Annotated in this window: 90 protein-coding genes, 1 tRNA gene and 1 pseudogene; 29 read left to right on the plus strand and 63 right to left on the minus strand. The window is 59.6% G+C overall.

Going from position 1 to position 83,041, the window contains the following annotated elements; genetic code table 11:
- Positions 1–252: 252 nt before the first annotated feature.
- Positions 253–394: pseudogene (locus OKC27_RS22915) on the plus strand (gamma carbonic anhydrase family protein); the annotation flags it as partial.
- 284 nt (positions 395–678) lie between these two features.
- Here the strand turns inward: OKC27_RS22915 and rplQ are convergent.
- The 28 genes from rplQ to rpsJ form a co-directional block, all read right to left on the minus strand.
- Positions 679–1,062, minus strand: coding sequence for a 50S ribosomal protein L17 (gene rplQ / locus OKC27_RS12730; protein ID WP_005307999.1), 384 nt, complete (start codon positions 1,060–1,062; stop codon positions 679–681).
- Between the two features lie 43 nt (positions 1,063–1,105).
- The gene (locus tag OKC27_RS12735) at positions 1,106–2,095 is read right to left on the minus strand and encodes a DNA-directed RNA polymerase subunit alpha (protein WP_005307997.1); all 990 of its coding nucleotides are present in this window, start codon (positions 2,093–2,095) and stop codon (positions 1,106–1,108) included.
- A gap of 25 nt (positions 2,096–2,120) precedes the next feature.
- Positions 2,121–2,741: a 30S ribosomal protein S4 gene (gene rpsD, locus OKC27_RS12740; RefSeq protein ID WP_005340600.1), complete on the minus strand. Its 621-nt coding sequence runs from the start codon at positions 2,739–2,741 to the stop codon at positions 2,121–2,123.
- Positions 2,742–2,780: 39 nt separating this feature from the next.
- Positions 2,781–3,170: a 30S ribosomal protein S11 gene (rpsK, locus tag OKC27_RS12745; protein ID WP_005319702.1), complete on the minus strand. Its 390-nt coding sequence runs from the start codon at positions 3,168–3,170 to the stop codon at positions 2,781–2,783.
- A gap of 14 nt (positions 3,171–3,184) precedes the next feature.
- On the minus strand, positions 3,185–3,541 hold the full coding sequence (gene rpsM, locus OKC27_RS12750) for a 30S ribosomal protein S13 (protein ID WP_005307991.1): 357 nt from the start codon (positions 3,539–3,541) through the stop codon (positions 3,185–3,187).
- A gap of 139 nt (positions 3,542–3,680) precedes the next feature.
- Positions 3,681–3,794, minus strand: coding sequence for a 50S ribosomal protein L36 (gene rpmJ, locus OKC27_RS12755; protein WP_005319705.1), 114 nt, complete (start codon positions 3,792–3,794; stop codon positions 3,681–3,683).
- Between the two features lie 27 nt (positions 3,795–3,821).
- Entirely contained in the window at positions 3,822–5,150 is a 1,329-nt protein-coding gene (gene secY, locus OKC27_RS12760) for a preprotein translocase subunit SecY (RefSeq protein ID WP_042059159.1), read from the minus strand.
- Between the two features lie 8 nt (positions 5,151–5,158).
- Entirely contained in the window at positions 5,159–5,596 is a 438-nt protein-coding gene (gene rplO, locus OKC27_RS12765; RefSeq protein ID WP_033138839.1) for a 50S ribosomal protein L15, read from the minus strand.
- Between the two features lie 2 nt (positions 5,597–5,598).
- Positions 5,599–5,778 (minus strand): 50S ribosomal protein L30, encoded by a 180-nt coding sequence (gene rpmD, locus OKC27_RS12770; RefSeq protein ID WP_005307985.1) that lies wholly within the window; start codon positions 5,776–5,778, stop codon positions 5,599–5,601.
- A gap of 6 nt (positions 5,779–5,784) precedes the next feature.
- Positions 5,785–6,285, minus strand: a complete 501-nt coding sequence (rpsE, locus tag OKC27_RS12775; RefSeq protein WP_005340605.1) for a 30S ribosomal protein S5 — start codon at positions 6,283–6,285, stop codon at positions 5,785–5,787.
- 14 nt (positions 6,286–6,299) lie between these two features.
- Entirely contained in the window at positions 6,300–6,653 is a 354-nt protein-coding gene (gene rplR / locus OKC27_RS12780) for a 50S ribosomal protein L18 (RefSeq protein ID WP_005340606.1), read from the minus strand.
- A gap of 9 nt (positions 6,654–6,662) precedes the next feature.
- Positions 6,663–7,196: a 50S ribosomal protein L6 gene (rplF, locus tag OKC27_RS12785; RefSeq protein WP_005340607.1), complete on the minus strand. Its 534-nt coding sequence runs from the start codon at positions 7,194–7,196 to the stop codon at positions 6,663–6,665.
- A gap of 13 nt (positions 7,197–7,209) precedes the next feature.
- Positions 7,210–7,602 (minus strand): 30S ribosomal protein S8, encoded by a 393-nt coding sequence (rpsH, locus tag OKC27_RS12790; RefSeq protein WP_005307980.1) that lies wholly within the window; start codon positions 7,600–7,602, stop codon positions 7,210–7,212.
- A gap of 21 nt (positions 7,603–7,623) precedes the next feature.
- A complete protein-coding gene (rpsN, locus tag OKC27_RS12795) occupies positions 7,624–7,929 on the minus strand; it encodes a 30S ribosomal protein S14 (RefSeq protein WP_005340609.1) in 306 nt (101 codons plus the stop codon).
- A gap of 10 nt (positions 7,930–7,939) precedes the next feature.
- The gene (gene rplE / locus OKC27_RS12800) at positions 7,940–8,479 is read right to left on the minus strand and encodes a 50S ribosomal protein L5 (RefSeq protein ID WP_005331162.1); all 540 of its coding nucleotides are present in this window, start codon (positions 8,477–8,479) and stop codon (positions 7,940–7,942) included.
- A gap of 13 nt (positions 8,480–8,492) precedes the next feature.
- Positions 8,493–8,810, minus strand: coding sequence for a 50S ribosomal protein L24 (gene rplX, locus OKC27_RS12805; RefSeq protein ID WP_005307977.1), 318 nt, complete (start codon positions 8,808–8,810; stop codon positions 8,493–8,495).
- Between the two features lie 11 nt (positions 8,811–8,821).
- Positions 8,822–9,190, minus strand: a complete 369-nt coding sequence (gene rplN, locus OKC27_RS12810; protein WP_005307975.1) for a 50S ribosomal protein L14 — start codon at positions 9,188–9,190, stop codon at positions 8,822–8,824.
- Positions 9,191–9,337: 147 nt separating this feature from the next.
- The gene (gene rpsQ, locus OKC27_RS12815; RefSeq protein ID WP_033138836.1) at positions 9,338–9,586 is read right to left on the minus strand and encodes a 30S ribosomal protein S17; all 249 of its coding nucleotides are present in this window, start codon (positions 9,584–9,586) and stop codon (positions 9,338–9,340) included.
- Positions 9,586–9,777, minus strand: a complete 192-nt coding sequence (gene rpmC / locus OKC27_RS12820) for a 50S ribosomal protein L29 (protein ID WP_005307965.1) — start codon at positions 9,775–9,777, stop codon at positions 9,586–9,588. Before rpmC ends, rpsQ begins: the two co-directional genes overlap by 1 nt.
- Positions 9,777–10,190 carry a 50S ribosomal protein L16 gene (gene rplP, locus OKC27_RS12825; protein WP_005340612.1) on the minus strand — a complete coding sequence of 138 codons (414 nt, stop codon included), beginning with the start codon at positions 10,188–10,190 and terminating at the stop codon, positions 9,777–9,779. Before rplP ends, rpmC begins: the two co-directional genes overlap by 1 nt.
- 13 nt (positions 10,191–10,203) lie before the next feature.
- Complete coding sequence (rpsC, locus tag OKC27_RS12830) at positions 10,204–10,917, minus strand: 30S ribosomal protein S3 (RefSeq protein ID WP_005307962.1); 714 nt, start codon at positions 10,915–10,917, stop codon at positions 10,204–10,206.
- Between the two features lie 3 nt (positions 10,918–10,920).
- A complete protein-coding gene (gene rplV / locus OKC27_RS12835) occupies positions 10,921–11,265 on the minus strand; it encodes a 50S ribosomal protein L22 (protein ID WP_005319741.1) in 345 nt (114 codons plus the stop codon).
- A gap of 10 nt (positions 11,266–11,275) precedes the next feature.
- Positions 11,276–11,554, minus strand: coding sequence for a 30S ribosomal protein S19 (rpsS, locus tag OKC27_RS12840; RefSeq protein WP_005307960.1), 279 nt, complete (start codon positions 11,552–11,554; stop codon positions 11,276–11,278).
- Positions 11,555–11,576: 22 nt separating this feature from the next.
- The gene (rplB, locus tag OKC27_RS12845) at positions 11,577–12,398 is read right to left on the minus strand and encodes a 50S ribosomal protein L2 (RefSeq protein ID WP_005340614.1); all 822 of its coding nucleotides are present in this window, start codon (positions 12,396–12,398) and stop codon (positions 11,577–11,579) included.
- Between the two features lie 15 nt (positions 12,399–12,413).
- The gene (rplW, locus tag OKC27_RS12850; protein ID WP_005331199.1) at positions 12,414–12,716 is read right to left on the minus strand and encodes a 50S ribosomal protein L23; all 303 of its coding nucleotides are present in this window, start codon (positions 12,714–12,716) and stop codon (positions 12,414–12,416) included.
- Positions 12,713–13,318, minus strand: a complete 606-nt coding sequence (gene rplD, locus OKC27_RS12855; RefSeq protein WP_025325386.1) for a 50S ribosomal protein L4 — start codon at positions 13,316–13,318, stop codon at positions 12,713–12,715. Before rplD ends, rplW begins: the two co-directional genes overlap by 4 nt.
- Positions 13,319–13,335: 17 nt before the next feature.
- Complete coding sequence (gene rplC / locus OKC27_RS12860) at positions 13,336–13,968, minus strand: 50S ribosomal protein L3 (RefSeq protein WP_005340620.1); 633 nt, start codon at positions 13,966–13,968, stop codon at positions 13,336–13,338.
- 22 nt (positions 13,969–13,990) lie between these two features.
- On the minus strand, positions 13,991–14,302 hold the full coding sequence (rpsJ, locus tag OKC27_RS12865) for a 30S ribosomal protein S10 (RefSeq protein WP_005307944.1): 312 nt from the start codon (positions 14,300–14,302) through the stop codon (positions 13,991–13,993).
- Positions 14,303–14,680: 378 nt separating this feature from the next.
- Here rpsJ and OKC27_RS12870 point away from each other — a divergent pair, with 378 nt between their 5' ends.
- Positions 14,681–15,607, plus strand: a complete 927-nt coding sequence (locus OKC27_RS12870) for a DMT family transporter (protein WP_058052487.1) — start codon at positions 14,681–14,683, stop codon at positions 15,605–15,607.
- A 52-nt stretch (positions 15,608–15,659) separates the two neighbouring features.
- Here the strand turns inward: OKC27_RS12870 and envZ are convergent, their stop codons facing one another.
- Complete coding sequence (envZ, locus tag OKC27_RS12875) at positions 15,660–16,970, minus strand: two-component system sensor histidine kinase EnvZ (RefSeq protein WP_182938456.1); 1,311 nt, start codon at positions 16,968–16,970, stop codon at positions 15,660–15,662.
- A complete protein-coding gene (gene ompR, locus OKC27_RS12880) occupies positions 16,967–17,689 on the minus strand; it encodes an osmolarity response regulator transcription factor OmpR (protein ID WP_005340625.1) in 723 nt (240 codons plus the stop codon). Before ompR ends, envZ begins: the two co-directional genes overlap by 4 nt.
- Before the next feature lie 247 nt (positions 17,690–17,936).
- Between ompR and greB the strand changes: the two genes are divergently transcribed.
- Together greB and OKC27_RS12890 are read left to right on the plus strand one after the other, a co-directional pair.
- Positions 17,937–18,410, plus strand: coding sequence for a transcription elongation factor GreB (gene greB / locus OKC27_RS12885; protein WP_042059173.1), 474 nt, complete (start codon positions 17,937–17,939; stop codon positions 18,408–18,410).
- Positions 18,411–18,612: 202 nt separating this feature from the next.
- Positions 18,613–20,922, plus strand: a complete 2,310-nt coding sequence (locus tag OKC27_RS12890; RefSeq protein ID WP_182938457.1) for a Tex family protein — start codon at positions 18,613–18,615, stop codon at positions 20,920–20,922.
- Between the two features lie 70 nt (positions 20,923–20,992).
- On the opposite strand, the gene OKC27_RS12895 is transcribed toward OKC27_RS12890, so the two are convergent.
- From OKC27_RS12895 to bioH, 4 genes are all read right to left on the minus strand, one after another.
- Complete coding sequence (locus OKC27_RS12895; RefSeq protein WP_042059175.1) at positions 20,993–21,271, minus strand: hypothetical protein; 279 nt, start codon at positions 21,269–21,271, stop codon at positions 20,993–20,995.
- An 85-nt stretch (positions 21,272–21,356) separates the two neighbouring features.
- Positions 21,357–22,124, minus strand: a complete 768-nt coding sequence (locus tag OKC27_RS12900; RefSeq protein WP_182938458.1) for a putative metalloprotease CJM1_0395 family protein — start codon at positions 22,122–22,124, stop codon at positions 21,357–21,359.
- A 1-nt stretch (position 22,125) separates the two neighbouring features.
- Positions 22,126–22,359, minus strand: coding sequence for a flagellar basal body rod C-terminal domain-containing protein (locus OKC27_RS12905; protein WP_005340632.1), 234 nt, complete (start codon positions 22,357–22,359; stop codon positions 22,126–22,128).
- Between the two features lie 71 nt (positions 22,360–22,430).
- Positions 22,431–23,195 (minus strand): pimeloyl-ACP methyl ester esterase BioH, encoded by a 765-nt coding sequence (bioH, locus tag OKC27_RS12910; RefSeq protein ID WP_182938459.1) that lies wholly within the window; start codon positions 23,193–23,195, stop codon positions 22,431–22,433.
- Positions 23,196–23,233: 38 nt separating this feature from the next.
- On the opposite strand from bioH, the gene OKC27_RS12915 reads away from it, so the two are divergent.
- Together OKC27_RS12915 and nfuA are read left to right on the plus strand one after the other, a co-directional pair.
- Positions 23,234–23,962, plus strand: coding sequence for a ComF family protein (locus tag OKC27_RS12915; RefSeq protein WP_182938460.1), 729 nt, complete (start codon positions 23,234–23,236; stop codon positions 23,960–23,962).
- Positions 23,963–24,042: 80 nt separating this feature from the next.
- Complete coding sequence (gene nfuA / locus OKC27_RS12920) at positions 24,043–24,621, plus strand: Fe-S biogenesis protein NfuA (RefSeq protein WP_005340636.1); 579 nt, start codon at positions 24,043–24,045, stop codon at positions 24,619–24,621.
- Between the two features lie 69 nt (positions 24,622–24,690).
- Here nfuA and gpsA read toward each other — a convergent pair whose 3' ends face one another.
- From gpsA to OKC27_RS12935, 3 genes are read right to left on the minus strand one after another with little or no spacing between them, the layout of a single operon-like run.
- Complete coding sequence (gene gpsA / locus OKC27_RS12925) at positions 24,691–25,695, minus strand: NAD(P)H-dependent glycerol-3-phosphate dehydrogenase (protein WP_042059184.1); 1,005 nt, start codon at positions 25,693–25,695, stop codon at positions 24,691–24,693.
- Positions 25,696–25,697: 2 nt separating this feature from the next.
- A complete protein-coding gene (secB, locus tag OKC27_RS12930) occupies positions 25,698–26,168 on the minus strand; it encodes a protein-export chaperone SecB (protein WP_042059186.1) in 471 nt (156 codons plus the stop codon).
- A gap of 50 nt (positions 26,169–26,218) precedes the next feature.
- Positions 26,219–26,650, minus strand: a complete 432-nt coding sequence (locus OKC27_RS12935; protein WP_042059188.1) for a rhodanese-like domain-containing protein — start codon at positions 26,648–26,650, stop codon at positions 26,219–26,221.
- Between the two features lie 246 nt (positions 26,651–26,896).
- Here OKC27_RS12935 and gpmM point away from each other — a divergent pair, with 246 nt between their 5' ends.
- Together gpmM and envC are read left to right on the plus strand one after the other, a co-directional pair.
- Positions 26,897–28,426 carry a 2,3-bisphosphoglycerate-independent phosphoglycerate mutase gene (gpmM, locus tag OKC27_RS12940; protein WP_111809377.1) on the plus strand — a complete coding sequence of 510 codons (1,530 nt, stop codon included), beginning with the start codon at positions 26,897–26,899 and terminating at the stop codon, positions 28,424–28,426.
- A gap of 9 nt (positions 28,427–28,435) precedes the next feature.
- A complete protein-coding gene (gene envC / locus OKC27_RS12945; protein WP_182938461.1) occupies positions 28,436–29,785 on the plus strand; it encodes a murein hydrolase activator EnvC in 1,350 nt (449 codons plus the stop codon).
- Positions 29,786–29,917: 132 nt separating this feature from the next.
- Here the strand turns inward: envC and OKC27_RS12950 are convergent, their stop codons facing one another.
- On the minus strand, positions 29,918–30,568 hold the full coding sequence (locus OKC27_RS12950; RefSeq protein WP_182938462.1) for a Qnr family pentapeptide repeat protein: 651 nt from the start codon (positions 30,566–30,568) through the stop codon (positions 29,918–29,920).
- An 89-nt stretch (positions 30,569–30,657) separates the two neighbouring features.
- Here OKC27_RS12950 and OKC27_RS12955 point away from each other — a divergent pair, with 89 nt between their 5' ends.
- A complete protein-coding gene (locus OKC27_RS12955; protein ID WP_182938463.1) occupies positions 30,658–31,665 on the plus strand; it encodes a substrate-binding domain-containing protein in 1,008 nt (335 codons plus the stop codon).
- Positions 31,666–31,808: 143 nt separating this feature from the next.
- Here the strand turns inward: OKC27_RS12955 and OKC27_RS12960 are convergent, their stop codons facing one another.
- The 3 genes from OKC27_RS12960 to OKC27_RS12970 are packed head-to-tail and all read right to left on the minus strand — an operon-like array spanning position 31,809 to position 34,773.
- Positions 31,809–32,450, minus strand: a complete 642-nt coding sequence (locus OKC27_RS12960; RefSeq protein WP_139710604.1) for a bifunctional 4-hydroxy-2-oxoglutarate aldolase/2-dehydro-3-deoxy-phosphogluconate aldolase — start codon at positions 32,448–32,450, stop codon at positions 31,809–31,811.
- A 20-nt stretch (positions 32,451–32,470) separates the two neighbouring features.
- A complete protein-coding gene (gene edd, locus OKC27_RS12965) occupies positions 32,471–34,267 on the minus strand; it encodes a phosphogluconate dehydratase (protein WP_182938464.1) in 1,797 nt (598 codons plus the stop codon).
- A complete protein-coding gene (locus tag OKC27_RS12970; protein WP_042059201.1) occupies positions 34,264–34,773 on the minus strand; it encodes a gluconokinase in 510 nt (169 codons plus the stop codon). The genes edd and OKC27_RS12970 overlap by 4 nt, the downstream gene beginning before the upstream one ends.
- A gap of 244 nt (positions 34,774–35,017) precedes the next feature.
- Here OKC27_RS12970 and gntU point away from each other — a divergent pair, with 244 nt between their 5' ends.
- From gntU to OKC27_RS12990, 4 genes are all read left to right on the plus strand, one after another.
- Positions 35,018–36,358 (plus strand): gluconate transporter, encoded by a 1,341-nt coding sequence (gene gntU, locus OKC27_RS12975; RefSeq protein ID WP_042656918.1) that lies wholly within the window; start codon positions 35,018–35,020, stop codon positions 36,356–36,358.
- Positions 36,359–36,508: 150 nt separating this feature from the next.
- Complete coding sequence (pssA, locus tag OKC27_RS12980) at positions 36,509–37,858, plus strand: CDP-diacylglycerol--serine O-phosphatidyltransferase (RefSeq protein ID WP_182938465.1); 1,350 nt, start codon at positions 36,509–36,511, stop codon at positions 37,856–37,858.
- Between the two features lie 190 nt (positions 37,859–38,048).
- Positions 38,049–40,118: an ATP-dependent DNA helicase RecG gene (gene recG / locus OKC27_RS12985; protein WP_182938466.1), complete on the plus strand. Its 2,070-nt coding sequence runs from the start codon at positions 38,049–38,051 to the stop codon at positions 40,116–40,118.
- Positions 40,119–40,485: 367 nt separating this feature from the next.
- Positions 40,486–42,585 carry an AsmA-like C-terminal region-containing protein gene (locus OKC27_RS12990; RefSeq protein ID WP_182938467.1) on the plus strand — a complete coding sequence of 700 codons (2,100 nt, stop codon included), beginning with the start codon at positions 40,486–40,488 and terminating at the stop codon, positions 42,583–42,585.
- Positions 42,586–42,639: 54 nt separating this feature from the next.
- Here OKC27_RS12990 and OKC27_RS12995 read toward each other — a convergent pair whose 3' ends face one another.
- On the minus strand, positions 42,640–43,548 hold the full coding sequence (locus OKC27_RS12995) for a bifunctional GNAT family N-acetyltransferase/hotdog fold thioesterase (protein ID WP_182938468.1): 909 nt from the start codon (positions 43,546–43,548) through the stop codon (positions 42,640–42,642).
- A 289-nt stretch (positions 43,549–43,837) separates the two neighbouring features.
- Between OKC27_RS12995 and OKC27_RS13000 the strand changes: the two genes are divergently transcribed.
- Positions 43,838–44,518, plus strand: coding sequence for a spermidine synthase (locus tag OKC27_RS13000; protein ID WP_182939808.1), 681 nt, complete (start codon positions 43,838–43,840; stop codon positions 44,516–44,518).
- Here the strand turns inward: OKC27_RS13000 and dtd are convergent.
- The 5 genes from dtd to OKC27_RS13025 all read right to left on the minus strand — a co-directional run bounded on the left by dtd (position 44,507) and on the right by OKC27_RS13025 (position 50,468).
- Positions 44,507–44,944: a D-aminoacyl-tRNA deacylase gene (gene dtd, locus OKC27_RS13005; RefSeq protein WP_182938469.1), complete on the minus strand. Its 438-nt coding sequence runs from the start codon at positions 44,942–44,944 to the stop codon at positions 44,507–44,509. The genes OKC27_RS13000 and dtd overlap by 12 nt on opposite strands.
- Positions 44,945–45,030: 86 nt before the next feature.
- The gene (locus tag OKC27_RS13010; protein WP_182938470.1) at positions 45,031–45,903 is read right to left on the minus strand and encodes a virulence factor BrkB family protein; all 873 of its coding nucleotides are present in this window, start codon (positions 45,901–45,903) and stop codon (positions 45,031–45,033) included.
- A gap of 177 nt (positions 45,904–46,080) precedes the next feature.
- A complete protein-coding gene (locus OKC27_RS13015; protein ID WP_182938471.1) occupies positions 46,081–47,322 on the minus strand; it encodes a malic enzyme-like NAD(P)-binding protein in 1,242 nt (413 codons plus the stop codon).
- Between the two features lie 255 nt (positions 47,323–47,577).
- Positions 47,578–48,804, minus strand: a complete 1,227-nt coding sequence (locus tag OKC27_RS13020; protein WP_182938472.1) for an aromatic amino acid transporter — start codon at positions 48,802–48,804, stop codon at positions 47,578–47,580.
- A 230-nt stretch (positions 48,805–49,034) separates the two neighbouring features.
- Positions 49,035–50,468: a DUF2867 domain-containing protein gene (locus tag OKC27_RS13025; protein ID WP_182938473.1), complete on the minus strand. Its 1,434-nt coding sequence runs from the start codon at positions 50,466–50,468 to the stop codon at positions 49,035–49,037.
- Between the two features lie 166 nt (positions 50,469–50,634).
- Here OKC27_RS13025 and OKC27_RS13030 point away from each other — a divergent pair, with 166 nt between their 5' ends.
- Positions 50,635–51,726, plus strand: a complete 1,092-nt coding sequence (locus tag OKC27_RS13030) for a hypothetical protein (RefSeq protein ID WP_182938474.1) — start codon at positions 50,635–50,637, stop codon at positions 51,724–51,726.
- 64 nt (positions 51,727–51,790) lie between these two features.
- Here the strand turns inward: OKC27_RS13030 and priA are convergent, their stop codons facing one another.
- Positions 51,791–53,998, minus strand: coding sequence for a primosomal protein N' (gene priA, locus OKC27_RS13035; RefSeq protein WP_182938475.1), 2,208 nt, complete (start codon positions 53,996–53,998; stop codon positions 51,791–51,793).
- A gap of 147 nt (positions 53,999–54,145) precedes the next feature.
- Here priA and rpmE point away from each other — a divergent pair, with 147 nt between their 5' ends.
- Positions 54,146–54,361 carry a 50S ribosomal protein L31 gene (gene rpmE, locus OKC27_RS13040; protein ID WP_005340673.1) on the plus strand — a complete coding sequence of 72 codons (216 nt, stop codon included), beginning with the start codon at positions 54,146–54,148 and terminating at the stop codon, positions 54,359–54,361.
- 100 nt (positions 54,362–54,461) lie between these two features.
- Here the strand turns inward: rpmE and OKC27_RS13045 are convergent, their stop codons facing one another.
- Together OKC27_RS13045 and OKC27_RS13050 are read right to left on the minus strand one after the other, a co-directional pair.
- Positions 54,462–55,112 (minus strand): chromophore lyase CpcT/CpeT, encoded by a 651-nt coding sequence (locus OKC27_RS13045; RefSeq protein ID WP_270806351.1) that lies wholly within the window; start codon positions 55,110–55,112, stop codon positions 54,462–54,464.
- 122 nt (positions 55,113–55,234) lie between these two features.
- Entirely contained in the window at positions 55,235–57,088 is a 1,854-nt protein-coding gene (locus tag OKC27_RS13050) for a methyl-accepting chemotaxis protein (protein WP_042656931.1), read from the minus strand.
- 147 nt (positions 57,089–57,235) lie between these two features.
- On the opposite strand from OKC27_RS13050, the gene rraA reads away from it, so the two are divergent.
- Entirely contained in the window at positions 57,236–57,721 is a 486-nt protein-coding gene (gene rraA / locus OKC27_RS13055) for a ribonuclease E activity regulator RraA (protein ID WP_005340678.1), read from the plus strand.
- Positions 57,722–57,990: 269 nt separating this feature from the next.
- Here rraA and OKC27_RS13060 read toward each other — a convergent pair whose 3' ends face one another.
- The 3 genes from OKC27_RS13060 to OKC27_RS13070 all read right to left on the minus strand — a co-directional run bounded on the left by OKC27_RS13060 (position 57,991) and on the right by OKC27_RS13070 (position 60,550).
- Positions 57,991–58,665, minus strand: a complete 675-nt coding sequence (locus OKC27_RS13060) for a 7-cyano-7-deazaguanine/7-aminomethyl-7-deazaguanine transporter (RefSeq protein WP_042059239.1) — start codon at positions 58,663–58,665, stop codon at positions 57,991–57,993.
- Between the two features lie 159 nt (positions 58,666–58,824).
- Positions 58,825–59,112 (minus strand): DUF3630 family protein, encoded by a 288-nt coding sequence (locus tag OKC27_RS13065; RefSeq protein WP_182938476.1) that lies wholly within the window; start codon positions 59,110–59,112, stop codon positions 58,825–58,827.
- 10 nt (positions 59,113–59,122) lie between these two features.
- Positions 59,123–60,550, minus strand: a complete 1,428-nt coding sequence (locus OKC27_RS13070; RefSeq protein ID WP_182938477.1) for a protein adenylyltransferase SelO — start codon at positions 60,548–60,550, stop codon at positions 59,123–59,125.
- A 105-nt stretch (positions 60,551–60,655) separates the two neighbouring features.
- Here OKC27_RS13070 and OKC27_RS13075 point away from each other — a divergent pair, with 105 nt between their 5' ends.
- A complete protein-coding gene (locus OKC27_RS13075) occupies positions 60,656–60,958 on the plus strand; it encodes a c-type cytochrome (RefSeq protein WP_182938478.1) in 303 nt (100 codons plus the stop codon).
- Positions 60,959–61,026: 68 nt separating this feature from the next.
- Here the strand turns inward: OKC27_RS13075 and recQ are convergent, their stop codons facing one another.
- Complete coding sequence (recQ, locus tag OKC27_RS13080; protein WP_182938479.1) at positions 61,027–62,862, minus strand: ATP-dependent DNA helicase RecQ; 1,836 nt, start codon at positions 62,860–62,862, stop codon at positions 61,027–61,029.
- A 133-nt stretch (positions 62,863–62,995) separates the two neighbouring features.
- Between recQ and OKC27_RS13085 the strand changes: the two genes are divergently transcribed.
- The gene (locus OKC27_RS13085; RefSeq protein WP_182938480.1) at positions 62,996–63,460 is read left to right on the plus strand and encodes a thioesterase family protein; all 465 of its coding nucleotides are present in this window, start codon (positions 62,996–62,998) and stop codon (positions 63,458–63,460) included.
- A gap of 124 nt (positions 63,461–63,584) precedes the next feature.
- Entirely contained in the window at positions 63,585–64,112 is a 528-nt protein-coding gene (locus tag OKC27_RS13090) for an AbiTii domain-containing protein (protein ID WP_005356927.1), read from the plus strand.
- Between the two features lie 548 nt (positions 64,113–64,660).
- On the opposite strand, the gene OKC27_RS13095 is transcribed toward OKC27_RS13090, so the two are convergent.
- The 9 genes from OKC27_RS13095 to OKC27_RS13135 all read right to left on the minus strand — a co-directional run bounded on the left by OKC27_RS13095 (position 64,661) and on the right by OKC27_RS13135 (position 73,929).
- Positions 64,661–64,737: transfer RNA gene (locus OKC27_RS13095), tRNA-Pro, on the minus strand.
- 155 nt (positions 64,738–64,892) lie between these two features.
- Entirely contained in the window at positions 64,893–65,597 is a 705-nt protein-coding gene (locus OKC27_RS13100; RefSeq protein WP_182938481.1) for an MOSC domain-containing protein, read from the minus strand.
- A gap of 45 nt (positions 65,598–65,642) precedes the next feature.
- Positions 65,643–66,488, minus strand: coding sequence for an ABC transporter permease subunit (locus OKC27_RS13105; protein ID WP_404974317.1), 846 nt, complete (start codon positions 66,486–66,488; stop codon positions 65,643–65,645).
- A gap of 73 nt (positions 66,489–66,561) precedes the next feature.
- Entirely contained in the window at positions 66,562–67,467 is a 906-nt protein-coding gene (locus tag OKC27_RS13110; protein ID WP_042059538.1) for an ABC transporter permease subunit, read from the minus strand.
- Positions 67,464–68,618: a polyamine ABC transporter ATP-binding protein gene (gene potA / locus OKC27_RS13115; RefSeq protein ID WP_024945572.1), complete on the minus strand. Its 1,155-nt coding sequence runs from the start codon at positions 68,616–68,618 to the stop codon at positions 67,464–67,466. The genes OKC27_RS13110 and potA overlap by 4 nt, the downstream gene beginning before the upstream one ends.
- Before the next feature lie 77 nt (positions 68,619–68,695).
- Positions 68,696–69,781, minus strand: coding sequence for a polyamine ABC transporter substrate-binding protein (locus OKC27_RS13120; RefSeq protein ID WP_058052463.1), 1,086 nt, complete (start codon positions 69,779–69,781; stop codon positions 68,696–68,698).
- Positions 69,782–69,900: 119 nt separating this feature from the next.
- Positions 69,901–70,998 (minus strand): polyamine ABC transporter substrate-binding protein, encoded by a 1,098-nt coding sequence (locus OKC27_RS13125; RefSeq protein ID WP_082628350.1) that lies wholly within the window; start codon positions 70,996–70,998, stop codon positions 69,901–69,903.
- Positions 70,999–71,051: 53 nt separating this feature from the next.
- On the minus strand, positions 71,052–72,413 hold the full coding sequence (locus OKC27_RS13130) for an aspartate aminotransferase family protein (protein ID WP_182938482.1): 1,362 nt from the start codon (positions 72,411–72,413) through the stop codon (positions 71,052–71,054).
- Between the two features lie 184 nt (positions 72,414–72,597).
- Positions 72,598–73,929 (minus strand): glutamine synthetase family protein, encoded by a 1,332-nt coding sequence (locus tag OKC27_RS13135; RefSeq protein ID WP_042656534.1) that lies wholly within the window; start codon positions 73,927–73,929, stop codon positions 72,598–72,600.
- Positions 73,930–74,419: 490 nt separating this feature from the next.
- Between OKC27_RS13135 and OKC27_RS13140 the strand changes: the two genes are divergently transcribed.
- The 9 genes from OKC27_RS13140 (at position 74,420) to malZ (ending at position 82,920) form a co-directional block, all read left to right on the plus strand.
- The gene (locus OKC27_RS13140; RefSeq protein WP_042059525.1) at positions 74,420–74,806 is read left to right on the plus strand and encodes a TraR/DksA family transcriptional regulator; all 387 of its coding nucleotides are present in this window, start codon (positions 74,420–74,422) and stop codon (positions 74,804–74,806) included.
- Between the two features lie 148 nt (positions 74,807–74,954).
- Complete coding sequence (locus OKC27_RS13145) at positions 74,955–75,812, plus strand: hypothetical protein (protein WP_042059523.1); 858 nt, start codon at positions 74,955–74,957, stop codon at positions 75,810–75,812.
- A 62-nt stretch (positions 75,813–75,874) separates the two neighbouring features.
- Complete coding sequence (locus OKC27_RS13150; protein ID WP_182938483.1) at positions 75,875–76,321, plus strand: Mpo1 family 2-hydroxy fatty acid dioxygenase; 447 nt, start codon at positions 75,875–75,877, stop codon at positions 76,319–76,321.
- Positions 76,322–76,342: 21 nt separating this feature from the next.
- Positions 76,343–76,837: a CreA family protein gene (locus tag OKC27_RS13155; RefSeq protein ID WP_182938484.1), complete on the plus strand. Its 495-nt coding sequence runs from the start codon at positions 76,343–76,345 to the stop codon at positions 76,835–76,837.
- Between the two features lie 74 nt (positions 76,838–76,911).
- Complete coding sequence (locus tag OKC27_RS13160; protein WP_182938485.1) at positions 76,912–77,901, plus strand: 2-hydroxyacid dehydrogenase; 990 nt, start codon at positions 76,912–76,914, stop codon at positions 77,899–77,901.
- Positions 77,902–78,099: 198 nt separating this feature from the next.
- Positions 78,100–79,461, plus strand: a complete 1,362-nt coding sequence (gene yegD / locus OKC27_RS13165; RefSeq protein WP_182938486.1) for a molecular chaperone — start codon at positions 78,100–78,102, stop codon at positions 79,459–79,461.
- Positions 79,462–79,737: 276 nt separating this feature from the next.
- Positions 79,738–80,154, plus strand: a complete 417-nt coding sequence (locus tag OKC27_RS13170; RefSeq protein ID WP_042656540.1) for an META domain-containing protein — start codon at positions 79,738–79,740, stop codon at positions 80,152–80,154.
- A gap of 82 nt (positions 80,155–80,236) precedes the next feature.
- Positions 80,237–81,085 carry an HDOD domain-containing protein gene (locus OKC27_RS13175; protein ID WP_058052455.1) on the plus strand — a complete coding sequence of 283 codons (849 nt, stop codon included), beginning with the start codon at positions 80,237–80,239 and terminating at the stop codon, positions 81,083–81,085.
- Positions 81,086–81,090: 5 nt separating this feature from the next.
- Positions 81,091–82,920 (plus strand): maltodextrin glucosidase, encoded by a 1,830-nt coding sequence (gene malZ, locus OKC27_RS13180; RefSeq protein ID WP_111808761.1) that lies wholly within the window; start codon positions 81,091–81,093, stop codon positions 82,918–82,920.
- Positions 82,921–83,041: the final 121 nt, after the last annotated feature.

Below are 83,041 nucleotides of genomic sequence, written 5' to 3' on the forward strand. Positions count from 1 at the left end.
CTGCGGGAGTGGAATTCTACTCAACCGCCTTCTCGAGTCAAGCCTTATTTTCAAAGGCTTTTCGAGGTTATCGACTTAGGCGTTTGCGTTGCCGCTTGCCCTGTCGATGGAGGCGCATTATAGGGAGTTGAATCTTTCTGGCAACCCCTCATCGGCAATAAAATTGCAAAAAAGGGCACTTTTTTAGTTATTCATATCCAACCACAGCTTTTATACAAACTTATCCACAGAAACCGGTTTTGGATTGCTAGAATGGCCGAAAACAAGGAGGCCAAGATGGACTTGCGACTGAGACCCTACAAGGGAAAACGCCCGCAATTGGGCAAACGGGCATATGTAGATCCCTGCGCGACACTGGTGGTGTGATATCGAGCTGGCCGACGATACGCAAGTAAAGTGAGCAATTCCGTATTACACCAGGTTCGGAACGGCTCTTAGCTCCTATATAGAAGAGTTGAATAATGAGAGAAGGCAGTTGAGGCAGTTGAGGCAGTTGAGGCAGTTGAGGCAGTTGAGGCAGTTGAGGCAGTTGAGGCAGTTGAGGCAGTTGAGGCAGTTGAGGCAGTTGAGGCAGTTGAGGCAGTTGAGGCAGTTGAGGCAGTTGAGGCAGTTGAGGCAGTTGAGGCAGTATCAGAATTCATTAAAAGAAAAGCCGGGACAAGCCCGGCTTTTTCTTTATCACTCAGCAGCTGCTTCAGCAGCTGCCGGGCGGTCTACCAGCTCAATATAAGCCATAGGGGCGTTGTCGCCAGCACGGAAACCGCATTTCAGAATGCGAGTATAACCGCCAGCGCGCTCCAGGTAGCGCGGGCCCAGTTCATTGAACAGCTTAGCCACGATCGCGTTGTCGCGAGTGCGGGCAAATGCCAGACGACGATTAGCAACGCTATCAGTCTTGGCAAGGGTGATCAGCGGTTCAACTACACGACGCAGCTCTTTTGCCTTAGGCAGAGTCGTCTTGATGATCTCATGACGAACCAGGGAGCTGGCCATGTTGCGGAACATTGCCTGACGATGGCTGCTGTTCCGATTCAGTTGACGACCACTCAAACGATGGCGCATGACCTTATCCTTCTAACTAAATCTGTGAAACCCGTAATCTGGATTACTCGTCAGCGATGCTGGCGGGCGGCCAGTTCTCAAGGCGCATGCCAAGAGACAGACCACGGGAGGCCAACACGTCCTTGATCTCAGTCAGGGACTTCTTACCAAGGTTAGGAGTCTTAAGCAACTCAACCTCAGTACGCTGTACCAGATCACCAATATAGTGGATAGCTTCTGCCTTCAGACAGTTCGCAGAACGAACTGTCAGCTCCAAATCATCGACAGGACGTAGCAGAATCGGATCAAACTCGGGTTTCTCTTCTTTCTTCTCGGGCACGCTGACATCGCGCAGATCCACGAAGGCTTCCAGTTGCTCGGCCAAAATAGTGGCAGAACGACGGATGGCTTCTTCAGGATCCAGGGTGCCATTGGTCTCCATGTCGATGACCAGCTTGTCCAAGTCGGTACGCTGTTCCACACGTGCTGCCTCAACATTGTAGGCAATACGAACGATGGGGCTGAACGCGGAGTCCAGCAGCAGGCGACCAATCGGACGCTCTTCGTCATCGTTGTGAACACGAGCAGAAGCAGGCACATAACCACGACCGCGCTGAACTTTCAGGCGCATGCTGATTTCAGCATTGGCACCAGTCAGGTGGCAGATTACGTGCTCCGGGTTTACGATCTCGACTTCATCACCGTGAGTGATATCACCAGCGGTAACGGGGCCTGTTCCAGACTTGGTCAGGGACAGAGTTACCTCGTCCTTGCCTTCCAGCTTCACAGCGATACCTTTCAGGTTGAGCAGGATTTCAAGAATGTCCTCCTGTACACCTTCTTTGCTGCTGTACTCATGCAGTACCCCGTCAATTTCGACTTCAGTAACTGCACAACCGGGCATAGATGACAGCAAAATACGACGCAGGGCGTTGCCCAGCGTGTGACCAAAGCCACGCTCAAGCGGCTCAAGAGTCACTTTCGCATGAGTCGGGCTAACTTGCTCGATGTCAACTAGCCGCGGTTTAAGAAAATCTGTTACAGAACCCAGCATTGTGTCCTCTCTTTAGAAGCTAGCTTTACTTGGAGTAAAGCTCGACGATCAGCTGTTCGTTAATGTCGGCAGACAGGTCGGAACGCTCTGGCAGACGCTTGAAAGCACCTTCCATTTTAGCGGCGTCAACCTCTACCCAAGTCGGCTTCTCACGCTGACCAGCAACTTCCAGGGAAGCTTTGATACGCGCTTGCTTCTTAGCCTTCTCACGAACGCAGATCACGTCCTCAGGGGAAACCTGGAAAGAAGGAATGTTCACAACGCGACCGTTTACCATGATGGCCTTGTGGCTCACCAGCTGACGAGATTCAGCACGGGTAGCGCCGAAGCCCATACGGTAAACAACGTTGTCCAAACGACCTTCCAGCAGCTGCAACAGGTTTTCACCGGTGTTACCCTTTTGACGGGCAGCGTCGCGGTAGTAGTTGCGGAACTGTTTTTCCAATACGCCGTAGATACGACGAACTTTTTGTTTCTCGCGCAGCTGAACACCGTAGTCGGACAGACGCGCTTTACGCGCACCGTGCTGACCAGGGGCGGTGTCAATCTTGCACTTAGAATCAATCGCACGAACACCAGACTTCAGGAAGAGGTCGGTGCCCTCACGACGGCTAAGCTTAAGCTTAGGACCGATATATCTTGCCATCTTCTTTCTCCAACAATCCTAGACCAAGTTGCTACTGCGTTATACGCGGCGCTTCTTGGGAGGACGACAACCGTTGTGCGGGATCGGAGTCACATCAGTAATATTAGTGATGCGGAAACCAGCCGCGTTCAGAGCGCGGATGGAAGACTCACGACCGGGACCCGGACCTTTGACCATGACTTCCAGGTTCTTCACGCCGTATTCTTTGGCGATCTCACCAGCACGCTCAGCAGCTACCTGGGCAGCAAACGGAGTGGACTTACGGGAACCACGGAAACCTGAACCACCAGAGGTAGCCCATGACAGAGCGTTGCCCTGACGGTCAGTAATGGTCACGATTGTGTTGTTGAAAGATGCATGAACGTGCGCAATACCGTCGCTCACTTGCTTTTTAACGCGCTTGCGAGCACGAGTCGGAGTTTTAGCCATTTTCTACCTTCCCGTTACTTCTTGATAGCCTTGCGCGGACCCTTACGGGTACGAGCGTTGGTCTTGGTACGTTGACCACGAACAGGCAGGCTACGACGGTGACGCAAACCACGGTAGCAACCCAGATCCATCAATCGCTTGATGTTCATGGAAATCTGACGACGCAGGTCACCTTCAACGGTGAATTTCCCTACTTGTTCACGCAGACTCTCGATCTGAGCTTCGTCCAGGTCTTTAATTTTCACATTCTCAGCGATACCGGCTGCGGCACAGATGGCCTTGGAGCGGGTACGACCGACGCCATAAATCGCAGTCAAAGCGATGACTGCATGCTTATGGTCAGGAATGTTAATGCCAGCGATACGGGCCACTATTCACTCCTACATATAGTAGATTACGACCACCACAAAGCCCGTGAGCGGATACGTGGCGGTCAACCAATACACAACAAAAGTTGGCTGGCTATATTAGCCAGCACAACTATTTGTTGCAAGTACTAACCGTAAAAAATTAGCCTTGGCGCTGTTTATGCTTTGGCTCGCTGCAAATCACACGCACCACACCGTGACGCTTGATGATTTTGCAGTTACGGCAGATTGCCTTAACGGAAGCACGAACTTTCATTGCTTAACTCCGTAACTACGCCGACCTTTAGCGGCCGTAGCCCTTCAGGTTGGCCTTCCTCAGGACGTCGCCATATTGATGAGACATCATATGGGTTTGTACCTGAGCCATGAAGTCCATGATAACTACCACGATAATCAGCAGCGAAGTGCCACCGAAGTAGAACTGTACGTTCCAGGCAGTCATCAAGAACTGGGGTACCAGACAGATAAAGGTTATATAGAGCGCACCTGCCAATGTCAGGCGAGTCATAACCTTATCGATGTAACGTGCTGTCTGCTCGCCCGGGCGAATCCCCGGGATAAAGGCTCCACTCTTCTTCAGATTATCTGCTGTCTCGCGGGGGTTGAACACCAGCGCGGTATAGAAGAAGCAGAAGAAGATAATGGCTGCTGCATACAGCATCTCGTAAAGCGGTTGACCCGGCTGCAGGACCATAGAGACCTGTTGCAGGATGTCAGCTACTTTACCCTCGCCCTGACCAAACCAAGAGGTAATGGTCCCCGGGAAGAGGATGATACTGGATGCGAAAATCGCAGGAATCACACCGGCCATATTCACTTTCAACGGCAGGTGTGTGCTTTGCGCGGCGAATACCTGGCGGCCTTGTTGACGCTTGGCATAGTTAACGACGATACGACGCTGACCACGCTCCACGAACACCACAAAGTAAGTCACTGCGAAAACAATCAAGCCCAGCAACAACAACAGCAGGATGTGCAATTCCCCTTGACGTGCCTGTTCGGCCGTAGCGCCAATGGCATGCGGCAGACCAGCAACGATACCCGTGAAAATAATCAACGAGATACCATTACCAATCCCACGCTCGGTAATCTGTTCACCCAACCACATCAAAAACATGGTACCGGTGACCAGACTTACAACCGCTGTGAAATAGAAGCCTAAACCCGGATGAGTCACGAGTCCATGCATCATATTCGGCAGACCGGTTGCAATACCAATTGCCTGGAAAGTTCCCAAAACCAGCGTGCCCCAACGGGTATATTGGCTAATCTTGCGACGGCCGGATTCACCTTCTTTCTTGAGTTCAGCAAGAGCGGGGTGAACCACAGTCAGCAGCTGGATAATGATCGACGCCGAAATGTACGGCATGATCCCCAACGCAAGAATAGAAGCACGCGAGAGTGCACCACCACTGAACATGTTGAACATCTCAATGATGGTGCCCTTCTGTTGCTGGAACAACTCGGCCAGTACGGCGGCGTCAATACCAGGAATCGGCACATAAGAGCCTGCACGGAAAACGATAATCGCCCCGAGAACGAAGAGCAGACGGCTCTTCAGTTCACTCAGACCACCCTGTGCTTTAACATCCAATCCTGGTTTCTTAGCCATTGTACTGATTATTCCTCGATTTTACCGCCAGCGGCCTCGATGGCTGCACGTGCACCTTTGGTGACGGACAGACCACGAACGGTCACAGCACGGTCAATGTTGCCAGACAGAACAACTTTAGCGAATACGATGTTCTTAGTAACAACACCGGCTTGCTTCAGAGTGCTCAGATCGACCACATCACCTTCCACCATGGCGATTTCGTTCAGACGCACTTCGGCAGAAACCAAAGATTTGCGAGAGAAGAAACCGAACTTCGGCAGACGGATTTTCAAAGGCATCTGGCCGCCTTCGAAACCGTTGCGGACTTTGCCGCCACCGGAACGAGAGGTTTGGCCTTTAACACCACGACCACCAGTCTTGCCCAGGCCGGAGCCGATACCACGGCCACGACGTTGTTTTTCAGGCTTGGAACCAGCGGCCGGAGACAGAGTGTTCAGACGCATGCTTAGCCCTCCACCTTAACCATGTAATAAACCTGGTTGATCATGCCGCGTACGCAAGGAGTATCTTCCAGCTCAACGGTGTGACCAATGCGACGCAGACCCAGACCACGCAGAGTCGCCTTGTGCTTTGGCAGACGGCCGATAGAGCTGCGAGTTTGAGTTACTTTTACAGTGTTAGCCATGTCGCATTACCCCAGAATTTCTTCAACGCGCAGACCACGCTTGGCAGCGATCTGTTCCGGTGATTGACCGTGAACCAGAGCGTCTACAGTTGCGCGAACAACGTTGATTGGGTTGGTGGAACCGTAGGTCTTGGCCAGCACGTTGTGGATACCGGCAACTTCCAGAACAGCACGCATGGCGCCGCCTGCAATGATACCAGTACCTTGAGAGGCCGGCTTCATGAACACGGTGGAGCCAGAGTGAACACCACGCACCGGGTGGTGCAGAGTGCCGTTGTTCAGCTCAACCTTGTTCAGGTTACGCTTAGCCTGTTCCATTGCTTTTTGAATAGCAGCCGGAACTTCACGGGCTTTACCGTAACCGTAACCTACACGGCCGTTACCATCACCCACCACGGTCAACGCGGTGAAGGACATGATACGACCACCTTTAACAGTTTTCGAAACACGGTTTACTGCAATGAGCTTTTCTTGCAGTTCGCCGGCTTGAGATTCGACTTTAGCCATCTTCGACTCCTAGCTTAGAACTGAAGACCAGCGTCACGTGCGGCAGCTGCCAGAGCAGCAATGCGACCGTGATACTTGAAACCGGAACGATCGAAAGATACGTTCTGAACGCCTTTGGCAATAGCACGCTCAGCGATAGCTTTACCTACAGCGGTAGCAGCATCTGCATTACCGGTGTATTTCAGAGCTTCACTGATGGCTTTCTCTACTGTGGAAGCAGAGGCCAGAACTTCGGAACCGTTGGCTGCAATAACCTGCGCATAGATATGACGCGGGGTACGGTGAACAACCAGACGGGTGGCTCCCAGTTCCTGCATCTTTTTCCGAGCACGAGTAGCACGACGGAGACGAGCTGCTTTCTTGTCCATAGTGTTACCTTACTTCTTCTTAGCTTCTTTAGTACGCACTTGCTCGTTGGCATAGCGTACACCCTTGCCCTTGTAGGGCTCCGGAGCGCGGTAAGCACGGATATCGGCGGCGACTTGGCCAACCAGCTGCTTGTCGACGCCACGCAGAACGATTTCTGTAGCAGTCGGGCACTCAGCGGTCACACCAGCCGGCAGCGCATGCTCTACCGGGTGAGAGAAGCCCAGAGCCAGCGCAACAGCATTGCCCTTGATGGAGGCTTTATAACCTACACCAACCAGCTGCAGCTTGCGCTCGAAGCCTTGGGTAACACCGATTACCATGTTGTTGACCAATGCACGGGCAGTACCGGCCTGAGCGTCAGCACCAGCGATGCTGCCGCGCGGGGCGAACTTGAGTACATTGTCTTCTTTGGTCACTTCTACACCGGCGTGAATAGAGCGAACCAGAGAACCTTTACCACCTTTGATGGTCAGTTCCTGGCCGTTCAGAGTCACCTCTACGCCAGCAGGAATAGTGACGGGTGCCTTAGCAACACGAGACATTTCCTACCTCCTATTAAGCGACGTAGCAGATGATCTCACCGCCCATGCTTGCTTTGCGAGCAGCACGGTCAGTCATCACACCTTTAGACGTGGACACGATAGCAACACCGAGACCGCCCATAACTTTCGGCAGATCAGTAGTGCGCTTGTAAATACGCAGGCCTGGACGGCTTACGCGTTGGATCAGTTCTACAACTGGCTTGCCCTGGAAATATTTCAGTTCAATTTCCAGTTCCGGCTTCACGTCACCAGCTACGGAGTAGCCAGCGATGTAACCTTCTTCTTTCAGCACTTTGGCGATAGCCACTTTCAGCTTGGAAGAAGGCATGGAAACCGCAACTTTGCTCGCCGCCTGACCGTTACGGATGCGGGTCAGCATATCCGCGATCGGATCTTGCATGCTCATAAGTCTAACTCCCGAGATTCGTTACCAAGAAGCCTTCTTCAGGCCCGGAATTTCGCCCTTCATGGCATGCTCACGCACCTTGATGCGAGACAGGCCAAACTTGCGCAGGAAACCGTGCGGACGACCAGTAATATTGCAACGGTTACGCTGGCGGGACGGACTGGAATCACGGGGCAGCTGTTGCAGTTGCAGTACAGCATCCCAACGCGCTTCTTCAGAAGCGTTCATGTCAACGATGATAGCTTTCAGCTCGGCACGCTTGGTCGCGTACTTGGCTACCAGCTTGGCACGCTTTGCTTCGCGCGCTTTCATGGATGTTTTAGCCATAACCCTAACCTTACTTGCGGAATGGGAAGTTAAAGGCAGCCAGCAGAGCACGGCCTTCTTCATCGGTATTCGCGGAAGTGGTGATGGTGATATCCAGACCACGGACGCGATCGACTTTGTCATAGTCGATTTCCGGGAAGATGATCTGCTCACGCACGCCCATGGAGTAGTTACCACGACCGTCGAACGCTTTAGCGTTCAGGCCACGGAAGTCACGGATACGCGGTACGGAGATGCAGATCAGCCGTTCCAGGAACTCCCACATACGCTCGCCACGCAGGGTTACTTTACAACCTATCGGGTAGCCTTCACGAATCTTGAAGCCCGCAACAGATTTGCGAGCTTTGGTGATCAGCGGCTTCTGACCGGAAATGGCAGCCATATCGGCAGCAGCATTTTCCAGCAATTTCTTGTCAGAGATCGCTTCACCAACACCCATGTTCAGGGTGATTTTCTCGATCCGAGGGACTTGCATGATAGTCTTGTAACCGAACTGCTTTGACAGTTCATTTACTACATCGGATTTGTAGTAATCATGCAGTTTCGCCATCGTTAAACTCCAATTACTTCACAAGTTCGCCGGTGGATTTGAAGAAACGGACTTTTTTGCCGTCTTCAATCCGGAAACCAACGCGGTCAGCTTTGCCAGTGGCAGAGTTGAACAGCGCTACGTTTGATACATCGATGGGGGCTTCTTTGGTGACGATACCGCCAGCCTGACCCAGTGCGGGTACCGGCTTCTGGTGTTTCTTCACCTGGTTGATGCCTTCAACGATTACCTTACCTTTTGCAATCAGGACTTGAGTGACTTTGCCACGCTTGCCCTTGTCTTTGCCGGTAAGTACGATCACTTCGTCTTCGCGACGGATTTTAGCTGCCATCGTTCGACTCCTTACAGTACTTCGGGTGCCAGGGACACAATCTTCATGAACTTCTCATTACGCAGTTCACGGGTCACCGGGCCAAAAATACGAGTACCGATTGGCTGTTGGTTGTTGTTAAGCAACACAGCCGCATTGTTGTCGAAACGGATGACAGAGCCGTCCGGACGACGAACGCCTTTACGGGTGCGTACGACCACCGCGTTATACACATCACCTTTCTTCACTTTACCGCGAGGAATAGCTTCCTTGATGGAAACCTTGATGATGTCGCCGATGCCGGCGTAACGGCGGTGCGAGCCACCCAGAACCTTAATACACATTACACTGCGAGCGCCGGAGTTGTCGGCAACACCCAGCATACTTTGCATCTGGATCATCTTAGTGCTCCGCTTTGTTTACTTCTTATCCCTGATGGGATCTGGCTGCCTTCAAAAGGCGCGAAACTATAACACAGGATTTTTAGAAAAGGTAGCCTAAAAAACAAACGGCCCCTGAAGGGGGCCGTTTGGACTACAAAGTACCGATTAGGCCTTTTCTAAGATCGCAACCAGGGTCCAGGACTTGGTCTTGGACAGCGGGCGGCATTCGCGGATTTCCACGAGATCGCCTGCTTTACACTCGTTGGTCTCGTCATGCACGTGCAGCTTGGTAGTGCGCTTGATGATCTTACCGTAGATCGGGTGCTTTACCTTGCGCTCGATAGCAACAGTGATGGACTTGTCCATCTTGTCGCTGATTACACGACCTTGCAGAGTACGGATCTTGTCAGTCATTACGCACCTGCCTTCTCAGTCAGTACAGTCTTGATACGTGCGACGTCACGACGCACTTGTTTCAGAGTGTGAGTCTGAGCCAGCTGGCCGGTGGACGCTTGCATGCGCATGTTGAATTGCTCACGCAGCAGGCCCAGCAGCTCCTGGTTCAGTTCTTCGACGCTCTTTTGACGCAGATCTTGGGCTTTCATCACATCACCGTCTTAATTACGAAAGTGGTCTGAACAGACAGCTTAGCTGCGGCCAGGGCAAACGCTTCACGCGCCAGAGCCTCAGGTACACCGTCCATCTCGTACAGAACCTTGCCAGGCTGGATCGGGCAAACCCAGTATTCCACGTTACCCTTACCTTTACCCATACGAACTTCGAGGGGCTTTTCGGTGATGGGCTTGTCCGGGAACACACGGATCCAGATCTTACCTTGACGCTTAACGTGACGGGTCATGGCACGACGGGCTGCTTCGATTTGACGAGCAGTCAGTTGACCACGGGATGTCGCCTTCAGGCCAAAGGTACCGAAGGATACTTCGTTACCAGAGGTGGCCAGACCGCGGTTACGACCCTTGTGGGTCTTGCGGAATTTAGTACGCTTAGGTTGCAACATTTACCGAATCTCCTTACTTAGCAGCGCGGCGCTTGTTGTCACGCTTGGGCTTTGCAGGAGCTTGCTCTTGAGCAGCGGCAGCGTTAACAGCAGCCAGACCGCCCAGAACTTCGCCCTTGAAGATCCAAACTTTAACGCCGATCACACCGTAAGTGGTGTGGGCTTCAGAAGTTGCGTAGTCGATGTCGGCACGCAGGGTGTGCAACGGCACACGACCTTCACGGTACCATTCGGTACGCGCGATTTCAGCGCCGCCCAGACGACCGGAAACTTCCACTTTGATGCCCTTGGCACCCAGGCGCATTGCGTTCTGTACGGCGCGCTTCATAGCACGACGGAACATTACACGACGCTCCAGCTGGGAAGTGATGCTGTCGGCAACGAGTTTGCCATCCAGCTCCGGCTTGCGGACTTCGGAAATGTTGATCTGAGCAGGCACGCCAGCAATAGTGGCTACAGCTTTGCGCAGTTTCTCAACGTCTTCGCCTTTCTTACCGATGACAACACCCGGACGAGCGGTGTGAATGGTCACACGGATGCTCTTGGCCGGACGCTCAATGGTGATCTTGGACAAGGACGCGTTTTTCAGTTCCTTGGTCAGGAACTGGCGTACTTGAAAATCGCTGTACAGGTTGTCAGCGAAGTCTTTGGTGTTCGCGAACCAGGTAGAATTCCAAGGCTTGGTAATACCCAGGCGAATGCCATTAGGATGTACTTTCTGACCCATTGCTTATCTCCCAGCCTTAGCGTCGGATACCACTACAGTGATGTGAGCGGTACGCTTGAGGATACGATCCGCACGACCTTTGGCACGCGGACGGATGCGCTTCATGGAGGGACCTTCGTCGACCATGATAGTAGCAACACGCAGCGCGTCGATATCGGCGCCTTCGTTGTGCTCAGCGTTTGCAATGGCAGATTCCAGCACTTTCTTAACCAGCACAGCAGCCTTTTTCGGGCTGAAGGTCAGGATATTCAGAGCCTTGTCTACGGACAGACCACGTACTTGATCGGCTACCAGACGAGCTTTCTGGGCAGAAGTACGGGCATAACGGTGTTTAGCGATAGCTTCCATCATTTATCCCTTAGCGCTTCTTAGCCTTCTTATCAGCAGCATGGCCGCGATAAGTACGAGTCGGTGCGAATTCACCCAGTTTGTGACCGATCATTTCTTCGGTAACGAAAACCGGAACGTGCTGACGACCATTATGGACAGCGATGGTCAAACCGATCATGTTCGGGATGATCATTGAACGACGGGACCAGGTCTTAACCGGCTTTTTATCCCCGCTTTCCACCGCTTTCTCTACCTTCTTCAGCAAGTGCAGGTCAATAAATGGACCCTTCTTGAGAGAACGTGGCATGGTGATTCCTCTATGTTAACAATTACTTGTTACGACGACGTACGATGTACTTGTCGGTACGCTTGTTCTTACGGGTCTTGAAGCCTTTAGCCTTCTGGCCCCATGGGGACACAGGCTGCATGCCTTTGTTACGACCCTCACCACCACCGTGCGGGTGATCAACCGGGTTCATCGCCATACCGCGAACGGTCGGACGAATACCACGCCAGCGGTTTGCACCGGCTTTACCCAGTTGACGCAACATGTGCTCGGAGTTACCGACTTCACCGATGGTAGCGCGGCACTCGGCCAGAACTTTACGTACTTCGCCGGAACGCAGACGCAGAGTTACATAGTTACCTTCACGAGCCAGGATCTGGATGAAAGTACCAGCGGAACGAGCCAGCTGGGCACCTTTACCAGGCTTCATCTCTACAGCGTGAACGGTAGAACCAACCGGGATGTTGCGCATCGGCAGGGCGTTACCTACCTTGATGGCTGCATCAGCACCAGAAGCGATTGCGTCACCAGCTTTCAGGCCTTTCGGAGCCAGGATGTAACGACGCTCACCGTCTGCATACAACACCAGAGCGATGTTAGCGGTACGGTTAGGATCGTATTCCAGGCGCTCTACTTTAGCCGGGATACCGTCTTTGTCGCGTTTGAAGTCGACGATACGGTAGTGCTGCTTGTGACCACCACCGATATGACGGGTAGTGATACGGCCGTTGTTGTTACGACCACCGGACTTGCTTTTGCTGTCCAGCAGAGCGGCAAAGGGCTTACCCTTGTACAGCTCTTGATTGACGATCTTGACGACGTGACGGCGGCCCGGAGAAGTAGGCTTGCACTTAACGATTGCCATTTTTGAGAACTCCTCTTACTCGGCTGCGCCCATGAAGTCGATGTCCTGACCAGCTTTCAGGGTCACATAAGCCTTTTTCCAATCGGAACGACGGCCTACACGCGCACCTGAGCGCTTGGTCTTACCCTTCATGTTCAGGGTACGGACGGTCTCAACTTCGACCTCGAACAGTTTCGCAACTGCAGCTTTGACTTCCGCCTTGGTGGCATCAACAGCAACTTTGAACACGATAGTGTTCTGCTTTTCTGCGACCATGGTGCTCTTTTCAGAGATGTGCGGAGCCTTCAGAACTTTCAACAGACGTTCTTCGCGGATCATGCCAGCATCTCCTCGATTTGCTTAACTGCGTCAGCAGTCATCAGAATCTTGTCGAAGGCGATCAGGCTGACCGGGTCGATACCGGCAACATCACGCACGTCGACCTTGTACAGGTTGCGAGCAGCCAGGAACAGGTTCTCATCGACTTCAGCAGTCACGATCAGAACGTCAGTCAGTTCCATCTCTTTCAGCTTGGCGATCAGTTCTTTGGTCTTCGGCGCTTCGATGCCGAATTTCTCGACAACGATCAGGCGCTCTTGACGTACCAGCTCGGACAGAATGCTACGGATAGCGCCGCGGTACATCTTCTTGTTTACTTTCTGGCTGTGATCTTGCGGCTTAGCAGCAAAAGTCACACCACCGGAACGCCAGATGGGCGAACGGATGGAGCCAGCACGGGCACGACCAGTACCCTTCTGACGCCACGGCTTTTTGCCGCCACCAGACACTTCAGAGCGAGTCAGCTGCGCACGAGTACCCTGACGGGCACCAGCGGCATATGCAACGACGACCTGGTGAACCAGAGCTTCGTTGAATTCGCGCCCGAAGGTAGTCTCGGAAACTTCAAGAGCGCTCTTGGCGTCTTTCATTACCAATTCCATTACTATCTCCTCAGACGTTACGCTTTGACGGCAGGTTTGACGATCACGTTGCCGTTGGTTGCACCCGGTACTGCGCCTTTGATGAGCAGCAGGTTGCGTTCAGCGTCAACACGAACCAGTTCCAGGTTCTGAGTCGTTACACGCTCAGCACCCATGTGACCAGCCATCTTTTTGCCCTTGAATACACGACCCGGAGTCTGGTTCTGACCGATAGAACCCGGAACGCGGTGAGACAAGGAGTTACCGTGGGTCATATCCTGGGTGCGGAAGTTGTGGCGCTTAACAGTACCAGCAAAACCTTTACCTTTGGATGTGCCAGTAACGTCTACCAGCTTAACGTCAGCGAGAAGATCTACTTTCAGCTCGCTACCAACAGTGAAAGTTTCACCGTTGTTCAGGCGGAATTCCCACAGACCGCGACCGGCTTCTACACCAGCTTTGGCGAAGTGGCCAGCTTCCGGCTTGGTCACACGGCTGGCTTTTTTGGCGCCAGTGGTAACCTGAATAGCGTTGTAGCCGTCGGTTTCTACAGATTTGACCTGAGTTACACGGTTAGCTTCAACTTCGATAACAGTCACCGGGATAGAAACGCCATCTTCAGTGAAGATGCGAGTCATACCCACTTTGCGACCTACAAGACCGATTGTCATTGTTATCAACCTCTTTCCGTAATTAACCCAGGCTGATCTGGACGTCTACACCAGCTGCCAGATCCAGACGCATCAGGGCGTCTACGGTCTTGTCAGTCGGCTCAACGATGTCTACCAGACGCTTGTGAGTGCGGATCTCGTACTGATCACGCGCATCTTTGTTGACGTGCGGGGAGATCAGGACGGTGAAGCGCTCTTTGCGAGTCGGCAGCGGAATAGGACCGCGAACCTGCGCGCCAGTGCGCTTTGCAGTTTCAACGATTTCCGCAGTGGATTGATCAATCAGGCGATGATCAAAAGCCTTCAGGCGGATACGGATTCTTTGGTTCTGCATTGACAGAGCTCCAATAGATAAAAGAACATAAATCAACACCGCCCGACCGAGATTTCTCCCGCCAGAGGTGTGATTTTTCACGTTTCCTCCCATATCGGGAGGACTGTATGGCTGGTCTCTGCAAGCAGTAAACTCAGCAGCAGACATATCGTCTGGCTTACCTCATGGGTAAGCGGAGGGGATTATACGGATTTTTTCAATTTGCGCAAGAGAGGGCGAACAGATTGTGCACAATTTTCTGTGACAGATGGATCTCTGTCACCGTCCCCGAAAAGGCACGTCCATGACAGGAATCACCTCAAGGAATGTCCGGCGTCACGACAAGCTCGTCAATGGGCTGATAGACTGCCGCTTTCTTCCGTTCATGACACGACAGCAATGATCAAAGATCAAAAGAAAGCCTACCAGTACGCACTCTGCGCCGTGGCGCTCTGGTCCACGGTGGCAACGGCCTTCAAGATTTCCCTCACCTATTTTGCGCCGGTGCAACTGCTGCTGGTTGCGGCGCTAACCTCGACCCTGCTGCTGGGCACCATAGTGCTCAAGCAGGGCAAACTGCCGCTGCTCTGCAGCTATCTGCGCAGCCGCCCGCTCTATTACCTGATGCTGGGGGTGATGAATCCCTTCCTTTATTACCTGCTGCTGTTCAAAGCCTATGATCTGCTGCCGGCCCAGCAGGCACAGACCCTCAGCTACACCTGGGCCATCACCCTCACGCTGCTCTCGGTGCCATTCCTCGGCCAGACCCTGCGCCGCCGCGACGGGGTGGCTATCGTGCTGGGTTATTTCGGAGCGCTGGTCATTGCCACCAAGGGGGATGTCTTCGGACTGCACTTTGACAATCCCCTGGGGGTGGCACTGGTGCTGCTCTCAACCCTGATCTGGGCCAGTTACTGGATCCTCAATACCCGCAATCAGGGAGATCCCGTCGTCAGCCTGCTGCTTGGTTTCATTATCAGCCTCCCCTTCATCGTGCTCGCCACCTGGCTGCTGGCCGACTTCCAGCTGACCGCCTGGCAAGGCTGGCTGGGTGCCATTTATGTCGGGATCATCGAGATGGGGTTTGGCTTCGTGCTCTGGCTGATGGCGATGCGCCATGCCACCAACACGGCCCCCATCAGCAACCTTATCTTCATCTCGCCATTTGCCTCGCTGGTGCTGCTCAACCTGCTGGTTGGCGAGGCGATCCACCCAGCCACGCCTATCGGGCTGGGATTGATCGTGGCGGCCCTGCTGATCCAGCAGCTGAGATATGGCAAGCGTTACCGCAAGGCTGCCACCACCACTCCAGAGAAAGTGCTCTGACAAAAAGTGGTCTGATAATGCAGAAGGGCGTATCCACCGATACGCCCTTCTTTCAATCCATCCACTCCTGCGGCTGGTGTTTCGGCAATCGCACCTCAACCAGCAGGCCGCCGAGATCCGAGCTCCCCAGCCGAATTGTGCCGTGGTGCTGGGCAACTATCTTGGCCACAATCGCCAGACCAAGACCGCTACCACCGACGGTGCGTGCCACATTGCCATGGGTGAAGGGCTTGAGTACCCGGGCATAATCCTGCTCGGGAATACCGGGGCCATCATCTGACAGGCGCAAGCGCACCCAGTGACCATCGTCCTTCAATTCGGCATGCAGCCTGCTCGCCCCATAACGCAGCGAGTTGCTTGAGAGGTTGTTCAACACCCGTCGCATGCTGACCGGATTGCAGGCCACCCGCACCGCATCCTGCGGCAGCGCCAGTTCCACCTCCAACCCCTGCTCCGAGTAGATCAGCAAGGTATCGTGCACCAGCTGGGTCAGGTCGATCGGCATCAGGTCCTGCCCCTCATCAGGGCGGATATAGTCGATGAACTGATCGATGATGGCATTGGACTCATCAATATCGGAATTGATGCTCTCCTTGAGGTACTCGTCACCGGAGGACATCATCTCGGTGGCCAGCCGGATGCGGGTCAGCGGGGTGCGCAGATCGTGGGAAACCCCCGCCATCATCAGATTACGCTCCTCGATCAGGCTCTTGATGGAGTGCGACATGTGGTTGAAGGTGCGGGTCAGCCGCCGCACTTCCCGTGACCCCAACTCCCCCAGCGCCTCGGGGAAATGCCCCTTGGCCACCGCCACCGCGCCAGCCTCGAGATCCTCGAGCGGGCGCACCAGCTGGCGGGCAAAGCGCCAGGCCGCAAACAGGGTGATCACCAGCAGCACGCTCAGATAGATAATGAGGGGTTCGATATCGTCATCTTCGATCTCGGTCAGCGGGATCCGCACCCAAATTTTGCTGGCCTGCGGCGGCTGGATCCAGATGATGTAGTGATCCTGGATCTCGACCCGCACCTTGGCCGGGCCACCCAGTTCGCGGCTGATGTTCTCCTCCAGATAGGGGTATGGCTTGGCATCGTTGAAGCCATGCTGCACCGCCTCGCTCTGGGTGTAGATGTCGGTACCGGTCGTCACATAGACCAGCGCCTCGGCATCTTCACTCAGCGCCAGCTGCTCGGTATTAACCGGAAAGATCAATTTGACCTGATTGGCCAGCAAGTGACTGATCTGCTTGACGGTTGGCGCCAGCAGATAGTTGTAAAAGGTAACGTAGGAGACCGCTTGATAGACCACCAGAACGGCGGCCAGAAACCAGAGCATGCGCGAGAACATGCTGTCGACCTTTTTCATGCACCGTCACCATCTGGCACGAACACATACCCCAGACCCCAGACGGTCTGCAGGTAACGAGGCTGGGCCGGATCCTGCTCCAGCAGGCGGCGCAAGCGGGAAACCTGCACGTCGATGCTGCGCTCGGTGGCGGTATATTCGCGGCCACGGGCCAGATTCATCAGCTTGTCGCGGGAGAGCGGCTCGCGCGGATGGCTGACTAGCACCTTGAGCACCGCAAACTCACCGCTGGTGAGCGCCATCGGCTCACCATCCCGGCTCAGCTCGCGGGTAGCCAGATTGAGCTGGAAGGCACCGAAGTTGACCACCTTCTCTGCTGCAGAGGGAGCCCCCGGCAACTCGACGGTATGGCGGCGCAACACGGCACGGATCCGTGCCAGCAGTTCGCGGGGATTGAACGGCTTGGGCAGATAGTCATCAGCCCCCATCTCGAGCCCGACGATGCGATCCACTTCATCCCCCTTGGCGGTGAGCATCAGCACCGGGATCTGGTTGCCCGCTTCCCGCAGACGACGGCAGATGGAGAGCCCATCCTCCCCCGGCAACATCAGGTCGAGCACCATCAGGCTGAAGTTTTCACGAGTCAGCAAGCGATCGGCCTGTTCGCCATTGGCCACGCCGCGCACCACGAATCCCTGCTCGGTGAGATAGCGTTCCAACAGGGAACGTAATTTCAGGTCATCGTCCACGACCAGGACCTTGTATTGCTGCTGACTCATTGCTTTGCCTCTTATTCTTTAGCTGCCACCAATACTAGGGGGCGATATCACGGGAGCAAAGCATAAATATGTTACCGGTTATTACCCATCCCGAGAGCGTGACGGCCATCAAGTCACCGACCTCGCCACCACCCTCTTGAGGGATCCAGCCAGACCAGTACGATTTATCTCGACAGAAAAGGGACAAAAGCTAATATTCCCGAGCAGTTAGCGATGATTACCCCTCTTTGACCAGGTCCGCATCACCATGAAGACAAAGCTGATCACCCGCGAAGGCTACAACAAGCTGAAAGAAGAGCTCGATTTCCTGTGGCGTCAGGAGCGCCCCGAGGTCACCAGGAAGGTGGCATGGGCTGCCAGCCTGGGGGATCGCAGCGAAAATGCCGACTACCAGTACAACAAGAAGCGGCTGCGGGAGATCGACCGGCGGGTACGCTACCTGCGCAAATGCCTTGAAGAGCTGGGGATCGTCGACTATGCCCCCGCACAGGAGGGCAAGGTGTTCTTCGGTGCCTGGGTCGAAGTGGAAAACGAAGAGGGCGAGACCAAGCGTTTTCGCATCGTCGGTTATGACGAGATCTTCGAGCGCAAGGATTACATCTCCATCGACTCCCCCATGGCTCGCGCCCTGCTCAAGAAAGAGGTCGGGGACGAAGCCATCGTCCGTACGCCAGTCGGTGACGCCTGCTGGTATATCAACGAAATCAGCTACCCCAAATAGTCGGACTGCTGGCGGGCTGCTTGCCACAGGCACATCCTGAGCAGCAGGTGCCAAGGCAAGATAAGCGCCCTCCCCTGCGGCCCTATCAATCTGACTGACGGTGACCCCGGCGCAGGGTGGCATCCCGACATACGACCCCATATAGTGCTCACATTTGGCGCCTGATGGCGCGGACTCGACCACAGAGGCCCTCAACAACATCATGATGCAAACCATAGAGAGACAGATTGCCGGTGAGCTCAATGCTCGCCCGGAGCAGGTGCAGGCCGCGGTGCGCCTGCTGGATGAAGGCTCGACCGTGCCCTTTATCGCCCGTTACCGTAAAGAGGTGACCGGCGGTCTGGACGATAGCCAGTTGCGTACTCTGGAGAGCCGCCTCGGCTATCTGCGTGAGCTGGAAGATCGCCGTCAGGTGATCATTCGTTCCATCGAGGAGCAGGGCAAGCTGACCCCCGAACTGGCCCGCGAATTGAACGGCGCCGACAGCAAGACCCGGCTGGAAGACCTCTACCTCCCCTACAAGCCCAAGCGCCGCACCAAGGGACAGATGGCGATCGAAGCCGGGCTGGAGCCGCTGGCCAACCTGTTTCTCACCGATCCGATGCAGGATCCCGAGCAAGCGGCCGCCGCCTTCCTCAATGTCGAATTGGGCATTGCCGACAGCAAGGCCGCCCTCGACGGCGCCCGCTATATCCTGATGGAACGCTTCGCCGAGCAGGCAGACCTGCTGGAGAAGCTGCGCGACTACTTGTGGCAGAACGCCACCCTGCGCGCCCGCGTGGTGGCAGGCAAGGAGCAGGAAGGGGCCAAGTTCAAGGATTACTTCGAGCACGACGAACCACTACACAAGGCCCCCTCCCACCGGGTGCTGGCCATGCTGCGCGGCCGCAACGAGGGGATCCTCAATCTGGCGCTGGTCACCGGTGACGATGAGAGTGCCAGCCCCTGCGAAGGGATCATTGCCCACCATCTCAAGCTCAATCTGCAGAACCGCCCGGCCGACAAATGGCTGCATGGGGTGGTGAGCTGGACCTGGAAGATCAAGCTGTCGCTGCAGATGGAGACCGAGCTGATCGGCCGCATCCGCGAATCAGCCGAAGACGAGGCGATCAAGGTATTCGCCATGAACCTCAAGGATCTGCTGATGGCAGCCCCGGCCGGCATGCGCTGCACCATGGGGCTGGATCCGGGCATCCGCACCGGGGTCAAGGTGGCCGTAGTCGATGCCACCGGCAAGCTGGTCGATCACGCCACCATCTATCCATTCGAACCAAAACGCCAGATTGAACAGAGCCTCAAGACCCTGAGCGAGCTGTGCCAGAAACACAAGGTCGAGCTCATCAGCATCGGCAACGGTACCGCCTCGCGGGAGACCGACCGGCTGGTCAGCGATCTGTTCGAGCGCTACCCCGCCGCCAAGGCGCAGAAGATAGTCGTGAGCGAAGCGGGGGCCTCGGTCTACTCCGCCTCCGAGCTCGCCTCTCAGGAGTTCCCGGATCTCGACGTTTCCATCCGTGGCGCTGTCTCCATCGCCCGCCGCCTGCAAGACCCGCTGGCCGAGCTGGTCAAGATCGACCCCAAGAGCATCGGGGTGGGCCAGTATCAGCACGACGTAGGCCAAAGCCAGCTGGCCCGCCGACTGGATGCGGTGGTCGAGGATTGCGTAAACGCGGTCGGTGTCGATGTGAATACCGCCTCGGTCGCCCTGCTCAACCGGGTTTCCGGCCTATCCCAGACGCTGGCCCAGAACATCGTCGCCTACCGGGACGAGAACGGCGCCTTCAAGAGCCGTCAGCAGTTGCTGAAAGTGAGCCGACTCGGCCCCAAAGCCTTCGAACAGTGCGCCGGCTTCCTGCGCATTCGCGGCGGCAGCAATCCCCTCGACAGCTCGGCGGTGCACCCGGAGTCCTATCCGGTGGTGGAGCGGATCCTCGCCAGGCTGGAGCAGACCGTGGAGAGCCTGCTCGGCAACAGCAGCCTGCTGCGCAGCCTGAAACCGGCCGACTACACCGATGAACAATTCGGCGTGCCCACCGTCACCGACATCATCGGCGAGCTGGACAAGCCGGGCCGCGACCCTCGCCCCGAGTTCAAAACCGCGACCTTCAAGGAAGGGGTGGAGAAGATCAGCGACCTGGTGCCCGAGATGGTACTGGAAGGGGTGGTCACCAACGTCACCAACTTCGGCGCCTTCGTCGATATCGGTGTTCATCAGGATGGGCTGGTGCACATCTCCTCCCTGACCGACCGCTTCGTCAAGGATCCTCGCGAGGTGGTCAAGGCGGGCGACATTGTGCGGGTCAAGGTGCTGGAGGTGGATGCACCGCGCAAGCGGATCAGCCTGACCATGCGCCTCGACGAGAAAGCGGGACAACCGGCCCGCAAACCGGCTGAAACGCGCAACAGCAGCGCTGGCAACGCCAAGCCAAGAAATGAGCCACGACAAAGCACCCCTATGGGTGGAGCCATGGGCAACGCCTTTGCGGCGGCGCTCTCCAAAGCGAAAAAGTAACGAAGCCTTCCAGAAGCCCTCTGAATGCAAAAAGCCCCGCAAGGGGCTTTTTTACACGCGAAGTACAGGATTACTGGGCCAGTGCGGCAAGAATGCTCTCGGGCTCTCCATGCTGGGCCAGCACCTCCCGCAGTCGATTGAATGCCTTGCAGGCCTCTTGCGGATACTTGCCGTAAGAGACGACGCCGGTGTGGCTCCAGCCAGCCGCCAGCATGACTTTTTTCTTGAAATGGGTTCCTTCGGTTCCCCCTCCTCCGAGCTGCATCAGAAACTGCTCCATCTGCAGGTGGGGGGGTGGTACACGGGAGAAGGTGGTGAAATCTTCCGCTTTGACTTCATCGAAATGCATGACAGCTCCTGTGAAATTGGAATGGGCCTGATCTTCAGATTAGTTGCAAAACAGGTAACGCAGCTGAAAGTTTGGCGAGCGTGATTCAGATATGCAGGCTGAGGGACTGGTTAGCGGCCGGGCTGACGGCCTGCTGATAGCGTCCGGCGATGACGCTGTTACGCTTGTCCATATAGGCGCTCAGCACACCGCCCGATTTCGAGCTCTGCTCGGCCATCAGCTCTTTGCGCGCCTTGGCTTCACTCGCGGCGGCGCTGCGCGCGACGGCCAGATCCTGCGCGGAAGGCTCGGCAGGCGCCAGCGCCGCAGAGCGTATCTGCTGCATTTTGGCGATGGTGGCGGCAGGGTCACCGGGCACGGCACTGGTATCTATCTGGACTTCGCCACCCGTCGCATAACGCTTGCCATCCGGCCCTTGCGTAAACTGATAGGTGGGCGAGCTGGCGTACTCTCCACCCGCTGACTGGTGGGCCTGCTCGTGGGTGCGTACCTCCTGATCACGCTCGATCAGATCCTGAACCTGCTGCTCTTGCCGCTGTTGCTGCTCCTGCTGTTTGGGATCTTGCTGCTTGCGCTGCCCATCCTCACCGGTTGCCTCGACAAAGCGATTGTCTGGCAAGGTCGTCGGCGCCGGTTGCCCTGTTTCACGGCTGTTCTGGGAGCTTTGATTGCTGGAGGCCTGACCGGCTTTGGATTTCTCTTTCTGGGAGCCGACTTCGGATTCGGCACTTGAGGCTTGACCCTGTCGGGCCTGCGGGATCAGTTCTGCCCGGCGATTATCCGTCCTGGCCGCTTCCACCTGGGGTTGCAGCTGTGTCGGAATAAGGGGGGGCAGACTGACATTGATGTTCATCTCACACCCGGATGTCGATCAGGGTTCCCATCATATCGCTGGCGGTCTGCACTACCTTGGCGGAAGCGCCAGCCTGCTGCTCGGCCACCTTGAGATTGACGAGCTCATCGGTCACTTGCACCTGATCCCCGCTGGGGGTGTTGAGGCGGGCGATCTGATTGGATGCCTTGTCGGCAATCTGCTCGGCTCGCTGAAATCCCTGTACCCCGCTGTTGAAGGCAGAATCAATACGCATGATGTTACTCCTCTGGTCACAGCTTAATTATCCGCCAGACCAGAGGATTAATGAAGCTTGCCGGCTGTTTTTTAGCCAACAAAATCTCGAACGATTTCAATGAATTCGTCAGGGTGGGAGATAAAAGGTGCGTGTGAGGCCTTATTGAGGGTCACGCTGCGGCTGGCAGGGTAGAGATCATCCAGCAGCGGAATGGCCACCTTGGGCACCAATGAATCCAGTCGGCCATAGATCCGCAACCAGGGCAGATCCAGCTCCCGCAGCGGTTCGCGCAGGTCAATGTCGGCCAACAGCGTCAGTCCGGCCTCGAGTGCGGCAAACTGCGGCGACGGGCGCTCGGCCAGCCAGTGGCGCAACTGACGGATATCGTCCCGGGCATGTTCGCTGCCCATTGCCTGGATCGCCAGAAAGCGCTCTATGGTCTGGCGAAAATCCCCTGCCAGCATCTGGTTGAAGCCGGTCAGTACCTTGGGGGCAATCCCCGGCCACTCATCACGGGCCATGAAACAGGGGGAGCTAGCCACGGTGATCAGGGAGTGCAACCGATTGGGATGAGTCAGCGCCAACTGGCTTGCCACCAGACCGCCGAGCGACCAGCCAAGCAGATGGCACTTCTGCGGCAAGATGGCGGCCACCTGCTCGGCAAGCCAGGGCAGGCTGTAATCCACCTCGTCTGCCAGCAGGCTGTTGCCAAAACCGGGCAAATCTACCAGATGAACCCGATAGTGGGGCGCCAACTGTTGGGCAATACCATGCCAGACCGCACCATTCATCCCCCAACCGTGCAACAACACCAGATCGGGCCCCTGGCCAAACTGCTCTACCGATATGCTCATCTAGACTCAAGATCCCTGTTCATGCTCTTGGGGTCAGCATGTTAAAGCGACTGCTCGCTAAAGCAAGCCCGCTGCTCGGCAGCCACGGTGACCGGCAAGGGAGCTGCCTGCTCTGCCATCAGCCTTGCGACAACGAGCCCCTGCTCTGCAGCTGGTGTCGGCAGGCGCTGCACCAGTCACAGCCGAGATGCCACCTCTGCGCCGCACCGCTGACTGAATATATAGAAGAACGCATACCGGTCTGCGGCCGCTGTCAGCGCAGACCTCCCCCTTGGGAGCGGTTGCAGGTGATCGGTGACTACCAGGCTCCCTACCCCATGCTGATCCCCCGGCTCAAATATTCCGGCCAGATCCTGCTGGCGCCGCTACTGGCACGCCTCTTGGCCGATCATCTGGATGGTAGCGAACCGCCGGAGGCGATCATTCCGGTTCCCCTGCACTGGTGGCGGCAGTGGCGGCGCGGGTTCAATCAGGCGGAGGAGATCGCGCAAGCCCTTAGCGAGTTCACCGATATTCCCTGCGACAACACCCTGTTGCAGCGCATCAAAGCGACCCCGCAGCAAACAACCCTGAGCGCCGGGCAACGGCGGCGCAATCTGCGCGGGGCATTCCGGATCCGCCCCCACCACTATCGCCATGTCGCCCTGCTCGATGACGTCGTGACCACCGGCGCTACCGCCGGGCAGCTCAGCCGCTTGCTCCATGAGAGCGGCATCACAAAGGTAGAAGTGTGGGCAATCTGTCGTACCCTGCGGCACAGCAAGTAGCCATCGGCATGCTACCCAAGCATTAATAACCGCGTTATCATGAATACCCTAGTCGTACACTCAGGTTTATGAGGATAGTGATGATCAGCATTTCCGACGCCGCCCAGGCCCATTTCCGTAAACTGCTGGAAAAACAGCCTGATGGCACCAATATCCGGGTGTTTGTGGTCAATCCGGGAACCCAGAATGCCGAGTGTGGCGTATCGTATTGCCCGCCCGATGCCGTGGACCCGGAAGATCAACACCTGCCCTTCAGCGGCTTCGACTGCATGGTCGATCCCCTGAGCGCCCCCTTCCTGGTGGATGCCACCATCGATTTCGTGACCGATCAGATGGGCTCCCAGCTCACCCTTAAGGCACCGAACGCCAAGATGCGTAAAGTGGCCGACGACGCGCCGCTGATCGAGCGCATCGAGTACGTGTTGATGTCCGAAGTGAACCCCATGCTGGCCGGTCACGGTGGCAAGGTCACCCTGGTCGAACTGACCGAAGACAAACTGGCCATCCTGCAGTTTGGCGGCGGTTGCAACGGTTGCTCCATGGTCGATTACACCCTGAAAGAGGGGATCGAGAAGCAGCTGCTGGAGAAATTCCCGGGCGAGCTCAACGGTGTGAAAGACGCCACCGAGCACCAGCGCGGCGACCACTCCTACTACTGATTTGCTGCCATTGCGGCAAAGAAAAGGCCCCGCCATCTGGCGGGGCCTTTTGCATGGGCAATCGGCAGATTACTCGTCCTTCTTGTCTCGCGACAGCAGGGCGATGGCCGCCTCTTTCGGGTTCTTACCCTCGTAGAGCACCTTGAAGATCTGCTCGCAGATGGGCATCTCGACGCCGCAGCGGGCCGCCAGCAGATGCACTTCCTTGGTGTTGCGATACCCCTCCACCACCTGACCAATCTCGGTCATGGCGGTGTTCACATCCTTGCCAGCCCCGAGGGCCAGCCCGAAGCGACGGTTGCGCGACTGGTTGTCGGTACAGGTCAGCACCAGATCCCCGAGCCCGGCCATCCCCATAAAGGTTTTGGCATCGGCCCCAAGAGCGGCGCCGAGGCGCTGCATCTCGACCAGACCCCGGGTGATCAGCGCAGTTCTGGCATTGGCGCCAAACCCGAGCCCGTCGGAGAGACCGGCACCGATGGCGATGACGTTCTTCACCGCACCACCCAGCTGCAAGCCAACGAAGTCCGGATTGGTATAGACCCGGAACGAGCGGCCACAGTGCAGCAGATGGGAGAGATCGTCGGCGAACTCGTCGTGGGTCGAGGCGACCGAGATGGCGGTCGGCAAACCGGCAGCCAGCTCCTTGGCGAAGGTGGGGCCGGAGATCACCGCCAGCGGTATCTCGTCACCCAGCACGTCGCGGGCCACATCCTGCAGCAGACGGCCACTGTCCGGCTCCAGACCCTTGGTGGCCCAGGCGATACGGGTATCGGGGCGCAGGAAGGGCTTGATCCGGGTCAGCACATCACCAAATACATGGCTCGGCACGACCAGCAGCAGCACAGGGGCAGCTTGTACTGCACGTTGCAGATCCGCAGTCAGCTGGAGATCGGCAGGAAAAGGGACATCAGGCAAAAATGCCTTGTTGCAGCGGTCTTGTTCCAGCTCGGCGACATGAGCGGGGTCGTGACCCCACAGCAGGGTCGGATGACCGTTGCGCGCCAGAGAAATGGCAAGGGCGGAGCCATAAGACCCCGCCCCCAAGACCGAGATAGCGATCTGGTCAGCCATTATCAGGCTTCCGCAGTCGCCTGCTGGGCCTGTGCTTGCGCCATGTGCTGGGCAAACAGGGCATCGAAGTTGACCGGTGCCAGGTTCAGCTGCGGGAAGGAACCCTTGCTCACCAGGTTGGACACCGCTTCGCGGGCATACGGGAACAGGATGTTCGGGCAGAAGGCAGCCAGGCAGTGAGCCAGTTGCGGCTCCGGCAGGTTACCGATGGTGAAGATACCGGCTTGCTGTACTTCGCACAGGAAGGCAGTTTCGGTTTCCAGTTTGCAGGTTACGGTCAGGGTCAGCACAACCTCGTACACGTTGTCAGCCAGGATGTTGGTCTTGGTATCCATATCCAGCTTGACGTCCGGCTGCCACTCTTTCTGGAAGATGTGCGGGGTGTTCGGCGCTTCGAAAGAGACATCCTTGGTGTAAACACGCTGGATGTGGAATTCCGGTTGTACTTCCTGGTTGTTGATCTCGTCAGCCATTTCGTTTGATTCCTTGTTATATGGATAAGTGGGCTCAGGCCCTGCTTAAATCAGCGTTTCTTGGTTACCGGCAGATTTTCTGCACGCCATTGGGCCATGCCACCGCCGAGCACATAAACCTGCTTGAAGCCAGCTTTGCTCAGCTGACGGCCCGCGCCGCCCGCAGTCATTCCCGACTCGCACACCACTATGATGGGGGCATCTTTATGCTTTTCAACCGGACCCAGATTATTGCTCTGGATCTGGGTCAGCGGCAGGTGCTGGGCACCGGCCAGGTGGCCCTTGGCGAACTCTTCCTGACTGCGAATATCCACCACGGTGGCGTTCTCGCGGTTGATCAGCAGAGTCGCGGTGTGGTTGTTGACGGTTTTTACCGGAGACAAACGGGCACGCACAGTGGTGTAAACCAGGGTGCCAGCCAGACCCAACCAGGCTGCGGTCAGCAGCGGGTTACGGGCCGCAAAATCCAAATACTCTTGCATCTTCTACTATCCAGGGACCAAGACAAGGGCCCGAGTATACATGGGGGTATTGATAAGATCAGCCATCTTGGCGGCAAAGCGCGAGCAGGCTCCCATCATCAACGGGCGGCAGGCATGGCAGGAAGGGCGTGGCTTGCGGGGCGGCGGGAGCGCCCCTTGGCTATCAGGTGACTATTTCGGCAGATGTAGTAATATTACGCTAGTTTCATTTCCCGCATTTTTTCCAATCCGAGAGGACATAGTCTTATGTCAACAGCTAAGAAACCTTTGGTTCTGGTCATCATGGACGGTTGGGGCTACAGCACCAAGCAAGAGCACAATGCCGTCGCTGCCGCCAAGACTCCCAACCTCGATCGTCTGGCCCGTGACTACACCAGCACCCTGATCTCCGGCTCCGGTCTGGACGTCGGTCTGCCGGATGGCCAGATGGGCAACTCCGAAGTGGGCCACGTCAACATCGGTGCCGGTCGCATCGTCTATCAGGAGCTGACCCGCATCTCCAAAGACATCAAGGATGGCGACTTCTTCCAGAACGTCGAGCTGGCCAAGGCTGTTGACGCTGCCGTCACCAACGGCAAAGCCGTTCACATCATGGGCCTGATGTCCCCGGGTGGCGTACACAGCCACGAAGAGCACATCATGGGCATGATCGAGATGGCCGCCAAGCGTGGCGCCGAGAAGATCTACCTGCACGCCTTCCTGGATGGTCGTGACGTTCCGCCGCGCTCCGCCCAGTCCTCCATCGAGCTGTTCGACGCCCTGTTCGCCAAGCTGGGCAAGGGTCGTTTCGCCTCCATGATCGGCCGTTACTTCGCCATGGACCGTGACAACCGCTGGGATCGCGTGCAGCAAGCCTATGACCTGATGACTCAGGGCAAGGGCGAGTTCACCGCCGAGAGCGCCACCGAAGCACTGGCTGCCGCCTATGCCCGCGACGAGAACGACGAGTTCGTCAAAGCGACCCGCATCGGCGAAGCTGCACCGATGGAAGATGGCGATGCGCTGATTTTCATGAACTTCCGTGCCGACCGTGCCCGTGAAATCACCCGCGCCTTCGTTGACGCCGACTTCACCGGTTTCGCCCGTGCCGCCACCCCGGCACTGAACTTCGTGATGCTGACCGAATACGCGGCCGACATCAAAACTGCCTGTGCCTACCCGCCGACTGCGCTGGTCAACACCCTGGGTGAGTGGCTGGCCAAGCAGGGCAAGACCCAGCTGCGCATCTCCGAAACCGAGAAGTACGCTCACGTCACCTTCTTCTTCAACGGTGGCGAAGAGTCCTGCTTCGCTGGCGAAGATCGCGAAATCGTGGCCAGCCCGAAAGTGGCGACCTATGACCTGCAGCCGGAAATGAGCTCCGAAGAGCTGACCGACAAGCTGGTTGCGGCCATCAAGAGCGGCAAGTACGACGTCATCATCTGTAACTACCCGAATGGCGACATGGTTGGTCACACCGGTGTGTTCGATGCCGCCGTCAAAGCCTGTGAAGCGGTTGACCACTGCGTCGGTCGCGTCACCGAGGCCTTGGCCGAAGTGGGTGGCGAGTGCCTGATCACTGCCGACCATGGCAACGCCGAGAAGATGCTGGACGAAGAGACTGGTCAGGCCCACACCGCCCACACCAATCTGCCGGTCCCGCTCATCTATTTCGGTCGCAAAGCCGAGGTTGCTGAAGGTGGCAAACTGTCCGATCTGGCCCCCACCATGCTGACCCTGATGGGTCTGCCGGTGCCGCCGGAAATGACTGGCAAGCCCCTGATGATTCTGAAATAATCCTTCCCCATGCGGGGATGCGAAGTTATTTCACAGAAAACCAGTCGCGTCGGCCTGTTGGCCGGCGCGCTGTTTTTTTGCCTGTCGTTTGGCGCCACCCCGGCCGTTGCCGCCAATCAGCAGCTGGGCACCATGCAGTCCCAGATCAAAGAGCAACAAAAGACCATCAAGCTCAGCAAGCAGGAGCTTGCCAAGCTCAATACCCAGCTCAAGGCTGACGAGCAGGCCATCTCGGCCGCCGCCGCCAAACTCAACCAGACCAGACAGCAGTTGAAGCAGAACCAGCAGACGCTGGCGACCCTGCAAAAAGACAAGCTGGCGCTGGAACTACAAGCCAAACATCAGAAGCAGTTGCTGGCCAAGCAGGCGGAAAGCGCCTTTCAGGCGGGCAACCACGACTACCTCAAACTGCTGCTCAATCAGCAGGATCCGGCCAAACTGAGCCGTTCCCTCGACTACTACGACTACCTCAACAAGGCCCGTATCGAGGCCATCGACGCCCTGCGCGCCACCCGTGACAAGCTGGCGAAAAACCAGCTGGCCACCAAAGAGACCGAAAGCAAGTTGCAAGCCCTGCTTGCCGAACAGCAGGAGCATCACCAGACCCTGCTGGCCAGCCAGCAGAGCCGGGCCAAGGTACGCAACCAGTTGCAACAGTCGGTGCAGGATGACGAGCAGAAGCTCACCAAGCTGGTCAAGGCGGAGAAAGCGCTGAAAGCCCGGCTGGAAGAGCTGCGTCGCAAGCGGGAAGAGCAGGAGCGCCGTGAACGGGCCGAGCGGGAGCGGCTGGCCAAGCTGAAAGCGGAGCAGGAGCGTCTGCGCAAGCTGGCCGAACAGCGCCGCGCCGAGCAGCAACGACTCGCCGCCCAGCAGAACAAAACCGTCAAACCGGCGGAACCGGTTGAAGAGGTAGCCAGCACCAAACCGGAGCGTGGCTCGGGCATCGGCACTGCCGGTCACTACAGCGGTCTCAAGACCAATGGCAGCCTGCGCTGGCCGGTACAGGGGCCGATCCTCATCTCCTACGGTTCGCCGCGCACCGCCCAGCTCAAGTGGAAAGGCACCCTGATCGGCGCCAGCGAAGGGACCCAGGTCAAGGCGGTCGCACCGGGGCAAGTGGTCTACGCCGACTGGCTCGACGGTTTCGGCATGCTGCTGGTGATCGACCACGGTAAGGGCTACATGAGCCTCTACGGTCACAATCAGTCGCTGCTGCGTCAGGTTGGCCAGAACGTGGAACAGGGTGAACCGGTGGCACTGGTCGGTGACAGCGGCGGTCAGGACAGACCGGGCCTCTACTTTGAGATCCGCTATCAGGGCGAGGCGATCAACCCGACCAAATGGCTGGCCAAGGGTTGAGTTAACCCGGCCGACAAGCGCGTCACACGCTCACTAGCAAAAGCCTGCATCATGCAGGCTTTTGTCGTTTCAGGAGCGCCGCCATCCACTGTCGGTCCCATTTGATGAAAAATTACCTAATTTTCGATCGGCTCAGGGAAAGACAACCAGACCGATCTGCTCCAGCAATGTCTGTTGCTGATCCTCGTTGATCTGTACCCCCTGCAGGTCGACCCGACGCAGATCCAGCCCCGGCAGATCGCACTGGCGCAGATCGCAGCCCTGCAGCTTGAAGCTGGTCCAGTCGATCTGGCCAAACTCGGAGCCACTGAGATCGGATCCCGCCAGCGAGGCACCGAACAGGTTGGCCCCCTGCCAGCGGTTTTCGGTCAGCTCGCACTTTTCCAGCAGACAACCCTCGAAGCTGGCGTAACTGAAGTTGTTGCCGGTCAGATGGGCATCGCAGAAGTAGCTTTTGGCGGTGATCTGGTTGGCGAAGCTGGCGTGGCCGAAGTTGATGCCGACCGCCTGACAGTCGCGCATCTCCAGCCCCAGACACTGGCTGCGGCTGCAATCGGCCATGGTGAGATCGCAGCGCAGAAAGCTGGCCTCGCGCAGGTCGCAACCCTGCAACAGGCAGCCCCGCTCGCTCTCCCGATCGTAGAAGCTGCAGTCGATGAAGCGGCTATCGGCCAGATCCAGCCAGGAGAAGTTGCAGCCGATAAAGCGGCACTCCGAGAACTGCTCCCCCTCCACATCCTGTTGCTCGAACCGGACATCCACGAACTGCTTGCCTCTGATCATCGGAAAACTCCTGCAAAAACGGCTTCATATGCTGACTTTATCTGCCGAAAACGGTAATGTTACATGTAACATCCACCCTGGACACCCCTATGAGCCCCACCCGCAAGCGCCGCCCCACCCTGCAAGATATCGCCGACCAGACCGGCGTGACCAAGATGACTGTCAGCCGCTATCTGCGCGACCCGCAGACCGTGGCGGAGGGGACCCGCGAGCGGATCGCGGCGGCGGTGGAAGAGCTGGGCTATATCCCCAACCGGGCGCCGGATATTCTCTCCAACGCGACCAGCAAGGCGATCGGCATCCTGATCCCCTCCCTCTCCAACCAGGTCTTCTCGGCGGTGATCCACGGCATCGAGTCGGTGACCCGACCGGCCGGTTACCAGACCCTGCTGGCCCACTACGGCTACAGTCCGGAGCGGGAGGAGGAGCAGGTCGCGTCCCTGCTCTCCTACCATGTGGATGGGCTGATCCTCTCCGACAGCCAGCACACCGAGCGCACCCGCAAGATGATCGCCACCGCCGGCATTCCGGTGGTGGAGACCATGGATCTGTCTGATACCCCCATCGACATGGTGGTCGGCATGGATCATAGCGCCGCTTCCCGGGCCATGGTAACAGAGATGCTGCGCCGGGGCCGACGCAAGGTGGTCTATCTGGGGGCGCGGCTCGACGTGCGTACCCAGTTGCGAATGGAGGGCTACTATCAGGCGATGACCGACTTCGGCCTCACCGGCCAGCATCTGCTGACCGAGCAATCCTCCAGCTTCACCCTGGGGGGAGAGCTGCTGGATCAGGCGCTGGTGCGCTATCCCGACCTCGACGGCCTGTTCTGCACCAACGATGACCTGGCGGTGGGCGCCCTGCTGCAGTGTCAGGCCAAGTGGATCCCGGTGCCCCAGCAGATCGCCATCGCCGGCTGCAACGCCCTCGACATCGGCCACGCCATGACCCCCAAGCTGGCCAGTATCGCCACCCCGCGGGAAGCGATCGGCCGGGAGGCGGCCACCATGCTGCTGGCGCGCCTCAATGGCCATCCCTTGCCAGAGACCCGCAAAGACATCGGTTTTTCTCTCTATGAAGGGGAAAGCCTCGGGTGATAACCCACAAAAACGGATCGGGTAGGGTCGATTAGCGCAGCGTAATCGGCCGCGCGAAGATATTTGACCCCACCGAGGGAGAAATGAAAAACCAGACAGGCCACCCGAGGGTGGCCTGTCTGGTTTTTCTGCACAACTGACGCTTAGCGTTTAACCATTTCAACCGCTTCACGGGAGAGGCGAGTCACCTCTTCCCAGTTGCCGCTCTTGACCGCATCGGCCGGCAGCATCCAGGAGCCGCCGACGGTGGCCACGCACTTGAGCGCCAGATAGTCGGCCACATTTTTCGGGCCGATACCGCCGGTGGGGCAGAACTTCACTTGGGGCAGCGGGGCGGCAATGGCGGAGAGCGCCTTGGTGCCGCCGTTTGCTTCGGCCGGGAAGAACTTCAGGTGGTCGTAGCCCGCTTCCAGCGCCTGCATCACCTCAGACGGGGTAGCCACACCCGGGATCAGCGGCGCAGTGCTCTTGGCCGCATGGGCCAGCAGGGCCGGCGTCATCCCCGGGGAGATGACAAAGCGGGCACCAGCGGCGACGGCTGCGTCAAACTGCGCGCAGTTGAGCACGGTACCGGCACCGACCATGGCATCCGGCATCGCCTTGGCGATGAGGGCGATGGCCTCCAGTGCGACCGGTGTGCGCAGGGTGATTTCGAACACCGAGATGCCGCCGTCGAGCAGCGCCTTGGCCATCGGCAGGGCCTGATCCAGCTCGTTGATAACCATCACGGGTACCAGCGGGGAGGCGGCAAACACCTCGGCCGGGGTCACTTTCCAGTTCTGCATAGCTCTTCCTTAGTCAGCTCTTAATCAAAGATGGTAGCGCCACACTCGGCGCTCGATACCGCGCGACGCATCACGCTGAACAGTTCACGGCCCCACCCCTCTTGTTCCAGAGTGAGGTCAATCTCGGCCTGGGTACGGCCACTCAAATCGGTCAGGCAGTCGAGGCGGCCACTCACCGCATCCACCCGCAACAGATCGCCATCTTGTAACAGGCCGATAGCCCCGCCGTGCAGCGCTTCCGGGGTGACGTGGATAGCGGCCGGGATCTTGCCGGAGGCACCGGAGAGACGGCCATCGGTGACCAGCGCCACCTTGTAACCGGCTTTTTGCAGATTGCCGAGCACCGGCATCAGCTTGTGCAGCTCCGGCATGCCGTTGGCGGCCGGGCCATTGTGGCGCACCACGATCACGGCGTCCTGATTGAGATCACCCGCCTTGTAGGCCGCTTCCACCGCATGCTGGGAGGAGAAGACCCGCGCCGGGGCTTCAATCACCCGATATTCGGGAGCAACCGCAGAGACCTTGACCACGGCGCGGCCCAGATTGCCCGCCAGCAACTTGGTGCCGCCAGTCGCATTAAATACGCTACCAGTGGGAGAGAGCACGCCCGCATCGCTGCTTTCACCGACCGGCTGCCATACCAGCTGGCCATCGACCAGTGCCGGACGGCTGAGGTAATCCTGCATCTCGCCAAAGACCGGAGTGGCATCCATGTGGATCAGCCCCTCTTGCGCCAGACGGCGCATCAGGCCGGGCACGCCGCCCGCCTGTTCGAAGGCGTTGACGTCGGCCGGGCCGTTCGGGTACATGCGAACCAGCAGCGGCACCACGTCGGAGAGATCGCTGATGTCATCCCAGGTCAGCACCAGACCGGCCGCGCGGGCCAGCGCCACCATGTGGATGCTGTGGTTGGTGCTGCCGCCGGAGGCGAGCAAGGCCACCAGACCGTTGACCAGCGAGCGCTCATCCAGCACCTCGCTCAACGGACGATAGGCCGGGGAGCCCGGGATCATGGCGCTGATGCGGCGGGCCGCCTCGGCGGTCAGGGCGCGGCGCAGCTCGCTATGCGGGTGCACAAAGGCGGAGCCCGGCAACATCAGGCCCATGGCCTCGAATACCAGCTGGTTGGTGTTGGCGGTGCCGTAGAAGGTGCAGGTGCCCGCCGCGTGGTAGGCGCCGCACTCCATCTCCAGCAGGGCGTCGCGACCCACTTCACCAGCGGCGTACTTCTGGCGAACCTTCACCTTCTCGTCGTTGCTGATGCCGCTCGCCATCGGGCCAGCAGGAACAAATGCCGTCGGCAGGTGAGCGTGGGAGAGGGCCCCCATGATCTGGCCCGGGGCGATCTTGTCGCAGATGCCGAGCAGCAGGGTGGCATCGAAAGTGTTGTGAGAGAGTGACAGCGCAGTCGCCTGGGCGATCAGGTCGCGGGAGAACAGGGACATGTCCATCCCCGGCTGACCCTGGGTCACGCCGTCGCACATGGCGGGCACGCCGCCAGCAACCTGGGCGCTGTGGCCCAGCTCGGCCAGCACTGCCTTGATCTGATCCGGATAGCCCTGATAGGGCTGATGGGCGCTCAGCATGTCGTTGTAGGCGGTGACGATGCCGACGTTGGCGCGGGTCATGTCGAGGATGCGACCCTTCTCGTCACTGCTGCAGGCCGCCACGGCGTGAGCCAGGTTGCCACAGGCCAGCGCGGCGCGAGTCTTGCCCTGCTCTGCCTGACGCTGGATGCGGGCCAGAAATGCCTGACGACGGGCGACACTGCGCTCGCGGATGCGGGCGGTGACGTCGGAAATTACCTGATGAATCATTGGGCTTGCTCCAATGCTGTGACGGCGCGGTCAACCACCTGTTCGAAGGTGCCGTCTATATCAATGTGGAATACACCGGCTTCGCCATCCGGGCGCTCCAGGGTATCGAACTGACTTTGTACCATGCTTTCACGCATGAAATGGCCTTTGCGGGCACGCATCCGCTCGAGGATCAGCGGCTGGCTGCCATCGAGGAAGAGGAAGCTGACCGACTCGTTGCCTTCGCGGATCTGGTCGCGGTACTTCTTTTTGAGGGCGGAACAGACAATGATGCCGGTCTCGTTCTTCTGCTCGAGACTGTAGGCGGCGTCGCGGATCCGCTCCAGCCAGGGGGCACGATCCTCATCGTTGAGGGGGTTGCCGCCAGCCATCTTCTGGATGTTGGCCTTGGGGTGCAGGTCATCACCATCGATGAACTTGGCGCCCAGCGCTTCGGCCACTTTCAGACCCACGCTGGATTTGCCGCTACCACACACACCCATCACGATAATGCACTTACCCGCCATAATTTGACCTTTGTCCCACTTTTCAAAAAACCAGCTGTTGATGGGTTCTAATCTAACACGTTACCGGTAACATGTTACCGGTAACGATTGAAAATGTGAAGTCTGCCACAGACTGAGCAAACCCATAGTCACCTGGGCATATGATGTTGAGCCCTTGCCATAAATCTAAATAAATCATAAAGATATGGTTTGCCGACGGATCGGCAAGGTGTCACTCTGAACTTGGAAAAAGGAACGCATAACAATGTCTGACCTCTCCCTGATCATGACGGCCGCCGGCTCGATTGTGCTGCTGCTCTTCCTGGTGATGAAGGCCCGGCTCCACGCCGTGGTAGCCCTGATCCTGGTCTCCATGGTGGCGGGTCTCGCCGCTGGCATGAACCCGGCCGATATCGCCGCCACCATCCAGAAAGGGATGGGTGGCACCCTCGGTTTCGTCGCGGTAGTGGTGGCGCTGGGCGCCATGTTCGGCAAGGTGATGGAAGTGACCGGCGCCCTCGACCGGGTAGCCCACACCCTGCTCGGCAAGTTCGGCGTCAAGCGCGCCAACTGGGCCATGGCCCTGACCGGCTTTGTCTGCGCCCTGCCGCTGTTCTTTGACGTGGCCGTGGTGCTGCTGATCGGCGTCGCCTTCGCCATCGTCCGTCGTGGCGGCGGCAGCGTAGTGAAGATCGGTATCGCCCTGCTGGCGGGTATCGCCACCTGTCAGGCGTTCCTTATTCCGGCGCCCGGCCCGATCCTGGTGGCGTCCCAGCTGGGTGCCGACTTCGGCTACATGATCCTGTTCGGCCTGATCGCCGCCGTGCCGGCACTGATCCTGGCTGGCCCGCTGTTCGGTGACTTCATCAGCAAGATCGTCGATGTGCCGCTGCCTGCCGATGCCCAGAACAGCGTCCACGATGACAGCAAATCCCTGCCCTCCTTCGGGCTGGCCATGGGCCTCATCGGCCTGCCGCTGCTGCTGATCGGCCTCAAGACCATCGTCGGTCGCTTCGTCGAGGCGGGCTCCACCCTGCACAACTGGCTGGAGTTCATCGGTCACCCCTTCACCGCCATCATGGTCGCCTGTCTGGCCGCCTTCTACCTGCTGGGTATTCGCCGCGGCATGTCCCGTGACGAGGTGATGAGCGTCTGCAACAGCGCCATCCAGCCCGCCGGTGTCATCATCCTGGTGACCGGTGCCGGTGGCGTGTTCAAGCAGGTGCTGGTTGATTCCGGTGTGGGCGCCGCCCTTGGCAACATGCTGGCCGACTCCGGTCTGCCCATCGTCGCACTGGCCTTCATTCTGGCCGCTGCAGTACGGGTTATTCAGGGCTCTGCCACCGTCGCCATGCTGACCGCCTGCGGTCTGGTGCTGCCGATGCTGGAACCGCTCGGCCTCAACGGTGCCCAGCTGGCGGCCGTCACCATCGCCATCGGCGGCGGTGCCATCGTGCTCTCCCACGTCAACGACTCCGGTTTCTGGCTGGCCAACCGCTACCTCGGCCTTTCCGAGAAGCAGACCCTGCAGACCTGGACCGTGATGGAAACCATTATCGGCACCACCGGTGGCGTGATGGCGATGATCATCTACAGCTTCCTCTGACAAGGGCGAAAAGCTGACAAAAAGGCCTCACTCGTGAGGCCTTTTTCATCTTTCTGATGATTCTTTCTTTGGCTGAGAGGGCGAGATTGCTAGAATCGCCTATTCATCGCTCCGAGTGGAACGCTTAACCCCGTGATTTCAGGTTTATCTATGCATTCATCGGCCCATTATCGACAACTGCTGGCGCGCCTGCCCCAGATCGCCGTCGCGGCGGATCAGTTTGAAGTGCTCTACAGCGCGCAGGATTTCAAACGCCGCATTCTGGCGCTTATCGCCAGTGCCACCCGGCGCATCTATCTGGTCGCGCTCTATCTGCAGGATGACGAGGCGGGACGGGAGATCCTCTCCGCCCTCTACGCAGCCAAACAGCGCAATCCGGCCCTCGACATCAAGCTGTTCGTCGACTTTCACCGTGCCCAGCGCGGCCTGATCGGCAAGGGCAAGCAGGGCGGCAACCACCTGATGTATCAGGGCATGGCTGCCGAACACGAGCACCAGATCGAAATCTACGGCGTGCCGGTCAAAGGGCGCGAGCTGCTCGGCGTGCTGCACCTCAAGGGCTTCATCTTTGATGATGTGGTGCTCTACTCCGGCGCCAGCCTCAACGACATCTACCTGCATCAGCAGGATCGCTACCGCTTCGATCGCTATCACCAGATCACCAGCCCGGAGCTGGCCCGCAGCATGGTCAACTATGTGGACGACCTGTTCGTGAAGAGCGACGCGGTGCAGCGACTGGATCACAGCGACATCCCCAGCGCCAAACAGCTGAAGGGGCCGATCCGCCGCTTCAAGCAGAACCTGCGCCAGAGCCAGTACCGTTTCAGCACCATGCCGGTCAACACCCAGGAGGTGGCCGTCACCCCCATGGTGGGTCTGGGCAAGCGCAACAACCAGCTCAACCTGATGATCCGCAATCTGGTGCGCGCCACCGAGCGGGAGATCTTCATCTGCACCCCTTACTTCAACCCGCCCAAGGAGTTGAGCAAGGATATCGAGGATCTGCTGCTGCGCGGTTGCAAGGTGACCATCGTGGTGGGCGACAAGACCGCCAACGACTTCTTCATTCCGCCGGAAGAGAAGTTCTCCACCATAGGTGGCCTGCCCTATCTCTACGAGACCAATCTGCGCAAGTTTGCCGAGCGCAACCAGCGTCACATCGACGACGGTCGCCTCAACCTGATGCTCTGGTGTTGCGAGCGCAACTCCTACCATCTCAAGGGGATCTTCGTGGATGACGAGTGGGCGCTGCTCACCGGCAACAACCTCAACCCCCGCGCCTGGGCGCTGGATCTGGAGAACGGCCTGCTGGTGCACGATCGTCGCCACCTGCTGCGTCCCCAGTTCAATGCGGAGCGGGAGAACATCCTGACCAACACCAAGCGGATCAGCCACTTCGATCAAGTTGAGCAGATCCAGGACTACCCGGAACAGGTGCGCAAGCTGCTGGGACGGATCCATCGGGTCAAGGCCCATCTGCTGCTTAAACGCATCATCTGACCTTGGGCGCCATGCGCCCGCACCTCGCCTGTTGGCAGCCGTACAAAGGCCTCCCGTTTTCGGCAGGCCTTTGTTATATCCGCCGTTTCTCCCGCGTTGGCGGCCCTGCCAGCAGCAACTCGGCTTGCATCGGCCCCTCAACAACCCCTATCATCTGGACATATTTACAGTGTTTTCGGGCATCTAATTGATGAAATTGGATAAAATTCCTCTCGATAGCCTCAAGGGTGTTGGCAGCAAGATGCTGGAGAAGCTCGAGCGGCTGGGGCTGGCCACGGTACAGGATCTGCTGTTCCACCTCCCCCTGCGCTACGAGGACCGCACCCAGGTGTGGCCCATCGGCGATCTGCCGCCCGGGCTGCATGGCGCCGTCGAGGGCGAAATCCAAGACACTCAGCTGGTGATGGGGCGCCGCCGCATGATGGTCTGTCGCATCAGCGATGGTACCGGCACCCTCACCCTGCGCTTCTTCAACTTCACCGCCGCCCAGAAAAACAGTCTGGCGGCGGGCCGCCTGATCCGCTGCTTTGGCGAGGTGCGCCCCGGCAAATACGGGCTGGAGATGGCCCACCCCGAGTACAAGCTGCTCGGCGAGGAGCAAGCCGGCCAGACCGAAGAGGCGCTCACCCCCGTCTACCCGACTACCGAAGGGCTGCGCCAGCTCACCCTGCGCAACCTCACCGATCAGGCGCTGGCCCAGCTCGACCTCTACGGCGTCGAAGAGCTGCTGCCCGCCGGCCTCTATCCCCACCAGATTGAACTGGCCGCCGCCTTGAAACTGCTGCACCGCCCGCCCCCCTCGGTGGCCCTGCCGCTGCTGGAAAGCGGTCAGCATCCGGCCCAGCAGCGACTGGTACTGGAAGAGCTGCTGGCCCACAACCTCTCGGTACTCAAGGTGCGCGCTCAGGCGCAAACCCAGCTGGCTCGAGCCCTCAAACCGGCGCCCGAACTGGTCGAACAGCTGCTCGGTGCCCTGCCGTTCAAACCGACCGGCGCCCAGAGCCGGGTGGTGGCCGAGATAGGTAAGGATCTGCAACAGAGCCACCCCATGATGCGGCTGGTGCAGGGGGATGTGGGTTCCGGCAAGACGCTGGTCGCGGCGCTCACCGCCCTGCAAGCCATCGGCAACGGCTGTCAGGTGGGGCTGATGGCACCGACCGAGCTGCTGGCGGAACAGCACGCCATCAACTTCGCCAAGTGGCTGGAGCCGCTAGGCATCGGAGTCGGCTGGCTGGCGGGCAAGCAGAAAGGCAAGGCGCGGGAAGAGGCGCTGGCCGCCATCGCCGATGGCAGCGTCAAGATGGTGGTGGGCACCCACGCCATCTTTCAGGAGCAGGTGGTGTTCCAGCGCCTCGCCTTGGTCATCATCGACGAACAGCACAGATTCGGGGTGCATCAGCGGCTCGCCCTGCGCGAGAAAGGGGAGCGGGAGGGGGTACATCCCCATCAGTTGATCATGACCGCCACCCCGATCCCCCGCACCCTGGCGATGACCGCCTATGCCGATCTCGACACCTCGGTCATCGACGAGCTGCCGCCGGGCCGAACCCCCATCACCACAGTCGCGCTGCCCGACAGCCGTCGCGGCGATGTGATCGAGCGGGTCAAGCTCGCCTGCACCGAGGGCAAGCAGGCCTACTGGGTCTGCACCCTGATCGAGGAGTCGGAGGTGCTGGAGTGTCAGGCCGCCGAGGATACCGCCGCCGAGCTGCAGAACCTGCTGCCCGGCCTGCATATCGGGCTGGTGCACGGCCGGATGCGTCCGGTCGAGAAACAGCGGGTGATGGAGGAGTTCAAGGCAGGCATACTGCAACTGCTGGTCGCCACCACTGTCATCGAGGTGGGGGTGGATGTGCCCAACGCCAGCCTGATGATCATCGAGAACCCTGAGCGACTGGGGCTGGCGCAGTTGCACCAGTTGCGCGGTCGGGTTGGCCGGGGGGCGGTGGCCTCTCACTGCGTGCTGCTCTATCATGCCCCCTTGTCCAAGACGGCCCAGAGCCGACTCGGGGTGCTGCGGGAGACCAACGACGGCTTCCTCATCGCCCAGCGCGATCTGGAACTGCGCGGCCCGGGGGAACTGCTCGGCACTCGCCAGACCGGTCTGGCCGATCTCAAGATCGCCGACCTGGTACGGGATCAGCCGCTTATTCCGCAGGTGCAAAAAATGGCGCGCTTCCTTATGGATAGGCATCCGAGTCATGTCGAACCCTTGATACGGCGCTGGCTCGGCTTACGGGATCACTATTCCAATGCCTGATCGAGGTAGATGCAGAAGATGGGCACATTGCCTGATGGATAGTCATCCAAACCATGTCGAACCCTTGATACGGCGCTGGCTCGGCTTACGGGATCACTATTCCAATGCCTGATCGAGGCAGATGCAGAAGATGGACACATGTCCTCATGGATAGACACCCGAGCCATGTCGAACCCTTGATACGGCGCTGGCTTGGCTTACGGGATCACTATTCCAATGCCTGATCGAGGTAGATGCAGAAGATGGACACATGTCCTCATGGATAGGCACCCGAGCCATGTCGAACCCTTGATACGGCGCGGGCTCGGTCTGCGAGACCACTACTCAAACGCCTGACAACACACCCCAAAACAGGAGGAAAGCATCCATGAATTCCTGGCTACGCGGCCTGCTCTACACCTTCGCCTTCCTGCTGCTGTTTGTCTGGGTTGCCCTCGGCCTGTTCGACGCCGAGCGCGCCAAAGGCCCCATCGCCAACTGGATCAGCCAGCAGACCGGCGTGCCGGTCACCATAGGGCGGCTGGTGTTCAATCCTCTTCACCCCTACACCCTGCTGGCGGAGCAGGTGCGCTACGGCGATGCGGTCTCCCTCGACAAGATCTATCTGGAGATCGAGAGCATCGACTGGCTGAGCCGCGACGTGCGCATCGCCCATCTCGATCTCATTCGCCCCGCCATCAAGCTGCCGCTGCCCAACCAGCTACCAAGTCTGCCGGTACACTCCCTCACCATCAGCGACAGCACCATCGACCGACTCAGTCTGGAGAGCAGCGAGCTGACCCTGCGCGGCCTCAACGCCACCCTGAGCGACTGGGAGCTGATCGACCCGAAACGGCAGCCACAGGCCAACCTGAGCCTCAATATCGGCCAGCTGGAGACCCCGCAGTTCACCTTCGCCCGCCTCAACCTGCAAGGACGGCTGGAAGGGGAAGTGCTGCGTAGCGACAAGCTGGTGACCAACCTGTTCGACGGCCTGCTGGAGACCGGCATGGTACTGGACTGGCCCGCCCGCACCCTGCAACTGCACGACCTCAAGGCGCGCGGTATGCGGGTGGAGCTGGGTGATCTGACGCAGCAAGGCTTCCCGTTGCAAAGCGTGTCGCTGGATCGCGGCCAGCTGGACGGCATCAGCCTCAACGACATCAATCAGGAGCTCTCCTTCAACAACTTCAGTGGCCAGCTCACTGCCTTCAACTGGCAGGCTGGCAGCCAGCCCACCGGCTATCTGAGCGGCACCCTTGGCGACATGGGCCGTGGCCTGTTCCAGCTGGAGGAGATCAAGGGCAAGCTCGCCTTCTCACCCCAGCAGATCGATGCAGAGCTGCAGGGCAAGGCCTACGAGGGGGCATTCACTCTGGATCTGGCCCTCGATACCCAGCAGCAGAAGCTGACCCTGAAAGACCTGGCGCTGAGCGGCATGGATATCAGCCTGCCGCAGGGATGGTGGCAGGATTGGCAGAGCTGGCGCCCGCAGCAGGTCGATATCCGCAAGCTGGCGTTCGACAAGCTCAAGGTGCTCTCCTTCGACGATACCCTGCCCCTGTCGCTGACCGGCTGGCAGCTCTATCTGAGCGATCTCGCCCTGCGCGATAACCAGCCCGGCCCGCTGCTCGGCCGTGCCCGCATCGAGAGCAAGTGGTTCGAGCTGGTGTGGGATGGCCTCAGCGCCCGCAACGGCGAGTTGGATGGGGAGCTGACTCCCAGCTCGTGGCAGCTGGGCAAGCTCACCAGCTCGCTGCCGGATGAGGGCACCCTCAGCCTGAGTGGCCAGTGGGGCCGCGAGCCGGGCCAGAGCAGCCGCCTGCAACTGCAGGCAACCAAGCTGGATCTGGTGCAGTGGGGCAAGATACTTCACTCCCCTGTCTCCTTCGCCGGCAAGGCGGATCTGAGCGCCGACCTGCAAGCCGAACACGGCAAAACGGCGGGCGAGTGGCGCCAGACCCTGCAGGGCAACTTTGCCCTCGATGCCGACGAGCCGTTCTGGGACAAGGTGAAGATAGACCCGCTGCTGGATGAATGGTTCAAGGGGGCGACCCCACCCACCCTGACACCGGATCAGCTGTGGCAGGCGATGCAGGAGGGTGACACCCCCTTCTACCGCATCAAGTTGCAGGGCAAGATCGACAAGGGGCAACTGCAGATCGAGCAGGCTGGCGCTTCCACCATCACCCATCTGCTGGCGCTGCAAGGGGGGATCGATCTGGTCAATGAGCAGTGGCAGCTCGATCTGGGGGTGCTCAACGGCAACCGCTGTGCCGAGCTGCTCGGCCAGTGGCGCGGGCCGCTGACGGAACCCACGCTGGCATGGAGCTTCCCGCAAAAGCAGGACGCCTGCGGCTGGGAAGTGGGTGTACGCTATCCGCCACAAGGCAACAGCGCCCCGCTCTGGCGACCAGCTCCCGCGCCGAAAGCTCAAACCCAAGTGCAGACCCAAGCCGGGCAGACAAGCGACAGCCAGCAAAGGTAAAAACAGACAAGGCCTCATGATGAGGCCTTGTTGTTTGATGGAGAAACGGCGCGGTTACTGGCCCGGACGGCGGGGCGGCTGCACCACGTAGTGACCGCAGAACTCCGCCGCCAGCTTGCCACCGCTGAACAACTGGATATTGAGGCTGAAGGTGGCAGGTTCACCCCGTTTGAGCGGCTGCAACACGGCAGGCATCCCCTCGCGAGCCACCCGCGCCTCCGGCTCCTCATCGACCGGGCCATGATATTTGATGGTGCTCTCGGCCAGCACCGGCTCGCCCACCAGCCCCTCTTCTTTAAGTTGCAGCCAGATCAGCCCCCAGCCCGCCAGCACGCACTGGCTGTAGACACTGCCGGCGAACATGCTGCCATGCACGTTGAAGTTGGCCGCCAGATTGGCCTTGAGGTGGAAGGTCTGGCCGTCGTAGTGGCTGATGTGCATCCCCATCTTCTCGCTGATGGGCACCCCGCGCGACCAGCGGGTGGTGAGATCCTGACACCACTCCGGCCGGTACTGGATGGTCTGCAACGGGCTCAGGGATTTGATCATCTGGCGATGGGGAATGCGACCAAAGGAGACGGGGCCGCCCCCCACTTCGAGAAAGCCGCACTTGCGATAGAACTCCACCGCCTCCTGACGGGCGTTCATCACCAGCCGTTTCACCTTCTCGCTGCGGGCCAACTGCTCGAGATCTTCCACCATTTGGGCACCCAGCCCCTGGCCGCGGTATTCGGGCCGCAGCGCCATAAAGCGGATCTGCGCCTCGTCACCACCGATAAAGAGGCGACCCACCGCGATGGGAGTGCCGTCAGGTGCCAGCATCAGCCGGTGAATGGCGACGGTGTCGTATTCGTCCCGCTCGGAGCCAATCGGCAGATTGAAGGGTTTACGCAGAAGTTCCCAGCGCAACTGGTAGTAAGCATCCAGCTCGGCTGCCGTTTGGGGAGTAACTACCCTGTACATAAAGCGATCCTTGAGTTTGCGCCGACTGGCAGATGGAAGGGCTTTCGCAGAGGTTCCCGGCGCAGCATGCTGTAAGTACCCGGCTCGGCGGCTGTCTGAGGGGTGACTACCCGATACATAGTTTCATCCTTGAGTTTGCGCCAACGGGCAGATGGAAGGGCTTACACAGACGTTTCCAGCGCAGCTTGCAGTAAGTACCCGGCTCGGCTGCCGTTTGGGGGGTGACTACCCGGTACATAGTTTCATCCTTGAGTTACACTGGTCGGAAACCATCTTGCCGTGCAAATTCATGGACTTCAATCTGCAAGCGTACCAAGCCGATCACTTGTTGCACCTCAGCGTCAAACCCCAGCGCCGCCTCACCGTGCAGGAAAATGACCAGCACCGCTGGCTGGAGATAGACGGCGTGGTGCAATCCGCCATGTTGCTCGCCGACCCCGCCACCCTCTGTCTGCCTCATCAGCGGGTCATCGCCTGCCTGCTGCCGGAGCAGGCCACCCGGATCCTCGAACTGGGTTTGGGTGGCGGCGATCTCACCCGCCATCTGAGTCAGCGCTGGCCCTCGGCCCGCCACGAGTGCGTTGACCTCGACGAAGAGGTACTGACCGTTTATCAGCAGTTTTTCCAGCATCAGGCGCACGATGGGCAAGCCGTTCCGACACTCCATCAGGCCGATGCCCTCGCCTTTCTCGAGCAGAGCGAGCAGCAGTACGACCTCATCCTGCTCGATCTCTTCAGTCAGGATGGCAACCCGCTGCTGCTGTTTCAGGAGCGGCTCTACCGGACGCTGGCCCCCCGCCTCAGCGGCACCCTGGTCATCAACCTGCTGCCGCGCACCGAACTTGAGCTAACCCACGCCCTGACACTGATAGAACAGTGGATTGGCCCCGCCACCCCCTATCCGGTCGCGGGGCTCATCAACGTGATTGTCCACGTCATACCGCGGGATCAGACATCCTCAGACCTGTAGCCAGAAGGTAACCGGGCCGTCATTGACCAGCGCCACCTTCATGTCGGCGGCGAAGCGGCCGGTTGCGGTCGGGATGCCGCTGGCAGCAGCCTTCGCTACAAAGTAGTCATAGAGCCGCTCGGCCTCGCTCGGGTGGGCACCGCAGGAGAAGCTGGGACGCATCCCGCTCTTGGTGTCGGCCGCCAGCGTGAACTGGGAAACCACCAGCAGGCTGCCGCCGATCTGGCTGACATTGAGGTTCATCTTGCCGTTCTCGTCACTGAACACCCGATATCCACTCACCTTGTGCAGCAACTTGTCGGCCTTGGCTTCGTCATCCCCCTGCTCCACCCCGAGCAGCACCAGCAGCCCCTGACCGATGGCGCCAGTCACTTCGCCCTCGACGGTCACGCTGGCCTCGCTGGCCCGCTGAATCAATGCAATCACATCCCTCTCCTCTCAAAACAGAACGACCGCCCCCTCACAGGGGCGGTCGTCGATGCTACCAATAAACCGGTGGCCAAGGCGATGGCTTAGCCCAACTCTTCGCTGGCCGGTTTCTCGTATTCGCCGAGGCAAGCCGTAGTCTCAGCCCCCAGCAGCACCACCAGCCAGCTGAGGTAAACCCAGACAAACAGGATCGGGATGGTCGCCAACGCGCCATAGATGGCCTGATAGGAGGGGAAGTTGGTGATGTAGATGGCAAAGCCGCGCTTGGCCAGCTCAAACAGGGTGGCCGCCACCAGCGCGCCGATAAAGGCGTGGATCAGCCGCACCTTGCAGTTGGGCACCACGGTATAGACCAGCAGGAAGGTGAGCACCGAGAAAAGGAACGGCAAACCGCGCAGCAGCAGATAACCGATGCCGAACAGGCTCTCGGCGCCAAACAGCCGCAGCGAGAAGATGTAGGAGGAGATGGCGATGCTGGCTCCGATCAGCACGGGCCCCAGGGTCAGGATCATCCAGTACATGGCGAACGCCTGCGCCAGCGGGCGACTCTGGGTCGAGCGCCAGATGTAGTTGAGGTTCTTGTCGATGGCGGAGATCAGCATCAGCGCCACCACCACCAGCGCCCCGATCCCCACCGCTGTGGTGTTGGTCGCGTTGGCGACGAAGCCGTCGATGTACTCCTTGAGCATGTCTCCTGCGGTCGGCACGAAGTTGTGGTAGACGAACTGCTCCATCTCCTGCTTGAGGCTCTGGAACACCGGAAAGGTGGACATCATGCCAAACACCACGGCGATCATCGGCACCAGCGAAAGCAGGGTGACATAGGCCAGATAACCGGCGGTGACCGTCAATCTGTCCTGCTGGAAACGGCCCCAGACAAACTGGGCGAAGTGGCGACCATCATGGCGCACAAAGGAGAGGGCGTGGGCCAAACGGCCGCTGATTTGCTGCTGCATCTTGATTCTCGTAAGCGTCGTCATGCAGCCATTGTGTCAGAGGGGAGCGCTGTTTGACCATCTTTGAGCCAAGATTGCCGCCATGTCCGCCCATTTTCCGTACAGGCTGCGCCTTGGGTAGTCACGGGAGGCAGCAACAAAAACGGCCCCGATAAAGGGGCCGTTTGCAACACCGGATTACAGCATGTAGTCCGCGGGCAGCTCGGTGCGCGCAACGCCGGAGGCGACCGCCGCCAGCGCCACGGCGCGGGCGACCCGTGGCAGCAGACGGGCATCCATCGGCTTGGGAATGACGTAATCCTTGCCGAAGGTGAGCTCGCTCACCCCGGCGGCGGTCAGCACCTCAGCCGGCACCGGCTCCTTCACCAGACTGCGGATTGCCTCAACTGCGGCGATCTTCATGGCATCGTTGATGCGGCTGGCGCGGGCATCAAGCGCACCGCGGAAGATGAAGGGGAAGCAGAGCACGTTGTTGATCTGGTTCGGGTAGTCGGAGCGACCGGTGCCCATGATGAGGTCGCTGCGCACCCCGTGGGCCAGCGCCGGCTTGATCTCCGGATCCGGGTTGGAACAGGCGAAGATCACCGGATTGGGCGCCATCAGGGCGACCGCTTCGGCGGGCAACACGTCGGGGCCTGAAACACCGACAAACACATCCGCCCCTTCGATGACATCCATCAGGGTGCGCAACGTGGTCTCGTTGGCGAAACGCTGCTTGTACTTGTTGAGATCGCTGCGGCCGGTGTGAATCACCCCCTGACGATCCAGCATGAAGATGTTGTGCGGCTTGGCACCGCACTTGATCAGCAACTCCATGCAGGCAGTAGCAGCAGCCCCCGCCCCCATGCAGACGATGCGGCTGTCGCTGATAAGCTTGCCCTGCACTTCCAGCGCGTTGAGCAGACCGGCAGCGGTGACGATGGCGGTGCCGTGCTGGTCATCGTGGAATACCGGAATGTCGCAGCGCGCGATCAGCGCCTCTTCAATCTCGAAGCACTCAGGCGCCTTGATATCTTCCAGATTGATGCCACCGAAGGTATCGGCGATGGCCGCTACCGTGTCGATGAACTGCTGGCTGGTCTCGTGCTTCACCTCGATGTCGATGGCGTCGATACCGGCGAAGCGCTTGAACAGCAGGGCCTTGCCTTCCATCACCGGCTTGGAGGCCAGCGGCCCCAGATTACCCAGCCCCAGAATGGCGGTGCCGTTGGAGATGACGGCCACCAGATTGCCCTTGCCGGTATAGCGGTAGGCATCGGCCGGGTTGGCGGCGATCTCGCGCACCGGCTCGGCAACACCCGGGCTGTAGGCCAGCGCCAGATCATGGGCGGTCTCGGCGGGTTTGGTCAGGGCGATGGCAATTTTGCCCGGTACGGGCTGGGCGTGGTAATCGAGTGCTTCTTGACGCAGATCGGACATGGGGGACCCCGATGTGGTTGGTGCAAATGAGGTGCCGACAGGGGGCACGCAGAAGGGCGGGGATCATAAAAGAAAGCAGGGAGCATGCCCAGCAGATCATGCTGCCATAAACCAGATCAGACCAGTTATTTCAGCACCTTACCCCACCCAAACCTACCACTTTAGTTATAGATCCTGCTGTGTCGGGTAAAAATGGAGCAAAAAGGGCGGCAAGTTGGCCTTGCCGCCCTGTTCTGTCAGTGCTGTAGAGCGTACTCAGTTGCCCAGATAGACCGGCAACAGACCCGCCATCGACAGGAAGTGGAACAGCGCGGTCGCCAATCCGAACAGGATCAGCAACCAGGCCATCAGCTTGCCACCTGGGGTAACGAAGTGGGGAGTCACCTCGCCCCGCTCGGCCCGCGCCCGGGTACGCAACACCAGCAGTGCCGGGATGATGCAGGTCCAGATGGTGGCGGCGGCACCGGCATAACCGATGGCCAGCAGGAAACCGAACGGGAAGAGCAGCGAAAGCACCAGCGGCGGCAGGAAGGTGACCGCCCAGGTCTTGCTGCGACCGGCGCGGCTGTTGTCGAACTTGAACAGATCCGCCAGATAGTCGAACACCCCGAGCCCCACCCCGATAAAGGAGGAGAGAATCGCCGCCATGGAGAAGCCGTTGATGGCGCTGGCCACCTTCTCCGACTCGATGACACCTGAGAGGGCGGAGAGCAGCACGCTCACGTCACCTCCCTTGGCAATCACGGGGGCAAAATCCTGACGGGGCAGGTTACCGAAGATCCCCAGCAGCCAGAGCACGTAGAGCGCCAGCGCGATCAGGGTTCCCCCCAGAATGGCCCATCGGGCCTGCTGCTCGTTCTGGTAGTAGGCACGCAGGGAGGCGACCGAGTGGTGATAGCCGAACGAGGTGAGCGCCACCGGCAGCATCGCCATGGCATAGGGGGCATAGCGGTTTTCGCTGCCCGCCAGATCGAGCAGGGTCGGCAGCTTGATATTGCCGAGCAGACCGGCCACACCGAGGGCGAAGCTGAGGATCATGAAGGCGATCAGCACCACAGAGATTCGGTCAACGGCGCGGGTCGAGTGCCACACCACCAGCGAGAAGAGCGCCACGAACAGCACGGAGGCGAGCTTGCTGTCGATCCCCAGTATCCCCTGCAAAATGGCACCGGAGGAGGTGATATAGGCGTAGAGCAGAATGCCGCCAACAAAGTAGACCGAGAGGTTGTTGAGGAGATTGAGCTTCTCTCCCAGCAGCTCGCGGGTCACGGTATTGAAGGAGACCCGCATGTCGTGGTGCTGGAAGGATTCCAGCAGCATCCAGCCGGAGAGGGTCATCATCACCATGGTGACGGTCAGTGCCAGCACCGACCAGAGGGTCCAGGCCCCCGCCCCCGAACTCGGCAGACCGAGCATGCCGGCTCCCACACAGACGCTGGCGATGATGCAGGCGCCCCCCAAAATTGACGGTTTTTTCTTCATAATCCCTTCTTTATTAATTAGTCACACACCTGAACTGCATAAATAGCAGGGCATGATGCCAGTCTTTGCGACAAGACGCACACCCATATCGGGCGAAAAACGAAGATTTCACCTCGAACGAGTCTTGCCGCCTATGCATAAAATCGGCATAAAAGGCGCCCTGGTAAGGCGCCCCTTGCTGTGGTGTGAACGGCGAAAGTGTGGCAACGGGGACGGTCAGACCGCCCCGTTCAATCCATGACGGGGATACCGGCCCTTGCCTCTGCCTCTTTGGCGATCGCCTCGGTCATCCCCTGAAAGATAAAGAGGTGGAACGGCAGCATGGCGAGCCAGTAAGCCAGCCCCCAGGCGCCCTGCGGATGCCAGTGGGCAGTCACCCGGATACGGGTCAGGCCAGACTCCTCCGGCAGGATGTTGAACTCCAGCCGCCCGACGCCGGGGGCCTTCATGTTGAACAGCAAATCGAGCCTGCGCCCCTCATCCACCCCGAGGATCTGCCAGGAGTCGAGCATATCCCCCTTCACAAAGCGATCGGGATTGGTGCGGCCCCGGGTACGGGCCGGGCCGCCGATCAGGTGATCCATCCATTCGCGTACCACCCACAACTCGTTCATGTAGAAGTAACGCTTCTCTCCCCCCAGCTGCTGCAACACCTGCCACACCACCTCGGGTGAGGCAAGACAGATGGCCTCGCCGCTGGCGGTGCGGTCATAGAAGCCATATTCGGGATGGCGCCAGCGCAGGCCGAGCGGCGTCTCCTGTCCCTGCTGTTCGGCCCCCAGCTTCTGCTCCAGCGCCAGACTCTCCGCCAGTGCCTCGTCGAAGCTGAGCAAGGTCTGCGGCAGCAGGGCCCGCAGCGGGCCGTCATCGGCCGGAATATCGTGCTTGAGACCGCCCACCAGCGCCTTGGCCACCGGCTGCGGCACCGAAGTGACAAACTGCAGCCACCAGGCGGAGAGGCGCGGGCTCAGAAACGGGATGGGAATAATGGGGCAGCGCTTGCCGATATGGGCGGCGAACTTCTGCAACTGCTGTTGGTAGCTGAGCAGCTCTGGGCCAACCGCATTGAAGATGCGGCCATCCACCTCGTCGGCTTCCACCAGCCCGCCCAGATAGTGCAGCAGGTTGGAGAGCGCGATGGGGGGCGTGCGCGAGCGCACCCATTTCGGCGTCACCATCATCGGCAGGTTGAACACCAGATCCCGCATCACCTCGAACGCCGCCGAGCCGGGGCCGATGATGATGCCGGCGCGCAGCTCCACCGTCGGCACGCCAGAGTCACGAAACAGCTCGCCACAGTGGCGGCGGGAGTTGAGATGGCGGCTGTTGCACTGTTCGGGCTGGATTGCTCCGAGATAGATGATACGGCGCACCCCGGCTGCGCGGGCGGCGGCGGCAAAATTCTTCACCCCCTGCTGCTCCAGCCGGTGAAAATCGGCACCCGCCCCCATGGCGTGTACCAGATAGAAGACGGTATCGATACCCGCCAGCGCAGGCAGCAGGGTGATGGGCTTGAGGCTGTCGGCGAGGCGAAACTCCCCCCCCTCCGGCAAGCGACAGGGACGGCGCGCCCCGGCAATTACCCTGTAGCCCAGGGTTTGCAGGTGGGGCACCAGATAGGAGCCTATGTAGCCCGCCGCCCCCATCACCAAACAATTTCTCATCCTCTCTTCCTCTTCACATGTTGCCCCTGCGCTTGGGCAAACGGGCTAGCACCCGCATGCCCATCATCCTGCCACGCCGCCACCTTGCAACCTAGTACTAACCACCTCCCTGATTAGTCCGATTTGGTGTTAAGCCTTGTGCACTGCCTGGTCGATAACTGACCAGATGTATAGCGCCGAGGGCGAACGTATGCGCATCGAACACTACGACCTCCAGGGGGAGGTGCAATACCGGCAGCAGCAGGCCCAGAGCCGCAAGGTGCGCAACCTCGGGCCCGTGCCACCCGCCGTCAATCCACCAGAAGGCAACAACGCGGCAGCGGCAGGCGAACGCCGCAGCACCCTGACCCTCGCCAGCGCCCTGACGCTGCAAGCCGCGAGGCAATCGGCCGCCAGCCAGCAAGCGACAACGCCTCCCGCCCCGCCTGCAGCGGAAGTCGGCAAAGAGCAGGATGGTATTCCCGACGATGGGCTGGATAACCGCCAGCGGCTGATCAAGCTGATGATTGAGGCGATGCTGGGCCACGAAATCGAGCTGCCCAAGCCGATCAAACCCTCCGAAGAGGGGAGTGAAGGGGTGACGCAAGGAGACGCCGCTGCTCAGGCCGCCGAGCCGGATCAACTGGTGGAGGTGACGGACACCCTGCTGCAACAGGAGCAACTCAACGTGGTGGCGTCAGCCAGCGTAGCGACTCGGGATGGTCAGACTATTCAGCTCGATCTCGGCTTTGTGCTCGACTGGCGTCAGCTGGAGGTGAACCAGCGGCGCACCACCCTCAATGCCCTCAAGGATCCGCTGGTACTCAGTCTGGATGGCAAGATCGCCGATCTGACCGAGGCGAGGGTCAGTTTCGATATCGATCAGGATGGCAAAGAGGATAGCCTGCCGGGCTTGAGTGAAGGCAGCGGCTTCGTGGCGCTGGATCGCAATGGCAACGGCACCATAGACGATGGCGGCGAACTGTTTGGTGCCCGCTCCGGCAATGGCTTCGGCGAGCTGGCGACCCTCGACGAGGATGGCAACGGGGTGCTGGACGAGCGGGATAGCCAGTTTTCAGCGCTGCAGTTCTGGCATCCGGAACACGCCCCCATCGCGCTGGTGGAGCTGGGGATCGGCGCCATCCTGCTGCACCCTCTCGACACCCCCTTCACTCATCTGGGGGAGAGCGGCACTCAGGGAGTGCTGCGCCAATCCGGCCTCTACCTCACCGAACAGGGTAAGGGGGGCTGGGTACAGCAGATCGATCTGCGGGTCTGAGCACTAAAACGGAATCATCCGCCCGGTCGCTGACGATAACTGCCAGCGACCCGCTCCGGCGCCATCAACTCAGCTCGGTGGGGTCGATATCCAGACTCCAGCGCACCTTTTTGGTCTCCGGCCAGCCTTCCAGCTCCTTCACCGCCCAATCCAGCAGTTGCGCGAGCGGCGCCCGGTTTGGCCCCTGCACCAGCAACTGCATGCGGAACTTGCCCGCCTTGCGCTCCATAAAACCGCTGATGGGCCCCAGCACCTGCAGATGGGGATAACGGGCGCTGCGCAGGGTATCGGCGAGGCGGGCGAGGAACAGCTGCACCTCGTCACGGCCATTGGCCTCGGCCCGAAACAGCCCCTGATAACTGAATGGCGGCAACCCCAGCAGGCGGCGCTCTTTCAGCGCGGTATCTGCGAAGTGGCCGTAACCGTTCTGGGTCAGATCCTGCAACAGGGCATGTTCCGGATGGTGACTCTGCAACACTACCAGCCCGGGCTTGCTGGCGCGCCCGGCGCGCCCCGCCACCTGGGTGTAGAGCTGGGCCAGCTTCTCGGCGGCGCGAAAATCGGCACTGAATAGAGCGCCATCCACATCCAGCAGCCCCACTAACGTCACATCCGGGAAGTGGTGGCCCTTGGCCAGCATCTGGGTACCGATCAGGATCTTGTACTTGCCCGCCTTGATGTCGCCGAGATGGGTCTCCAGCTCCCCCTTGCGGCGGGTGTTGTCCCGATCGATGCGCACCACCGGGTATTGGGGGAACACCGTGGTGAGCAGCTGTTCCAGCTGCTCGGTTCCCACTCCAGAGCCAATCAACTCGTTGCTGCCACACTCGGGGCAGCTGTGGGGCAGCGGGCGCACGCTGTCGCAGTGGTGGCAATGCAGTCGTCGCCCAGCCTGATGCCAGGTGTACCAGGCATCACACCGCTCACAAGCAGCGCTCCAGCCGCACTGGTGGCAGATAAGGGCCGGGGCATAGCCACGGCGGTTGAGAAACAGCATCACCTGATTGCCCGCCGCCAGATGCTCTGCCATCAACTGCTCCAGCTGGGGGGAGAGCCCGGCCTGCAACCGCACGTTTTTGATATCCAGGATCACCTGACGGGCAGTCTGGGCGTTACCGGCACGGCGAGTCAGGCTGAGGTGGTGATACTTGCCGCTGCGGGCGTTGTGCAATGTCTCCAGCGACGGGGTGGCCGAGCCGAGCAGGATCGGAATGCCGGCACGATGAGCCCGCATCACCGCCAGATCCCGCGCGTGGTAGCGGAAACCGTCCTGCTGCTTGAAGGAGCCGTCGTGCTCCTCGTCGATGATGATGATGCCGAGGTTGTGAAACGGGGTGAACACCGCAGAGCGGGTGCCGATCAGGATGGCAGCTCCGCCGTCGCGGCAGGCGAGCCAGGCATCGAGCCGCTCCCGGTCGTTCATGGCGGAGTTCATCGCCACCACCGGCACGTTGAAGCGGCGGCGGAAGCGGTTGATGGTCTGCGGGGTGAGACCGATCTCCGGCACCATCACCAGCGCCTGCTTGCCCGCCTTGAGCAACGGCTCGAGGATGCTCAGGTAGACCTCGGTCTTGCCGGAGCCGGTGATGCCATCGAGCAGGAAGGCACCGAACTTGTCGCTCTGGCTGGTTACGGCGGAGACAGCCAATGCCTGCTCACCGTTGAGGCGCAGCCCCTCCCCCGGCTCGAAACGGGATGCCCAGTCGCCGTCGTGGCTCGGCTCCAGCGAGCGCCTCTCCAGCAAGCCTTTCTTCTCCAGCGCAGTGAGTGCGGCGCTCTGGATCTCCTCCTGCTTGAGGGCAGATGGCGTCTGTGGCCCCTTGCGCAGCAAGGCGAGCGCCTGCTGCTGCTTGGCCGCCCGCTTGAGCTCGTTAAGGTCGATGGCCATGCCGGCCTCGGTGGCAAACCAGAACTCCAGCTCGCGATAGGCGGCAGGCTCCCCCTTGCGCACCAGCACCGGCAGGGCATGAGGCAACACCTCCCCCAGCGGATGCTGGTAATAGCTGGCGCTCCAGTTCATCAGCGCCAGAATATCCGGCCCCAGCACCGGCGTCGCATCGAGTACCCGCTTGATGGGCTTGAGCTTGTTGCGGGGCACCTGGCTGTCGGCCGGATGATCCACCACCAGCCCGACCAGGGTCTGGGGACCAAAAGGGATCTCGACCCGGCAACCGGGGGCAGGTAACGGCAGGGGAGAGAGATAGTCGAAGTGACGGCGTAACGGTACCGGGACAGCGACACGAACCAGATCCAGCGTTTGGGAAGAATTCACCAGGGGTTGCCTATTTTTTCTGCGAAGCCACTTGCCTGATCTCAGGCATTTCCTATATTATTCGCAGCCTTTGAAACTGTGTTCAACAATCGTGTGGTGTCCGACGAGAGATCGGATGGCGACACGGCCTATTAATTGAGGTTGTCCATGAAAGCTGGTATCCATCCTGACTACGTAGCCATCACCGCCAAGTGCTCTTGCGGTAACGTCATCAACACTTTCTCTACCATCGGTAAAGATCTGAACCTGGACGTGTGCTCCGAGTGCCACCCGTTCTACACCGGCAAGCAGAAAGAAGTTTCTAGCGGCGGCCGCGTAGACAAGTTCAACAAGCGTTTCGGTGCGATGACCACCAAGAAGTAATTTTACTTCTGAAGAATTCTGAAAAAGGCGCCCATCGGGCGCCTTTTTTACGATCCCCGTTTTTCTTCCTTCACGTTCCCGCAGCTAGATGCATTCACGCCTACTGGCCAAATCCTCTGGAACGACGCAAATAGACATACCCCTCACCCGGGCTGCCCCAACGCGACCGCCCTTCGTTGTCATAGGCTCGATCCAGCAATCTGACGCTGTCGGGGCCAATCCAGATATGCTGCACCAGAGTACTGGCACCACCAAAATCGGTGGAGCAGTGGCCCACCCGGGTGTGACCGGCATACTCGCCGGACGGGGTGCGGGTCAGCCAGATCTCGCAACCGTGGCGCAAGGAGAGCTGCTGAGGGGTCAGGCTGTCGAGCAGGGAGGGATCGTGCCAGGCGCCGGCAAAATCGGTGGCCCGGGGCATGGTCAGTTCGGCCATCAGGATCCGTCCATCAGGGGCGGGGGAGAAACGGTAGATACGCTGGCGGAACGGGCGGATGGAGCGCAGGCTCAGGTACTGTTCGGCGTAGACCCAGCGATAGCTCTGATAGCCGGGCCAGATCTCCATCAGGCGCAGCTCGGCACTGGTGAAACGGCTGTCGTAACTGGCCTGCTCCCGGCTCGTAAAGGCCCCGTTGAACCAGCTGAGCAGCGGCTCCATGCCTGGCTTGAGTGGGGTGGCCTGGGGTGCCGGGCCTGCCAGCACCAGACAGGTGCAGAACAGCCCGAATACGGCCACCAGCAACTTTGCCATCGAATCCTTCCGAATCATCATAGTGGCGGCGATTATATGAGCGAATGCCCCCAATAACAGCCATTACGATCAAATCATTGCCACTCTGATGTGAAAACCTCGCAAAGATGTCAGTCCGGTCACTAAACCCGGTATTTCGCCACCGCCTGATTCAACAGTTGCGCCTGCTTGTTGAGCCCATCACTGGATTTGGCATTTTCCTCCGCCATGGTGCTGGACTCCTGGGCAATGTCGCGGATGTTGTTGACGTTGCGGTTCACCTCGTTGGCCACCAGACTCTGCTGTTCGATGGCCGCCGCGATCTGGGTGCTCATATCCATGATGTGAGTGACATCCTGGGTGATCTGTCCCAACAGCTCCCCTGCGGTGCTAGCCTGCTCCGAGCTGCGGTTGCCCTGCTCGCGGCAGGTCGCCATCATCTCGACGATGCTGCCGGTCTGCTTTTGCAGGGAGCTGATGATGCCGGCGATCTCCTGGGTCGATTTCTGGGTGCGAATGGCGAGGCTGCGTACTTCGTCGGCTACTACCGCAAAGCCACGACCCTGATCCCCCGCACGGGCCGCCTCGATAGCCGCATTGAGCGCCAGCAGATTGGTCTGCTCGGCAATCCCCCTGATCACATCCAGCACCGAGCCGATGGTCTCGCTCTCTTTTTGCAGTTGTCCCACCTCCCTGGACGAGCTTTCCAGATTGCCCGCCAGCGAGCGGATCTGGCTGACCGTATTTTCGACCGCTGTGCGCCCCTCCATCGCCTTGTTGTTGGTGGTCTGGGCATTGTTGGCGGCCTGTTCGGTATTGCGGGCGATCTCTTCGATGGTGGATCCCATCTCGGTGGAGGCGGTCGCCACCATGTCGGTCTCCTGCAACTGGCGCGCCGCCCCCTCGCTGGTGCGCTGGACGTTGGCCGAGAGGTGATCGGCTGCCTCCGTCAGGGTATGAACACTCTGCTTCACATCGCCGATCAGGGTGCGGAATCCGCCCAGCATCACGTCCAGATTACCCGCCAGCTGGGCCATTTCATCAGCCCCCTGCAACTCGATTTTCAGCCGCAAGTCATTATCCTGACGAATGCGATTGACCGTCTCGTTCACCCGGGTGATGGGGCGGTCGATGCTGCGGCCGAGCAGCACGCTCATGATGCCGATCAGCACGATAATCACCCCGCCACAGACCAGCATCAGGCTGTTGAGGCGAGCGGTCTGCCGCTCCAGTTCATCGACAATGTGCTGGTCAACGGTCGCAAACCCCTGCTCGGTTTGATGCACCAGATCCCGCATCTGGTTGCGCAGCCCCTCACCCTCTTTCAGACCCAGCACCTGCATCCCCTGCACCAGGGCGACAAAGTCCTGCCGGTATTGCTTGCTGGCCTGCTCCAGCTTGCCGCGATCCGCCTCCGGCAGAGCGGCAAGACTATCCTGAAAGCTCTTGTGCAAGGTCTCGAAGCGATCCAGATACTGGATGTCGGAGCGCAGCATGAAGTCCTTCTCCGCCCGCCGCAGTTGCAGCATGGTGATGAGCAGCCCCTGCTGATCCAGCTGCTTGAGACCATCTTCCACCTCATGCACTGCGGCCCGCAATTTGCCATAGAGACCATCTTCCGGCCCCAGCCCTATCTTCTGCTGCTGAGCGACCAGGGCGCTGAAGGCGCTGCCATAGGCCCCCATCTGCTGATCCAGCCGGGTCAGCTCACCATGCACCACGCTGATATTGTCATCGGCACTCAGAGTGCGGTTGAGCGTATGGAAACTCGCCAGCACTTTATTGAACTGATCGACGAAGGTCATCTCCTTGCGGATCACAAAATCCTTCTCGGCACGCCGCAGATTGAGCATGGCGATCTCCAACTGATCCACATTGCGCTGGGCATCGGCCAGATGGCGACTGACCTGACTGGAGTAGAGAAACAGGCCGCTCAGTACCAGCATGGCAATCGCCACCAGCACCGTATTCAGGATCAATTTATGACGTATCAGCACGATGGACCTCTCGCAAACCAGGCAATGGACTGCATTGAGCTTATGCAGAAAAGCGGCGACGGGTGATCTGTGCAAGGAATATTCATTGAAATGCCACACCCACTCCTTATACTGGTTGCACCTGTTTCCAGCCGTGGATTTGACACTATGGAATACAACACTTCAGAATTGTGCGACATCTATCAGGACATGGTGGATGTACTCGAACCCATGCTCTGCTCCTTCGGCGGCCGCGCCTCTTTCGGCGGCGTCATCACCACAGTCAAATGCTTCGAATCGAATGGCCTGATCCGTGAACTCGTCAAAGAGAATGGACTGGGGCGCGTCTTGCTGATCGATGGCGGTGGCTCCATGCGCCGTGCCCTGATCGACAGCGACATCGCCACGACAGCGGCCGAGAACGATTGGGAAGGGATTGTCTGCTACGGTTGCGTCCGCGAGGTCGATATTCTGGAAGATCTGGATATCGGCATTCAGGCGCTGGCAGCCATTCCGGTCGGTGCCGACAGCAAGGATGTAGGGGAGACTGATCTGCCGGTCAACTTCGGTGGCGTGACTTTCCTGCCTGACGACCACCTCTACGCCGATACCACAGGGGTGATCCTCTCACCCGAGGCACTCGACATCGAGTAAGCCACAGACAGCGTGACGACGGGAGCCTTGGCTCCCGTTTTTTATGGCTGCAATTTGCTGAAAAAAGACAAAAAAGAGGGCCAGATAAACTGGCCCTTAACTGGAAGCAATGTGAGCAATGTCGTGCCTTCACAAGAAGTCCATCACGTTGGAACGAATGAAGTCTTTCCCGGAAAACAAGTTAACAATAATCATTCTCATTTAACTAGGCAAGCCCTATTTGCAGAAAGTGCAAAAAAATTGACCACCGCGAAGGGTGGTCAATCTCGTCAGGCTTGTCGGGTGGCCGTCTGCAGGCTGGATAATCCGGCCTCGCCCACCAGCTTGCGGCTGAGGTAACGCAGCAAGACGCCGTAGAGCGGCACGAACAAACCAAGGCTTATCAGTAACTTGAATACGTAATCGACGGTTGCGATCTCGACCCAGTGCTCTGCCATGAAAGGATCTGTGGTGCGCCAGAAGGCCACACTGAAGAAGGCGATGGTATCGACCAGATTACCGAACAGGGTGGACGCCGCCGGGGCAACCCACCAGGCTTTCATCAGGCGCAGTCGATTGAACACCACCACATCCATGAACTGACCCACCAGATAGGCCATAAAGCTGGCCAGCGCGATGCGTGCCACAAACAGATTGAATTCGGCCAGATTGCCAACACCCTGGAAGCTCCCTTCGAAGAAGAGCACGGAGAGCGCATAGGAGACCGCCAGCGCAGGCAGCATCACGGTCTGAATGATCTTGCGCGCCAGACCGGCCCCGAAGATCCGCACCGTCAAGTCAGTCGCCAGGAAGATAAACGGGAAGCTGAACGCACCCCAGGTGGTATGGAAGCCAAACACGGTGATCGGCAGCTGCACCAGATAGTTGCTGCTGGCAATGATCAGGATGTGGAACAACGACAGGCGAACAAGCGCCGTTTGGTACTGCGCAGGGGTCAGATTCATCTTGTGACCTTTTTGGTTAATGGGGTTAGGGAACCCATACCGCCACCATTGGCGATAATCGAGGGGCGAGATTATACGCCCCCAAATCGATAGTTCAATCTTTATGCGATGATACGCGCCCGGATTGACCAGCCGCAGAGCAGGCCTTGCGGGCGATGGTTACTCTTTGTGTTGCCTGGCGAGCCAGAGCAACACCTCCCGATCCGCAGGGTGCACCGCCTCCAGCCAGCAACCGCTGTAGTGTTCATACTCCAGCCGGAACTGGCTCCCTTCAAACGCCAGCAGCCAGCTGTGGCGGTCGGCCCCCACATCCTGCTCGAGCGGCAGCAACTCCCACTCTTGCAGCAAGGCCTGCGCCAACACCGGAAACGTGTCCCAGTCGAGCGCCGGGCAATCCAGCGTCACCACGCCAGCTTCGTTATCTACCTGTTTGATCTGCCAACTCATTCCCTGTCTCTCAGCTGCTGCAGGATAGCTCACCACCGCAATACCATGCCGGCGCCGGGGTGGCGAGATCCTCATATTCGGGTTGTTCATCACAGGGGCGCTGCAGGGCGGCGAACAGCCGTTCGAACGGCTGCATATCCCCTGCGTCGGCTGCGTCGATCACCTGCTGGGCCAGCGCATTGCGCAGCACATACTTGGGATTGATGGCATCCATCTGCGCCTTGCGCACGGCATCCACGCTTCCTTCGCGCACCAACCGCGCCCGATAGCGCTCCAGCCACGCCTGCCAACCCCGCGGATCAGGCAACAGGGCCAGCAGAGACGCGGGCCACGCTCCCTCTTGCGTCACTTCACCGAGACGACGCAGGAACAGGTGGTAATCGACCTTGTTAGCCGCCAGCAGCCGGAACAGCTCGCGGAACAGCGCAGGGTCATCCTCCTCCCACACCGCCAGCCCGAGTTTGGCCCGCATCAGTTCGGAGTAGTGCAACATCAGCTGCTGTTCGTACTGGGCCAGCGCCGCAGCCAGCGCATCACCGGCGACATGCCCCGCCAGCGCCTGCGCCAGCTTTTGCAGATTCCAGTAACCGACCGCGGGCTGCTGATCCAGCGCGTAACGACCCGCCGGATCCGAGTGATTGCAGACAAAATCGGGCACGTAGGCATCGATAAAGCCATAGGGGCCGTAATCCAGCGTCAGGCCGAGCAGCGACATGTTGTCGGTGTTCATCACCCCGTGACAGAAGCCCGCCGCCTGCCATTTGGCAATCAGCCGCGCGGTGCGACGCACTACCTCGGCAAACAGTTCGGCGCCATTCTCCTGCTCGGGGAAGTGGTGGCGCAGTAGATAATCGATGAGCGGCGGGATCTTCTCCCCCTGCCCGCTCCAGGCGAAATACTCGATATGACCAAAGCGCAGATGGCTGGGAGCGGTTCGCAGCACGGTCGCCCCCGTCTCCACCTGTTCCCGGTAAACGGGCTCCTGACTCCCCACCAGCACCAGCGCCCGGGTGGTCGGGATGCCGAGGGCATGGAGTGCTTCTGAGGCGAGATACTCGCGAATGCTGGAGCGGAGCACGGCGCGGCCGTCGCCAAAACGGGAGAACGGCGTTTTACCCGCCCCCTTCAGATGGAGATCCCAGCGGCTGCCATCCGGAGCATGCAGCTCACCCAACAGCAGCGCCCGGCCATCCCCGAGCCGAGGGCTGTAACCCCCGAACTGATGGCCCGCATAGACCTGCGCCACCGGCTGCATACCGGGCAGCACTTTTCCCTCGCCACAGCAGGCAATCCAGTCCGCCTCGCTGACGCCTCCCAGCCCCAACTCTGCCAGCAAAGCCCGGTTGAGATGAAGCAACCGGGGTTGCTGCAGCGGCTGAGGGGCCACAGACTCACAGGCCCAGGGCAACTCGGTCGCAAAAGTGTTGATCAGCTTCATGGTTGTGCCATTCGTCCCTGCGTATGCTCGTGTCACTCTTTATACTGCCGTCAGCCACGCTTGTGCTCACTGGCAACCATCATTTTTCAATTCAAGGAGAAGAAGATGCAAAAATGGGTATATGCCCTGCCTTTGCTGGCACTGGCGTGGGGTCATCAGGCCAAGGCTGCCGATATCGAAGCTGGCAAAGCCAAAGCGGCGGTCTGTGCCGCCTGTCACGGCGTGGAAGGCAAGGCGATGATCCCCAACTATCCCCATCTGGCGGGTCAGAATCCCGCCTATCTGGTGAAGCAGTTGAAAGCGTTCAAGGATGGCACCCGCAAAGAGCCCTTGATGGACCCCTTCATGGCGCCGCTGACCGAGGCGGATATCGACAATCTGGCAGCCTTCTACGCCAGCCTGAAATAACCTCGCGTCTGACCCTAGGTTCTTCCGAGCCGCGCTTACAGTGGTCGATTACGCTTCGCTAATCGACCCTACCGGCGGCAGTAGTCGATGATAAGGTCCATAAAGGCTTCGCCGAAGCGTTCCAGCTTGCGGTGACCGACGCCGTTGATGGCCAGCATCTCGTCTTCGGTCATCGGCATCAGCTGAGCCATCTCAACCAGGGTCGCATCGTTGAACACTACGTAGGGCGGCACCTCTTCGTCCTCGGCAATCTGCTTGCGCAGGCCGCGCAACTCCTTGAACAGCCGCTTGTCGTAGTTGGCGTTGTCGAGCAGGCCGTTGCGCTTCTCTTTGCGGCTGGAGATAGGCTGCAGGCGGGGCACCGCCAACTCCAGCTTCACCTCGCCACGCAGCACAGGGCGGGCCGCTTCGGTCAGCTGCAGCACCAGATTGCGGGTGATGTTCTGGGTCAGCAGCCCCTTGTGGATCAGCTGGCGGATCACGCTCATCCAGTATTCGTGGCTCTGATCCTTGCCGATGCCATAGGTCGAGAGCTTGTCGTGGCCGTGATCCTTGATGCGCTGGTTGAGGGAACCGCGCAGCACCTCCACCACATAACCCACCCCGAAATTCTGCCCCACCCGCCAGACGCAGGAGAGCGCCTTCTGGGCATCTTCGGTACCGTCATAGCTCTTGGGCGGATCGAGGCAGATATCGCAGTTGCCGCACGGCTTGTCGTTGTACTCGCCGAAGTAGTTGAGCAGCACCTGACGGCGGCAGGTTTGCGCCTCGGCAAAGGCTGCCATTACGTTGAGCTTGTACTGCTCCACCTGCAGCTGTTGGGGATTCTCGATGTTGTCGAGCAGGCGGCGCACCCGACCGATATCGGCAGGATCGTAGAGCAGCAACGCCTCGGCCGGGGTGCCATCGCGACCGGCGCGACCGGTTTCCTGATAGTAGGATTCGATGTTCTTCGGGATGTCGTAGTGCACCACGAAGCGCACATTGGGCTTGTCGATGCCCATGCCGAACGCCACCGTCGCCACCACTATCTCGATGTCATCCTTGAGGAAGGCATCCTGCGTCTGCTGGCGCTGCTCGAGCGGCAGCCCCGCATGATAGGGCGCCGCCTTGCAACCGTGGCGGGATAGCCGCTCGGCCACCTCCTCCACCCGGTTGCGGCTGGAGCAGTAGACGATGCCGCAGTTGCCCTTCTGGCTCTGCACGTAGCGCAGCAGCTGCTCCGCCGCCTTGAATTTCTCCACCAGGCTGTAGCGGATATTGGGTCTGTCAAAGCTGGCGGTGTGAATAAAGGGGTCGTTCAGCTCGAGCCGGTGCAGCATATCGCTGCGGGTCGCCTCGTCGGCGGTCGCGGTGAGCGCCACCACCGGCACCTGCGGGAACCACTGTTTTAGCCGGCCCAGCGCCGCGTATTCCGGCCGGAAATCGTGGCCCCACTGGGAGACACAGTGCGCCTCGTCGATGGCGAACAGCCCGAGCGGCAGCTCGGCCAGCCGGTCCATAAATTCGTGCTGCAGCAAGCGCTCGGGGGAGACGTAGACGATCTTTATTTCGCCGCGGCGCATGGCGGCGAAGTTCTGGATCATCTCCTCCCGGCTCAGGGCCGAGTTGATGTAGACCGCCGCCACACCGTTGGCGCGCAGGCTGTCGACCTGATCCTTCATCAGCGAAATAAGGGGGGAGACCACCACCCCGAGCCCGGGCCGCAGCAGCGCCGGGATCTGGTAGCAGAGCGACTTGCCGCCGCCGGTGGGTTTGAGCACCAGTGCATCGCGCCCCGCGACGATCTGCTCGATGATCTCGAGCTGCCCCGGCCGAAACTGCTGATAGCCGAAGACCGCCTGCAGCAAGGCAAGCGGACTCTCTGGCTGAGGATCTGGCAGGGTTTCGGCAATCGCGGTCATGGGCTCTCCTTTGGGGTCGCCATTCTAAAGCAGCCGCCGCCCACAATAAACCTGCCATTGCGACTGTTAAGGAACTGTTGCAGACTGGCTGGAGTTTTTACTCGGCTTTGATGACAAGGATTGGGATCAGAGAATGAAACAGATGCTCAAGAAGATGGCGCTCAGTGGCATTGCCAACCTGTTTGCCGAGAAGATGCCGTTCAACAAGCTGCTCGGCATGCAGGTGACCCACTACGACTTCGACAAGGTGGAGCTGCGCATCAAGATGGATGAGAAGCTGATCGGCAACCCCTTTCACAACATCTTGCACGGCGGCGTCACCGCCACGCTGCTCGATGTAGCGGGCGGCATGATCGTCGCCGCCTCCTGCATCGACGAGCTGGAGGAGTTCTCCCCCAGCTATCTCAAGGAGCGCTTCGCCCGCCTCGGCACCATCGATCTACGGGTGGATTACCTGCGCCCGGGGCGCGGCAACGAGTTTATCGCCACCGCCCACATCATCCGGGCGGGCAGCAAGGTGGCCGTCGCCCGGATGGAGCTGCACAACGAAGAGGGCACCCACATCGCCTTCGGCACCGGCACCTATCTGGTGGGTTGAACCAAATTAGTGCATAAAAACCACGCTGCTAATCCACTTTTAATCATTAGATTCCTTACCCCCTCTGGCCGAACAAGGTCCATACTGATAGTCGGGATTGTGTGCAGAGGGAGGATTGCAGGCGATGAGTGCGAAACTGGCCATCAAACCATCCAGAGCCTTGTTGACACAGCTCGAGTCCATGCTCGACGAGGTGCAGACACCCGAGTGTCGCCACTGGTTGGAACAGGAGCTTGAGGGGTATTCTCTCTCCTCACCCCTGCCTTGGTATCGCATCGTTCCCTGTCGGCAACGCGGTCACTTTCTGGATCTGAAAACGGGAAAATATTTGACCTGTCACATCAACAGTCAAACGCTATGCCAACGCGATCTGGCCCAAATTCAGTTCATTTATGCCCGTGAACCCGCCGCCCACTATTTACTGCAACGCAATTCCGGTATTGAACCTTGGCCAGAACAGCTGCTGGAAGATTATCAGGAGCAGTTGATCCCCGGTCATTTATGCCTGCAAGCCTGGCATGAGCCCGTGATTTCATTACGTGCACAACTGATGGAGGGAATAGAACATTTCATTAGTGAGTACCCCAAGCACGCGGCCTTGCTGCCTCAACACAGTTTCAAGGCTTTGCGGCATCAGCACTGGCATATCTGAGTAAGCGCCTGGCGCGCAAGGAGGGCACCATAGACAAGACCCATAGCGAGATTGCCACAATCTAGAGTGCCGGAGTCAGGATCAGACTCCACCGATGGGCCACCGAGCGGTGGCCCTTTTAATTTCCGCAGCCGCCACACTATCGACAGCCCCATGCCCAATAAGCACCCTCTGCTTATATCCAATCTTTACCCGCCCTCCCATATCCCACCGACTTATCGCATCTCTATCCCCTTCCGGCCGGGAAAAGTGGGTTGCCATCACAAGCCTAAAACGAATAGCGGATAGCGGATAGCGGATAGCGGATAGCGGATAGCGGATAGCGGATAGGCAAATGTGGCGCCGCGCGCCGTGAATCCGCAACACAAACAGGCAATCATAGCTCGTAGAGCCTTGGCCTATCGGCAGGTCGGCAGGTCGGCAGGTCGGCAGGTCGGCAGGTCGGCAGGTCGGCAGGTCGGCAGGTCGGCAGGTCGGCAGAGAAAAGAGTAACCCGCGGCGGAAAGCCAATGCAAAAAGGCCGCTCTATTGAGCGGCCTTTTCAAATTTGGTCGGTGTGAGAGGATTCGAACCTCCGACCCCTTCGTCCCGAACGAAGTGCGCTACCAAGCTGCGCTACACACCGATGTCTGCGGGACGGGAATTTACCGAAAGCCCCGACCCGACACAAGCCTTTTCTGCATTTGGCAGGAAAAAAAGTGCCATTCGCTCAACTATTCAGCACTCCTTTCACCCGTTTACCTGGATGCAGCCAGTTGGTGACATTCCGGCAACCCAGAGTCAGACCAATCGCAGGGGGGCTGGCCCCAGCAGACGGCGCTGCCAGTCAGCCACAGTGCCATGCTCCAGCCAGTCGGCTGCATGCTGGCGCCAGTTTGGCGAGAGGGCCGGATTTTCCAGCAACAGCAGCAGATCCGCCTCGTTGCGCACCTGATTGAACAGGATATCCGCCGTGCGCTTCACCGTCAGATCGGGATAGGGCCTGTCTATCAGCTCCATGGCCGCGTCTGGCGCGATCATGCCCTCCTCCAGCACCCGCAGTAGCCAGCCACAGCGGCCACCCAGCTGCATCACCTGCGACATCTGGCCATAGCCAAAGCGCTGGTTGAGCTTGAAACAGGGGGATCTCGGCTGGCTGATCTGGATCAGCGCCTCACCGAGTCGATAGACATCGCCGATGCAGGCTTGCGCCTCGGTCAGCCCGATACCGGAGAGATTCTCGCCAAAAGCGGCAGGTTGCCAGGGTGTGCGTGGCACAGGCATGCCCAGCGCGGTTTGCCAGGTCTGCCACCAGAGGTAGTGGTCGGCCGGATAGTAGTGGAGCGCCCGATCCGGGCCACCGTGGTGGCGCTGGTCACACTGTTCATCCCCTTCCAGACCGGCAAAGGTACAGCGAACTAGTGCAGAGATCGGTTGCTTGTGAATGGCGCTGGTGAGGCCGGGCACCAGCTCGGTGCCACGACCACTAAAAAGGGAGATCCGCATACTCATCCTCCAGATTGACGAGAGTAGGCGGATCTTAGCATGCCGTCAGACGACGGCCTGCATCTGGGTGGTCATAGCGATCTCGGCACGACGGCGCTTCTCCGCCCTGGCCATCAGATACCAGCTACCGAAAGTAAACAGCGATACCGACAGCAGGATCAGGCTGGCCACCGCGTTGATCTCGGGTTTCACGCCGAGTCGCACCGCCGAGAAGACCTCCATCGGCAGGGTGGTGGAGCCCGGGCCGGAGACGAAACTCGCCAGCACCAGATCATCCAGCGACAGGGCGAACGACATCATGCCGCCTGCCGCCAGCGAGGGGGCGATCATCGGGATGGTGATCAGGAAGAACACCTTCCACGGCTTGGCACCGAGATCCATGGCAGCCTCCTCAATGGAGAGATCCAGCTCCCGCAACCGCGCTGACACCACGATCGCCACGTAGGCGGTACAGAAGGTGGTGTGCGCGATCCAGATGGTCAGCATGCCCCGCTCGGCGGGCCAGCCCACCAGTTGGGCCATCGCCACGAACAGCAGCAGCAGCGACAGACCGGTGATCACCTCGGGCATCACCAGCGGCGCCGTCACCATGCCGCCGAACAGGGTACGACCACGGAAGTGGGGAATTCGGGTCAGCACGAAGGCCGCCACCGTCCCCAGCGCCACCGCGGCGATGGCGGTGTAGAAGGCGATCTCCAGCGAGCGGAACACAGACCCGATCAGCTGCTTGTTATCGAGCAGGCCGAAGTACCACTTGAGCGACCAACCACCCCACACCGTCACCAGCTTGGAGGCGTTGAAGGAGTAGATCACCATGATGACCATGGGCAGGTAGATAAACAGCAACCCCAGCCAGAGCATCAGTTTGGCAAAACCGAAACGCTTCATCATGCCTTGTCCTCCAGCGCTCTGAACTGGTTACGGTTGCAGCAGCTGGATACGGGATTGAACAACGCTGTTTTCATCATGCTTTGCCCTCCAGCTCTTTGGCCTGGTTACGGTTGAAGAGGATGATCGGAATGATCAGCACCGCCAGCATCACCACCGCCAGCGCAGAGGCAACCGGCCAGTCGCGGTTGTTGAAGAACTCCTGCCACAGCACCTTACCGATCATCAGGGTCTCCGGGCCGCCCAGCATTTCGGGGATAACGAACTCCCCCACTACCGGAATGAACACCAGCATGCAGCCAGCGATAATGCCGTTCTTGGAGAGCGGCACCGTGATCCGCCAGAAGCGGGTCAGGTTGCGGGCACCGAGATCGGAGGCCGCCTCCAGCAGGCTCTGGTCATGCTTGACCAGATTGGCGTAGAGCGGCAGCACCATAAACGGCAGGTAGGAGTAAACGATACCGATATAGACCGCCAGGTTGGTGTTGAGGATCTGCAGCGGCTCGTCGATCACCCCGATCCCCAGCAAGACGCTGTTGAGCAGGCCGTTGTTGCTGAGGATCCCCATCCACGCATAGACCCGGATCAGGATGGCGGTCCAGGTCGGCATCATGATCAGCAGCAGCAGCACGGTCTGGGTCTCCTTGTTGGCCCGCGCGATGGAGTAAGCCATCGGATAGCCAATCAGCAGGCAGAGCAGGGTGCTGATGAACGCCATCTTGAGGGAGCCCAGATAGGCGGCGATATAGAGCTCATCCTCCTGCAGCAGCAGGTAGTTGCCCATGTTGAGCAGGATGGTGAGCTGATTGTCGGCCCAGCTCACTACATCGGTGTAGGGCGGGATCGCCACATCCGCTTCCGCGAAGCTGATCTTCACCACGATGACGAAGGGCAGCAGGAAGAAGAGGAACAGCCAGAAGAAGGGGATGCCGATCACCAGCCGGCGCCCCCCGACCCGCTTCAGTCGTTGCAAGAACTTCATGATTGCAGCACCACGCCGCTGTCATCTTCCCAGTAGAGGAACACCTGGTCATCCCAGGTTGGCCGCTTGCCGTGGCGTTCGGCATTGGCGATGAAAGCCTGAACGATTTTGCCCGAGGGCAGCTGGATGTGATAAACCGAGTGACCGCCCAGATAGGCGATGTCATAGACCTCGCCCTTGGTCCAGTTGAAGTCCGGGTGCTCGATCTCCTCCGGCTTTTGCAGACTCATCAGCAGTTTTTCCGGCCGCAGGGCGTAGGTCACCTTCTTGTTCTCGGCGCGGGAGCTGATGCCGTGGCCCACATAGATGGGCTGCTCCAGATCGGCGCAGGCGATGGTGGCGTGGTCCTGCTCATCCTCCACCAGCAGGCCGTCGAACAGGTTGACGTTGCCGATGAACTCGCACACCAGCCGACTGGCCGGAGTCTCGTAGATATCCATCGGGCTGCCGATCTGCTCGATGCAGCCGAGGTGCATGATGGCGATCCGCTCCGCCATGGTCATGGCCTCTTCCTGATCGTGGGTCACCATGACGCAAGTCACGCCGACCCGCTCGATGATCTCCACCAGCTCCAGCTGCATCTTGGATCGCAGCTTCTTGTCGAGCGCCCCCATGGGTTCATCGAGCAGCAACAACTTGGGACGCTTGGCCAGCGAGCGGGCTAACGCCACCCGCTGGCGTTGACCACCGGAGAGCTGGTGCGGCTTGCGACGGGCATACTGGGTCATCTGCACCAGCTTGAGCATCTCCTCCACCCGGGCATCGACCTCCGCCTTGGGCAGGCCATCCTGCTTGAGGCCGAAGGCAATGTTCTGCGCCACCGTCATATGGGGGAACAGGGCGTAGGACTGGAACATCATGTTGATGGGGCGCTCGTAAGGCGGCATGTCGGTGATATCGACCCCATCGAGGAACAGCCGCCCCTCGGTCGGACGCTCGAAACCGGCCAGCATCCGCAGCAGGGTCGATTTGCCGGAACCGGAACCGCCGAGCAGGGCGAAAATCTCGCCCTTGTGGATATTGAGAGATACGTTATCGACCGCCAGCGTTTCGTCGAACTGCTTGCTTACCCGATCAATCTTCACCAGCACTTCTTTGCGCTGCTGACTGCCCTCGAGGGCTTTCTTGTAGGCACTGGAGGCTATCGCCATTACCAAACTCCCCAACGTGATACCGACCTCGCGGCCGATTCATAAAAGCGATTTGGCGCCCCCGAAGGGCACCAAGGTTAGGTTCCGGACTTGATCTTGTTCCAACTCCGGGTCATCAGCCGCATCACTGCGCGAGGGTGTGTCTGCGACACATAAAGCCTCGCCAGCACCGGCTGTGGTGGATAAACAGACTCGTCGTCACGCACTTTTTCATCCATAAACGCTGCCGCTTTGGCATTGGGATTGGCATAGCCCACATAGTTGCTGACCTTGGCAATCACTTCGGGCTGCAGGACGTAGTTGATGAGGGCGTGCGCCTCTTTGACATTGGTGGCATCAGCCGGAATCGCCATCATGTCGAACCAGAGATTGCCCCCCTCTTTCGGAATGCTGTAGGCAATCTTCACCCCCTTGCCAGCTTCATCGGCGCGGGCAGCGGCCTGCAGGATGTCGCCGGAAAAACCGGCTGCCACGCAGATATCGCCATTGGCGAGATCGCCGATGTATTTGGAGGAGTGAAAGTAGGTCACATAGGGCCGCACCTTGAGCAGCAGCGCCTCGGCCTGTTTGATATCAGCCTGTTCGTGGCTGTTTGGATCGAGTCCGAGGTAGTTGAGGGCAGCAGGGATCATCTCGTCGGCGGAGTCGAGGAAAGCGACGCCGCAGCGAGAGAGTTTCGCCATGTTTTCCGGTTCGAAGATGGCCGCCCAGGAGTCAATCTTGTCGACCCCCAGCACCGCCTTGATTTTGTCGACGTTGTAGCCGATGCCGTTGGTTCCCCACAGATAGGGCACCGCGTATTGATGACCCGGATCGACCTTGTCGAGCTGCTTGAGCAGCACGGGATCCAGATTGGCCATATTGGGCAGCAGGGATTTGTCCAGCTTCTGGAACGCTCCCGCCTCTATCTGTTTGGCCAGGAAATTATTGGAAGGCACCACCAAATCGTAACCGGTCCGCCCCGTCAGCAACTTGCCTTCCAGGGTTTCGTTGGAGTCAAACACGTCATAGACGGTCTTGATCCCGGTCGCCTGCTGGAAATCGCTGAGGGTGGTCTCGCCGATATAGTCTGACCAGTTGTAGAAGTGCAGCTCTGGCGCAGCCTGAGCCACATTCGCCAATCCCATGGTCAGCGCTATGGTTAGCAATTTGGTTGTCTTCACGGTGTCAGTTCTCCTGTTGCAGTGGTTGACCGTCTGCGCATCCATTCGCGCGGCCCATCCGGATGGATGGCATCACTACCCTCCCGGCCGAACTGCGGACCGGGAGGGGTATTCGTTACTTACTTGCCGGACTTGATCTTGGTCCAGCTGCGAGTCATCACTCGCTGCACCTTGGCCGGCAGATCCGGGAAGGTGTAGATCTTCTGCAGGGTTGCCGCATCGGGGTAGATACCCGGATCGGTGCGGATCGCCTCATCCACCAGCGGGGTTGCCGCCTTGTTGCCGTTAGGGAACTGCACCACGTTGGTGATACTGGCGATCACCTCGGGCTTCATCAGATAGTTGATGAAGGTGTGGGCGGCCTCGACGTTCTTGGCATCAGCCGGAATGGCGATCATGTCAAAGAAGCTGCCCGCCCCCTCTTTCGGAATGGTGTAGGTCAGCGCCACGCCATTGTTGGCCTCGGCTGCCCGCGCCTTGGACTGCTGCAAGTCACCGGAGTAACCGACCGCGACGCAAAGGTTGCCGTTGGCCAGATCCGAGATGTACTTGGAGGAGTGGAAATAGGCGGTATAGGGGCGGATCGAGAGGAACAGCTCCTCTGCCTTCTTCAGCTCGGCCGGTTTCTGGCTATCCGGTTTGAAGCCCAGGTATTGCAAGGCGGCCGGCAGCATTTCGGTCGGTGAATCGAGGAAGGAGACGCCACACTCTTTCAACTTGGCCATGTTCTCCGGCTTGAACACCAGATCCCAGGAGTTGACCGGGGCATCGGCCCCCAGCACGGCTTTCACCTTCTCGGCGTTGTAGGCATAGCCGATGGTGCCCCACAGATAGGGGATGGAGTACTGGTTACCCGGATCGCTCGGCTCGAGCGCCTTGAGCAGGCCGGGATCCATATTTTGCCAGTTGGAGAGCTTGGACTTGTCCAGCTTCTGGAACACGCCCGCCTTGATCTGTTTGGCCAGGAAGGGGTTGGATGGCACCACGATATCGTAGCCCGAGCTACCCGCCAGCAATTTGGCTTCCAGCACCTCGTTGCTGTCGAATACGTCATACACCACCTTGATGCCCGTCTCTTTCTGGAAGTTATCCAGGGTATCCGGCGCGATATAGTCGCTCCAGTTGTAAACGTGCAGCACCTTCTCTTCAGCCATTGCTCCGGCACTTGCCATGACCAGAGCCACAGAGGCAGCGATCACTCCTGTTTTGAAAGACATCATCCTTGTCTCCTAAGCAAATTGTATGCGCATGCCAACCTGCCCGACCCACCTCAACCTTTCAGCTTTTCGGCTGTCAGATCCAGACTGCGCCTGGCCAGATCGACCAATTCATCAACCTGTTCCTCGGTGATCACCAAGGGGGGCGATATGATCATGGTATCGCCTACCGCCCTCATCACCAAGCCATTGTTAAAGCAGAACTCCCGACAGGTCATCCCCGCATTTGCCTGCGCCGGGAAACGCCGGTTGGTCTGTTTGTCCTGCACAATTTCCAGCGCGGCCACCAGCCCGCGGCCACGGGTTTCCCCTACCAGCGGATGATCGGCCAGCTCGGCCCAGCGGCGCTGCAAATAGGGGCCGATGGTATCATGCACCCGCTTAACTATGCTTTCTTTCTGCATAAGCTGGATATTGGCAACCGCCACCGCGCAGGAGACCGGATGGCCCGAGTAGGTGAAGCCGTGGTTGAACTCGCCCCCCTCCTCCACCAGCCCCTTGGCGACCCGGTCGCTCACCATCACAGCGCCGAGCGGCAGATAACCGGAGGTGATCCCCTTGGCCAGACACATCAGATCCGGCTTGATGCCAAACCCTTCGCTGGCAAACCAGTGGCCGGTGCGGCCAAACCCGCAGATCACCTCGTCGGCGATCAGCAGGATGCCGTAGTGATCGCAGATGCGCTGGATCTCCGGCCAGTAGCTGTCAGGCGGAATGATGACGCCACCCGCCCCCTGGATCGGCTCGCCGATAAAGGCGGCCACCTTGTCCACCCCCAGCTCCAGAATCTTCTGCTCCAGCTGACGGGCCCGCTCCAGCCCGAACTCGTGGGCGCTCATCCCCTGTCCCTCACCGAAGTGGTAGGGCTGGTCGATGTGCACTATGCCGGGGATGGGCAGGCCCCCCTGGGCATGCATCCCCTTCATGCCGCCCAGACTCGCCCCCGCCACGGTAGAGCCGTGATAGGCGTTGTGACGGCTGATGATTACCTGTTTATCAGGCTGCCCCTGGCTGGCCCAGTAGTGGCGCACCATCCGCAGCACGGTGTCGTTGCACTCGGAGCCGGAGCCGGTAAAGAAGACGTGGTTGAGGTGCGACGGCGTGACTTCGGCCAGCAGGGTCGCCAGCTCGATCACCGGCGGGTGAGCGGTCTGGAAGAACAGGTTGTAGTAGGGCAACTGCTGCATCTGGCGGGTAGCGGCATCCACCAGCTCCTGGCGGCCATAGCCCATATTGACGCACCACAGGCCCGCCATGCCGTCGAGAATACGGTGGCCATCGGAATCCTCCAGATAGACGCCGCTGGCTTTGGTAATGATGCGCGAGCCCTTCTTGTTCAGGGCCTGAAAGTCGGTAAAGGGGTGCAGGTGGTGGCTGGCATCCAGCTGTTGCCACTCACGGGTTGTCTGCTGCATTTGTTGCTCCTCGGTTCCTTCGATTTGGCAAGATTCAGTCGTCAAACAGTCAGGTGGGTAGTCAGGCGGGCTTGCATGCTCGCAGCCACAACCACTCACAGGTGACTACCGCCACCTGACTCGTTTCCGGTGTCTTCGATACAGGGACCGGAGAGGCCGACTCTGGCCTCCCCGTTACAGAGGGTCAGACGTTCAGCAGCAGGAACTCCCGCTCCCAGCGACTGATCACCCCGAAGTAGGTCTCGTACTCTTTGCGTTTGACCGCCACGAAGGCGCGGGTGAAGCGCTCGCCCAGCATCTCCTTGATAGGCTCGCACTGTTCGAGATGGCTGAGTGCCTCCTCCAGCGAGCGGGGCAAGCTGTAGGGCAGGTCATAGGCGCTCGACTTCATCTCCTGCATGGGCTCCAGCTTCTCCATCATGCCGAGATAGCCACAGGCCAGGGTGGCGGCCAGCGCCAGATAGGGGTTGGCATCGGCACCGGCGAAACGGTTCTCCACCCGGCGCGCACTCGGGTCGGAGAAGGGCACCCGCAGACCGCAGGTGCGGTTCTCTACACCCCACTGGACGTTGCGCGGCGCGCTCTCGCCAAAGGTGAGGCGGCGGTAGGAGTTGACGTTGGGGGCCAGCAGGGCCGTCACCGCCGGGGTGTATTTCTGCAGACCGGCGATGAAGTGCATGAACTGTTCGCTGTTGCCGCCGCTCGCGGTACCGAACAGGTTGTGGCCGTTCACATCTTCCAGACTCTGGTGGATATGCATGGCCGAACCCGGCTCGTCGCTCATCGGTTTGGCCATAAAGGTGGCGTAGATACCGTGCTTGTGGGCTGCCTCACGCATGGTGCGCTTGAACAGAAACACCTGATCCGCCAGATCGATGGCATCCCCGTGCAGGAAGTTGATCTCCATCTGGGCGGCACCCGATTCGTGGATCAGGGTGTCGACCTCCAGCTCCTGCGCCTCGCAGTAGTCATACATGTCTTCGAAGATGGGGTCGAATTCGTTGACCGCATCGATACTGAACGACTGGCGGGCAGTCTCCGGACGGCCGTTACGACCCACCGGCGGCACCAGCGGATAGTCGGGGTCTTCGTTGCGTTTGACCAGATAGAATTCCAGCTCGGGGGCGACCACCGGCTTCCAGCCCTGCTTCTCGTAAAATGACAGAACCCGACGCAGCACGGAGCGCGGCGCGATGTCGATCAGCTTGCCGTTGATGTCAAAACAGTCGTGGATAACCTGCGCGGTGGGCTCCAGCGCCCAGGGGACGAAACGGATGGTGTTGGGGTCGGGATAGAGCTGCATGTCCCGCTCCAGCGGGTCGATCATGCTGTCGTCATCCGGATATTCACCGGTCACCGTCTGGGTGAAAATCACCTCGGGCAGACGCATGCCCCCTTCGCGCAAAAACTTGTTGGCTGGGATGATCTTGCCCCGGGCGTTGCCGGTGAAATCCGGGAACAGACACTCCACTTCCGTGATGCGATTGCTCTCCATCCAGCCTTTGATACTGTCCATGTTAAACCCCGACTTTACGGTTGCCATTGGCAAGGGTGTCTAATATATGGAACACCCTTGTTATAAAATTGTAATCAACATCACCATAAAAGCCCGCCATCAAGGGCAATGTCAAGCGGGTGTGTTTAAAAAACTATAAATAACGGCGCATATAATGACCAGGTCGGCACCAAATACTAAACACTCAAATCCGGACTCAACCCGCCGATCCCGCCCTTGCAGAGCATTGCAAAGCCGATGCCAACAGAGGGGGACGCGGGTGCCGGAACACGACCGATCCCCCGTCGGAACGGGTCATTTTTTTGCAAAGGCGCACAATCCTTACCCTATTTGCTTTGCTTGGCTGCATTTTTTTGGTACAAGGCCCGCCCTGATTTGCACTCTCTTGCATGAAACAGGTGCAAATCGGGATACAAGGGCTTGGTCTGTAGGCAGACAGCCCCCATAAACAGGGATAATTGGGTTAGTAAACTGACTGGTAGTTAATCGTATGTGTGATTTCATGACTGAAGACCAACTGGCCTTTTACAAGGGGCAGATCGAGCGACAGATCGTCGAGCTCGAAGAGCGCCTGAACTCCCAGGCCAGCCAGGCCATCGCCACCGACACCAACGAGATGGCTGATGAAATTGACCGTGCCAGTATCGAGGAAGCCCGCCGTCTGGAGCTGAACCGCATCGAGCACGACAAGCTGCACCTTCGCAAGCTGCGGGGCGCATTGAAGCGCATCAGCGAAGGGGATTTTGGTTACTGCGAATCTTGCGGTGACGAGATCTCCATAAAGCGGCTGCATGCCCGTCCGGAATCCCGTTTCTGCGTCGAATGCCAGAGCACCAAGGAATTTAACGATACCCACGTGTTCCGTCGCGTCGCCTGATTCTTCGAAGAACCGTCACCATTCTGGTGCAACAGGCGGCCAGCAAGGCAGGGCCCAACGCTCAAACCTTGCACACCGCCTCGCAACAAGATGGTGACAAGTTCTGTTAGACTCCGGACACGTTCCGGAATCTACAGGAGAACAGAGAGTGAAATGGCTCATCAAGCTGTGTTTGTGCCTGCCGCTGCTGGCACAAGCACAGGTTCTGACGGTCAAGGTCCCCAGCCGTCCCGTCAACAATCTTGACCAGGAGTACCAGTACAAGCTGCTGGAACTGGCCCTGACCCGCTCCGGGCAACCCTTTCGCATCCAGCCTGTCGAACTCGACCTCAACCAGTTCACCCTCCAGCAGCAGCTGAGCAAGGGCAAGACCATCAACGTCTTCTGGATGGGCACCTCCAGCGCACTCGAATCCTCCCTGATTGCCGTCCCCATTCCGCTGTTTCGCGGGCTGGAAGGATTGCGGCTGTCCTTCATCCACGCGGATGCTCAGGAGAAGTTCAACCAGATCAATACCCTGGCTGATCTTAAACAGCTGAAGGCGGCGCAAGGGGTAGGGTGGGCCGACAACAAGATCCTGGAAAATGCAGGGATCCCGACCTTCTCCGGCCGATACAGCAGCCTGTTTCGCCTCATCAACGACGGCGACAAGATCGACTTCTTCCCCCGTGCCCTGGTGGAAATCTTCGCCGAGCGCAGCGAGCTGGTGGCGCAGTATCCCAACCTCGCCATCGAGCAGCATCTGCTGATCCGCTACCCCTTCGCCCAGTTCTTCTTCGTCAGCCCCGAATACCCCAAGCTGGCCAAGGCGATTCAGACCGGGCTGGAGCGGGCCTATGCCGACGGCAGCTTCATGAAATTCTTCCATGACAACCCCAAGATCCGCGAAGCGCTGGCAAGCGCCAACCTCGATCAACGGGTCACCATCGCCCTGCCCAATCCGGACATGACCCCGTTGCTAAAATCCATTCCGGCCCAATATTGGGATTATCCACCGCAGGGATAAGCATCCCGAGCGCCTGACCATGAGGGTCGGGCAGCGTGAGCACAGTGCGCCAGGGAGGTGCCATGAAGGGAATCCAGGAGTGGTTTGCGGAGTACGGCCAGAGCCATCGCCATCCGGTCAACGTCGCCATCCACAAGCTGGCGGTGCCGGGCATCTATCTCTGCTCGCTGGCGCTGCTCTGGTGTCTGCCACACGGCCCCTTGCCAGAGCCCCTCAACTGGGCGGCGGTGGCGGCCATTCCGGTACTGCTGTTCTATCTGCAGCTGTCATTTTCGCTGTTCGCAGGGATGGCCGGGCTGACCGCGCTGGGACTGTGGCTCTGCCACCAGTGGCAGGGGCCGCTGCTGTGGCCCGCAGTGGCGACGTTCGTGCTGCTCTGGATAGCCCAGTTTGTCGGCCACAGGATCGAGGGCAAGCGCCCCTCCTTCCTCGCCGACCTGCAATTTCTGCTGATAGGCCCCGCCTGGGTGCTTGCCAGCCTCTATCGTCGCTTGCGCCTTCCCTACTGAGGAGGGCCAACAGGAGAGACCATGACACATAACCACACTCGACATAACGCCCTTTTCCGCGCCCTGCCCCTGCTACTGGGGGCCCTGTTTGCTGGCCCGGCACTGGCCGACAAGGCCGACCCGGTCGGCGAGGTGAGCACCGCCTTCAAGCTGTTTGGCCCGAACCACAAGATCCTGGTCGAGGCGTTCGACGACCCGCGCATTGACGGCGTCGCCTGCTATCTGGCACGCCCCAAGACCGGTGGCGTCAAAGGCGGGCTGGGGCTGGCGGAAGATCCCTCCCACGCCTCCCTGTCCTGCCACCAGATCGGCCCCATCACCCTGCCCGAGAAATTGAAGGCGGGAGAAGAGGTGTTCGACGTCAGCACCTCGCTGGTGTTCAAGGAACAGAAAGTGGTGCGTTTTTACGACAAGAAACGCAATGCGCTGGTTTACCTGACCTACAGCACCAAACTGGTGGATGGTTCGTACAATAGTGCAGTCAGCGCCGTTCCCATCATGCCGTGGGGACAATAACCAGCCGGTTTGTCCGGTGATGGCCGGCCTATTTTGTTGTAATTTGACGACACACATACTACGGAGCACACACCATGAAAGTCGCCGTATTCAGTACCAAGAGCTATGACAAAGAGCATTTTAACCAGGCCAACAGCCAGTACGGTTTCGACCTGGAGTTTTTCGATGTGCGGCTGGAGGCCAAAACGGCCCGACTGGCTCACGGCTTCCCGGTGGTGTGTCTGTTCGTCAATGACGACGCCGATCGCGAGGTATTGACCGAACTGGCTGCCAACGGCACCCGGGTGATCGCGCTGCGCTGCGCCGGTTACAACAACGTGGATCTGGCCGCCGCCAAAGAGCTGGGGCTGAAAGTAGTGCGGGTGCCTGCCTACTCCCCCGAGGCGACCGCCGAGCACGCCGTCGGCATGATGATGTGCCTCAACCGCCGCATCCATAAGGCTTATCAGCGCACCCGCGATGCCAACTTCTCGCTGGAAGGGCTGGTCGGCTTCAACATGTATGGCAAGACAGTCGGTGTGATCGGCACCGGCAAGATCGGTCTGGCCGCCCTGCGCATCCTCAAGGGCTTCGGGGTACGCCTGCTGGTCAACGACCCGTATCAAAACCCGGCAGCCATCGAGCTGGGGGCCGAGTACGTGGATCTCGACACCCTGTTCCGCCAATCCGACATCATCAGCCTGCACTGCCCGCTGTTCAAAGAGAACTACCACCTGCTGAACAAGGAGGCGTTCGCCAAGATGAAGGACGGGGTGATGATCATCAACACCAGCCGTGGCGGCCTGCTCGACTCCAACGCCGCCATCGAGGCGCTCAAGACCTCTCGCATCGGCGCGCTGGGGCTGGATGTCTACGAAGAGGAAGAGGATCTCTTCTTCTCAGACAAGTCCAACGAGGTGATCACCGATGACGTGTTCCGCCGCCTGTCCGCCTGCCACAACGTGCTGTTTACCGGCCATCAGGCGTTCCTGACCCGCGAGGCGCTGCACGCCATCGCCGATACCACCCTTGGCAATATCCGCGCCATCGGGAACCAGGGCCGCTCCGACAACGAAGTGGAATAAGGGCTCGCCCTCTCTTCGTCACGCGCCGGGTTGTGAGACCCGGCGCCTTCGGGTAGGCTAGCCCCCCTTTTTTATTCAGGAGTCTGGCGCCCATGTTGATCGGATTTGCTCACTGTCCCTCCGACCGTGCGTCGGGTGGTGAGACCCGGCACCTTCGGGTAGGCCAGCCCTCCTTTTTTACTCTGGAGTCTGGCGCCCATGTTTATCGGATTTGATTACGGTACCTCCAACTGTGCCGTGGCCGTGATGGAACAAGGTAGCCCCAGGCTGCTCAATCTCGGCGCATCCCGCTATCTCCCCTCCACCCTGCACGCGCCCCACCGGGATGCCATCGCCGGCCTGTTGGCCGAAGGGCTGGCACCGGCCCAGCAGGCGGAGTACCTCAAGCTGCGTGGCCCCGTGGTCACCCGTGCCCAGATGGTTCGCCGCCAGATGCGCGAAGAGGGACTGATCGACGAACTGAGCTTCGGCGGTGCCGCGCTGGAGCGCTATCTGGAAGAGCCGGACGACGGCTACTACATCAAATCACCGAAATCCTTCCTCGGTGCCTATGGCCTCAAGGCCCCCCAGATCGCCCTGTTTGAAGACATCGTCTGCGCCATGATGCTCCACGTCCGTCAGCAGGCGGAACAGCAACTCGGCGCCCCGATCCGCCAGGCGGTGATCGGCCGTCCGGTCAACTTCCAGGGGCTGGCGGGGGAAGAGAGTAACCAGCAAGCAATTGCCATCCTGACCGAGGCGGCCCGTCTAGCCGGTTTCGAGCAGGTGGAGTTCCTCTACGAGCCGGTGGCCGCCGGGTTTGAATTCGAGGCGCGCCTCACCGAAGACGCCGTGGTGCTGGTGGTGGATATCGGTGGCGGTACCACCGACTGCTCCATGCTGCGGATGGGCCCCAGCTACCGCGATCAGCTGGATCGCAGCGGCGACCTGCTCGGCCATAGCGGCCAGCGGATCGGCGGCAACGACTTTGATATCCGCCTGACGGTGGAGGGGATGATGCCGCTGCTCGGCATGCACGAAACCCTCAAGACCGGCAAGCCACTGCCTCACCCGCTGTTCTGGGATGCGGCCGCCATCAACGACGTCAGTGCCCAGAGCCGCTTCTACAGCCTCGATACCGCCCGCCAGTTACAGGATCTGCAGCTCGACAGCCAGCCCGGCAGCAAGCTGGGGCGTCTGGCCAGCCTGCGGGCCCACAAGCTGAGCCACCAGCTGGTGTGGCGCGCCGAGCAGGGCAAGATCGCCCTCTCGGAGCAGGAGCTCAATCGCCAGTCGCTGGCCGAGCTGGAAAAAGGGCTGGAAGCGGAGCTGACCCGCGAACAGCTGGCCAACGCTTCGGCCCTGCTGCTGGAGAAGATTGGCGAGCTGATGGACGAAGCGATTGCCGCCGCCGGTGTGCAGCCTGATCGCATCTTCGTCACCGGTGGTAGCGCCCGCTCACCGCTGATCGCCCGCTTTATCCGCCAGAAGCTCCCGTCCATCCCGCTCGAGGGGGGTGATGACTTCGGCTCGGTAGCCGCCGGTCTCGCCCGTTATGCCGAACGGTTGTTCGCCAACTAAGTCCTGAGATAGAGCAAGCCGCCCCTTCACTCCCCGAGCGAGGGGGGTGACGACGTCGGTTCAATTGCCGCAGATCTGGCCCGTTATGCCGAGCGTCTATTCGCCAACTGCGCCCTGAGATAACGCAAACTGATGGCAACATCACCAAGGTGTTGCCATTAAGCGACAGTGGTGCGGGACAAGGGGCGACAGAAGCGGTCGGTCGCCCCCTCTCGCGCCCTGCTCCCGTATGCTCAAAAGGGGTATTCTTGAGGCTCCCCCAACCGGAGCCCCCTCATGCCCAGATTGCCCTTTCTGCTGATCCCCCTGTTACTGCTCGCTGGCTGCAGCTCAACCGCCTTTGTTCAGCAAGATCTGCAACATCACCACTGGGTACTGAGCAAACTGGATGGCGAACCGGTCGCCGCCTTGCGCGACAATCCCCCCGATTTCGAGATCGGCGAGCACTTCACCGTCAACGGCATCGCCGGTTGCAACCGCTACTTCGGTCAGGGCCATCTGGAAGATGACAAGTTGTGGGTCACCAGTCTGGGCAGCACCGAGATGGCCTGCATGCCGCCGCTGGACACCATCGAACAGGCCGTGCTGACCACGCTTACCGAGGGGGCGACCCTGAGCGGCACCAGCCAGACCCTGATCCTGCAGGGCAAACAGCACCGTTTGGAATACACCTTGCGCGACTGGGTGCTCTAGCGCCCGCAATCCCCATCACAAAGCCGCATCACAAACAGGAACATGTTGTCCGGCTGTGGCACAATATGAGGCAGAGTTCGCAATGGAGGCTGCCTCAGCCATGTCGATGGATCGCCTGTTTGACAAGATCAAACAACTCCCCACTATTCCCAAGCTGCTGCACGAGTTGATGCAGAGCTTCAACGACGAGAATGCCCGCATCGACGAGATTGCGGCCAAGATCGCCATGGATCAGGTGATCAGCGTCAAGGTGCTGCGGATGGCCAACTCGGCCGCCCTGCGCCGGGGCAACGAAGTGACCTCCATCGAACAGGCGGTGATCCGGCTCGGCTTCAACCGGCTGCGCTCCGTGGTGGTCGCCTCCGGCATCATCGGCAGCTTCAAGGCCCCGCCCAGCTTCGACAAGAACAAGTTCTGGACCGAGACCTTCCAGGTCGCCACCATTGCCAAAACCCTGGCGCAGGAGACCAAGGCACTGGATCCCGAGACCGCTTTTACCTGCGCCCTGATCCACAACATCGGTGAACTGCTCATCCAGAGCACCCTGCCGGAAGAGGCGGAACTCATCAATCTGGCGATCCAGAACGGCAGCAGCCGGGTCGAGGCTCAGCGGGAGATGCTGGGCTACGACTATGCCCAGCTCGGTGCCGAGCTGGCGCGGCGCTGGAACCTCTCCGAGGCCTTCGTCGATGCCATCTCCCAGCAGCTTGACCCGCTCTCCCACGATCCGGTCAGCAAGGAGGCGGTGCTGATCCGCCTCGCCGTGTTTATCTCCTTCGCCTGGAATGCGGGAGTGCCTGCCCAGGCCATCATCGCCCGCTTCCCCAAACCGCTCGCCGACCAGTTGGGACTGGATCCCAAGTCGCTGGCAGGCCAGCTCGAAACGCTCCACGAACAGGGTAACGCCCTCGCCGATCTTCTGACTCAATAAGCATCATGACCCATCCGTTTCTGTTTCATCCCCAGGTGGCGCCCTGGTTCAAAGAGAGCGCCGACGCACTGCAACTGACCCTGTTCACCGAACTGGACGCCCCGATCCGCGAGGTGTGGTTGCGCCACGAGCCGGATAACGAGGAATACCTGATCCCGATGACGGCGGTCTCGACCCGCGACCGGCTGCAGGTGTGGCAGGCTACCCTGCCGCTTGGCAAGGGGCAGGATATCCACCTCTACTGCTTCAAGTGCCTCACCGACGAGGCGCAGTGGTGGCTGCACGGGGCCGGTGTCAGCCCCGCCATGCCGCCACGGGAGCAACATTTTCGCTTCAACAGCCTGCACCAGCCACCGGCCTGGGTGCAGGATCAGGTGTTCTACCAGATCTTCCCTGACCGCTTCTGCAACGGCGATCCGTCCCTCAGCGTCAAGCATCACGAGTACGAGTACCGCGGCAAGGCGGTGATCAGCAAGGCGTGGGGCGAGCCGGTCAGCCGCCACGAAGAGGGCCACGGCGCCTGCGAGTTTTACGGCGGAGATCTGGCGGGGATCGATGCCAAGCTGCACTACCTGCAATCTCTCGGGGTAACGGCGCTCTACCTCAATCCCATCTTCGATTCGCCGAGCAACCACAAGTACGACACCCAGGACTACTTCAAGGTGGATGCCCACCTCGGCAGCAACGAACAGTTCGCCGAGCTGACCCGCAACCTGCACCAGCGCGGCATGAAGATCATTCTCGATGCGGTGGTCAACCACACCTCGACCCAGCACCCCTGGTTCTGCCCACCGCTGGGGGCCAACAGCAACCCGGACTCCCCGTGGCGCAGTTTCTACACCTTTGATAACGAAGGGGATTATGTCAGCTGGAAGGGCATTCGCAGCCTGCCCAAGCTCGACTTCTCCTGCGAGAAGGTGCAGGACGCGGTCTATCGGGCCGACGACGCCATCCTGCGTTACTGGATGCGCGCCCCCTATCAGATAGACGGCTGGCGCTTTGACGTCATCCACATGCTGGGGGAGCGCGGCACCGCCGAGGGCAACCGCAGCCATGTGCGTGCCATTCGCGGGGCGGTGAAGCAGGAGAACCCGGACGCCTACGTGCTGGGTGAACACTTCTTCGAGGCAAGTCAGTGGCTGCAAGGGGATCAGGAGGATGGCGCCATGAATTACTACGGCTTCGCCCATCCGATCCGCGCCTTCCTGGCGGGGCAGGATATCGCCTACCACCCCATCAAGATCAGCGCCGAAGAGCTGGACCGCTGGCTCAAGCTGGCGCGGGCCCATATCCCGTTCAAGAACCAGCTGGCCCAGTTCAACCTGCTGGACAGTCACGACACCGCCCGCTTCCTCCACCTGCTGGGCGAGGACAAGCAGCGGATGCAGCTGGCCGCCACCCTGCTGCTCACCTATATCGGTGTGCCGTCCATCTACTACGGCGATGAAGTAGGGCTCTCCGGCGGCAACGACCCGGACTGCCGCCGCTGCTTCCCGTGGGATACCACAGACTGGGATCACGTGCTGCACGACCACTATCGTCGGCTGATCCAGATCCGCCGCCAGCGTCCCTCTCTGCGCCGTGGCGATATCCAGACCCTCTATGCCGGGCCGCACAGTTATGTGTTCGCCCGTACCCTGCAAAGCGATCAGGTGGTGGTGGCCTGCAACCGTCACCCGAGCGAGCCGCGCACCATCAGCCTGCCCCTGTGGCAGACCGCCAGCCCCGCCAGCCGCTTCACCGACGCCTTCAACGGCGAGAAGTTCGAAGTGGTACAGGGCGAGGTACAACTCACCATCCCCGCCAACTCGGCGAGGGTGCTGATCTCCAGCTAAGTGGGCGACTGACGCGCTGAAAAACAAAACCGGAGCCCAAGGCTCTAATGCCGATCAGTTAAGGATCCATTGACCGATCCTCCTGATGTGTAAAAATCCGAAACCTGTTGATTGGTTTCGG

This window comes from Aeromonas sp. QDB62, assembly GCF_027705695.1.
Taxonomy (GTDB): Bacteria; Pseudomonadota; Gammaproteobacteria; order Enterobacterales; family Aeromonadaceae; genus Aeromonas; species Aeromonas allosaccharophila.

What these genes read in the sequence shown, in the direction of transcription:
- rplQ (WP_005307999.1), bottom strand. Translation starts at nt 1,062, where the DNA reads ATGCGCCATCGTTTGAGTGGTCGTCAACTGAATCGGAACAGCAGCCAT.
- OKC27_RS12735 (WP_005307997.1), bottom strand. Translation starts at nt 2,095, where the DNA reads ATGCTGGGTTCTGTAACAGATTTTCTTAAACCGCGGCTAGTTGACATC.
- rpsD (WP_005340600.1), bottom strand. Translation starts at nt 2,741, where the DNA reads ATGGCAAGATATATCGGTCCTAAGCTTAAGCTTAGCCGTCGTGAGGGC.
- rpsK (WP_005319702.1), bottom strand. Translation starts at nt 3,170, where the DNA reads ATGGCTAAAACTCCGACTCGTGCTCGCAAGCGCGTTAAAAAGCAAGTG.
- rpmJ (WP_005319705.1), bottom strand. Translation starts at nt 3,794, where the DNA reads ATGAAAGTTCGTGCTTCCGTTAAGGCAATCTGCCGTAACTGCAAAATC.
- secY (WP_042059159.1), bottom strand. Translation starts at nt 5,150, where the DNA reads ATGGCTAAGAAACCAGGATTGGATGTTAAAGCACAGGGTGGTCTGAGT.
- rplO (WP_033138839.1), bottom strand. Translation starts at nt 5,596, where the DNA reads ATGCGTCTGAACACTCTGTCTCCGGCCGCTGGTTCCAAGCCTGAAAAA.
- rpmD (WP_005307985.1), bottom strand. Translation starts at nt 5,778, where the DNA reads ATGGCTAACACTGTAAAAGTAACTCAAACTCGCAGCTCTATCGGCCGT.
- rpsE (WP_005340605.1), bottom strand. Translation starts at nt 6,285, where the DNA reads ATGGCTAAAGTCGAATCTCAAGCCGGCGAACTGCAAGAAAAGCTCATT.
- rplR (WP_005340606.1), bottom strand. Translation starts at nt 6,653, where the DNA reads ATGGACAAGAAAGCAGCTCGTCTCCGTCGTGCTACTCGTGCTCGGAAA.
- rplF (WP_005340607.1), bottom strand. Translation starts at nt 7,196, where the DNA reads ATGTCTCGTGTTGCTAAGGCACCCGTCACTATTCCTGCTGGCGTAGAG.
- rpsH (WP_005307980.1), bottom strand. Translation starts at nt 7,602, where the DNA reads ATGAGCATGCAAGATCCGATCGCGGATATGCTGACCCGCATCCGTAAC.
- rpsN (WP_005340609.1), bottom strand. Translation starts at nt 7,929, where the DNA reads ATGGCTAAAACATCCATGAAAGCGCGCGAAGCAAAGCGTGCCAAGCTG.
- rplE (WP_005331162.1), bottom strand. Translation starts at nt 8,479, where the DNA reads ATGGCGAAACTGCATGATTACTACAAATCCGATGTAGTAAATGAACTG.
- rplX (WP_005307977.1), bottom strand. Translation starts at nt 8,810, where the DNA reads ATGGCAGCTAAAATCCGTCGCGAAGACGAAGTGATCGTACTTACCGGC.
- rplN (WP_005307975.1), bottom strand. Translation starts at nt 9,190, where the DNA reads ATGATCCAGATGCAAAGTATGCTGGGTGTTGCCGACAACTCCGGCGCT.
- rpsQ (WP_033138836.1), bottom strand. Translation starts at nt 9,586, where the DNA reads ATGACTGACAAGATCCGTACTCTGCAAGGTCGTGTAATCAGCGACAAG.
- rpmC (WP_005307965.1), bottom strand. Translation starts at nt 9,777, where the DNA reads ATGAAAGCCCAAGATCTGCGTCAAAAGAGCGTCGAAGAACTGAACCAG.
- rplP (WP_005340612.1), bottom strand. Translation starts at nt 10,190, where the DNA reads ATGTTGCAACCTAAGCGTACTAAATTCCGCAAGACCCACAAGGGTCGT.
- rpsC (WP_005307962.1), bottom strand. Translation starts at nt 10,917, where the DNA reads ATGGGTCAGAAAGTACATCCTAATGGCATTCGCCTGGGTATTACCAAG.
- rplV (WP_005319741.1), bottom strand. Translation starts at nt 11,265, where the DNA reads ATGGAAGCTATCGCTAAACACCGTTATGCCCGTACTTCTGCCCAGAAA.
- rpsS (WP_005307960.1), bottom strand. Translation starts at nt 11,554, where the DNA reads ATGCCACGTTCTCTCAAGAAGGGTCCATTTATTGACCTGCACTTGCTG.
- rplB (WP_005340614.1), bottom strand. Translation starts at nt 12,398, where the DNA reads ATGGCAATCGTTAAGTGCAAGCCTACTTCTCCGGGCCGCCGTCACGTC.
- rplW (WP_005331199.1), bottom strand. Translation starts at nt 12,716, where the DNA reads ATGATCCGCGAAGAACGTCTGTTGAAAGTTCTGAAGGCTCCGCACATC.
- rplD (WP_025325386.1), bottom strand. Translation starts at nt 13,318, where the DNA reads ATGGAATTGGTAATGAAAGACGCCAAGAGCGCTCTTGAAGTTTCCGAG.
- rplC (WP_005340620.1), bottom strand. Translation starts at nt 13,968, where the DNA reads ATGACAATCGGTCTTGTAGGTCGCAAAGTGGGTATGACTCGCATCTTC.
- rpsJ (WP_005307944.1), bottom strand. Translation starts at nt 14,302, where the DNA reads ATGCAGAACCAAAGAATCCGTATCCGCCTGAAGGCTTTTGATCATCGC.
- OKC27_RS12870 (WP_058052487.1), top strand. Translation starts at nt 14,681, where the DNA reads ATGATCAAAGATCAAAAGAAAGCCTACCAGTACGCACTCTGCGCCGTG.
- envZ (WP_182938456.1), bottom strand. Translation starts at nt 16,970, where the DNA reads ATGAAAAAGGTCGACAGCATGTTCTCGCGCATGCTCTGGTTTCTGGCC.
- ompR (WP_005340625.1), bottom strand. Translation starts at nt 17,689, where the DNA reads ATGAGTCAGCAGCAATACAAGGTCCTGGTCGTGGACGATGACCTGAAA.
- greB (WP_042059173.1), top strand. Translation starts at nt 17,937, where the DNA reads ATGAAGACAAAGCTGATCACCCGCGAAGGCTACAACAAGCTGAAAGAA.
- OKC27_RS12890 (WP_182938457.1), top strand. Translation starts at nt 18,613, where the DNA reads ATGATGCAAACCATAGAGAGACAGATTGCCGGTGAGCTCAATGCTCGC.
- OKC27_RS12895 (WP_042059175.1), bottom strand. Translation starts at nt 21,271, where the DNA reads ATGCATTTCGATGAAGTCAAAGCGGAAGATTTCACCACCTTCTCCCGT.
- OKC27_RS12900 (WP_182938458.1), bottom strand. Translation starts at nt 22,124, where the DNA reads ATGAACATCAATGTCAGTCTGCCCCCCCTTATTCCGACACAGCTGCAA.
- OKC27_RS12905 (WP_005340632.1), bottom strand. Translation starts at nt 22,359, where the DNA reads ATGCGTATTGATTCTGCCTTCAACAGCGGGGTACAGGGATTTCAGCGA.
- bioH (WP_182938459.1), bottom strand. Translation starts at nt 23,195, where the DNA reads ATGAGCATATCGGTAGAGCAGTTTGGCCAGGGGCCCGATCTGGTGTTG.
- OKC27_RS12915 (WP_182938460.1), top strand. Translation starts at nt 23,234, where the DNA reads ATGTTAAAGCGACTGCTCGCTAAAGCAAGCCCGCTGCTCGGCAGCCAC.
- nfuA (WP_005340636.1), top strand. Translation starts at nt 24,043, where the DNA reads ATGATCAGCATTTCCGACGCCGCCCAGGCCCATTTCCGTAAACTGCTG.
- gpsA (WP_042059184.1), bottom strand. Translation starts at nt 25,695, where the DNA reads ATGGCTGACCAGATCGCTATCTCGGTCTTGGGGGCGGGGTCTTATGGC.
- secB (WP_042059186.1), bottom strand. Translation starts at nt 26,168, where the DNA reads ATGGCTGACGAGATCAACAACCAGGAAGTACAACCGGAATTCCACATC.
- OKC27_RS12935 (WP_042059188.1), bottom strand. Translation starts at nt 26,650, where the DNA reads ATGCAAGAGTATTTGGATTTTGCGGCCCGTAACCCGCTGCTGACCGCA.
- gpmM (WP_111809377.1), top strand. Translation starts at nt 26,897, where the DNA reads ATGTCAACAGCTAAGAAACCTTTGGTTCTGGTCATCATGGACGGTTGG.
- envC (WP_182938461.1), top strand. Translation starts at nt 28,436, where the DNA reads ATGCGGGGATGCGAAGTTATTTCACAGAAAACCAGTCGCGTCGGCCTG.
- OKC27_RS12950 (WP_182938462.1), bottom strand. Translation starts at nt 30,568, where the DNA reads ATGATCAGAGGCAAGCAGTTCGTGGATGTCCGGTTCGAGCAACAGGAT.
- OKC27_RS12955 (WP_182938463.1), top strand. Translation starts at nt 30,658, where the DNA reads ATGAGCCCCACCCGCAAGCGCCGCCCCACCCTGCAAGATATCGCCGAC.
- OKC27_RS12960 (WP_139710604.1), bottom strand. Translation starts at nt 32,450, where the DNA reads ATGCAGAACTGGAAAGTGACCCCGGCCGAGGTGTTTGCCGCCTCCCCG.
- edd (WP_182938464.1), bottom strand. Translation starts at nt 34,267, where the DNA reads ATGATTCATCAGGTAATTTCCGACGTCACCGCCCGCATCCGCGAGCGC.
- OKC27_RS12970 (WP_042059201.1), bottom strand. Translation starts at nt 34,773, where the DNA reads ATGGCGGGTAAGTGCATTATCGTGATGGGTGTGTGTGGTAGCGGCAAA.
- gntU (WP_042656918.1), top strand. Translation starts at nt 35,018, where the DNA reads ATGTCTGACCTCTCCCTGATCATGACGGCCGCCGGCTCGATTGTGCTG.
- pssA (WP_182938465.1), top strand. Translation starts at nt 36,509, where the DNA reads ATGCATTCATCGGCCCATTATCGACAACTGCTGGCGCGCCTGCCCCAG.
- recG (WP_182938466.1), top strand. Translation starts at nt 38,049, where the DNA reads ATGAAATTGGATAAAATTCCTCTCGATAGCCTCAAGGGTGTTGGCAGC.
- OKC27_RS12990 (WP_182938467.1), top strand. Translation starts at nt 40,486, where the DNA reads ATGAATTCCTGGCTACGCGGCCTGCTCTACACCTTCGCCTTCCTGCTG.
- OKC27_RS12995 (WP_182938468.1), bottom strand. Translation starts at nt 43,548, where the DNA reads ATGTACAGGGTAGTTACTCCCCAAACGGCAGCCGAGCTGGATGCTTAC.
- OKC27_RS13000 (WP_182939808.1), top strand. Translation starts at nt 43,838, where the DNA reads ATGGACTTCAATCTGCAAGCGTACCAAGCCGATCACTTGTTGCACCTC.
- OKC27_RS13010 (WP_182938470.1), bottom strand. Translation starts at nt 45,903, where the DNA reads ATGCAGCAGCAAATCAGCGGCCGTTTGGCCCACGCCCTCTCCTTTGTG.
- OKC27_RS13015 (WP_182938471.1), bottom strand. Translation starts at nt 47,322, where the DNA reads ATGTCCGATCTGCGTCAAGAAGCACTCGATTACCACGCCCAGCCCGTA.
- OKC27_RS13020 (WP_182938472.1), bottom strand. Translation starts at nt 48,804, where the DNA reads ATGAAGAAAAAACCGTCAATTTTGGGGGGCGCCTGCATCATCGCCAGC.
- OKC27_RS13025 (WP_182938473.1), bottom strand. Translation starts at nt 50,468, where the DNA reads ATGAGAAATTGTTTGGTGATGGGGGCGGCGGGCTACATAGGCTCCTAT.
- OKC27_RS13030 (WP_182938474.1), top strand. Translation starts at nt 50,635, where the DNA reads ATGTATAGCGCCGAGGGCGAACGTATGCGCATCGAACACTACGACCTC.
- rpmE (WP_005340673.1), top strand. Translation starts at nt 54,146, where the DNA reads ATGAAAGCTGGTATCCATCCTGACTACGTAGCCATCACCGCCAAGTGC.
- OKC27_RS13045 (WP_270806351.1), bottom strand. Translation starts at nt 55,112, where the DNA reads ATGGCAAAGTTGCTGGTGGCCGTATTCGGGCTGTTCTGCACCTGTCTG.
- rraA (WP_005340678.1), top strand. Translation starts at nt 57,236, where the DNA reads ATGGAATACAACACTTCAGAATTGTGCGACATCTATCAGGACATGGTG.
- OKC27_RS13060 (WP_042059239.1), bottom strand. Translation starts at nt 58,665, where the DNA reads ATGAATCTGACCCCTGCGCAGTACCAAACGGCGCTTGTTCGCCTGTCG.
- OKC27_RS13065 (WP_182938476.1), bottom strand. Translation starts at nt 59,112, where the DNA reads ATGAGTTGGCAGATCAAACAGGTAGATAACGAAGCTGGCGTGGTGACG.
- OKC27_RS13070 (WP_182938477.1), bottom strand. Translation starts at nt 60,550, where the DNA reads ATGAAGCTGATCAACACTTTTGCGACCGAGTTGCCCTGGGCCTGTGAG.
- OKC27_RS13075 (WP_182938478.1), top strand. Translation starts at nt 60,656, where the DNA reads ATGCAAAAATGGGTATATGCCCTGCCTTTGCTGGCACTGGCGTGGGGT.
- recQ (WP_182938479.1), bottom strand. Translation starts at nt 62,862, where the DNA reads ATGACCGCGATTGCCGAAACCCTGCCAGATCCTCAGCCAGAGAGTCCG.
- OKC27_RS13085 (WP_182938480.1), top strand. Translation starts at nt 62,996, where the DNA reads ATGAAACAGATGCTCAAGAAGATGGCGCTCAGTGGCATTGCCAACCTG.
- OKC27_RS13090 (WP_005356927.1), top strand. Translation starts at nt 63,585, where the DNA reads ATGAGTGCGAAACTGGCCATCAAACCATCCAGAGCCTTGTTGACACAG.
- OKC27_RS13100 (WP_182938481.1), bottom strand. Translation starts at nt 65,597, where the DNA reads ATGCGGATCTCCCTTTTTAGTGGTCGTGGCACCGAGCTGGTGCCCGGC.
- OKC27_RS13105 (WP_404974317.1), bottom strand. Translation starts at nt 66,488, where the DNA reads ATGATGAAGCGTTTCGGTTTTGCCAAACTGATGCTCTGGCTGGGGTTG.
- OKC27_RS13110 (WP_042059538.1), bottom strand. Translation starts at nt 67,467, where the DNA reads ATGAAGTTCTTGCAACGACTGAAGCGGGTCGGGGGGCGCCGGCTGGTG.
- potA (WP_024945572.1), bottom strand. Translation starts at nt 68,618, where the DNA reads ATGGCGATAGCCTCCAGTGCCTACAAGAAAGCCCTCGAGGGCAGTCAG.
- OKC27_RS13125 (WP_082628350.1), bottom strand. Translation starts at nt 70,998, where the DNA reads ATGTCTTTCAAAACAGGAGTGATCGCTGCCTCTGTGGCTCTGGTCATG.
- OKC27_RS13130 (WP_182938482.1), bottom strand. Translation starts at nt 72,413, where the DNA reads ATGCAGCAGACAACCCGTGAGTGGCAACAGCTGGATGCCAGCCACCAC.
- OKC27_RS13135 (WP_042656534.1), bottom strand. Translation starts at nt 73,929, where the DNA reads ATGGACAGTATCAAAGGCTGGATGGAGAGCAATCGCATCACGGAAGTG.
- OKC27_RS13140 (WP_042059525.1), top strand. Translation starts at nt 74,420, where the DNA reads ATGTGTGATTTCATGACTGAAGACCAACTGGCCTTTTACAAGGGGCAG.
- OKC27_RS13150 (WP_182938483.1), top strand. Translation starts at nt 75,875, where the DNA reads ATGAAGGGAATCCAGGAGTGGTTTGCGGAGTACGGCCAGAGCCATCGC.
- OKC27_RS13155 (WP_182938484.1), top strand. Translation starts at nt 76,343, where the DNA reads ATGACACATAACCACACTCGACATAACGCCCTTTTCCGCGCCCTGCCC.
- OKC27_RS13160 (WP_182938485.1), top strand. Translation starts at nt 76,912, where the DNA reads ATGAAAGTCGCCGTATTCAGTACCAAGAGCTATGACAAAGAGCATTTT.
- yegD (WP_182938486.1), top strand. Translation starts at nt 78,100, where the DNA reads ATGTTTATCGGATTTGATTACGGTACCTCCAACTGTGCCGTGGCCGTG.
- OKC27_RS13170 (WP_042656540.1), top strand. Translation starts at nt 79,738, where the DNA reads ATGCCCAGATTGCCCTTTCTGCTGATCCCCCTGTTACTGCTCGCTGGC.
- OKC27_RS13175 (WP_058052455.1), top strand. Translation starts at nt 80,237, where the DNA reads ATGGAGGCTGCCTCAGCCATGTCGATGGATCGCCTGTTTGACAAGATC.
- malZ (WP_111808761.1), top strand. Translation starts at nt 81,091, where the DNA reads ATGACCCATCCGTTTCTGTTTCATCCCCAGGTGGCGCCCTGGTTCAAA.